Here is an 86,457-nt window from a genome sequence, read left to right on the forward strand (position 1 = left end):
GCCGGCCGCAGGGTCCGCCAAGCCCGGGCCGTTCGAGAAACTTTTCGATATTTGACGCCGTACTTGAGCCACAATCCCGCGGCGTTCTGATAAGAGACAAGCTTGAATCGCGGGTGATGCCAGTGGGGGCTGCCGGCGACTTTGATGGGGTCAGAGGAAGGCGATCTTGCAGATGACGCGGCCTTCTTCCGACATTCGAGAGACATCGAGAGACCTTTTTCCGTTTAGCTGTTCGTAATTCCGGCCGGCCCTTCGTTGGGGCCTTCTGACCGCGAGCGCCTATGCGGCGTGCCGTTTTCCTGCGATACGCCTCGAAGAGGGCGACCGGGGAAGCGGCTCGAAACCGGGCTTTTGGGTCGTTGAATCGGGGGACTTGGGTTGAACCAGAGGACGTCACGCGGCGCTTACGGGCGTGAGACCGGGATCATCGATCTCGGCCACGAGCCGCCGCTGTCCGTCGATGGTTCTGAGGCCGCCGTCATCGATCGGCGCCGCGTCTCGGTGCAATGGTTCAGCGGGACGATTCTGACCGGACTCTGCGGCGCGGCCCTGATCGGCGGCGCCGTTTTCGCGTCGCTCGACGGCGAGATGACCTTCGCCAGAGTGCCGGAGCGGGTCGAAGGCGCGTTACGCGGTGCCTTCGGCGCTGGCGATCGCGCCGCCACGCTGCACAAGAGCGACCGCCTGCCGCCGCCCAGCGAATCCACGGCTTCGCGCAACATCATGCGCGTCTCCACGGTCGCCCGCGTCGGCAACCGCGACGTGATGCGGGTGCGCCCCTTCGTCCGCATCGCCGGCAATCTGTCGATGACGACGAGCGATCTGTCGGCGAAGATCCCGCCGTTCAACGCGCAGCGCCTGCTCACCGACGTCGGCTCCGATCCAAAGACCGCCTCCGACGATCCCAACAATCCCGAGGCCGTCGAGCCCGACGCCGAAGTCTCCTTCGTCACCAAGGACCTGTCGCCGGTGCTGCCGAAGGCGAAGATTTCCGCCGTGGTGGCGCTCGACGACATCCTGATGCGGGTGCGCGATGCCGCCAATTGGCGCGGCAATGGCGGGGTGCGCTACGCCTCGCTCTCCAATGCCACCGCCGATGTGTCCGGCGCGACCGGCCCCTCCGACATCCGAAGCGCCTACGCTCCCGAATCCTCGTCGTCCGATCCCTATGCCGGCTTCGAGACGCGCGTGGTGCCCGAAAACGTCACGCTGCTGCCCAAGACCAAGGAGCAGATCACCGGCGGTAATCCCAACGGCGAACGCGTCCACATGGTCAAGAAAGGCGACAGCGTCGCCGGCGTGCTGCGCGATCTCGGCGCCACCGCCGAGGAGATCAAGGCGATCACCGTAACGCTCGGCCCCCGCGGCCGCGACGGCGGCCTGAAGGAAGGCGAGAAGCTCCGCATCCTGATGGCGCCTGCGAGCCCCGGCGCGCGCCTGCAGCCCTACCGCGTCGTCGTCGCCAACGACACCATGGTCGAGGCGATCGCGGCGCTGTCCGATCTCGGCAAATACGTCGCGGTCGATGTCTCCAGCATGAACACCGTCGCCGACGCGGCAGCCAACGCCAGCAGCGACGACGATGACGATGATGACGGCTCCGGCGTCCGGCTCTACCAGAGCATCTACGAGACCGCGATGCGCAACAAGGTGCCGATGCCGGTCATCGAGGATATGATCAAGATCTATTCCTACGACGTCGATTTCCAGCGCAAGGTGCAGCCGGGCGACTCGTTCGACGTGTTCTATGCCGGCGAAGACGAAGGCGTGACCGCGACCGAGAAGAACGAGGTGCTGTTCGCCTCGCTCACCGTCGGCGGCGAGACCAAGAAATACTACCGCTACCAGAGCCCCGACGACGGCGTCGTCGACTATTACGACGAGACCGGCAAGAGCGCGAAGAAGTTCCTGGTCAGGAAGCCCGTCAACAACGCCATCATGCGCTCCGGCTTCGGCGGCCGCCGCCACCCGATCCTCGGCTACGTGAAGATGCATACCGGCGTCGACTGGGCCACCTCCTACGGCACGCCGATCTTCGCCTCCGGCAACGGCATGATCGAGAAGGCCGGCCCCGAGGGCGGCTACGGCAAGTACATCCGCATCAAGCATTCCAACGGCTACGAGACCGCCTACGGCCATATGTCGGCCTTCGCCAAGGGCATGGAAGTCGGCAAGAAGGTGCGGCAGGGCCAGGTGATCGGCTTCGTCGGCTCATCGGGCCTGTCGACCGGCCCGCACGTCCACTACGAGATCCTGGTCAACGGCCGCTTCGTCGACCCGATGCGCGTGAAGCTGCCGCGCGGGCGCTCGCTGGAAGGTCCGATGCTGGCAAGCTTCGAGAAGGAGCGCGACCGGCTCGACGGCATGATGAGCGGCCGCGGCGGTGCCATCGCCCGCATGTCGGATGCAACCGGCGGACCGTTGCAGGTCAGCAACCGCTGATAGCGGCCGGCCTGTAGCGGCCGGGCATTTTCAAACAGGATTTCAAACGGGAGACGCTGCGGAGCGCAGGCCGCTTTGCGGCGTCACAACGTCAAGTTTCGTTTGCCAAAGCGGATTGACGGGCGAATACTTTCCAAAAAAAGGAGGTCTCGCCATGAAGAACAGGCTCGCCTGCGCAGCAGTCGTCGCTGCGCTTTTCTCCACCACGAGCGTCTCGGCCGAAACCTGGGAGGTCACCAAGCTGGTCCCGGGCTCGGCATTCCATGGCGTGCACGGGCTCGGCATCGACAAGGCCGGCCGTCTCTTTGCCGGCAGCGTCGCGGGCGCGGCGCTCTACGAAGTCGACATCGCGGGTGGTACCGCCAAGGTTGCAGTCCCCGCCCCGGTCGGAATGGCCGACGACATCGCGTTCGCGCCTGATGGCACCATGGCCTGGACCGGCTTCCTCGCCGGCGATCTCTATGTGCGCAAGGGCGATGGCCCGATCAAGAAGCTCGCCTCCGGGCTTCCCGGCATCAACTCGCTCGCCTTCCGCAAGGACGGCAGGCTCTACGCCACCACCGTCTTCCTCGGCGATGCGCTCTATGAAATCGACATCGAGGGCGTCAAGCCGCCGCGCCAGATCATGGAGAAGATGGGCGGCCTCAACGGCTTCGAATTCGGCCCCGACGACAAGCTCTACGGTCCGCTCTGGTTCAAGGGACAGGTCGCAAAGGTCGACGTCGACAAGGCCGAGCTCACCGTCGTCGCCGACGGCTTCAAGGTGCCGGCCGCGGTGAATTTCGACTCCAAGGGCAACCTCTTCGTGGTCGACACCGCGCTCGGCCAGCTCGTCAGGGTCGATCCCAAATCGGGCACCAAAACCATGATCGCACAATTGAAGCCGTCGCTGGACAATCTCGCGATCGATGGCCAGGACCGCATCTACGTCTCCAACATGGCCGACAACGGCATCCAGGAGATTGATCCCGCGACCGGGCAGGCCAAGCAGATCATCATCGGCAAGCTCGCTCTGCCCGGCGGCATCGGCGTCACCTCGGAGAACGGCAAGGATACGATCCACGTCGCCGACGTCTTCGCCTATCGCACCGTGGACGGGGCGACCGGCGATGTCACCGAGAAGGCGCGCATGCATGCCGCAGGCGTCACTCTCGAATATCCGATGAGTGCGACGGCGCGGGGCAACGACGTGATCCTGTCGAGCTGGTTCACCGGCACCGTGCAGGTGATCGACGGCAAGACCGGCGCAACGCGCGACATGCTGCACGGCTTCAAGGCGCCGCATGACGCGATCATGCTCGCCGACGGCAACATCCTGGTGGCCGAGCTCGGCACCAAGTCCCTGGTCAAGGTCGGCGGTGAGCACGGCAAGGATCGCACCACGCTGATCGGCGGCCTCGAGGGACCTGTGGGTCTCGTTCGCGGCAAGGCTGACGAGGTCTACGTCACCGAGGCTTTTGCAGGCACCGTGTCCCGGATCGATGCCAACGGCGAAAAGACCGTGGTCGCCAAGGAGCTGAAGCTGCCCGAAGGCATCGCGCGCACGGGCGACGGCAAGCTGGTCGTGGCGGAAGTCGGCACCAAGCGGCTGATCGAGATCGCGCCGGACACCGGCAAGATCACCGAGATCGTGGCTAATCTTCCGATCGGCCTCGTGGGCGCACCGGGCGGCCTGCCGACGCATGTTCCGACTGGAGTGGCGGTCGGCGCAAGCGGCGTGATCTACTTCTCGTCGGACGTGGAGAACGCGATCTACAAGGCAGTGAAGAAGTAGCATGCGCCGGAAGGCCGGGGCAGCGGAACCCGCACGCGGACCTGCCGGTTAGAGGTTGACGGAAGCCGACCAGCAGGAGGATCGCTCATGACGCGCCTCTCACGTGACGATGTCGTCAAGTCCGTGGACCGGGCCGACGACGTCACCATTGCCCAGATCATCGGAACCGGCGCGACCGTCGAGGAGCTTGCCGAAGCCCAGGCCTGGCTCGCCAATGACGAGCCGTTGATCAACGATCTCCGGCCGCTGGCGCAGGGACGTGTGCGCGAGCTGGTGGATATCTTGTCGGAGCTCGAAGGGGACGACGAGGAGGAAGGCCCGGCCGATCCGGGCTCCGCGTCTGCTGTCGGTTGACGAACCTACCGGCACGACAAAAACGCCCCGGAGAGATGCGCTCCCCGGGGCGGTTTATCGTCTCAGCGTCAAACGCCCACGCTCAATTCAGCTTCCGCTTCGCCACAGGCGCCTCGAACTGGGCGATCTCCGCGGTTTGCGGTGCCTTGCCGTTGAAGGTCAGCACGTTGCCTTCGGACGAGATCGCGACATTGTCGCCGTCCCTGACGTCGCCGCCGAGGATCATCTCGGCGAGAGGGTCCTGGAGATAGCGCTGGATCACGCGCTTCAGCGGCCTTGCGCCATAGGCAGGGTCCCAGCCCTTGGCGGCGAGCCAGTCGCGTCCGGCGGCATCGAGCGTCAGCACGATCTTGCGATCAGTGAGCAGCTTCTGCAGCCGCGCGAACTGGATCTCGACGATCCGGCCCATCTCACTCCGCTGCAGGCGGTGGAACAGGATGATCTCGTCGACGCGGTTGAGGAATTCGGGGCGGAAGTGCGCCCGCACCATGCCCATCACCTGCTCGCGCACGGCCGAGGTGTCCTCGCCCTCCGGCTGATTCACCAGATACTCCGAACCAAGGTTCGAGGTCATGATGATCAGCGTGTTGCGAAAATCGACGGTGCGGCCCTGGCCATCGGTGAGGCGGCCGTCGTCGAGCACCTGCAACAGGACGTTGAAAACGTCGGGATGCGCCTTCTCGATCTCGTCGAACAGCACCACCTGGTAAGGCCGGCGCCGCACCGCTTCGGTCAGCGCACCGCCCTCGTCATAGCCGACATAGCCGGGAGGCGCGCCGATCAGCCGCGAGACCGAGTGCTTCTCCATGTATTCGGACATGTCGAGGCGGACCATCGCGGTCTCGTCGTTGAACAGGTACTCCGCCAGGGCTTTCGTCAGCTCGGTCTTGCCGACGCCGGTGGGGCCTAAGAACATGAACGAGCCGGTCGGCCGGTTCGGGTCCTGCAAGCCCGCGCGCGAGCGGCGCACGGCGGTCGCGACCGCACGCACGGCCTCGGCCTGGCCGACGACACGCTTGCCGAGCTGCTCCTCCATCTTCAGGAGCTTCTCCTTCTCGCCTTCCAGCATCTTGTCGACGGGCACGCCGGTCCAGCGCGAGACCACCTGCGCGATGTGGTTGGCGGTCACCGCCTCCTCCATCATCTCGCCGGAGTTCTCTTTGGCTTCGATATCCGCGATCTTCTTCTCGAGCTCCGGGATCCGGCCATAGGCGAGCTCGCCGGCCTTTTGGAATTCGCCGCGCCGCTGCGCGTTGGCGAGCTCCACACGAAGACCGTCGAGTTCCGCCTTCAGCTTCTGGGCGTCGGAGAGCTTGTTCTTCTCCGCGCTCCAGCGCGCCGTCAGGGCAGCAGACTTCTCCTCGAGATCGGCAAGGTCCTTCTCCAGGGTCTGGAGCCGGGACTTGGAGCCGACATCGCTTTCCTTCTTGAGCGCCTCCTGCTCGATCTTGAGCCGGATGATCTCGCGATCGAGCGAGTCCAGCTCCTCCGGCTTGGAATCGACCTGCATCTTCAGCCGCGCCGCGGCCTCATCCATGAGGTCGATCGCCTTGTCCGGCAGGAAGCGGTCGGTGATGTAGCGGTTGGACAGGGTCGTCGCCGCCACCAGCGCGGAATCGGTGATCCGCACGCCATGGTGCTGCTCATACTTGTCCTTCAGCCCGCGCAGGATCGAGATGGTGTCCTCGACCGAGGGCTCGCTGACGAAGATCGGCTGGAAGCGCCGCGCCAGCGCGGCGTCCTTCTCGACGTGCTTTTGATACTCGTCGAGCGTGGTCGCGCCGATGCAGTGCAGCTCGCCGCGGGCAAGCGCCGGCTTGAGCAGGTTGGAGGCGTCCATCGCGCCGTCGCCCTTGCCGGCCCCGATCAGCGTGTGCATCTCGTCGATGAACAGGATGAAGGTGCCCTCGCTCCCGGTCACTTCCTGGAGCACGGCCTTCAGCCGCTCCTCGAACTCGCCGCGATATTTCGCGCCGGCGATCAGCGCGCCCAGGTCGAGCGACAGCAGCTTCTTGTCCTTCAGACTCTCGGGCACGTCGCCGTTGACGATGCGCAGCGCGAGGCCTTCCGCGATCGCGGTCTTGCCGACGCCGGGCTCGCCGATCAGCACGGGATTGTTCTTGGTCCGTCGCGAGAGCACTTGAATCGTGCGGCGGATCTCCTCGTCGCGGCCAATGACCGGATCGAGCTTGCCGTCACGCGCCGCCTGGGTCAGGTCGCGGGCATATTTCTTCAGCGCGTCGTAGGCGTTCTCGGCGGTGGCGGAGTCCGCAGTGCGGCCCTTGCGCAGGGCCTCGATCGCCGCGTTGAGGTTTTGCGGAGTGACACCGCCCTTGTTGAGGATGGTGCCAGCCTCGCTGGTCTTCTCCAGCGTCAGGCCGAGCAGCAGCCGCTCGACGGTGACGAAACTGTCGCCGGCCTTCTCGCCGGCCTTTTCGGCCGCGTCGAAAGTGCGGGCGAGCTCGGGCGCCAGATAGATCTGACCGGCGCCGCCGCCCGAGACCTTCGGCACCTTGCCGAGGGCGTCCTCGGTCGCCTTGAGAATTGCACGGGAGTTGCCGCCCGCACGGTCGATCAGACCGGCAGCGAGCCCTTCATTGTCGTCCAGCAGCACTTTCAGGACGTGCAGGGTGGAGAATTGCTGGTGCCCCTCGCGCATCGCAAGCGACTGCGCGGACTGGATGAAGCCCCTGGAGCGTTCGGTGTATTTGTCGATATTCATCTTTTCTGTCCCTCGGCCTGCCCTCAGGGCCCTCTAAGGCACCCCGAACGGCATCTTCATTGGGTTTCCGCCTGACGCGTTGACGTTCCTCAACACAGCAAGCGGTCGTTTATCAGCCGGCGCTGGCGCCGGACTGACCCAGATGTGGGAAGCGTGCCCTCGGATCGGTAGAGGCGAGTTCACAATTTCGTGCGCTGATCCGCCCGCTTGGCGCCGGCCGGTCGAATCCCCTAAGTAGCGGCATGACAGCCAGCCATACCGCCGAGATCACCGGCCTCTACCGCTACCCGATCAAGGGCCTGACGCCCGAGGCGCTGCCTCACGTGACCTTGCGGCGGGGAGAGACCCTGCCCGCCGACCGCCGCTACGCCATCGAGAACGGGCCGAGCGGCTTCGATCCCGAAGCGCCTAGCTGGAAGCCGAAGATCCAGTTTCTGATGCTGGCGCGCAATGAGCGGCTGGCGTCCCTCGACAGCCGGTTCGACGATGCGACGAGCCGCCTGACCATCCGCAAGGACGGCCAGATCGTCGCCACCGGCGATCTCGAGACCGCGGAGGGGCGCGCCGCCATCGAGCGCTATTTCAGCGAGAACTTTCAGCCGGAGCTGAAGGGCCCGCCAAAGGTGCTGTCCGGCCGCAACCACAGCTTCTCCGACGTCGCCCGCAAGGTCGTGTCCATCATCAATCTCGATAGCGTCCGCGCCATCGAGGCCATGCTGGGCGGCGCCGCGGTGCATCCCCTGCGCTTCCGGGCCAATCTCTACGTCAAGGGCTGGCCGGCCTGGTCGGAGCTCGACCTCGTCGACCAGACGCTCGCGATTGGTGAGGTCCGCCTGAAAGTGGTCAAGCGCATCGTCCGCTGCCCGGCCACCAATGTGGACCCTGTCACCGCCAAGCGCGATCTCGAGATACCGCCGACGCTCTCGCGTCATCTCGGCCACATGGATTGCGGTATCTATGCCGAGGTGATCGAAGGTGGCGAGATCGGCGTTGGAGACGCGGTGGCGGTGGAGCAGCCGAAACTGGTGTGAGCTAGCACCGCTGCCGTAGGGTGGGCAAAGCGAAGCGTGCCCACCAATTCGGTTCGCGAACGTTGACGCACCGCCGGTGGGCACGGCGCTTGCGCGCCTTTGCCCACCCTACGGCACCATCCCTTCCTCAATTCGGCATCACATACGCATAGATCCGGCCGCGCGAGACAGGGGCTTCGCGGACGCGATTGCCGCTGTTGCCGGAGATCATGATCGGATTCCCCTTGGCATCGATGCCGGTGATGATGCCGACATGGCCGCCTCGGCCGCCGCGCGACATCACCGCAATGGCGCCGACCTGCGGACCGGAGACACGGGTGCCGTACCGCGCGAAAGAACTCGCCATGTCGGAGCCTGTGCCCTGATGGCCGGTGTGCTGCAGCACCATGTTCATGAAGCGCGCGCACCACAGGCGGCCGCGCCCGGTCGGATTGCCGCCGAGATAGCGCCGCGCCTCGGACACGAGGCCCGATCCACCACCGAAGCTGCCGCTGCTTGCGGCGCTGTTGACCATTCCGTTGTTGGCCATGCCGCCATTTGCGTTCGGATCATAGCTCGCGAAGGTGTTACCGAATCCGTTCGCCTGCAATTGCGCCACGCTCCGCTCGAAGCGCGAGCTGCGGGCATGGTGGCGGTAGTGACGGCTGTGATGATGTCTGGCGTGATGCACGTAACCGTGCCGCTCTGCGCTATGACGATGATGCGGCCGCGCTGAGGCCGGAGAAACGAATACGGCGACCGCCGCGAAGAAGATCGCCAGCGCGATAAAACAACGCGACAGGCGAGACGCAAACAACTCCAACATTCTTCATCCTTCGTTGACACCCCCAATTTCCAGCCACTCGTGCGGTGGCCGACCTCCGTCTGGCCGTTAAGCCGCCCGATGTGGCGAGAAAAAGACGCCACGCGTCGGCGAATGGCTGCGATGATTTTGCGCCGGTGCTGATTTGATGCTGCCGCATTGCGGACAACAGCGTTAACTGCAATCCTCGAAAGGCGGCTTGAAGAGAGGGAAACAGTTAATGCCCCACGCCACGACCAGGGACGACGTCCGCATCTATTTCGAGGAGGCGGGCCAGGGATCGCCGATCATTTTTCTGCACGAGTTCGCGGCCGACTACACCAATTGGGAGCCGCAGATGCGCTACTTCTCGCGCGGCCACCGCTGCATCACTTATTCCGCGCGCGGCTACACGCCATCGGACGTGCCCGACGGCGAGGTCTACACCTACGAACACTTCTATACCGATGCGCTTGCGGTGCTCGATCATCTCAAGATCGAGCGCGCGCATCTCGTCGGACTGTCGATGGGCGCCTACTCATCGCTCCAGATCGGGCTCAACGCGCCGCAGCGCGCGCTGTCGATGACGCTGGCGGGCGTCGGCTCGGGCTCGGAGCTCGAGAATCTCGATGCCTGGCGCCAGCAGTGCCGCGCTAATGCCGAGCAGTTCGAGACGCTGGGCTCCGCCGAGGTTGCCAAGGTCACGCGCGAGGCGCCGAGCCGGATTCCCTTCCTGGTGAAGGACCCGCGCGGCCACGCCGACTTCTACGCCGCCCTTGCGCGTCATGACGCCAACGGTTCGGCGCGCACGATGCGCGGCTTCCAGGGCGGCCGTCCTTCGATCTACACGATGACGGATGCGATCAAGGGCGCTGCGACGCCGGCCCTGATCATCTGCGGCGACGAGGACGATCCGTGCGTCGGACCGAGCCTGTTCCTGAAGAAGCATCTGCCGGCGGCCGGACTCGCGATGTTTCCGAAATCGGGCCACGTGCTCAATCTCGAAGAGCCCGCGCTGTTCAACGCGAGCGTGGAGCGGTTCGTCACGCTGGTCGAGGCCGGACGATGGCCGGCGCGCGATCCGCGGTCGCTGGCGGCGCACTAGAACGAGCGCATTCCGGCACGCGCCGAAGGCGCAGGCCCGGTATCCATACTCACGATCGTGCTTATGGATGCCGGGCTCGATGCTTCGCATCACCCCGGAATGACGGAGAGACTATTTCCCTCCACCCCGGCTCAGCAGAAACACGCCCTGCTCGCCGAACATGTTCCACACCCACCACGGCAGGTTCAGCGGCACCGGACGGCCGTAGAGATCGAGCGCCACCGCGCGCTCCATCTTGACGTTGATCTCGTCGCAGAGCTCGACGAAATCCTTGATGGTGCAGAAATGGATGTTGGCGGTGTCGTACCAGGTCGCCGGCAAATTCTCCGTGCGCGGCATGTGGCCGCCGATCAGGAGCTGGAGCCGCATCTTCCAGAAGCCGAAATTCGGGAACGACACGATGGCGCGGCGGCCGATGCGCAGGAGGTTCTCCAGCACCACACGCGGCTGCCGCGTCGCCTGCAGCGTCTGCGACAGGATCACATAGTCGAACGTATCGTCGGGATAATTGACGAGGTCGGTGTCCGCATCGCCCTGCACCACGGCGAGCCCCTTGGCGACGCAGCGGTTGACGCCCTCGCGCGACAGCTCGATGCCACGGCCGTCGATGCCACGCATCTCCAGCAGCTGGAGCAGATCGCCCTCGCCGCAGCCGACGTCGAGCACTTTCGAGCCCGGCTTGACCATGTCGGCCACCAGACGATGATCGGCGCGATAATCACCGGACTGCCTGGTCGCAACGCCGTCCAGCGGCAACACTTCCTGCACGGACATCTTAGCTACCCTTCAGTCCGCGGGCCTTGCCTGCCGATTGCAGGAAGGCGCGGGAGATGTCGAAGAATTCGGGCACGTCGAGCAGGAAGGCGTCATGGCCGCGATCGGTCTCGATCTCGGCGAACGACACCCGCGCGCTCGACGCGTTCAACGCGTGCACCAGCGCGCGGGATTCCGAGGTCGGAAACAGCCAGTCGCTGGTGAAGGAGACCACGCAGAAGCGCGTCTTGATGCCGGCGAACGCCTTGGCGAGCACCCCGCCATGGTCGGCGGCGATGTCGAAATAGTCCATCGCGCGCGTTAGATAGAGATAGGAGTTGGCATCAAAACGCTCGACGAAGGACGAGCCTTGGTAGCGCAGATAGGACTCGACCTGGAAGTCGGCATCGAAGGAGAAGGTCGGCAGCTCGCGGTCCTGCATACGGCGGCCGAACTTGCGGTGCAGCGCGGCGTCGGAGAGATAGGTGATGTGCGCGGCCATGCGCGCCACCGCGAGGCCGCGATGCGGATGGATGCCGCGGTCGGCATAGCCGCCATTGTGCCAGTCGGGGTCGGCCATCACGGCCTGGCGGCCGAGTTCGTGGAAGGCGATGTTCTGCGCCGAATGCCGCGTGGAGCAGGCAATCGCCAACGCGGAGTAGACGCGGGCAGGATAGGCCGCGGTCCATTGCAGCACCTGCATGCCGCCCATCGAGCCGCCGACGACGGCAAACAGCGTATCGATGCCAAGCCGGTCGATCAGCATCGCCTGCGCGCGTACCATGTCGGGAATGGTGATGACGGGGAAGTCCAGACCCCACACCTTGCCCGTGGCTGGGTTGATCGAGGCCGGCCCGGTCGAACCCATGCAGCCGCCGATCACGTTGGAGCAGATGATGAAGTAGTGCTTGGGATCGATGGGTCGGCCGGGTCCGACCAGTGTCTCCCACCAGCCCGGCTTGCCGGTGACGGGATGGACATTGGCGACATGCTGATCACCGGTCAGCGCATGGCAGATCAGAATGGCATTGGAGCGGTCGGCGTTCAGCTCGCCATAGGTCTGATAGGCGATCTGGAACGGCGAGAGATCGACGCCGCAATCGAGCCGCAACGGCTGATCGGCGCCGAAATGCGCGACCTCCGAGCTCGGATGATCCACTTCATGCGACCGATCATCGGTGCTGATCGCGGGACTCGGAATCGACTTGACGCTGCCCATCTGACCATCGACCTCATGTGCGATCGGACTTCAGACCGCAGTGACATCAGGCCATGAAAAACCCGGCCTGAACGATAGGTTCGGCCGGGATCGAAAGCGTCCCCGGCCTGTTTAGCGAGTTTTTTAACGTGGCTGCAAGCCGGCCGGCTCAAATGACCACGGAACAGGCAAAAATCTACTGGCTTAGGCGGTTTTCGTCAAGTCGCGACCGGGATCGGCCAGATTTGCCTCCAGCCTGCGGGCCGAAAGGGCCTAATTTCCCTTTGCATTTCTCTTTGCTTTCGCCGCGCTGACTGCCTAATCAGGACATCGACCGCGGCGGTGACGGCACTGGCCGATCCGCATTGGAACGCCTTTCAACAACGCTCGTCAGACATGTCCCAACGTCCGCCCGCGCCACCATCGCTTCAGGAATTGCGCAAGGAGATCGATGCGATCGACGAGGGCATGCATCGCCTGCTGATGCAGCGCGGCGACATCATCGACCGCCTGATCCAGGTGAAGCAGACCCAGGAGGTCGGCTCGGCGTTCCGCCCCGCGCGCGAGGCTTCGATGATGCGCGAGATCGTGCAGCGCCATCGCGGCATCCTGCCGCTCGACACGGTCGAGAGCATCTGGCGCGTCATCATCTCGACCTTCACCTATGTCCAGGCGCCGTTCTCCGTGCATGCCGACATCTCGGTGAGCGAGCCGGCGATGCGCGACTCCGCGCGCTTCCATTTCGGCTTCACGGTGCCTTACGTCGCACATTTCAGCGCGCAGGCTGCGGTCGAAGCGGTGGCGAAATCCAAGGGCGATCTGGCGCTGGTCTCGGCGACGTCGAGCCGCACGCCGTGGTGGCTGGAGCTGGAAGCGGACGGCGCGCCGAAAATCATCGCGCGGATGCCTTTCGTCGAGCGCGCCGACCATCCGGCCGCGCTGCCGGTGTTCGCGATCTCGCGCGTCGCCGACAGCGCCCTGGTGACCGAGGTCGAGACCTTCAGCGTGCGCGTGTCGGGCTGGAACGCCGAGGTCGCGCGCGCCCTGTCGCCGCTGGCCGAGATCGTGGCGGTGCCCGACACCGCCTTCGACGGCGCGGCCCTGCTGGTCTCGGTCACGCATGCGACCAGCATCGACAAAATCAGGGCTGCCCTGATCGAGGCGGGGGCCTCGGTGCGCTCCACGGCCCTCGTCGGCAGCCACGCAACGCGCTATACGGTGCCCCCGACCGGGGCGAAATCGTAAGTCGCGAGCCGCCCAGCCTACCCGGAGTTGAAGATGTCCCGCCCCGTGCCGAATCCCGGCATTCTCGATATTGCGCCCTACACGCCCGGCAAGAGCCCGGTCGCCGAGCCGGGCCGCAAGGTGTTCAAGCTCTCGGCCAACGAGACGCCGTTCGGCCCCTCGCCGAAAGCGATCGAGGCGTTCAAGCGCGTCGCCGATCACCTGGAGGACTATCCGGAAGGCACCTCGCGGGTGCTGCGCGAGGCGATCGGCCGCTCCTTCGGGCTCGATCCCAACCGCATCATCTGCGGCGCCGGCTCCGACGAGATACTTAATCTGCTCGCGCACACCTATCTCGGTCAGGGCGACGAGGCGATCTCCACCACCCACGGCTTCCTGGTCTACCCGATTGCGACCATGGCCGTGGGCGCCAAGAACGTCATCGCGCAGGAGAAAAACCTCACCTGCGACGTCGACGCTATCCTTAACGCCGTGACGCCGAAGACAAAGCTGGTCTGGCTCGCCAACCCCAACAATCCGACCGGCACCTATGTGCCGTTCGACGAGGTCAAGCGGCTGCGCGCCGGGCTGCCGTCGCACGTGCTGCTGGTGCTGGACGCCGCCTATTGCGACTATGTCTCGCGCAACGACTACGAAATGGGGATCGAGCTCGTTGCCACCACCGAGAACACCGTGGTGACGCACACCTTCTCCAAGATCCACGGACTTGCCGCACTGCGCATCGGCTGGATGTTCGGGCCCGAGCACATCATCGACGCGGTCAACCGCATCCGCGGCCCCTTCAACGTGTCGACGCCGGCGATGTACGCCGCGGTCGCCGCGATCGAGGACACCGCGCACCAGGCGATGTCGAAGCAGTTCACCGAAACCTGGCGCAACTGGCTGACCGAGGAGATCGGCAAGCTCGACCTGAAGGTGACCCCGAGCGTCGCCAATTTCGTGCTGATCCACTTCCCGACCGAGGGCAAGACCGCGGATGCGGCCGACGCCTACCTGACTAGGCGGGGCTTGGTGCTGCGCGCGCTGAAGAATTACGGCCTGCCGCATGCGCTGCGCATGACCATCGGCACCGAGGAGGCGAACCGCCTCGTTGTCGAGGGCTTGCGCGACTTCATGGCCGGCAAATGAGCACGCAGGCGCATTTCCTGCGCGTGGCGCTGATCGGCTTCGGCCTGATCGGCGGCTCGATCGCGCGCGCCGCGAAGCTCCAGGGCCTGGCGGGCACGATCGTCACCACCGCGCGCTCGGAGAAGACACGCGCGCGCGTCGCCGAGCTCGGCATCGTCGACGAGGTGGTGGCGACCAACGCGGAGGCCGTGAAGGACGCCGATCTCGTCATCCTCTGCATTCCCGTCGGCGCCTGCGGGCCCGTGGCACAGGAGATCGCTGCTCATATCAAGCCGGGGGCGATTGTCTCCGACGTCGGCTCGGTCAAGGGTGCGGTGGTCCGGGACATGGCCCCGCATCTGCCGCAAGGCGTTCATTTCGTGCCGGCGCATCCCGTCGCGGGCACCGAGCATTCGGGGCCGGACTCAGGCTTCGCCGAGCTGTTCATCAACCGATGGTGCATCCTCACCCCGCCTGACGGCACTGACGCAGCGGCGACTGAGCACCTGCGTGCCTTCTGGGCAGCGATGGGCGCCAAGGTCGAGGTGATGACGCCGGATCATCATGATCTCGTGCTCGCCATCACCAGCCATCTGCCGCATCTGATCGCCTACACCATCGTCGGCACCGCCGACGAGCTGGCGCAGGTGACGGAATCCGAGGTGATCAAATTCTCCGCCGGCGGCTTTCGCGACTTCACCCGCATCGCGGCCTCCGATCCGACGATGTGGCGGGACGTCTTCCTCGCCAACAAGGAAGCGGTGCTGGAGATGCTCGGGACCTTCACCGAGGATCTCGCGAAGCTCACGCGTGCGATCCGCCGCGGCGACGGCGAGGCGCTGTTCGACCACTTCACCCGCACCCGCGCCATTCGCCGCGGCATCGTCGAGATCGGCCAGGATTCGGCCGCGCCCGATTTCGGCCGACCGCATGCGGCGCTGAAGAAGCCTTAGACCACGCGTCTCTCCTCGGTCATTGCGAGGAGCGAAGCGACGAAGCAATCCAGCCGTTTCCGTCGGAGAAAGTCTGGATTGCTTCGCTTCGCTCGCAATGACGGCGGATCAATACAGCGGCGGGATCTGCCCGACCTTGACCGGGCCGAGCAGCACGGCACCGTCGACGAATTTCAGCGGGAAGCTCCGCGCCTTCTTGCCTTCCAGCATGCTCTCGGTGCCGATCGAATTGATGCCGGCGGCAACGCCGGCATTGGCATTCTGCTTGATGACCTTGCCGAGGCCGGGAACGGCGCGGTCGAGCGCGCCGAACAGATTGTTGAGGTCCTGCGACTTCACCCCGGGCGCGAGGCGATCGAGCGTGGCTTGCGGCACGCCCTCCTCCAGCATCTTCTCGATGCCGAGTGCCGGGATCACGCGCTCGAGGCCGGTGACCGTCATCTGCAATTCGCCGTCGAGCCGGCCGTTGGGCGAAAGGCCGAGCGTGCCGGCCGCAACCGCGATCATCTCGCCCTGCTGGATGCGTGACTGCACGATCTCGATTTGGCCGCCGGCGGCCTGGATCTCGCGGAAGCGCTGCGGCCAGGGTTTTGGCGTGAGGTCTTTGAGGCCCGTGATCTTCGCGCGCGTGTCCGCCTCGAACGGCTCGGCGAGCAGCGGATGCACACCCTGGATGCTGCCCTGCGCGACGTGGAGCACGGTCTCGATCACCGGGCGATCGGACTTCGATCCGTCCGCGAGGCGGCCGTGCAGCTCGACCTGCTTGGCGCGCGCGAGCGGCACCTGCACGCTGCCGTCGAGACGGTTGAGGCTGGGATCGTCGAACACGAGCGAGGCACGGTCCGGCACCGCCGGCAGGCCGACCACGCTGCTGCGGCCCTTGCTCCAATTCACCACGAAGGTGTTTTGCGTGACGCCGTCGGTCAATGTCGCCGGCGCAGAGAACTCGGCGATGACGAGCTTGGGGTCATAGACCTGGGCGACGACCAGGATGTTGTCGAGCTTCGCCGTGAACGGCGTCTTGCTCGCGTTTTGCGAGACCAGGGCGACGCTGGCGCCCGAGCACTGCACCTCGAAGCGGAACGGGAAGCCCGCGATCGAGCGCTTGGCGCAGTCATAGATGCGGCCTGCCTTGGCCTCCTGCGCCCGCCAGGCGTCTGCGGCGATTTCGGCCTGCGAGGCGGCATAGAACCAGAAGCAGGTCCAGGCCACCGCGAGGACAAGGACGAAAATCGGAGCAATGAATAGGCCCCAACGGGAGCGGCGGCGGCCTGTGGCAACGGTCATATTGGACATGCGGCGACCCTTTGACCCCAGATTCAGGCAAATGTAAGCGAGGCCGGCCTGCGACGAAAGGCGCAGAAAGCGCTTCGCTTGGGGGCCTCATTCTGGTAGCCGTGCCCGAAATGTCGGAAATCACCCTCCCCTCCGTCACCACAGCCAAGGGCGACCTCTGGGTGTTCGGCTACGGCTCGCTGATGTGGCGGCCGGGTTTCGAATTCGAAGAACGTGTCCCGGCGCGGCTGGTCGGCGAGCACCGCGCGCTCTGCGTCTATTCCTTCGTGCACCGCGGCACGCCGGAGAAGCCGGGCCTGGTGCTCGGGCTCGACCGCGGCGGCGCCTGCCGCGGCATCGCCTTTCGCGTCGCCGAGAAGGATCGTGCCGATGTCGTCGCTTATCTGCGGGCGCGCGAGCAGGTCACCTCGGTCTATCGCGAGGTGATGCGCTCGGTGTGGCTGGAGAACGATGCGCGGCAGCGCGTCGCCGCGCTCGCCTATGTCGTCGACCGCGGCCATGTGCAATATGCCGGCCGGCTGTCGCTCGCCGAACAGCACCGCCATGTCCTCCAGGGACATGGCCAGTCCGGCGCCAATCGCGATTACGTGACAGCGACGGTGAAGGCGATCGAGGCCGAAGGCTTTCGCGACACGCAGCTGCACCAGCTCGCAGCGATGTTGCATGGTGATGCGCATTCCCTGCACACACCGGCCTCGACCGACGATCGCGAAAGCCGCTAACCGTCCGCCGGCGCATAGCTCGGCGCCGATCCGATCAGCTGCTCTTGCTCTTTCCGGCCCGCTTCGACGAGACGAGCGGTCGTGTCCTCGATTGCTGTCTGCACGCGCGCGAGGAACTCGTCCTTCGGCAGACCGGCCGGAAGCGGATCGAGGAATTCCACCACCAGGGTACCGGGATAGCGCATGAAGGTGCGGCGCGGCCAGAACAGGCCGGAGTTGAGCGCGACCGGAAGGCATTGCACGCCGCAGGACGAATAGATTTGGGCAAAGCCGGTCTTGTAATCGGGCGGCGCGCCCGGCGCGCGGCGCGTGCCTTCCGGAAAGATCACGAGCTGCTTCCCGCTGCGCACCGCCTCGCGCGCCCGTCGTGTCATGTCGAGCAGCGCCTTCACGCCGGCATTGCGGTCGATCGCGATCATCCCGGTCTTGCCCAGGAATTGACCGAACACCGGAATCTGCATCAGCTGACGCTTGAGGATGAAGATCGGACGATCGAAGAAGCCCGGCAGCACGAACGTCTCCCAGAACGACTGGTGCTTGGCCACGATCAACAAGGGTCCTTGCGGGATCTTCTCGACACCGCGAAACTCCACCTTGATGTTGCAGACGAGGCGCATCAGGACCAGCGTCGCCTTCGCCCACCATTGCGCGACCGTCAGCATCGCGCGCGGCGGCAATGCGAAAGTCGGCAGCGCCACGATCGCGAGGCACACCAGCACGGCGTAGAACAGCACGTTGAACACGAGCGAGCGCAGGAAAATCAGGAACATCGACGATCCGATTGATTTGCCGATTAATTTGCCGACCAGGTTGCCGATCAATTAGCCTGTGCAGTGTTGGGGCGCTTCGGCTGCACGCCTGCAGGCTGCTCCAATATCTCGGGCGAAAGGTCAATCCCGAAATTCTCCAGCCGGACCCTGAGCTCAGCTGCGACGTACTTGACATATTCCGACAACAGCAGCCGCAACGTCGACGGCGAAGTCCACCACGGCTCCTCACGCCATTTCTCGCCGACCACCGCGAACGGGATCAGCGTCGCCTGCGGCATCGCATGGGAGAATTCCACCAGCGCGCGCGGCATGTGATAGTTCGATGTGACCACGATCAGGGATTTGAACCGCCGCCCGTCGGCCCAGCGCCGCGCCTCCGCGGCATTGCCGCGGGTCGAGAGCGCGGTGCGGTCGAGGTCGACGCAACAAGTCATGAAGGACTGGTTCTCCGGCAGGGTCCGGGAGATGTCGCTCGCGGTCGAGGTCGGATGCACCCCCGAGATCAGAAGCCTGCGACCGTAACCGGCAGCGAGCAGCTCCATTGCGTCAGAAACCCGCGAGGAACCGCCGGTGAGCACCACGATGCCGTCCGCCCTGCGGTCCGGCACCAACTCCGCGCCGCGCAATTGCGACAGGAACGCGATGAAGCCCGCCGCCGCGCCGACGAAGGCAAGCGCGATCGTCGACACGATTGTCGCACGCAGCCAGCCGCGCGGCAGTTTCGGTGATCGATCGTCGGTCGGCGAGGTCATGCGATGTCGGTGATCCCTTCCCTGCGGTGATTTTAAGAGGTTTTGAGGCGAAGTGGAGTCTGGTTTAACGGAGTTAATCGACGTCATTCAACGTCGCGAACAGCGTCTGGCGGGAGGCCACCGCGGTGATGGCGCCGATCAGCACCGCCTGCGCGGCGAGCACGATGTAGCCGGATGGCCGGAGCGAGAAGGTGCCGAGCAGCGCTGCGAACTGGTCGCCCACGGGGGTGCCGGAAAACCAGCCTGCGATCGACTCCGAGAAGCCGAACAGCAGCATGGCCGCGCCGCCGCCGATCACGCCGCCCTCGAGGCCCAGGCGAAGGAAGTGGCGCAGGAAATGGTTGGCGATGTAACGGTCACCGGCGCCGACGAAATGCAGGACCTCGACGATCGGGCGGTTCGCCGCCATGGCGCCACGGGTCGCAAACGAGACCGAGATGATGGTGGCGATGATGACCAGCGCGAGAATGCCGAGCCCGGCGAGGACGGTGGCGTTGGTCATTGAGCGCATGCGCTCGATCCAGGCACGATGATCGTCGACGCTCGCGCTCGGCGCCACCTGGGTGACGCGCGCGCGCAGGACGCCGAGATCGAGCAGCGTGCCCGGCTGCACGCGGGCGATGATCATGCGCGGCACCGGCAGATCGTCCATCGACAGTCCGGTGCCGAGCCAGGGCTCGAGCAGCTTGCCGCTCTCGTCCTTGGTGAACGGCTTGACCTCGACGATGCCGGCTTGCGTGCGCATGGCTTCCGTCACCGCTGCGGTGTCGCGCTCGAGATCGCGCCCCGCCTGCGGACGGATCTGGATGGTGATCTCGCTCGCGACGTCCGACTGCCATTCCGCGGCGGAGGCGCTGACCAACAGCACCGTGCCTGTGGTCATCGACGCCAGGAAGGTCATGATGGCGACGACGGCGACCAGCGCGCGGCCGTGAATCGAGGCGCGCGGCACGATCGGCGACATGTTGCGGGCCTTGGCCGGAAGCTGCGGACGCTCCTGCCCGAGATCAACCAGCACGCCGCGCTCGTCGGTCCTACTCATAGACGTGCAGCCGTCCCTGATGCAGTACGAGGCGCAGCGCTTCGTACTGGTCCATCAGCCCGATGTCGTGGGTTGCGATGATGACGGCCGTGCCCGATTTGTTGAGCTCGATGAAGAGCCGCAGCAGGCGGCGGCCGAGCGTCGGATCGACGCTGCCGGTCGGCTCGTCCGCGAGCAGCAGCTGCGGGCGCGAGATCACGGCGCGCGCGATCGCCGCGCGCTGCTTCTCGCCGCCGGACAGGATCGGCGGCAACGCGTCCATGCGGTCGCCGAGGCCGACCCAGCGCAAGAGATCGATGACCTCCTTGCGATAGCTCGACTCGCTGCGGCCCATGACGCGGAACGGCAGCGCGACGTTCTCATAGGTCGTCATGTGGTCGAGCAGCCGGAAATCCTGGAGCACGATGCCGATGCGCTTGCGCAGATCGGCGATCTCGTCCTTGCCGAGTCGTGAGATGTCGTGTCCGAACAGGTTGACGAGGCCCCGCGTCGGCCGATGCGACAAGAACAACAGGCGCAGCAGCGACGTCTTGCCGGCGCCGGAGGGGCCGGTCAAAAACTGAAAGGAATGCGCCGGAATCTGAAAACTGAGGTCGCGCAGAATCTCCGGCCCCAGACCGTAACGCAATCCGACATTTTCGAACCGAACCAAGCTCAGCTCCGTTCGAGAGGGGGCGCGGGCTGCACAGCTGTGCCCCGCCGTAGACGATTGACGTTTTTTGCGACCGTTATGGTTTCCGGTTCGTTAACGCTCGCCCGGTACCATAAGGGCCGCCCGGTCCTCCGCGACCGCGGCATCGTCAAGTCCGGTCCAAGTTCCCGTCCAAGTCCTCGCTCATGCATCAAGGCTCGTCCATGCATATCGTCTGCCCCCATTGTACGACATCCTACGCGATCAAGCTTGCGAGCCTGGGGGCGAACGGCCGGACGGTACGCTGCTCCCGTTGCAAGGAGACCTGGGTCGCCCATGCCGAGGACGCGATCGAGGAGGCCTCGATCCCGGCCATGGCCGCAGCCAGCCAGGCCGAGGAGGACCAGTCCGACCTCGCCGAGCAGTGGAACTCCTATGCCAAGGACGACGGCACCGCCGACACCCCGGTCGTCGACAGCCCCTCGATCGCCAGCGACTGGCCAGCCGAGGAGACCAAGGATATCGAGGACGAGTGGTCCGCGGCGGCCCGGGCCGCCGAGGAGGAGATCGCCGGCGCGCAGCACCAGTCCTGGTTTAGCAGCCTGTTCCGCCGCCGCGGCGCGCGGGTCAGCCGGCCGGTCGCCCCCGCCCCGCAGCGAAAATCCCATTTCGGCCTCCCGACCGCCTGCGCTGCCATGGGCGCGCTGGTCCTCGCGCTCGTGATCTGGCGCGGCGACATGGTGCGGTTGCTGCCGCAGACGGCGGCGTTCTACAAGATGGTCGGGCTGGAGGTGAATCTGAGAGGGCTGGCCTTCAAGGACGTCAAGCTGTCCAGCGAGACCGTAGACGGTAAGCAGGTGCTGGTGATCGAGGGCGTGATCGTCGGCGAAGGCAAGAAAGCGCTCGACATCCCCCGCCTGCGCTTCGCCGTGCGCGACGCCCAGGGCGCCGAGATCTACGCCTGGAACACGGTGCTGGAGCAGACCGTGCTACGACCCGGCGAGCGCGCCTTCTTCCGCTCGCGCCTGGCCTCACCACCCCCGGAGGGCCGCAACATCGACGTTCGCTTCTTCAACCGGCGCGACATCGCCGGCGGCAGCGTATAATCAGCCTCGAAAGGTCCGCGCGGGAGCCGGTCGCAAGGTTCGTCTCATGCCGAAGATCCTGATTGCCGATGACGAGGATTCGATGCGCACGCTGGTGGCGCGCGCGATCGCCATGGACGGCCACGAGACCGTCACCGCGCAGGACGGCGCCGAGGCACTCGAGATCCTGACCCGCGAGGACGGCGCATTCGATCTCCTGCTCACCGACATCCAGATGCCCGTGATGGACGGCATCGCGCTGGCCCTCTCCGCCGCGCGCGACTTCCCCGACTTGACCATCCTGCTGATGACCGGCTTTGCCGATCAGCGCGAGCGCGCCTCCAACCTCAACGCACTGGTGCATGACGTCGTGACCAAGCCTTTCTCGGTCGCCGACATCCGCACTGCCGTTGCGGATGCTCTGGCGGCGAAGAAGGGGTGACACGAAGCTGCCGCCCGACACTTTGCTGTCATGCCCCGGCTTGACCGGGGCATCCAGTACGCCGTGACGGATGCGGTGAGAGCGAGCTCTTCAATGCAGGCCTCTGGGATACTGGATCGCCCGGCCAAGCCGGACGATGACAATGAGCCAAAGGTGAGTCCGTCTCAAAAATCCTTCAGCAGCCGCTCGATATAGTCGAGCTCGAGCTGCGGACGCGAGGGATCGCCGAGACGGCGGCGGAGCTCTTCGAGGATGCGGCGGACGCGCTGGGCGTCGATCTCGCCGGGGATCTTGACGGTGTAGTCGTCGCTGAGATCGCGGCCGTGAAGCGGGCGGCCGAGCGGATCGGTCTGATTGCCGCCGCTCTGCTGACGGCCGGCGCGATTGCCGGGACCATCTCCCTGCCCCTCGCCATCGCCCTGCTGCATCGCCTCGGCCATCTTCTGCGCGCCCTTGCGCAAGGCATCGAGCGCCTTGCCTTGCGCATCCGTCGCGCCGTCGGCATTGCCCTCGCCGAGCTTCGAGCCGGCATCGCCCATGGCACCGTCGGCGTCATCGAGACTGCCGTCGTCGTCGCCCTGGTCGCCGTCCTGATCGCCGGACTGACCTTGCTCGCCCTGCTGGCCCTTCTGCCCTTGCTGCCCTTGCTGCTTCTGACCCTTTTGTCCCTTCTGCGCGAGGCCGCGCTTGGCGAGCTGGTCCTGCAGCTTCTTCAGGCGCTCGCGCAGCGCCTCCTGATCTTGCTGCAGGTCCGACATCGACTGGTCGCCCTGCTGCTTGCCGCGCGAACGGTCGCGCCGGGAGTCCTGGCCCTGCTTGAACGTCTTGTCGCGCAATTGCTGCTGCTTGCGGATCATGTCGCTCAGCTCGTTGAGCGCCTGCTCCATCTCGCTTTCGCCGGATTGCCCGCGCTGCGCCATTTGGAGGTTTTCCATGATCTGCGCCAGCTGCTCGAGCATGCGCTGCGCCGCTTCGCGATTGCCTTCGCGCGCCGCTTTCTCGATCTGCCGGAGCAGGTCGTCCAGATCACGTTGCGTGATGACGGACCGATCGCGATTGGACGATTGGCTTCGCTCGGTCGCGCGCTTGTATTCTTCGAGCTTCTGGATGGCGTCGGATTGGTTGTTCAGGCTCTTGCCGGACTCCTTCTGCCGGAGGCTGTCGCCGGAGTCCTGCATCGCCTTTTCCGCGCTGTCGAGCAACGCGTCGGGATCCTGGTCCTGCTGGGCGACCGCAGGCGACAAGCCTCCGAGCAGGAAGGCGAGGCAGGCGATTGAGATCGCCCTCAAGACTGGTAGGCGCGCTAGTTTCCGCATTTCCGGTCCCGCGTAAACTGATTGGCCCCCTCGTTGCCCGCCTTGGCGCGGCTGTTCGCCGACTGCCGATAGGCTTGAAGCTGTTGACGCAACGCATCCTGCTGCTGCGCCAGCTCCGCAAGCTGCTCAGGCGTCGCATGCTGGGTCTTCTGTCGCAGCTCGACGGCCTTGTCGAGGATGAGCTGGACCTCCGCCGGGAACGGCTGCCGGGGTCCGAGCGGATTTTGCTCGGCGCGCCGGGCGAGGTCGCGCACCTTGCCGGCCATGGCCTCGCGGAGCTTTTGCGTCAGCACCCTGATCTCGTCCTCGCTGGCGCCGCGGTCGAGCGCCGCCTTGAGCGCGTCCTGCGCCGCGCGCAGCGCTGCGTTGACGCTGCCGGCGACGCCGTCGTCCTCGATGGTGACCGCGAAGGCCCACATGCTCGCTACCACCTCGCGCAATGCGTCGTCGGTACGGGCCGCCTCGAGCTGGGATGCGAGGCTGCGGAGGCCGAGATAGCAGCCCGCATCCGGCGTGAACAATTCGGGCGCGATCATCAGAGCGTCGAGCGCGGTGTAGACCTCGGAATTCCTGTTGGCATCGAGCGCAAGGATGCGGCGCTGCTCGATCAGCGCCCGTGCGAGCGAGTTCGTGAAGAGGCGCTCGGGCAGCCGCATGCTGAAGGGCTCGCTTTTCGCCTCATTGCCGGCCTCGTCCTTGGCGGTCAGCGTCAGCGTGACGTCGGCGCCGGCATAGGGATCCTCGCTGAGGTCCTTCACCGTCTGGCCGACACCGTTACGGGTGCGCGCGTTTGGCAGAACGAGTGGGAATTTCGGTGGCTGGAATAGCGGCCGCGCCGGGCCCTTGGCCTCGGCATCGCTGCCCTTCATGTTATCCTTGGGATTGTCCTTGGCGTCGACGGGACGCAGCGCAATCTGCGCCTCCGCGCCGGTGACGCCGTAATCGTCCTCGATCTTGTAGGAGAGCTGGAGCGCACCGCGCGCCTGGCGCTCGGGATCCTTGGCGAGCGCGATCGTCGGCGTACGGTCTGGCGTTGCCGCGAACGCCCATTGCGGCTGGCCGGAGGGCGCTCGGACTTGCGCCGTGCCGTCGGCTGTGATGGTGAAATGCTTCTCGTTGGTGCCCTTGGGTGCGGCTTCCGTGGGCGCGACCTCCTTGAGGCCGCCGGAAACCGCGACGTCGAGATTGCCGCCGGAGGAGCGCACGATCAGGATCGAGCCGGCGGGAACGGCGAGCGGGCCGCTGGCGGGCAGCGCCGCCGCCTCCTTGTTGGCGGCCGACAGGATGATCGGCGGCTTGCCGGTGTAGAGCGGCGGCGTCACCCAGGCGTCGACGCGGATATTGGCCGGGGCCAGCACGCCGTTCCAGTTGAAGGCGGCCCCGAGCCGCAGCGCGCGTTCGTCGCCGGCGGCAAAGAAGGTCGCAACCAACATCACCATGACGAGGGCGCGCAACGCCCAGGGGTCGTGCAGCGCCAGCCGCGGATGCGGCAGGCCGGCGCGGATGCGCTTGAGCGAGGCCAGCGTTCGCTCGCGCTGCGCCTGCCACAGCGCCCGGGCAACCGGGTCCTGCGAGGTCAGCGTGTCGGTGAGCGTGGTCGCCGGACGGTGGCGGATGCCGGAGCCGCGATCGAGCCGGCTCAGAGCTTCCTCGCGGCTGGGCCAGCGAAAGCGAATCAGAGGGAACAAGGCGGCAAGCGCAACGCCGGCGAAAATGACGAGACCGAGGGCGCGCGCGACGAAGGGCAAGGCAAGCCACAGGCCCGCCCAGGACACCACCAGGAACAGGCCGACGACGGTCAGAAGCCGCGCCAGGTTTGGCCAGGCACGCTCCCACGCGATGGCATAAACGGCCCGGTCGAGGGCCTGCGCCAGCTTCAGCCGCGACAGAGCGTCGCCATCGCGGTTCGGGTCTGACGGGTCGGGGATGACGCCGTTCAATCAGCTCTCCAGGTTGCCCGGTAGAGTGAAGCCTATCACAACGGCAGCACTGAGGCATCCGTTCCTGCACGGGAGAGGGCCCTTTTCCCGCATAACACGAGGACGTGACTGGCCCGGCCCGACCCCTTAATTTCCGCGGCGCCATTCCCGAGGAGAACGAAGGAAACGCCATGGACAAGAAGATGCACGACAAGGGCCTGGAAGTCCGCAAAGCGGTGCTGGGCGAGGCCTATGTCAACAACGCCCTGAAGAACGTCGACGACTTCAACCGCCCGTTCCAGGAGATGCTCAACGAATATTGCTGGGGCACGGTCTGGGGCCGCGAGGAGCTGCCGCGCAAGACCCGCAGCATGCTCAACATCGCGATGATCGCGATCCTCAACCGCCAGCACGAGTTTCGCGCGCATCTCAAGGGCGCACTGACCAATGGCGTGACCCGCGAGGAGATCCGCGAGATCCTGATGCAGGTCGCGATCTACGGCGGCATGCCCGCCGCCGTCGACAGTTTTCGCATCGCGCGCGAGGTATTCGCGGAGATCGATGGGAAGGCGTGAGGGCTGCAATCTCCGCTGTCGCCCCGGGCGCGCGGAGCGCGAGCCCGGGACCCATAACCACAGGAAGACGTGGTTTACGGGAACTCGGAGTGACCGCTTTCGCACGACGATTCCTCCCTGGGGGTATGGGTCCCGGGCTCATCGCTTCGCGATGCCCCGGGACGACGAGCAGAGAGTGATCGCCGCTTTCACATCCAACAGCAACGAAACCCAAACAAGGAAACACCATGGACATCGGATTCATCGGGCTCGGAAACATGGGCTTCCCGATGGCGCGGCGGCTGATCGAGGCGGGACACAGGCTCGTCGTGTTCGACACACGCAAGGACGTGGTCGAGAAGCTGGTGGCGCGCGGCGCCCTGGCTGCGACATCGCCGAAGGATGTCGCCGACCAGGTCGAGACGGTGATGGCGAGCCTGCCTTCGCTGCAGGCCTCGCTCGACGTCGCCACCGGCGCCAATGGCGTGGTCGAAGGGAGCCGCGCGAAGCGCTTCGTCGATCTCTCCACCGTCGGCTCGGCGATGGCGGCTAGGATTCACGGCCTGCTCGCCAAGCGCAACATCGTGCAGATCGACTGTCCCGTGTCGGGCGGGGTCGGCGGCGCCGAGAAAGGCACGCTGGCCGTGATGGTGTCGGGGCCGAAGGCGGAGTTCGAGCTGCTGAAGCCTGCGCTCGACGTGATCGGAAAGGTGTTCTTCATCGGCGAGAAGCCGGGCGCAGCGCAGACCATGAAGCTCGCCAACAATTTCCTGTCGGCGACCGCGATCGTGGCGACGTCGGAAGCGGTGGTGATGGGCGTCAAGGCCGGGCTCGATCCCGCCGTGATGATCGACGTCATCAATGCCGGCTCCGGCATGAACACCGCGAGCCGCGACAAGTTTCCGCGCGCGGTGCTGCCGCGCACCTTCGACTTCGGCTTTGCCACGGGATTGATGGTGAAGGACGTGCGGCTGGCGCTGGAGGAGATGAAGCAGCTCGGCCTGTCGATGGAGGTCGCTGACGCCGTGGGACGTTTGTGGGAGACCGTGATCAGCGCGGAGGGTGCCGAGTCCGATTTCACCGCGGCGATCAAGCCGATCGAGAAGAAGGCGGGGGTGGTAGTTGGCGGCAAGGGCGGATTGGCGGGGAAGTAGCGCCAGCAACCGCTGTCGTCCCCGGGGCGCGCGGAGCGCGAGCCCCGGGACCCATAACCACAGGCGGATGTGATTACGAGGACTCGGAGTTAGAGCTTCGTCAGGCAACTACGCCCTGTGGTTATGGATCCCCGCCTTCGCGGGGATGACACCGCGGCCGTTGAGCCGGCGTTGCCAACTCACAACCACGGCGCCGGCGTGTCCATCGCGATCAGTTGCTCGACCTCGATGCGCGGGCGCACGACGGCGTATTGATCGCCTTTCACCAGCACTTCGGGCACCAGCGGCCGCGTGTTGTAGGTGCCGGCCTGCACCGCGCCATAGGCGCCTGCGGTCATGATGGCGAGCAGATCGCCCGGCTTCGGCGTCGGCAGGGTGCGGTCGAGCGCGAGGTAGTCGCCGGTCTCGCAGACCGGGCCGACGACGTCGGCCGTGATGATGGCCGCGCCCTTCGCAGCCTGCGTCACCGGCAGGATGTCGTGATGCGCCTCGTACAGGGTCGGGCGGATCAGATCGTTCATGGCGGCGTCGATGATGACGAAATTCTTGCCGTCGCCGTGCTTCACGTAGATGACCTTCGCGACCAGGATGCCGGCATTGCCGACGATCATGCGGCCCGGCTCGAACATCAGCGTGCAGCCGAGATTGTGGCTGACGCGCTTGACCATGGCGGCATAGGCGTCGGGCGCCGGCGGCGCCTCGCGGTCCATGTAATAGGGAATGCCGAGACCGCCGCCGAAATCGACGTGACTGATGTTGTGACCGTCAGCGCGCAGCGTCTGCACGAATTCTGAGAGGATGCGGAACGCGGTCTCCATCTTGGAGAGGTCGGTGATCTGGCTGCCGATATGCACGTCGGTGCCGGTCACCTCGATGCCCGGCAGTCTCGCCGCGCGGGCGTAGACCTCGCGCGCATGGGCGATCGGGATGCCGAACTTGTTCTCGGATTTGCCGGTGGAGATCTTGGCATGCGTGCCGGCATCGACGTCGGGGTTGACGCGCACGGAGATGCGCGCGGTCTTGCCCGTCTCGGTCGCAAGCCGCGACAACAGCTCGAGCTCGGGCTCGGATTCGACGTTGAGGCAGAGGATGTCGGCGGCAAGCGCGGCGCGCAGCTCGGCCTCGGTCTTGCCGACGCCGGAGAACAGGATCTTGCTGGCGGGAATGCCGGCGGCCAGTGCCCGCTTCAGCTCACCGCCCGAGACGACGTCGGCACCGGCGCCGAGCTTGGCCAGCGTGCGCAGCACCGACTGGTTGGAGTTCGCCTTCATGGCGTAGCAGACCAGCACCTTCTCGCCGGCGAAGGCATCTGCGAAGACGCGGTAGTGCCGCTCCAGCGTCGCGGTCGAATAGCAATAGAACGGCGTGCCGACGGTCGCAGCCAGCTCGGACAGGTTCACCGCCTCGGCGTGCAGCACGCCGTTGCGATAGTCGAAATGGTTCATGGCGCAGGCTCGGTTGTCCCGGCTTATTTCCGGGCGGGAGGTTCGTCCAGGAGCGGATCGAGAATAAACGGCTTCTTGCGGCCCTTCGCCGCCGCAGGCGCAGGATCCGCACTATAGGTGGGGCTGAGCGTGCCCGGCGCCCTCGGGGCTTCGGTCTCGGCGTCGGCCGGCGCGGCGCCCGTGGTCGCGGACGCGGTCGGCGGCAGATCCAGCGGGCCTTTGCGGCCGCAGCCGGCGAGCGCCAGCGCCGTCACGCTAAGGACAATGATGGCCCACCCCGAGCCGGCCGGGCGAAACTTTGACGTCACGACGAAATCCCCACTACGCGGCGCGCACCATACAGAGATTGGCGCGCTGTGGCGAGAGCCGGATGACCATGAAAGATAAGCGAAATTTTTGCCCTCAGCCCGATTTTCGCTCTTTTTCCAGCCGCTTCGCCCAGCTCTTCGCCTGCGACGCCACGTTCTTCGGCGCGGTGCCGCCGAAGCTGGTCCGGCTCTTCACCGACGATTCGACCGAGAGCACGCCGAGCACGTCCTTGGTGATCTTCGGCTCGATCGCCTGCATCTCCGTCAGCGGCAGCTCGTGCAGCGCCACGTCGCCCTCGGCGGCCTTGGCGACGATGCGACCGGTGACGTGGTGGGCCTCGCGGAACGGCATCTTCAGCGTCCGCACCAACCAGTCGGCAAGATCGGTCGCCGTGGCATAGCCCTCGCCGGCTGCCGCCTTCATCCTGGCCTCATCGGGCACGAGGTCGCGGACCATGCCGGTCATGGCGCGGATCGCCAGCGACAGCGCGGCAAAGCCCTCCATGGCGCCCTGCTTGTCCTCCTGCATGTCCTTTTGATAGGCGAGCGGCAGGCCCTTCATGACGATCAGAAGCCCGTTGAGCGCGCCGATGACGCGGCCGGTCTTGGCACGCACCAGCTCGGCGGCATCCGGATTGCGCTTCTGCGGCATGATCGAGGAGCCCGTGGTGAACTTGTCGCTGAGCCTGACAAGGCCAACCAGCGGCGAGGTCCAGATCACGATCTCCTCGGCAAAGCGCGACATGTGCACGGCGCAGATTGCAGCCGCCGACAGCGTCTCCAGCACGAAGTCGCGGTCGGACACCGCATCGAGCGAGTTCGCCATCGGGCGGTCGAACAGCAGCGCCTTCGCGGTGGCATGGCGGTCGATCGGGAACGAGGTGCCGGCGAGCGCGGCCGCGCCCAGCGGGGATTCGTTCAGCCGCTTGCGCGCGTCCTGGAAGCGGCCGCGGTCGCGCGCCGCCATCTCGACATAGGCCAGCAAGTGGTGACCGAAGGTGACGGGCTGCGCGGTCTGCAGATGCGTGAAGCCGGGCATCACGGTTGCGGCGTGTTCCAGCGCGCGCTCTACCAGCGCCTGCTGGAACGCGGCGAGCGCAGCATCGGTCTCGTCGATGACGTCGCGGACGAACAGGCGGAAATCGGTCGCGACCTGGTCGTTGCGCGAACGCGCCGTGTGCAGGCGGCCGGCGGCGGGCCCGATCAGCTCGGACAGGCGGCTCTCGACGTTCATATGGATGTCTTCGAGCGCGCGCTTAAACGTGAAGCCGCCCTTGCCGATCTCTGACAAGATCGTGTCTAGACCCTTGCCGATATTTTTCGCATCAGAGGCCGTGATGATGCCCTGGCTGGCCAGCATCGCGGCGTGGGCCTTGGACGCGGCAATGTCCTGCGCGAAGAGGTGACGATCGACGTCGATGGAGACGTTGATCTCTTCCATGATCTCATCGGGACGTTCCGAGAACCGGCCGCCCCACATCTTGTTGCTCATGATCTCCTGCTCACGCCTTGCTGTCGCCGCACGTTTGCCGACTGCTGCCAGCCGTATTAAGAGGCCCCTGATAGCCATATCTGCGACCGGATGACAAACGATATGCTCGACAAGACGCCCTCCGCAAAGCGCCGGATCCCCCTCGTCATCGCCGCCGTGGCGGTCGTGGGCCTGGCCGGCTTCGCCGCGCTGTACGGGCTGGGCCTGAGTCGCGCGCCCTCAGGCGATCCGACCTGCAAGCCGGCGGTCGCGACGGCGCAGAAAATCGCCCCGCTTGCCCACGGCGAGGTCGCGGCGCTGACCATGGCCAGCGCCCCGCTGAAGCTGCCCGACCTCACCTTCGAGGATGCCGACGGCAAGCCGAAGAAGCTGTCCGATTTCCGCGGCAAGACGCTGCTGGTGAACCTCTGGGCCACCTGGTGCGTGCCCTGCCGCAAGGAGATGCCGGCGCTGGACGAGCTCCAGGGCAAGCTGTCCGGCCCGAATTTCGAGGTGGTGGCGATCAATATCGACACCCGCGATCCCGAGAAGCCCAAGACCTTCCTGAAAGAGGCCAATCTTGTCAGGCTCAGCTATTTCAGCGACCAGAAAGCCAAGGTTTTCCAGGATCTTAAGGCGATAGGCCGGGCGCTGGGGATGCCGACTTCGGTGCTGGTCGACCCGCAAGGGTGCGAGATCGCGACGATTGCGGGCCCCGCGGAATGGGCCAGCGAGGACGCGCTCAAGCTGATCCGGGCCGCGACCGGCAAGGCCGCCGCGTCGCTTTAGGTATCTTCAGGCGGTGACGTTGAGATTGCCGCCGACGCCGGGGCCGACATTGGCAAGCGAGGGCTGGCCGGCGCCGAGCAGCGTCAGGACGGTGGATTTCTCCATATCCGCGTTCTGCTTGGTCAGCGTCGCCGCAATATTCGACTGCAGCGCGCCTTGCTGAGCGGCCAGCATGGTGCTGACCATCGCCATCATGTCCATTACGCGAACCCTCGTACTGGACGTAACCTAGGCGCGAGAGGTTAACGGGAGGTGAGCGGAAGCGGGTCTCGTGTCCCGGACAAGGTGCGGCACGAAGTGACGCGACGCAGAGCCGGGACCCATGCTTCAGCGTGCACGCGGCTTCTGAGCCCCGGCTCGACAGCGCTCCGCGCTGCGTCCGGGGACGGCTCCCTTACCGCGTCGGAACCGGCTTGGCGCCGCGGTAGTCGTAGAAGCCGCGCTGCGTCTTGCGGCCGAGCCAGCCGGCCTCGACGTATTTCACCAGCAGCGGGCACGGACGGTACTTGGAGTCGGCCAGCCCCTCATGCAGCACCTGCATGATGGAGAGACAGGTGTCTAGGCCGATGAAATCGGCGAGCTCCAGCGGGCCCATCGGATGGTGCGCGCCGAGCTTCATCGCGGCGTCGATCGCCTCAACATTGCCGACGCCTTCGTACAGCGTGTAGATCGCCTCATTGATCATCGGCAGCAGGATGCGGTTGACGATGAAGGCCGGGAAATCCTCGGAGACCGCGACCTGCTTGCCGAGCTTGCCTACGAATTCCTTGGCTGTCTCGAAGGTGGTATCGTCGGTGGCGATGCCGCGGATCAGTTCGACCAGCTCCATCAGCGGCACCGGATTCATGAAGTGAATGCCGATGAAGCGTTCCGGCCGGTCCGTGGCGGCGGCGAGCCGCGTGATCGAGATCGAGGACGTATCGGAGGCGACGATCGCCTCCGGCTTCAACACGGCGCAGAGCTCGTGGAAAATCCTGCGCTTGACCTCTTCCTTCTCGACCGCGGTCTCGATCACGAGATCGCAGTCGGCGAGGTCGTCCAGCTTCTCGGCCAGCGAGATGCGCGCCATCGCCTTGGCCTTGTCGTCCTCGGAGACGGCCTTCTTGGAGACTTGCCGCGCCAGATTGCCGTTGATGGTGGCCATGCCCGACTTGAGGCGGTCGGCCGAAACGTCGTTGAGCACCACGTCGAAGCCGGCCAGCGCCGCAACATGCGCGATGCCATTGCCCATCTGACCCGCGCCGATCACGCCGACCTTCTTGATCACTGCCGCCATCTTGTCATCCACCGGAACGGCGCGCATGTCGCGCCTGCCTATCCCCCGAGCCGGGAGGTCCGATTTAATCAGAACCTTGGCTCGAAACCTAGATTGGATCGCTTCGAAGGCGTGCCCCACGCCAAAGAAAACGCCTCAAAAAGCAACACCGGCCGGAGTTTTTAGCTCCGGCCGGTGTTTTTGGCTCGTTTTACTTGCCGAGCTTGCCGAGTTCGGCCGTGAGCTCCGGAACCGCCTGGTAGAGGTCGGCGACCAGGCCGTAATCGGCGACCTGGAAGATCGGCGCGTCCTCGTCCTTGTTGATCGCGACGATCACCTTGGAGTCCTTCATGCCGGCCAGATGCTGGATCGCGCCGGAAATGCCGACGGCGACGTAAAGCTCGGGGGCCACGACCTTGCCGGTCTGGCCGACCTGCCAGTCGTTCGGCGCATAGCCGGCGTCCACCGCGGCGCGCGAGGCACCGACGCCGGCGCCGAGCTTGTCCGCAAGCGGCTCGATGTACTTGGCGAAGTTCTCGCGGCTCTGCATGGCGCGGCCACCGGAGACGATGATCTTCGCCGAAGTCAGCTCGGGACGGTCGCTCTTGGCGACTTCCTCACCAACGAACGACGACAGGCCGGGATCGGCCGCCGCCGCGACGTTCTCGACCGCCGCGCTGCCACCTTCGCCAGCTGCGGCGAAGGTCGAGGTCCGCACCGTGATGACCTTCTTGGCGTCCTTGGACTTTACTGTCTGGATGGCGTTGCCGGCATAGATCGGACGCTCGAAGGTATCGGGGGCGACCACCTTGATGATCTCCGAGACCTGCATGACATCGAGCAGGGCGGCGATGCGCGGCATCACGTTCTTGAAGCGCGAGGTCGCGGGCGCGACGATCGCGTCATAGCCGGAGGCCAGCGACACCACCAGCGCGGCCAGCGGCTCGGCGAGATCGTGCGCATAGAGGTCGCCGTCGGCGAGCAGCACCTTCTTCACGCCGGCAAGCTTGGCTGCGGCATCCGCCGCGGCCTTGGCGTTCTGGCCGGCCACCAGCACCTCGACGTCGGCGCCGAGCGCGGCAGCCGCGGTGAGAGCCTTGTTGGTCGCATCCTTCAACAACGCGTTGTCGTGTTCGGCAATCAGCAGCGTCGTCATCAGAGCACTCCGGCTTCGTTCTTGAGTTTGGACACCAGCTCGGCGACGTCCTTGACCTTGACGCCCGCCTTGCGGCCCGCTGGCTCCGTCGTCTTGAGAACCTCGAGGCGCGCGGTGACGTCGACGCCGTAATCGGCGACGGTCTTCTCCGCGATCGGCTTCTTCTTGGCCTTCATGATGTTGGGCAGCGAAGCATAGCGCGGCTCGTTGAGACGCAGGTCGGTGGTGACGATCGCCGGTCCCTTCAGCTTCACGGTCTGCAGACCGCCGTCGACTTCGCGGGTGACCTTGAAGTCGGATCCTTCGACCTCGAGCTTGGAGGCGAAGGTCGCCTGCGACCAGCCGAGCAGCGCGGCCAGCATCTGGCCGGTCTGGTTGCTGTCATCATCGATCGCCTGCTTGCCGAGGATGATCAGGCCCGGCTGCTCTTCTTCGGCGACCTTCTTCAGGATCTTGGCAACCGCGAGCGGTTCGACATTGCCCTCGGCCTTCACTAGGATGCCGCGGTCGGCGCCCATGGCTAGGCCGGTGCGGATCGTCTCCGAGGCCTGCGCGGGTCCGATCGAGACCACCACGACCTCGGACGCCTTGCCGCCTTCCTTCAGGCGCAACGCTTCCTCGACCGCGATCTCGTCGAACGGATTCATGGACATTTTGACGTTGGCGAGTTCAACGCCCGATCCATCGCCCTTGACGCGGACCTTGACGTTGTAATCGACCACCCGCTTTACCGGCACCAAGACCTTCATCGATCCTCTTTCACAATTTGGGAGGGGGGTTATCAACTGGCGCGGAACCTAAAGGCCTGATCAGGCCCGGTCAACGCGCCAAGGGGCCAAATTTTAGACCTTAGAAATACAGCGCCCAGATGGGTCAGCGGTTCTGGCCCGGAACCCAGAGTACGTCGCCGGCACCATTGCCGTTGGCGGCGCGGCTGGCCACGAACAGGAAGTCCGACAAGCGGTTCATATATTGGATGCCAGCCGCGCCCACCTGCTCGTTGGGCTTGGCCGCCAGTTCCACGATCACGCGTTCCGCACGGCGGCATATTGTACGCGCGACGTGGAGATGAGCTGCGGCCGGCGTTCCGCCGGGCAGCACGAAGGAGGTCAGCGGCGCAAGCTTGTCGTTGAGCGCGTCGATGTCGCGCTCCAGCCGCTCGACCTGGCTCGCCACCACCCGCAGCCGCTCCGCTTTGCCTTCGCGCTCGGGCACTGCGAGGTCGGCACCGAGATCGAACAGATCATTCTGGATGCGGCCGAGCATCGCGTCGAACTCGGGAAGATCATGCGTGTAGATCCGCACCACGCCGATCGCGGCATTGGTCTCGTCTACGGTGCCATAGGCCTCGATGCGCAGATCGTATTTCGGACGCCGCTCGCCCGAGCCGAGCGCCGTCGTGCCGTCGTCACCAGTCTTCGTGTATATGCGGTTCAATACGACCATGTCAGCGTCCCATCGCCCAGACCGCGGCCATCGCGATGATGATCGCCAGGAACTGCAGCGCCACGCGCCAGCGCATCAGCTTCTGCGAGGTGTTGGGCGAGCCGCCGCGCATCATGTTGACGAGGCCGAGCAGCAGCACCAACGCCACGGCGCCGACCGCGATCGGCAGGATGAAAGTACTCAGGATAGATGCCATTGAGGGGTGATAACACCGTGCGCGCCGGTCCGCCATGGTGCTGCGACAGCCTCTGGCGTCATCCCGGGGCGATGCGCGGCGCGCGTCCCGGAATGACGGCGGCGCTTCGCAAACTGGCTTTTGGGCCAGGAATATCAGATGGTAGCGCGATGATTTTCGGTTTGCGCCCATTGCTTGTGCTCCTGACCTCTCCCTACGTGCAGGGGGAGAGAGCAGCAGTGTAGGTGCCACGTGAAAGCCATCCGCTACATTTACTGCGTCCTGGAGGATGCCTTCTACACATTCCTGGCCGATGACGGCTGGGCGATCGCCAGCCACATCGCGCTGTCGACGCTGATGGCGCTGTTCCCGTTCCTGATTGTGCTGACCTCGCTCGCCGGGTTCTTCGGCTCCAAGGAACTCGCGGACCAGGCCGCCAGCCTGATGCTGCAGGTCTGGCCCAAGCAGGTCGCCGACTCCATCTCGGGCGAGGTTCACGACGTGCTGACCACGACGCGCACTGGCCTTCTGACCATCGGCGCAGCGCTGTCGGTCTATTTCGCCTCCAACGGCGTCGAGGCGCTCCGCGTCGCGCTCAACCGCGCCTATGCGGTGGTGGAGATGCGGCGCTGGTACTGGCTGCGGCTGGAATCGATCCTTTACACGCTGATTGCTGCTTTCACCGCGCTCGCCATGGCGTTCCTGATCGTGCTCGGCCCGCTCCTGATCGAAGCGGCGCGACGCCATATCCCGCTGTTCGTCGAGTCGAACGAAAGTATCCTCACCTGGCTGCGCTACGGCATCACCATCAGCGCGCTGGTGGTGGCGCTGATCATCCTGCACGTCTGGCTGCCGGCGGGACGGCGCGGCTTCCTCCAGATCCTGCCCGGCATCGTCTTCACCATCGTGGCGTCGCTGATATCAGGCATCGTGTTCGGACAATATCTGGCGCGGTTCGCCAACAATTACGTGACGATGTATGCGGGGCTCGCCTCGGTGATCATCGCACTGGTGTTCCTGTATTTCATCGCCGCGATCTTCGTTTACGGCGGCGAGCTCAACGCCGCGATCATCAAGTCGCGGCTTCCTCGCGGCGTGTCGCTTCAAGCAGCGCAGTCGCTAGCGCCCGCGGAGACACAGGCTTGACCAGGAAGGCGTCGGCACCGGCCTCGCGCGCGGCCGCCTCGTCTTCGCCGCGGCCGGAGACGCCAATGATGGGGATCCGGGCCAGCGGCGTCGGCATCGTGCGAATCCGCCTGATGGCTTCGACCCCGTCGATGCCCGGCAGCACCATGTCCATCAGCACCGCGTCGAACGCGCCCTGGGCGAGACGGTCAATGGCGTCCTCGCCGCGCCCGATGAACTCGGCAAAATGGCCGAGTTCGGTCAAGATGGTGTTGAGCACCACGCGGCCGAACGGATTGTCCTCGACGCTGAGCACGCGGAGAGTGGCCACCGTCTCGGGCTCGCTCCCCTCCTTCGTCTTGCGCGATTGGCCCGATCCCGACACATCCAGCGACACCGTCAGGGTGAACGTCGCGCCGCCGCCACGGCGCGGCGCAACGGTGATGTCACCGCCCATGGCGCGCGCCAACTGCTTCACCGAGGATAAGCCCAGACCGGCGCCCCCGAAACGCGAGGCGATGGTGACATTGGCTTGGGTGAACGGACGGAACAGCCGCTTGATCTCGGCCATGGTGAGGCCAATGCCGCTGTCGGACACCGCGAAGGCGATGCCGACCTTGCCTTTGCCCCTTGCCTTGCCTTTGCGCTCGCCCTTGGCGGCACGCCAGGGCTCGACCGCAAGCGCCACGCCGCCCTGATCGGTGAATTTCACGGCATTGTCGATCAGGTTCTCGAGCGCGGCGCGCAGACGGACGGAATCGCCGACCACCAATCCCGGCAGCTTCTCTGAGATATCGACCTCGGCCTGAAGACCCTTGGCGGCGGCACGGCCGGCCAGCGAATCGCCGGCGCTGCGGGCGAGCGCCCGCAGGTCGAACAGATCCTGCCGGAGCGTGCTTCCCCCTTTCCCCGCCCCCTTCCCCGTCCTGGCAGCGTCCACGAACAGCGTGGCAAGGCTCGCCAGGTGTTCGGCGCCAGCCTTGATGGTATCGGCCCAGCGGCGCTCCCGCTCGCCGAGATCGGAGGTCGCGAGCAGGTCGCTGATCGCCAGAATCCCGGTCAGGGGGGTGCGGACCTCGTGGGCAAAGGCGGCGAGTGCGGCCTGGACCACGTCAGGCGTGACCGCCTTGCTGCTGCGCCCGCGCACCCGGCCGGCCGCCCCGGACCGCTTCCGAGGCGGTCGCCTGGACGTCCGCGTGGTGCGCGCTGGGCGCTTTTTCGCCGCCATAGATCCCCTTCGAACCCGGGCTATCGCGCAAGCATGGCACGGCGAAACACCCGGAGTCACGGCGGCGTTGAGCTAACCCCCAGAGAAACTTAACCTAATCCCACCAGCTGGCGGATCCCGGCCGGCGTGACGCCGGCCGCGCGCAATTCGCGCAGTCCGGTCGACCGGCTCGATTTCGACAGCTTCCGCCCGTCCCCGTCGCGCATCAGGCGGTGGTGGCGGTAGGCGGGTTCCGGCAGGCCGAGCAGGGTTTGGAGCAAGCGGTGGACCGCGGTGGCGTGAAACAGGTCCTGCCCCCGCACGATCTCGCCGACGCCCTGGAGCGCGTCGTCGAGGACCACGGACAAATGGTAGCTGGTCGGCGTCTCCTTCCGGGCCAGGATGACGTCGCCCCAGGCCTCCGGCCGCGCGGGGACGGCGCCGTGCTCGCCATCGGGCCCCTCGCCCAGCTCGTTCCAGGTCAGCCCGGCGGCGCGGCGGCAGGCGGCGGCGATGTCGAGCCGCAGCGCGTAAGGCGCGCCGGATGCGATCAACCGCGACCGCTCGTCGGCCGACAGTGACTTGGCGGCACCGGGATAGTTCGGTGCTCCGTCGGGATCGCGCGGCCACGGCCCATCGGCCTCACGCGCGGCCACCAGCTTGGCGATCTCGGCGCGGCTTTCGAAGGCGGGATAGACGAGGCCGAGCGCTGAAAGCTCATCCAGCGCGGCGCGATAGTCGGCCAGATGCTCCGACTGCCGCCGCACCGGCGTCTCCCAGGCGATGCCGAGCCAGGCGAGATCCTCATAGATCGCCCCCTCGTATTCCGGCCGGCAGCGCGTCACGTCGATATCCTCGATCCGCAGCAACAGCCGCCCGCCGCTCTCACGCGCACGCTCGAAGTTGAGCAGCGCGGAATAAGCGTGACCGAGATGCAGGAAGCCGTTCGGGCTCGGGGCGAATCGGAAAACGGGTGGCATCGGCTCTCGCAAGACTTGTCATTGCCGGGCTTGACCCGGCAATCCCTCTTCCAGGAGTCTGTTACGATAGGAGATGGATGCGCGGGTCAAGCCCGCGCATGACACCGGAGAGACTTGTCGATCACCATGACCATCCACCTCGAAACCCAGTCCGATCTCGAAGAAGCCGTCCACGCGCTGATCAAGCGCGATCCGCGCCTCAAGCCGGTGCTGGAGATCGCCGGCATGCCGGCCTTGCGGCGGCGCGAGCCGGGGTTTACGGGGCTTGCACACATCGTCTGCGGCCAACAGCTCTCGACGGCAAGCGCGGCGGCGATTTGGGGACGGCTGTCGGCTGCGTTCGATCCGTTCGACCATGACGCCGTGCGCCGCGCGCGCACCGATCGGCTGGGGCGGCTCGGCCTGTCCGCCGCCAAGATCAAGACACTGAAACATCTGGCGCGTGAGATCACTGCGCAGCGGCTGAACCTCGACGTGCTCGCGGAGGAGGACGCCGACGCCGCGCATCACACGTTGATCTCGCTGCCCGGCATCGGCCCCTGGACCGCCGACGTGTACTTGCTGTTCTGCCTCGGCCATGGCGATGCCTGGCCGGCCGGCGACCTCGCCGTGCAGGAGGGCATCCGCATCGGGCTCGGCCTGAAGGCGCGGCCGACGGAGAAGCAGATGACGCCGCTCGCCGAACCCTGGCGTCCACTGCGCGGCGCGGCAGCACATCTGTGGTGGAGCTATTATCGCGCGGTGAAGAAACGCGAGGGCGTGCTCGCGGCGTCAAGCTAACCCCGCAGCCGCTCGCGATCGACGCGCGCGCATTGCGCCACGAAGTCGATCACGGCCCGCACCGCGGGCAGTTCGACCAGGTCGGGATGGGCGAGCAGCCAGAGATCGGCGATGCTGACGAGCTTCTGCGGCGCGACGCGCACGAGATCCGGATAGCTCTCCGCGACGAAGCAGGACAGCGCGGAGATTCCGATCCCGGCGCGCACCGCCGCCAGCATGTCGCCCTGCGAGGAGCAGCGCATCACGACGGTGCCCTGGCGCGTGATCGTATCGCTCCAGCGGGCCAGCTGTGCATTGGAATCCTGATCGGCAAAGCCGATCACGCTGTGCCCCTTCCACTCGGCGCTGCGCTCCGGCAACGACCTGCCCGCGGCATAGTCGCGCGACGCATAGAAACCGGTGCCGAGACGGCCGATCTTGCGGCCGACCAGGTTTTCCTCGCCGCTGTCGACCGGGCGCAGCACCACGTCGGCCTCCCTGCGCCGCACGCTGGCCGGAAACGGATGAGTGATGATCTCGAGCCGGATGTGATCATGCGCGCCGAGGAAGGATCGCAGCCGCGGCATCAGCCAGTGCGACGCCAGCGTCGCTCCGATCGACAGCTTGACCGTGCCGCGCGCCTTGCGCCCGCCGGCGCCGACCGCTGCTTCGGCTCGGAGCGCAGCGGCGGCCATCGCCTCCGCGTGCTCGCGCAGGGCGCGCCCATCAACCGTGAGCACGAAACCATCGGCCGAGCGCGCCAGCAGCTTGGTGCCGAGTTGCGCCTCCAGCGCCGCGATCTTGCGGCTGACCGTTGGATGACTGGCATGCAGCCGGCGCGCCGCGGCGGTGAAGCTGCCGGTGTCGGCGACCGCGACGAAGGTCTTGCAGAGATCCCAATCCATCGCCGCTCCCGTTCAAATCCGTATATGCATATGTTCAATATTGAACGATCCTCCGCCCGCGGTCCAACCCTATACTGGGCTCAAACCGCCAGGCGCCACGCCGCCGGCGCGACAATCGATATGGAAGCGCTCATCCATCGGCCGAAGAGGCCGGCCATGCGCGCTCGGGAGGATCCGATGGCACTGCCTGCTCTGCTCAAGAACAATCTGGAACTGCCCGTCGTCGGCTCGCCGCTGTTCATCGTGTCCGGACCGGAGCTGGTGATCGCCCAGTGCAAGGCGGGCGTCGTCGGATCGTTTCCCGCGCTCAACGCCCGCCCCGTCGAGAAGCTCGACGAATGGCTGAGCCGGATCGAGCATGAGCTCGGCGAGTACAAATCGCGCAATCCCGGCAAGAAGGTCGCGCCCTATGCCGTCAACCAGATCTGCCATGCCTCCAACGACCGGCTGATGAAGGACATGGAGACCTGCGTGAAGCACAAGGCGCCCATCATCATCACCTCGCTGCGGCCGCCGGCCGAGATCGTCGAGGCCGCGCATTCCTATGGCGGGCTGGTGTTCCACGACGTCATCAACGTCAAGCACGCCCGCAAGGCCGCCGAGCAGGGCGTCGACGGCCTGATCCTGGTCTGCGCCGGCGCAGGCGGGCATGCCGGCACGCTGTCGCCCTTCGCGCTGGTCCGCGAGGTCAAGCAATGGTTCGGCGGCGCGATCCTGCTGTCAGGTGCGATCAGCGACGGCTTCGGCATCGCCTCCGCGCTGACGCTGGGCGCCGACCTCGCCTATATGGGCACGCGCTTCATCGCGACACGGGAAGCCAATGCCGACGAAGCCTACAAGTCAGCGCTGACGCAGCATGCCGCGCACGACATCGTCTACACCAACCTGTTCACCGGCGTGCACGGCAATTATCTCGGTCCCTCCATCGCCGCCGCAGGATTGGACCCGGACAATCTCCCGATCGCCGACAAATCGAAGATGAATTTCGGCTCCGGCGGCAACATGAAATCGAAAGCGTGGCGCGACATCTGGGGTTCAGGCCAGGGCATCGGCCAGATCGTGGATGCTCCGCCGGTCGCCGAGCTCGTGGACCGGATGAAGGGCGAATTCGACCAGGCCCGGCAGGATTTCCTGATGCGCGCCAGCGCCTGATCTGAACAAAAGAAGTATCAAGGGAGGACATCATGAAGCTCGCAGCCGCAATGATCGGCATGTCCCTGCTGGCGCTTGCTAGCGGCAGCGCTCACGCCGAAGGCAACGGTGAGATCCGCATCGGTCAGACCCTGCCGTATAGCGGCCCGGCCTCCGGCTTCGGCGCGATCGGACGGACGCAGGAGGCCTTCTTCGAGAAGATCAACGCCGAAGGCGGCATCAATGGCCGCAAGGTCAAGTTCATCACGCTGGACGATGCCTATTCGCCGCCGAAGACGGTGGAGCAGACCCGCAAGCTGGTGGAGCAGGACGAGGTGCTGATGATGTTCGGCTCGCTCGGCACCGCCACCAACAGCGCCGTGCAGCGCTACCTCAACGGCAAGAAGGTGCCGCAGCTGTTCGTGCTCTCGGGCGCAACGAAATGGGCCGATCCGCAGAAATACTCCTGGACCATGCCCGGCATGGCTGCCTACGAATCCGAGGGCGTGGTCTATGCCAAGCACGTGCTGCGCACCAAGCCCGGCGCCAAGATTGCCATCCTGTCCCAGAACGACGATTTCGGCCGCGACTATGTCGCCGGTTTCAAGCGCGCGCTCGGCGACAAGGCCGCCAGCATGATCATCGCCGAGCAGACCTACGAGACCAGCGCGCCGACGATCAGCTCGCAGCTCTCGACCCTGAAGGCATCGGGCGCCGACGTACTGTTCGGCGTCGTGCTCGGCAAGTTCACCTCGCAGATGATCAAGGGCGTGGCCGAGATCGGCTGGAAGCCCGAGCTGTTCTTCGTGCCGACCTCGGCCTCCTCGATCTCGTTCCTGGAGCCTGCGGGACTGGACAACGCGGTCGGCCTGATCTCGTCGAGCAACCAGAAGGACACGATGGACCCGCAATGGGCCGACGATCCCGGCGTGAAGGAGTATTTCGCCTTCATGAAGCAGTACATGCCGAATGCGGACCTCTCCAATTCCAACTACGCGGCCGGCTATCACTACGCGACGCTGCTGATGACCGTGCTGAAGGCATGCAAGGATGATGTCAGCCGTGACAACATCATGCGCCAGTCGGCCTCGCTGAAGGAGGTGAAGCTGCCGCTGCTGTTGCCAGGCATAAGTGTGAGCACCGGCCCCGACGATTATCTGCCGTTCCAGCAGCTTCAGCTCCGGCGCTTCAACGGCAAGAGCTGGGTGGGATTCGGCGACGTGCTGGACGACCGCTAAGCTCGCACAGGTTAGGAACACGCCATGATCATCAGCGGCGAACGCCGGATCGGCTATGACGAGATCCAGGCCCGCATCAGGCGGGCGGCGGGCGGGCTGCGCGCCCTAGGGCTCGCCGAGGGCGCTCCGGTCGCCATGATGCTGCGCAACGACTTTGCGCTGTTCGAGGTGGTTGCGGCGTCCGCTGCACTTGGCAGCCCGGTCGTGCCGATCAACTGGCATCTCAAGGCCGAGGAGGTCCGCTACATCCTGACCGACAGCGGCGCGAAGATCCTGGTCTGCCACGCCGACCTGCTGCCGCAGATTCAGGGCGGCGTGCCGGCGGATGTCCGGCTCCTCGTCGTCGCGACGCCGCCCGAGCTCGCGGCGACGTTCGCCATTCCCCAGGAGCTGACGGCGGTCCCGTCCGGACAGACCGATTGGGACCACTGGCGCGACGAGCATCCGGAAACCCGGGAGCCGCCGCGCCGCGCCGCGGCGATGATCTACACCTCGGGGACCACGGGCATGCCGAAGGGCGTGCGCCGCATGCCGATGCAGCCCGAACAGGCCGCGGCCTCCGAACGCGTCGGGGCGATCGCCTATGGCATCAAGCCGCGCGACAACCAGGTCGTGCTGATCAACGGACCGATGTATCACTCGGCGCCGCATTCCTACGGCATGATGGCGTTCCGCCACGGCTGCACCATCGTCCTCCAGGCGCGCTTCGACGCCGAGGAGCTGCTGGCGCTGATCGAACGCCATCGCGTCACGCACATTCACATGGTGCCGACCATGTTCGTCCGGCTGCTGCGCCTGCCAGAGGCTGCGAGACAACGTTACGACCTCTCATCGCTGCGTTTCGTCGTGCACGGGGCCGCGCCCTGCCCGCCCGAGGTCAAGCGGGCGATGATCGATTGGTGGGGACCAGTCATCAACGAATATTTCGGCTCGACCGAGACCGGCATCCCGGTCTGGCATTCGGCCGAGGAGGCGCTGAGAAAGCCGGGCACGGTCGGCCGCGCCATCGAAGGCGGCATCGTCAAGATCTTCCGCGACGACGGCAATCTCTGCGGCTCCAACGAGGTCGGCGAGATCTACATGCGCCAGACGGCGGTGCCCGATTTTGACTATCACGGCAAGGCCCAGGCGCGGGCCGAGGCGGGGCGCGACGGTCTCGTCAGCGTCGGCGACGTCGGCTATCTCGACGAGGACGGTTATCTCTTCCTCTGCGACCGCAAGCGCGACATGGTGATCTCCGGCGGCGTCAACATCTATCCGGCCGAGATCGAGGGCGTGCTGATCGCCATGCCAGGGGTGCGCGATTGCGCCGTGTTCGGCATTCCCGACGCGGAATATGGCGAACGGCTGTGCGCCTGCATCGAGCCGGAAGGGGACGCGCAGCTCTCCGCCGCCGCAGTGCAGGCTTTCCTGCGCGAGCGGCTGGCCAATTTCAAGGTGCCGAAGGAGGTTCAATTCCAGGACGCGCTGCCCCGCGAGGCGACCGGAAAGATCTTCAAGCGCAAGCTGCGCGACCCCTATTGGGCAGACCGGAGGCCGGGCGGCCCTTAATCGCCCGCCGCCGAGCCGGGCCAAGCATCGCCGGCATATTCCGTCCGAGCAGGGCCATATGCCGGTATTGCTCGGGTCATCGGCTTTTGGCCGCCCGCGAAACTGTGTAGCCTCGACCAGAGGAAACGCCGCGAAGACGGCCACGAGGTCGCATGCTGGACAGGACGAAAGATATTTCCGTCGCCGCGCAAGTCTGGCTCGATGCGTTCGAGCGCAGGCTGGACCAGCCCGATCCAGCCTCGCTGGACGACCTCTTCCTCGCCGATAGTTTTTGGCGCGATGTGCTGGCGCTGAACTGGAACCTGCAGACGGTCGCCGGCCGCGATACGATCGCGCGGGGGCTGACCACGCTCGGGCCCAAGGCGAGGCCGACTGGTTTCAGGGTCGCCCCCAACCGCGCCCCGCCGCGCTGGGTGACGCGCGCCGGCACCAATACTATCGAAGCGATCTTCAATTTCGAGACTGCGATCGGCCGCGGCAGCGGCATTGTCCGGCTCATTCCCGATGGCCCCGACGACCGCCTGAAAGCGTGGACATTGCTGACCGCCCTCGACGAGCTCAAGGGATTCGAGGAACAGCTCGGCACGTCGCGGCCGCGCGGCCAGGCCTATTCGCGCGATTTCCGCGGGCCGAACTGGCTCGATTTGCGCAACGTCTCACGCGACTACGGTGATCGCGACCCGACCGTGCTGGTGGTCGGCGGCGGCCAGGCCGGTCTTGCGATCGCGGCGCGACTGAAGCAGCTGCAAATCGACACCCTGATCGTCGACCGCGAGGCACGCATCGGCGACAATTGGCGCAAGCGCTACCATGCGCTGACGCTGCACAATCAGGTTCAGGTCAATCACCTGCCCTACATGCCGTTTCCGCCGAACTGGCCGACCTATATCCCCAAGGACAAGCTCGCCAACTGGTTCGAAGCCTATGTCGAGGCGATGGAGCTGAATTTCTGGACGGGCACCGAGTTCGAAGGCGGCGCTTATGACGAGGCCAACGGCCACTGGACGGTCACGCTGCGGCGCGCCGACGGCAGCACGCGTGCCATGCATCCGCGCCATGTGGTGATGGCAACCGGCGTCAGCGGCATCCCGAACATCCCGGACATTCCGACGCTCGGCAATTTCAAGGGCACGCTGGTGCATTCCAGCCGCTACGAGGACGGCGAGAACTGGACCGGCAAGTGCGCCATCGTGATCGGCACCGGCAACAGCGGTCATGACATCGCGCAGGACCTGCATTCCAGCGGCGCCGAGGTGACGCTGGTGCAGCGCTCGCCGACACTGGTCACCAACATCGAGCCATCGGCCCAGCTTGCCTATGCGACCTACAATGAGGGCACGCTCGAGGACAACGATCTGATCGCTGCCTCGATGCCGACCCCGCTGGCGAAGAAGACGCATGTGATGCTGACCGAGCAGTCCAAGGCGCTCGACAGGGAGCTGCTCGACGGCCTCTCCCGCGTCGGCTTCAAGCTCGATTTCGGCGAGGCCGGCACCGGCTGGCAATTCAAATATCTCACCCGTGGCGGCGGCTATTATTTCAACGTCGGCTGCTCCAATCTCATCGTCGAAGGCGCGATCAAGCTGAAGCAATTCTCCGAGATCGAGAGCTTCACCGCGAACGGCGCGCAGATGAGGGACGGCACGACCATTGCGGCCGACCTGATCGTGCTCTCCACCGGCTACAAGCCGCAAGAATATCTCGTGCGAAAACTGTTTGGCGACGCCGTCGCCGACCGCGTCGGACCGATCTGGGGCTTTGGCGACGGTTTCGAGCTGCGCAACATGTATGCACGCACGGAGCAGCCCGGCCTGTGGTTCATCGCCGGCAGCCTCGCGCAGTGTCGCATCAACTCGAAATATCTCGCGCTGCAGATCAAGGCGATCGAGGAAGGGATTTTGGAGCGAGAGGTAGACACACCTTAGTCCACGTCATTGCGAGCGCAGCGAAGCAATCCAGGCTGCCTCCACGGAAAGGTTCTGGATTGCTTCGCTGCGCTCGCAATGACGATGCGGATGCAAGTCGAGCACGACAGAGACAGCGAGAGGAAGGACCACCCATGCCAGCCATTCTCGGCACCGGCGAGCACCGCTACCGCGTCGTCGAAAACTTCGCCAAGCTGCCGGACGGCTGGCAGCTCACCGACGTCGCCTCGGTTGCGGTCGACAGCAAGGACCGGATCTACGTCTTCAACCGCGGCGTCCATCCGATGGTGGTGCTCGACCGCGACGGCAATTTCCTGCGCAGCTGGGGCGAAGGCCTGTTCTCGCGTGCGCATGGTCTGCATATCGACGCGGACGACAATCTCTATTGCACCGATGACGGCGACCACACCGTGCGCAAATGCACCGCCGACGGCAAGGTGCTGCTGACCATCGGCATCCCCGAGAAGCCGGCGCCGTTCATGAGCGGCGATCCCTTCCACCGCTGCACCCACACCGCGCTCTCGCCGAAGGGTGAGATCTACGTCTCCGACGGCTATGGCAATGCGCGCGTGCACAAGTTCACGCCCGACGGCAAGCTGTTAAAGAGCTGGGGCGAGCCCGGCACCGATCCCGGCCAGTTCAACATCGTGCACAATATTGCCGCCGATGCCGACGGCTGGGTCTATGTCGCCGATCGCGAGAACCACCGCGTGCAGGTGTTCAATGGCGAGGGCAGATACGAGACGCAGTGGAACAACCTTCATCGCCCCTGCGCGCTGTGCTGCTGCGGTGGGGCCAAGAGCCCGACCTTCGTGATCGGCGAGCTCGGGCCCGGCTTGGCCGTTAACCGCAAGGTGCCCAATCTCGGGCCGCGGCTGTCCATCGTGGACGCGCAAGGCAAGCGCATCGCGCGGCTCGGCGGCGAGGACGGGCCCGGCATTGCCAGCGGAAAGTTCCTGGCGCCGCACGGCATCGCCCTGGATTCGAAGGGCGACATCTATGTCGGCGAGGTCGGCGTCACCGACTGGAAGACGAGCTTTCCGGACGAGGAAATGCCGGCCGCGGTGCGCGCGACGCGATGCTTGCAGAAGCTGGAGCGGGTGCGGGAGTAGGTCGCGGCACGTCCTGGGATTCTCCCCCACGACAGCGGAGGAACCCTCCCGGGATCGCGGCTTTTTGAGCGTTTTGCCACCCCGCCGCCGCATTGCGCGAGCCTGAATAAGTCGCTCAACGGGCTTCACAATCCCGTCACGCTGCATGTAGTATGTCAGTACATGCTGCTTCGCAGCGTATATTGGAGGCCGGGAGCGTTACTTGAACGCACATGTCTCGCAAGGCAGTTGGCCGGTGTTGGTGCTGAATGCGGACTTCCGGCCGCTGAGTTACTACCCACTGTCGTTGTGGTCGTGGCAAGACGCGATCAAGGCGGTGTTCCTCGACCGCGTCAATATCGTCGCGCATTACGACCAGGCGGTTCGAAGTCCGACCTTGGAGATGCAGTTACCGAGCGTCGTGTCGCTCAAATCCTTCGTCAAGCCCACCACCCATCCCGCCTTCACTCGTTTCAACGTCTTCCTGCGCGATCGTTTCGCCTGCCAATATTGCGGCTCGCCTGAAGACCTCACTTTCGATCACATCATCCCGCGCAGCAAAGGCGGCCAGACCACTTGGGAGAACGTGGTCGCGGCGTGCTCGCCCTGTAACTTGCGCAAGGGGAATCTCACGCCGGCGCAAGCAAAGATGTTTCCGCGCCAGAGCGCCTTCGCGCCGACCGTGCACCAGCTCCATCGCAACGGCCGCCTGTTTCCGCCGAACTATCTGCACGACAGCTGGCTGGACTATCTGTACTGGGATACAGAGCTGGATCCGTAAGCTTCGGCATGCCGACAAGCGTCGGGCTTCTCCGCGACGTTCGCCAACTACCGTTCGCGCAGCGAGACACAGCGATCGCTATCTCTGCGCCTGCGCCATATCGATCTGATAGACGGAAATCCGGTCGATCTCGAATGCGATGCTCGAGGGCGTTTCCGCATCGACCTGACTGACGCCGGGAAAGAATTTCGATCCGATCGCGAGGTTGACGATCATGTACATGGGATCATCGAAGCCGATCGGCACCTTGATGTCGGAGACCGGCCTGCGATCGATGAAATAGACCAGGCGATCCTCATCCCACAACACACCGTAATTGTGGAATGCATGCGAGGCGTCACCGACGGTGAAATCGAAGCCGCAGGACTGGATCTTCTGGGTTGAGGGAATCCGCCAATGCGTCGTCATCACGACATCGCCGGGCCGCTCGCCGCGGCCTTCCAGCACGTCGACCTCCGGCGGCCAGCCCCCGTCATCCGCGAGCATCCAGAATGCCGGCCACACCGCATGGCCGACTGGGACCTTGGCGCGGATCTCGAAATAGCCGTGCTTCTGCGCGAACGTGCCCTGCGTCGTCAGAATTCCGGAGATGTACTCATTGTTGAACAGCACCGGCTTCAATTCCAGCGGCGTGCGGCTGGCGACGATCGAGAGCACGCCATCCCTGATCTTGAATGGGTCAAGGCCGAGCGGCGTTGCGGCGCGGCCCGCGTAGCGCGGATCGACATAGATCTGCTGCTCGCCATTGGCGCTGGTCTTGCGCCTTGAGTCGGAGCCATCGCCGCCCCAATAGCGCGCTTCGGGCCACGCTGCGCCACCGGCATAGTGCGGCACCCAGCGTCCGGTCGCGAGCGGATGCTCGTCGAAGTTGTCGTTGAAGGTCAGGCGCAAAGACCGGAACGAGAGCGAGGTCGGGCCGACCGTCTCCAGCCTGCGGCAGGCGATCGAGGCAGGATCGGTCGTCACCTGAAGCGACATCGTGCCGGGCGCAGCATCGAGATCGTCCTGGGCTATAGCCGGAGCTCGCCCGGCGCAGAGACCAATCGCAATCAGAGCGCCCTTCGTCCAACGGCCGACCATCACCGCACATCGAAGATTCCAGGAATGCGCCGAGGTTAACGTCCCCGCACGCTGGCGGGCAAGCCGAGTTGCTTGACGCGGCCGGGCGATTTTGAAAGCGCCTGCGGGGCGCGTGCCGGAACCGTCCAAGATCGGGGTCATCAAGACCGCCGGCATGGGCTTTGGCCCGCCTTCTGCGGCCTCTTGGCCTGAATCCTGCGGCAGTCGTTACCGTCCCTTAAACCTCTGGTGGCAGTTTGGCCGGGATCGGCGGAACCGCGTGCCAAGCCGCGATCTTTCAGGGTTCGAGGTCGTCGCCGATGTTTGCCGAGACGCTAGAAGCGGTTCAATCCTCACCGTCGAAGCGGACGATCTATGTCCGCTTCGTGCTCGCGACGCTCGCGGTGATGGTGCTGTTCAAGACTTACAGGTTCGGCCGCTGGAGCGCCTGGCAAGTTCGCGAGCTCTCGGATTTCGATGCCTTCTACATCGTCGCGCAGCAGATCTGGCGCGGTCAGCTCGATCTCGTCTACCGGTTCGAGACGCTGGCCAAGCTTCAGCAGGCATTCACCGGTTCAATGAGCTTCATGCCTTGGACCTATCCTCCCCAATTCGACCTGCTGGTGGCCCCCTTCGCGCTGCTGCCGGCCGGCATCGCTTATCTGCTGTTCATCACCGCGACGCTCACTGCCTACCTCCTGACGCTTCGAGCGATTGCCGGCAACAATTTCGCACTCGTCCTCGTCGTGCTGTTTCCTACGCTGGCGATCACGGTCGGCTGTGGGCAGAATGGCTTTCTCACCGGCGTGCTGATCGGCATCATTTGCCTCAACGTAGAGCGGCGCCAGATCGTCGCCGGTCTTGCGCTGGGTGCAATGGTGATCAAGCCGCATCTGGCCATCGCCGCCGGCGTCTACATGCTTGCGACCCGCCGCTGGGCGGCACTCGCGACCGCCGGGGCCGTCGTGCTCGCGAGTTCGTTCCTCTGTACGCTGGTGTTCGGATGGCAGATTTGGGCCGCGTGGCTTGGTGCCATCAGGGAATCGGCGATCTTCCTGGAGCGCGGCTTCTATCCATTGTTCCGCATGATCTCGACCTATGCCGCGCTCGGTCGAGCCGGCGTGCCGCCGAGCATCGCTTTCTGGGCGCAGGCGGCTGCGGCGTGCCTCGCTTTGTCCGCGATCGGGCTTGCCCTTCGGCTTGGAGCGGCGCGCAAGACCTCGCCCGCCTTCGCGCTCGGCGTCGTCGCCATGGTCTCGGTGATGATCAGCCCGTACGCTTATGATTATGACCTCCCGATCGTCGGGATCGGCCTGGCGTTGATGCTCCCCGGCCTCGCACAAGTGGCGAATGCGCGCGAACGCAGTGCCATCTACGGACTGATCTTGCTTGCCGGAGCCTACGGCATGCTGCAATCGGCGCGGCTCGCGGCGCAGTTCGGTAATGAAGTCGACCTTACAGGAATGGACGACAAGTTCGCGCCTTCGATCGGTGGCTTCGCCATGATGGCGATGCTGGCCTTGCTCCTGAAGCTGCTGTGGCGCGCAACCAGGCCTGCGCCGGCCCTGGCGCAGGCCGCGGAATAACCAGCTGTATGCTCTAGGCCCGTTGCAATGCCAGCGTGACGCCGCCGAGCGTGAGCGCCATCGCCGCCCATTCGCGATAGCCCAGCGGCTCCCCCAGAATGATCGCGGCGGAGACCACGCCGATCACGGGAACGATCAACATGCCGGTCGAAGCCGAGGTCGGCGGCAGGCGGCGCAGCGTCTCGAACCAGGTGACGTAGCAAAGGCCCATCGGCACCAGCGTCATGTAGACGAAGCAGCCGAACCCCAGCGGCGTGATCGCGGTGTAGTTCGGCTGCTCGAACAGCACGCCCAGGATCAGCATCGTGGCGCAGCCGAGCCCGACCTGCCAGGCCACGACGACCAGGGGCGGCATCGGCAGCGGCTTGCGGTTGAGCACGTTGCCCAGCGCGAACAGGATCGCACAGAGCAGCGCCAGCGCAATGCCGAGAAGCTTGTCAGCGCCGAACGCGAAGCCGTTTCCGCTCAAAAGCAGCGCGACGCCGGCAATGCCGAGAACGAGCCCGAGGACATCCCGCAGGGTCGGCCGGGTGTTCAGAACAGGCCAGGCAAACAACATGGCCCAGATTGGCATGGTGTAAGCAAGCAGGGCTCCTTCGCTCACGGTCACGTATTTCATCGCGACCGTGCCGAGGCCCATCCAGGCCAAGACGTTGGTGAGTGTCGCAAACAGCAGCCGCGGAATCGCCTCGCGCGGAACGGCGAACGATTCTCTCCGGCTGAGCACCAGCGTGCCGAGAATGAGCGAGGCGCAGACGCCGGCAAGTCCACGCGCGAACAGAGGCGGCCATTGCTGCAGCAAAAGCTTCATCAGCGGCCAGTTCAACGCCCAGCCGAACGCCGTCACGCAGAGGCAGAGGGAGCCGATCGTCCTGTCGCGCTGCGCCAAATCCATGAGTTGCGCTTAGCAGGCGGACGCTGTCCGCTCCACCTCTCCTGGCGCATGCGCCCCATCGCCCAGAACGGAACCTGAGCGCCTGGCGCTCGTTCAGTTGGGACCGCAATGGCGACGCGTACCGCGGCGCAACGAGGGAGGCCCACCATGCCCACAGCCGAACACGATCACGTCTACAAGATCCTGGACCTGGTCGGATCGTCCGAGACGTCGATCGAGGATGCGATCAAGAACGCGATCGACCGCGCCGCCAAGACCATTCGCGAGATGAAGTGGTTCGAGGTGGTTCAGACGCGCGGCCACATCGAGAACGGCGCGGTTCGCCACTATCAGGTGACGTTGCGCGTCGGCTTCACTTTGGAAGAATGAGGCTGCGCCGTGGAACCGCCCTTCTCGAGGGGAACACGACGGGTGTCGGTCAAGATATCCACACTTCTCTCCGGTCGAGTACGGGCCCGCGCAATCATCACAAATATTGCAACAGGCCGTTAAGGCCAAAATGAGAGGTTTGCTCCAATTTGGAGCAAGCCTGATGGTGACGAGCCGCGAACTTGGCAAGACGCGCCTTCCGCTCTGGGCGGCGGGCTTCGTTGCGCTCATTTGCGTTACAATCCTCGGCTTGAGCGCCTGGCGCGAATGGGAAGCGCGCAAGGCCGACCTCCGGAACGCCGAGATCGATGTCGCCAATCTCGCGCATTCCCTGATCCAACACGCCGACGACACGTTCGAGATCGCCGATACGATTCTGATCGGGCTTGTGCATCGGCTCGAGATCGACGGAACTGAGCCGGCCACGATCGCGAGGCTCCAGGCCTATCTGCCGACGCGGAAGTCATCGGAGCGCATCCGCGGCATTTTCATCTATGACGCGACCGGCCGGTGGCTTGCGACGACCGAGCGCATCGACTTCTCCAAGCTCAACAACAGCGACCGCGACTATTTCCGGCGCCACCGCGACTCGGCGGAGTCAGGCACGCTGATCGGACCGCCGGTCAAGAGCCGCTCCGGCGGCCAATGGATCATCACCGCATCGCGCCGGATCAACGATATCGACGGCGGCTTCGCCGGCGTTGCCCTGCTCACGATCGACGTCAGCTATTTCGTCAAGTTCTACGAGCGGTTCGACATCGGGGCGAACGGCTCGACATCGCTGCTCAACACTAACGGCATCATGCTGGCGCGCAGCCGCGACGAGAGCGGCGCCTTCGTCGGACGCGACCTGTCCAACGCGCCCCTGTTCAAGGGCTGGGATAGCCGCCCGGCCGCGGCGGTCTACTATTTCAAGTCGCCGCTCGATGGCGTGCAGCGGCTGAGCTACTACCAGCGCAGCAGCCGCTATCCCCTGATGGTGCTGGCGAGCAAGTCGCAGGACGACGTGCTGGCCCCCTGGTGGCGCGCGGCAACCACGCGCATGATTTTCGTCGTCGGGCTCGTCCTGCTGATCGCAATGATCGGCTCCTATCTCGTCCGGCAGCTCGTGCAGCGGCAGCGCACGGCGCAGGCTCTCGTCACCACGGAGGCCAATTTCCGCCTGCTCGCCGAGCAATCCAGCGACATGGTGACCCGCATCAGTCTTGATAACCGGCTGCTCTACGTTTCGCCCTCCTGCGCACGCATCACCGGCTGGTCGGCCGAGGAACTGCTGGGCACCTCGGCGCTGGCCGGCATTCATGCCGATGACATGGAACGCGTCGAGCAAGCCATCGCCGCCCTGAAGAACGGCGAGGCCGAGGAGGCGCGGTTCATCTATCGTCAGCGCCATCGAGACAAAGGTGAGATCTGGGCCGAGGCTGCGCTGCACGTGACCCTGGCATCGGACAGCGGCACGATCGACGGCGTGGTCGCGGTCGTGCGCGACATGACCGAGCAGAAAGATCTCCAGGACAGGCTTGCCTCGCTGGCAACGACCGACGGCCTCACGGGTCTTGCCAACCGCCGCGCCTTCGACGAGCGCCTCGCCGACGAATGGGCGCGTGCCCGGCGCGACGGCACGCAGCTCTCGCTGCTGCTGATCGACGTCGATCATTTCAAGAAGTTCAACGACCAATACGGACATCTGGCAGGCGATGCCTGCCTGCGCGCGCTCGGCCGGATCCTGTCCGCCCAGGCCAGGCGCCCGGCCGATCTTGCCGCGCGCTATGGCGGCGAGGAATTCGCCGTCTTGCTGCCGAACACCGGCCCGGATGGCTGCGCCGAGGTCGGCGAGGGTATTCGCCAGGCGCTGCAAGACCTTGCCATGCTACACGCGCAAAATCCGCCCACCCGGCTGGTCACCGCGAGCCTCGGCGGCGCGGCGGCTCTTCCGTCCCAAGCCATGGCGGACTGCAGCACGCTGGTCGCCACCGCCGACCGCGCCCTCTATGCCGCCAAGGACGCCGGGCGAGACCAGCTGGTGATGTCGGGCCAAGTCATACCGTGGCCCGCAAAGAGCGCGTGACGGAATCGGTCCTGTTGCTCAGGGCGCAGCTCCAGAGGCCCGACGCGCTTCGCGTCAGGCGAGATGGCACGCCACGAAATGCCCGCCTGCTCCTTCCCTGAGCACAGGCGCGCTCTCCGCGCAGCGCGGCTGGGCGATCGGGCAGCGGGTGTGGAAGTGGCAGCCCGACGGCGGCTTCATCGGGCTTGGCACGTCGCCCTTGAGGCGAATGCGTTCGCGCTTGAGCTTGGGATCGGGCACCGGCACCGCCGAGAGCAGCGCCCTGGTGTAGGGATGCTGCGGGTTGCGGTAGAGATCGCTGGCCTTGGCGAGCTCGACGATGCGGCCGAGATACATCACCGCGACACGGTCGGAGATGTGCTCGACCACCGAGAGATCGTGGGCGACGAAGAGATAAGTGAGGTTCAGCTCGGCCTGGAGATCTTCCAGCAGGTTGATCACCTGCGCCTGGATCGACACGTCGAGCGCGGAGACCGGCTCGTCGCAGACGATCAGCTTCGGTTCGACCGCGAGCGCGCGCGCGATCACGATGCGCTGGCGCTGGCCGCCGGAAAATTCGTGCGGATAGCGCCGCATGTGCTCGGCCTTGAGCCCGACCTTGACCAGAAGGCCGGCGACGCGCTCCTCGCGCTCCTTCGGGGAGGAGGCGAGATTGTGGATGGTGAAGGCCTCGCCGAGGATCGCACCGACCGTCATGCGCGGATTGAGCGAGGCGAACGGATCCTGGAACACCAGCTGCATGTTCCGCCGCATCGCCCGCAGATCGTTGCCGCCGAGCTTGCGCACGTCCTGGCCGTCGAAGGTGACCTCGCCGTCGGTCGGCTCGATCAGGCGCAGCACGCAGCGACCGGTCGTCGACTTGCCGCAGCCGGACTCACCGACGAGCCCCAGCGTCTCGCCGCGGTTGACCGAGAACGACACGCCGTCGACCGCGTAGACGGTGCCGACCTGGCGCGACAGCAGGCCGCCTAGCACGGGAAAATGTTTCTTCAGGCCGCTGACGCGCAGCAACGGTTCGCTCATGCCGCGCCTCCGAGGCTAGTATCTCCCAAGTGACAGGCCATGCGATGGCCGGGCGCGATCTCCCGCAGCAGCGGCTCCTTCTCGGCGCAGACGTTCATGGCGAACTTGCAGCGCGGAGCGAAGCGGCAGCCGACCGGTGGGTTGATCAGGATCGGCACCGAGCCGCCGATCGCCTCCAGCCGCGTCTTGTGCTCGCTGTCGAGATCGATGCGCGGGATGGAGCGGATCAGGCCTTGCGTATAGGGATGGCGAGGATTGCCGAACAGCTCGTCGACGGGCGCTTCCTCGACCACCTTGCCGGCATACATCACGACGACGCGCTGCGCGGTCTCGGCGACGACACCCATGGCATGGGTGATCAGCATCACCGCCATGCCGAAACGGTCCTTCATGTCCTGCAAGAGGTCGAGGATCTGCGCCTGGATGGTGACGTCGAGCGCGGTGGTCGGCTCGTCGGCGATGATCAGCTTCGGCTTGCAGGCGAGCGCCATTGCGATCATGACGCGCTGGCGCATGCCGCCGGAGAACTGGTGCGGATAATTGTGCACGCGGCCTTCGGCGTTCGGGATCTGCACCAGCTTCAGCATCTCGATGGTGCGATCGAGCGCCTGCTTCTTGGTCAGCCCTTCGTGCCGACGCAGGCTCTCGGCGATCTGCTCGCCGATGGTGAGCACCGGATTGAGCGAGGTCATCGGCTCCTGGAAGATGAAGCCGATCTCCTTGGCGCGGATCTCGTCGAGCTGATTGCTCGTCAGCGGCACGAGATCGCGTCCCTCGAAGATGATCTGGCCCGCCGCGATCCGGCCCGGCGGCATCGCGATCAGCTTCAGGATCGACATCGCGGTGACGGTCTTGCCGCAGCCGGACTCGCCGACGACGCAGAGCGTCTCGCCCTTGTTGATGGAGATGTCCACGCCGTCGACGGCCTGGAGGATGCCGTCGTCGGTGGAGAAGTGGGTTTTCAGGCCCTTGATCTCGAGCAGCGGCGCCATCAGATCACCCGTCGCGCATCGAGCGCGTCGCGCAGGCCGTCGCCGATGAAGTTGATGGCGACCACCGCGATGAAGATCGCGCCCCCCCGGAAACAGCGCCCAGTGCGGCCCGATGTCGAGAAAATCCTTGGCATCATAAAGCAGCCGGCCCCAGGTCGGGGTATCTGGCGGGAAGCCGAGGCCGAGGAAGGACAGCGTCGATTCCGCGATGATCGCGGCGGCGACGTCGATGGTGCCGGCGATGATCACCGGACCGACCGCATTGGGCAGGATGTGCCGCACCACCTGCCGCACCGGACTGGCGCCGAGCGCACGCGCCGCTTCGACGAACTCCTTTTCGCGGATCGATAGGAACTGGGCGCGCACCAGGCGCGCCACCGGCATCCAGCGCAGGCCCCCGATCACCAGCACGATCAGGATGAAGATGCCGCCCTCGGGCCCGAACATCTGCTTCAGCCCGTCGCGGAACAGATAGATGAGCAGCAGGAGCAGCGGCAGCTGCGGCAGTGACAGGAACAAATCGGTGAGCCACATCAGGGCGTGTCCGAGCGCACCGCGCGACATGCCGGCAAGCGCGCCGATCAGCACGCCGATGAAGACCGAAACCAGCATCGCGGCAAGGCCGACGGCAAGCGAGATGCGCCCGCCATAAATCATGCGAGCGAGGATATCCTGCCCGAGATCGTCGGTGCCGAAGGGATGCGCCAGCGACGGACCCTGCATGCCGGCGACGATATCGATCTCGTCGATCTTGACCCGCCAGACGAAGGGTCCGAGCACCACCGCCAAGACCAGAATGAGAAGGAGGAACGCGCTGACCACAGCAAGCTTGTGGCGGCTATAGCGCCGCCACGTCTCGCGCCAGGGCGAGTAGACCCGCCGCTCAGCGGAGGGAGATGCGAGGGTCAAGCCAGCCATAAAGCACGTCCGCGATGAGATTGAACAGCACAACGAGGCACGCGAAGACGAAGGTGACGGCCATCACCACCGGCGTGTCGTTGGAGAGAATGGAGGAGATCAACAGCGAGCCGATGCCGGGGATGCGGAAGATCTGCTCGGTGACGATGGCGCCGCCGAACACCGCGGGCATCTGCAACGCGATCAGCGTCACGACCGGGATCATGGCGTTGCGCATGACATGCTTGACGATGACCTTGGCTTGGCCGAGGCCCTTGGCCCGCGCCGTCGTGACGTAGTCGAGCCGGATGACGTCGAGCATTGCCGAGCGTACGAAGCGAGTCATCGACGCCGCCTGGAACAGGCCGAGCACCGCCACCGGCATGATCGCCTGCCTGATCATCTCCAGAACCCAGCGGATGCCAGTTGCCTTGATTTCGGTGGTATAGACGAAAGGCAGCCAGTCCAGCGTGACCGAGAAGATCAGGATGAACAGGATGCCGGTGAAGAAGGTCGGCAGCGAGAATCCGACGAAGGCGAGCGTATTCGCAATCTGGTCGAACAACGAATAAGGCCGGGTCGCGGCGTAGACGCCGACGGGGATCGCGATCATGAGCGCCAGGAGCTGCGCCGATCCGATCACGTAGAGCGTCGCCGGCAGGCGCTGGAGGATCAGCGTGTCGACGTCCATCCGGCTGACGAAGGAGAAGCCCCAGTCGCCATGCAGCATGGCGTTGAGCCAGTGCAAATAGCGAAGATAGATCGGATCGTCGAGGCCGAACTTGGCCCGAAGTGCGGCCTGCACTTCGGGTGGCACGTTCGGATTGGTCGCCAGCTCGGAGAATGGATCGCCGGGCGCAAGCGCGAGCACGACGAACAGCACGACCGAGATTCCGAGCAGGCTCGGAATCGCGATCATCAGGCGACGCAGGACGTATTGGCTCATGAGGGAAGGGCCCCGTCTAGTTTTGGGGGATCATTCCTCGCGGTACCAGTCGAACAGATTGTCGGTTTCGTTGGCCCAACCTGAAATCACCGGACGCAAATTGTTCGCGGCCGCCTCGACCTTGAGACGATGCATCACGGGGATGAACACGGTGTCCTGCCACATCAGGTCGTTGGCCTTGATGTAGTGCGCGGCGCGCTTGACCGGGTCCATCTCCATGTCGGCCGCGTTGATTGCGTCGTCATAGTCCTTGTTGACCCAGCGCGGGAAGTTGGTGCCCTGCCACTTGTTCTCCTTGGTGGCGACGCTGGTGGACAGGTAGCGGCGCATGTGCTGCGACGGATCCGGCTGGCTGAGCGGGATCTGGAACATCTCGATGTCGGCGTAGAACTTCGGATAGGTGTCCGGATTGGCGACGTCGGAGGAGAAAAACACCGAGGCGACGACCGACTTCAACTCGACCTCAATGCCGGCCTTCTGACAGGCCTGCTTGACGATGGCCTGGGTCTTCTGGCGCGGACCGTTGATCGAGGTCTGGTACAGGATCTTCAGCTTCTTGCCGTCCTTCTCGCGGATGCCGTCGGCGCCGGGCTTCCAGCCGGCGTCGTCCAGCATCTTGGCAGCCTTCTCGATGTTGAATTCCCAGTTCGTGTTCTTGGATACGAACTTTTCGGGGCCGTTGAGGAAGTTCGCGGTGGTGCGGCCGGCACGGCCGTAGATCGCCTTCTTGACGGATTCTCGGTCGACCAGCAGGGACAGCGCCTTGCGCACGACGGGATCCGAGAACAGCGGATGCTTGGTCTTCATCGACGAACGTTCGCCGTCGACCTCGACGTTCGGATCGGTGAAATTGAGCGCGATAAACTCGGTGTCGCCGCCAACGGCATAAACCGTCTTGCCTTTGCCGCCCTTCTCCAGGCGCAGCAGCACGTCGTCCTCGACCTGGATGTTCCAGCCGAAATCATATTCGCCGGTCTGAATCACGGCACGCGCGGCCGAGACCGCGTCACCGCCGCCCTTCATCTCGATCGTATCGAAGTAGGGCCGGTTGACCATATGATAGTCGGGATTGATCACGCCGCGGATGAGATCGCCCGGCTTGAACTCGACGAATTTGTAGGGACCGGTCCCGACCGGAGAAAGGTTGGTCGGCGCTTCCCGTGACTTGCTGCCCGTATAGTCGGCAAACAGGTGCTTGGGGAGAATGGTGTTCGGGGCTCCAACGAAGGCGTCCGCCCAGAACGGTGTCGGCTTCGGGAAAGTGATCTTGACCGTGAGATCGTCGATTTTCTCGACATTAAGGTCGCGGTAGCTTGCGATGGTCACGGCCGCAGTGGCCGGATCCTTGATGTACTGCCACGTGAATACGACATCGTCGGCCGTGAACGGCTTGCCGTCGTGCCATTTCACGCCGGGCTTCAGCTTCCACGTCACCGACTTGCCGTCGACGGCCAGCAGGCCATTCTGGGTCGAGGGAATCTCGGACGCCAGAACCAGCTTCATGTTGCCGTCCGGGTCCCAGCAGGCGAGCGGCTCGTAGAACAGGCGCGAGCCGTCCTGGTCCTTGGTGCCGGTGGCGAAATGCGGATTGAGCAGGGTCGGACCCTGCCACCACAACAGCTTCAATGCACCGCCACCGCCGCGCTTGGTCGGCTTATAGGTGGACGTGCCCTGGGCCATGGCAACACCGCCGAGCGCGAGGACCTGGTTGGCCAAGGGTGCGGTGAGACCGACGGCAGCCATGTGCTTGATGAAGGCACGGCGATCCATACGCCCGTCCTTCACCTGACCGATCATCGAACGCAGTTCTTTATCCAGCATGGTTGTCCCCCGTCTGGTTCCCATATGATGAAGGCGGCCGTGACGCGCGGCTGCCCATTTGGCTGGCAGTAGATGGCACACTGAATGGGGTGCACGTCAACTGGGACCGTGTGTGTGCAAACGGTCTTGTGGCTGTCTGTTGGGCAAAACGGCGTTCCGGCAGCCCATCCGTTCGGCAATCCAGCATCAAAACATGCTGGATTGCGCGCTGCACTGCGGAAAATTTGTTCGCCGGATCAGACGAAGTATCGAGGCGAATTCTACGCCACGGACATGTCGAGCGGCGGCACGACGTGATCCGGCAACGGACAGACGTAAGGCGTCTTCGCCGTCCGCTTTTGAAGATCCGCCTTGGCGGCCCTGATCAGCTCCGAATCCGTCAGCGCCTTGATGCCGAGACCGGCCATCGCCTTGGCCGCCTGCACCATCGCCTTGTGCGCATGGGCACTCTTGCCCTGGGCCACCACCTGCCAGGTGTGGAACGGCGTGCCGATCGCAACCGTCGGTGCGTGAACCTGCACGGTCGGCACCACCCAGCTGACGTCGCCGACATCGGTGGACCCCACCAGCGGGTTGCGCTTGGCATCCAGCGGCACCAGGAAGTCGGCCAGCGGCCGATCGGTCGGCTCCATCCCGATCGCGTAATTGACCGAGGAGATGTCCTTGTCGCTCAGCGTCGCACGGATCTGGCTGGCAAAGCCCTTGTCCGCTTCGTCGAAATGCGGTGGCCCGAGCTCTTCCATCACCCGGTGCAGCGCCTGTTCCAGCGGTCCGTTCGGCAAGATGTTGGAGACCGCGGAGATGATCTTCATCTCCATCTTGGTCTCGGTCATCAGAGCTGCGCCCTGCGCGATCTTGGACACGCGCTCGACCAGCTCGTTCATGCCGGGAAGATCGCGGGCGCGGATCGAATAGCGCACGCGCGCATGGGCCTGCACGACGTTGGGCGCGATGCCGCCGGTGTCGAGCAGCGCATAATGCACGCGCGCGTCGCTCGGCATGTGCTCGCGCATGTAGTTCACGCCGACATTCATCAGCTCGACGGCATCGAGCGCGGAGCGCCCCAGATGCGGCGAGGCGGCCGCATGCGAGGTGCGGCCGGTGAAGATGAAGTCCGCCCGCGTGTTGGCGAGCGAGGGCGTCACCGCGACTTCCCAGAAGCTGTGCGGATGCCAGGTGATGGCGATGTCGGCATCTTCGAACGCGCCGGAGCGCACCATGAAAGCCTTGGCCGCGCCACCCTCTTCTGCAGGGCAGCCGTAATAGCGCACGCGTCCCGGCACTTTGTTCTCGGCCAGCCAGTCCTTCACCGCGGTCGCGGCGAGCAACGCCGCGGAACCGAGCAGATTATGTCCGCAGCCATGACCATGGCCACCAGCCTCGATCGGACGATGCTCGGCGACACCCGCCTCCTGGCTCAATCCCGGCAGCGCGTCATATTCACCCATGAAGGCAATGACAGGACCGCCCTCGCCCCATTCGCCCATCACCGCCGTCGGAATGCCGGCAACATTCTCGGTGATGCGGAAACCCTGATGACGCAGTTCGGCGAGATGCTCGGCGGCGGACCGCGCCTCGGTGTAGCACACTTCGGGCATGCCCCAGACCCTGTCGCTGAGGTCGATGAAACGTGCCTTGATCGTGTCGACGCCACGCCAGATGTCGCTGCGGTTATCCATGCTTCGGTCCGTGATCCCAAGTTCAACGAAGCGGCAATGGTTAGCAGCTTCGTTGCACGGCGCCTAGCACCTCGCCGGACAGCAGCCATGCGGCGGCGGCCGAATCGTATGACGTCCCCTGTGCCCGAGGTGTTTTCGTGCCTTTCGAAGATTTCACACGGCGATCTCTCGAATAGTTGCTGACCGAGGCTTTCAAGACGGCCTGCTCCGGCCTAAATTATGCGTGCTTCGCGCTTCGTTCCGCGGATTACGGCGGAGCGATGCTCTCAGCCAGGAGAACTCCATGCCCGCACTGACTGAATGGAGAGTGCCGCCGGCGAACCAGCCGCGTGCGAGCGACTATGGTTTCGATCTCGACAGCGCGCTCGGCTCCGTCGTCGGCCTGCACGCCATCATCCCGCCGGACGCTTTTAGCGCCGAGACGCTGGGCACCGAACGCGCCGGCAACGGCGTTGTGATCGACGACGGTCTGGTGCTCACCATCGGCTACCTCATCACCGAGGCAGAATCCGTCTGGCTGCATCTCGGCGACGGGCGCGTGGTCGAAGGGCATGCGCTCGGCTTCGATTCCGTCACCGGCTTCGGCCTCGTGCAGGCGCTCGGCCACCTCGACATCGAGCCCTTGCGGCTCGGCAATTCGGCGGAAACCCGGATCGGCGACCGCGTCGTGGTCGGCGGCGCCGGCGGCCGCACGCGTTCGGTCGCGAGCCAGATCGTGGCCAAGCAGGAATTCGCCGGCTACTGGGAGTATCTGCTGGATGAGGCCGTCTTCACCTATCCCGCACATCCGAACTGGGGCGGGACGGCGCTGCTCAATGAACGTGGCGAGTTGATCGGGATCGGCTCGCTTCAGCTCGAACGCGAACGCGACGGCAAGGCCGAGCACGTCAACATGATCGTGCCGATCGACCTCCTGAAGCCGATCCTCGACGACCTGCGCAAATTCGGCCGCGTCAACAAGCCGGCACGGCCCTGGCTCGGTCTCTACTCGACCGAGATCGACAACCGCGTGGTGGTGATCGGGATCTCCGCCAATGGTCCGGCCGCCCGTGCCGAGCTCAAGACCGGCGACGTCATCCTAGCCGTGAACGGCGACAAGATCACGAGCCAGACCGCGTTCTACAAGAAGATGTGGGCACTCGGCGCCGCCGGTGTCGACGTGCCGCTCACCGTGCATCACGAAGGCGTCACCTTCGACGTCACGGTGACGTCGACCGACCGCTTCAAATTGTTGAAGGCGCCGAAGCTGCATTGAACCCAACCGAGGAAGCCGCGATGACAGAGGCCGTGGTGGACGACATCGTGGCCGTGCTGCCGCCGCTGCTCAATGCGCTGGAAGCGTTGGGCTTCTTCCAGCGGCACCTGCATCCGCCCGCCTTTGCTTCTGTGATGAACGCGATCGGTGCGCCGGACGAGGTGCTGCAAACGGCGCGCGCGGAGATCGGCGCGTGGCCGGAGCAGTTCGCCGGACTGCGCGGCCAGCTCGATCGTGCCTGCGACGAGACGCTCGCCGCTTTTGCCGGTATTCGCGACGTCGAGCGCGGCAATGGGGATCTGGTCGCGGTGTTCCGCGCGCTACGCCATGTGCCGCGCGCACAGGAGGCGCTTTATCCGCTGGCGGCGCAGTTTCCTCCCGTGAGCAGCTTCTTCCTCAACGCCGCCAATCGCGAGAATGCCGATTTGCTGGCTCGGCTGGAGACCAGTGCGAGCGAGCACACCGGCATCTTTCACGACCACAACGAGCCCGGCAGCCGCGGCGGCTTCTCGGTCTATGTGCCCGAATATTACAGGTCCGACCGGTCGATGCCGCTGGTGATGGCGCTGCATGGTGGCAGCGGCAACGGTCGCGGCTTCCTGTGGAGCTGGCTGCGCGACGCGCGCAGTCTCGGTGCAATCCTGGTAACCCCGACTGCGACCGGTCCGACCTGGGCGCTTATGGGCGAAGACGCCGACACGCCCAACCTCATGCGCATCCTCGAGATCGTGCGCAGCCGCTGGGCTATCGATACCTCACGCATGCTGCTGACCGGCATGAGTGATGGCGGCACGTTTTGCTACGTTACCGGTCTCGAAGGCGCTTCGCCTTTCACCCATCTCGCGCCGGTGTCGGCGACCTTCCATCCGCTGATGGCAGAGATGGCGGACGCCGGGCGCCTGCAGGGCCTGCCCGTCTTCATCACGCACGGCAAGCTCGACTGGATGTTTCCGGTGCAGACCGCGCGCCAGACGCAGTCGGCGCTCTCGGCCGCCGGCGCCGATGTGACCTATCGCGAGATCGACGACCTCAGCCACACCTATCCGCGCGAGATCAACGCGGAGCTGCTGGAATGGCTGAATGGGACGTGAACGACTCGTCCTTACCCGCGCCGTACTGTCGCGGAACCATCACTCCGGGCCGACGTTATCGCCGGTCACCGGAGGGTTCACCATGCAGACTTTTTTTGGAATGATCCTGGGCGCGCTGCTGCTTGCGGGCGGCGTCTACGTCTATGATTCCATGCAGACATCATCGGTCGCCAGGGGCGAGGTAGCTTCCACCAACCGCACCATCGTGAACTGGGACGTCGCCAAGGCTGACTTCGACGCGCTGCGCGACCGCGCGCACAAGGACTGGGTCCGGATCTCGTCGAAGTAACGACGCTTCACCATGAAACAAGGCGCCGTCGCGAACTCCGCGGCGGCGCCTTTGTGTTGCGCGATGGACCGCGCGGCTCAGTTCATCTTGGCCTTGCGTGCGTCGGCAATGACCTGCTCGAACTCGTTCATGCTGAGCACACCCGGGACGCGGTACTTGCCGACGATGAAGGACGGCGTGCCGCGGAAGCCGAAGGCTTCGGCTTGATCGTTGTTGCGCTTGAGCAGCGCGTCGATGTCGCTGCCCCGGTCGGTGAGATCGCGTTTCAGGCGGTCCATGTCGACGCCGGCACCGGCAAGGAGCTCGTTGATGCGCGGCTCGGTCAGGCGCGAGCTGACGCCGATCAGGGCGTCGTGGGCCGGATGATACTTGTCCTGGAATTTGGCGGCGAGCGCACTCCGCGCCGCCGTGACCGAGACCGGCCCGAGGATCGGCCAGTCCTTCATCACCAGCCTCACCTTGCCGTCGTCCTGGACCACCTGGCGCAGCTCGGGCTCGAGCTTGCGGCAATAGGGACAATTGTAATCGGACCATTCGACGATGGTGATATTGCCCTCGGGATTGCCGGCAACCGGCGTGTCGGGATCGCGCAGCACCTTGGCTTCGGTCAGCACCTCGTCGTCATCGCCGGCGGCCCAAGCCGAGGTGATGCCGCCCGCCGCCAAAGCACCCGCGCCGATCAGCGTCAGCGCCGCGCGCCGCGTCATGAGACGGCCCTTGTTCCCAAATCCAGCCATATCTCGTCCCGTTTCGGGCCCATCGCCGCAGATACGGTTCGGGACCAGGAATTGTTACGGCCGGTATAGAGCCTTGCAGGCACAATGTCATCGCCAGGCTACGCGCGGTTCGCGGCCGGCGCTTGCGAAGCCTCAGGCGCGCGGCAGCATCGCCATCAACGTCCCCGTCATGGTCGCGATCAGCGTCGTCTTGCCCTCGTGCTCGGCAAAGGCCCTGGCTTCGCAGAAGGTCAGCGTGCGGCCGGGCTTGACGACCTCGGCCTTGAAGACGAAACGCGTGCCGCGCGCAGGCGCAAGCAACGTCGTCTTGAATTCGACCGTGAGGATGTCCGCGTCGCGCGGCATCAGCGTGAAGGCGGCGACGCCGCAGGCGTTGTCGAGGCCTGCGGTAATGATACCGGCATGGACAAAACCATTCTGTTGCGTGAAGGCGGCCGAATACGGCATCGCCAGCTCCACTTCGCCCGGCGCAAGGCGTACGATCACGATGCCGAGCGTCTGCATCGCAGGCTGGCCATTGAACATGGCGATGGGGCCGCCCGATAGCCCGGGTCCTTTGGTTCGAACGCGGCCATGGCTTACACCTCGACCGGCTCGGCGAGATGACGCGACGCAGTTTCGCGGATGACATCGGCGAACGGCGTGGACTTGCGCTGGCTGCGATCCATGTGCACGCCCGTGATCTCGCACGTCGCGGCGATCTCGCCGGTCTCGGCGTTTCTCATCTCGTGCCGAAAGCGGATCGACTTGTCTTTGAGCTCGAGCAGGTGGCTACGGATCTCGACGATGTCGCCGGCGAGCAGCTCGCGCTTGTAGGTGATGCTCTGCTGTACCGCGGCCATGCCGCGGCCGGAGTTGCGCAAGTAACTCGGCGTCAGGCCGAGCCGGGCGAACAGATTCCAGTTGGCCTCGTCGAATTTGCCGACATACCACATGATGTTCATGTGGCCGACGTGATCGCATTGCCACGGATAGACCGTGCCGCGATAGGTCGCCTCCTGCTCCATCGCCATTGCTCCCTGTTCATCCTTTATCGTTGATACGGTAGCGTATCAGAGCTCTGCCGCGCTAGCAATACGGCACCGTATCGAGAATCGGCGAGGCTTCCTTATGAGCGACGGCAAGGGCGATGTCTGGGTCGAGGCAGGTTTTGCCGAGCTCGCCCGCTCCGGGGTCGAGGGCGTGCGGGTCGAGGTGCTCGCCAAGAATCTCGGCGTCACCAAGGGCGGCTTCTATCGCCGCTTTGCCGACCGGGCCGCCCTGCTCGAAACCATGCTGGAGCGCTGGCGCGAGGGGCGCACGGCGGCGATCGCGCAGCAGACGAGTCTCGACGGACAAGAGCCACGCGAGCGCTTGAAGGCGGTGATCCAGCTCTATTCCGAGCGGCTGAACCCGGCAGCCATGGCGATCGAGCTCGCGATCCGGCAATGGGCCCGTTCCGACGAGGGCGCGGCGGCGGCGGCGGCGAGCGTGGACGCAGCGCGGCTCGCGCATGTCACCGAGCTTTATCGCGCAACCGGGCTCGAGGCCGAAGAGGCCGAGGCACAGGCCTTCCTGTTCTACTGCTTCATCTTCGGCCAGAGTCTCTTGTTCGTCGAGCGCGGCCCACGCAAGCGCTCGCAGCTGGTGGCGAAATCGGCCGAGAAGCTGTTGGATTAAAGAGCAATGGCCGGAGCTCGGCTCCGGCCATCGCAATGTCGCGTCGTCTCGAAGCTCAGGCGGCGCCCTTCAGCTTCTTGGTGCATTCGCTGTAATAGCCGCCGCCCTTCTGGATCCATTTCAAGCCGCCATTGCCGTTGGTCGTCTTGTTGGCATTGTACTGGTCGACGCAGGTGTGCAGGCGTGCCTTGCCGGGAGTCTCCTTGGCATATTTTGGATCGACCGCGTTCGGATAGATCGCAGGTCCTGCCGGCAGCGCCGGTGCGGCGGCGGGTGTGGCCTCCTTCTTCGCCTGCTTCGGCTCGGCGGGAGCTGCGGGGGCGGCCGGCGCCGCCGCGGTCGGCGCAGCGGCAGGCGTTGCGTCGGCACCGCACTGGGCCTTGCGGAAGTCATTCCACTTCATGGTGCCGAGCGAGCCGTCCTTCTTGGCCGCCTGATATTTCGCGCTGCATTCCTGCGAGGTCAGCGCCTGCGCCGGCGCGCTCGCCACCAATGCCGCGACACCCGACGCTGCAATCACGCACAACAATTTCGTTTGAATGGTCATCCCTTGGGTCTCCTCCTTGGTCTTCCTCGACGGAAGTGAAACGAACATTGCTATCCTAGCGTGCCGGCCGCTTGCGACAAGGATGCGATGAGTTGCGCCGGCAAAATATAGTGATCCCGTCGGCACTCATCATTCATGTCGCGTTCAGCAACGCAGGCCGACGGTCCCGTTCCTTCGCAATTCTCGCAAGAAGAGTGCACCACATGACCGTCACGTCCCGCCTCGCCGCCATCGCCCTCGCCTCCCTGCTCGTCGCCGGCACCGCCTTCGCGCAAACCGCCGCGCCGGCGGCCAAGACCGACGCTGCCGCCGTCACCGCCGACAAGAAGGCGACGAAGGAGCGGTCAGCGGAATCGCTGGAATGCTCCAGGCAGGCGGACGCCAAGGGATTGAAGGGCAAGGAGCGCAAGAAATTCCGCCGCGAGTGCAAGAAGGAAGCGAGGGCCGGCGCTACAACCCCCGCAGCGCCCGCCGCACCCGCAGCCGACAAAAAGTAAGTCCGTCGCGATTCCCTGCGAGCATCAGCGAGAGGTGCGCGCATTGCGGCATGACGAGCCTGCAATTGTGCGCCTCGCGCTGATTTGCGATAAGGCGGCGTGAAACAGATCGTCGCCTCCCTGCCGTCCGAATGGCCGACACGTGCCAGTATCATGAGCACGGTGGAAACGCTCGTCATCGGCACCGCGGGTGGGCTCGTATTCCTGTTCGCCGGCCTTCCCGGCGGGCTGATCTCGGGCTCGATGATCGCGGTCGCGATCGCCGCGATCGCCGGCCGTCAGTTGACGCTGCCGCTGATCCTGACCCAGACCGTGCTGGTGCTGCTCGGCATCTCGCTGGGCTCGGTCGTCTCGCGCCATCTGCTCCAGCAGGTCAGCGCCTATCCCGTCACCATCGGCCTGCTCGCGCTCGCGACCTTCTGCTCGACCTTCGGCTCGAGCTATTACCTCCAGCGCATCCATGGCTGGGACCGCACCTCGGCCTTCCTCGCCGGCAGCCCGGGCGCGCTGTCACAGATCACGATTTTGGCGGTCGAGCGCGGGGCCAACCTGCCGGGCATCGCGGTGGTGCAGACCCTGCGTGTCATCATCCTCACCGCGGCGCTGCCGATGGTGCTGGCGATTGCAGGGGTCGCGCCATCTGTCGCGCCGTCGCTGACGACGACGATCGCCTCGCCGCTCGACCTGGTGGAGCTGGCCGTAGCCTCGCTGGCCGTGGCGCTGGTCCTGCGGCTGATCAGATTTCCGGCGAGCTGGATGTTCGGCGCGATGATCGCCTCCAGCGCGCTGCATGGCGCAGGCTGGGTCGAGGGCGGCCTGCCGGACTGGATGCGCGGCATGGCGCTGGTCGGCATCGGCGCCCTGATCGGCAGCCGCTTTGCGCGGATGCGGATCAAGACCCTCGCAGGCCATATCAATGCAGCGCTGGGCTCGTTTACGGTAGCCATCGCCGTCTCCGCCATCTTCGTCGGCATCGTCGCGCTAACGACGCAGGTGAAATTCTCCGACGTCGTTGTCGCCTTCGCGCCGGGCGCGATGGACGCCATGCTGGCGCTGGCCCTGACGCTGCACATCGACCCGATCTTCGTCGGCGCCCACCATTTGTCGCGCTTCGTCTTCGTGACGATCGCAACGCCCGGCATCGTGCACCTGTTCGGGCGCACGCAGGACGACGTGGATGATTGAGCGTTAGCGCTGCGCCGTCCGCACGAATCCCCAGGCCGCGATCGCGGCCATCAGCAGCGAGATCAGCACGTTGTAGCCGGCGAGCGACAGGCCGAGGAAACGCCACTGCACCTCGTCGCAGCGGACCACCTTCACGGTGTCGAGCCGCGAGAACAGATCGCCGGCATTGCCGAGATTGACGACGGGACCGGAGCAATCGGTCGGCCCCTTCCAAAATCCCCATTCGACGCCGGAGTGATAGGCGCCGAGACCGGCATTGGCGAGCGTCGCCAACGCGAGGATCGCCAGCCCAGCCAGCAGCAACGGTCGCGGCGCGCCGGCTCTTGCCGCGAGGCCGGTCAAGAGGCCGAGCGGGATCGCGAGATAATAGGCGTAACGCTGCTCCAGGCAGAGCGGACAGGGCAAGATCTCCAGCACGAGCTGGAAGAACCAGGCGCCCGCGATCGTGGCCGCGGCAATCAAGGTGACGAGCAGCGAGGCGGTCAGCGCCGGACCGGGGCCGGCCGGCTTGAATGCTGGTATCGCGGCACTCTGGATCGTCACGGCAGCCTCTCTCCGATCAGTAGCACCTCTTAGCTAACTCCGCCCCATGCGGCTGTCGAGAACGGCCGGCATCACTTTGGCGCGGGTTGACCCCGTCCTGTCCATGGCTATAGTCCGCCGGCTTCGCGACGCCCTCCTCCGAGCGGCCGACCGAGGGCCCCTGTGGCGGAACTGGTAGACGCGCTCGACTCAAAATCGAGTTCCGCAAGGAGTGCTGGTTCGATTCCGGCCAGGGGCACCAGCTCTCTTTTCATCGCTTGATCTCTTTGCCTTTTTTGGTCGTTTTGTCCCGCTGGGACTCAACTGTCCCGGACAACGGGACAATTCCGTTCATCTTTAGTGCTGCCGCGATGCGACTTCCGGCTTCGTGAGCCAGCTTCTTTTGGTTGGCACCGCGCGTGTATGTCGATACCTGCCGCCGGCTGCGCCATCCAAACAGCGCCATCAACTGTTCGTCGCTTGCGCCTAGATCGGCTGCGATTGTCGCGCCGGCCTTGCGCAGGCCATGCGCACTGCAATGAGGGAGACCGGCTTCGTCGCAGCGATCGCGAAACCAATTGCCGATGCCGGCGTCGCTGAAGGGCTTCCCAAACGCGGTGACCAGATAAGTAAGATGGCCGATCTCGCTCGCATCGATCACCGCTTGGAGCGGCGGCAGAACGGGAATGGATCCACTCTCGCCATTCTTCCCGCGCCGCAAGCGCATCGATCCATCCTTCACATGCTGCGGTCCCATCTTGATCACGTCGCCGCGCCGCTGCCCGGTGAACAGTAGCAACGCCAACGCCAGGACGGCTTTCGATCCCAAGCCGTGATGCTCTACAAAGCGCGCGACTTCATCAATGGTCCAGATATGGAAGCCATCCGTTTTGATCGCGTTGTACTTCACAAGCTTAGCGGGGTTCGCCTCGAGCTCGTCGACGCTGACTAGGTAGTCGAGCACGGCACGCATGCTCTTGAGAAACTCGTTTGCCGCAGCTGGAGTTTTCGCCCGGCGATCCATTCCCTTCTGAATGGTGCCTTTTGTAATGTCCCTGACAAGTTCTTGCCCGGCAGTTTCGGCGATCTTGTTCAGGATCAGGCGGCGTGACCTCTTACGGCTTTCGCCCAAAGCTTCGTACTTGGAGCAGGTGTAGTAACCGAGAATGGCGCGGCCGAGAGAATGAGGAGCAAAGTTTGTTGGCACGGGCCTGCTAACCACTGCCTTGTCGCCCCCTATCGCGCGGCGATAGGCTTCCATGAACTCTTCTGAGCCGGGCTCCCCGTAGATGCGCACTTTCGGCTGACCAGGCAAACGCACGTAGTAGCGTGTGATGTTCTCGCTCGTATCTACCGTCAACCTGCGCAGCTTAATCTGCGTCACAGAACGATTTCCTTATCCGTGTTCGGGCTTTCGTCATCAGAAGCTTCCTTCGCGATCGGCTCGAAGGAAGTGGAGCCGTCAGGCAAAATTCTGGTGCGGACTTTGATGCCTTCATTGCGGTATGCGCGGAGGACCCGTGCGATGTCCGCTTGACTGATGATTGCTGCGCGGCGAGACATCAGAACACGCCCTCCCGAGCCCAAACAGGCAGTCCCAAAGCGACCCGCACCCTCATATCAATCCGATTTATGTTCACAACGATGTTGCTGCTGGCCGAAGGGGCCATCGAAAGCGTCGGCAGCAGCCTCCAGCTTGTCTCCGCAGTGGCATTAACCAGGCTGCACAAGTGAGAGCCGGCAACTATTAGAACGGTGTAATTTTTCTCGAATAGTTCACCGGCACGCCGCGTCTGCATATCGTTCTCTTGGTCCGTAAACTCAGCTGCCATCCATGCTGCGTCGCTTGGCCCGATCCCGAAATTGTTCAACTCAGCCACGATTGCGAGCTGCATCACGCGTCGCAGGGTAAAACGGAATGAAGTTCGCTCCCCAATCTGAACACGCTCATTCGGCGCGATGAAAACGGCCGGCTCTTTCCGGCTGATCCAGTTCTTGAGGGTTGCGGCATCAATGCCCGCGGCCTCGCACGCAAGATCGGAAGGAAACTGAGGGAAGTTAACGTCGTCTGAGTATGCCATGGGCAATGGTGTCGCATAACACCAGATTGGTATCAAGTCACACCGAGGCTTTTTTTGGGGATACCCGCCGGCCGGTGATAAGCCGGCGGGCTTGTGCGTCAGTGAGCCCGGCGCCGGGCCTCCCGCCTAACCGCCGCTACTAATTCGGCAGGCGCGGTCCGCATTGGCCAGCGGATGCCGTCGCCGTCAACCGTCTCGACATCCAGCAACTCGCCCTCGATGTAGACCCAGCGGAAGCGCCGGCCGTCGCGGGAGAGCGTTTCGCCGGCCCACATGTCCCGTTCAGAGCTGAGAACCATCGAAGTCGTGATCATCAGGGTCATGCTGTCACGCCTTCGTCGTGACATTCGAGGTCGCGGTGCCCGCCCCAAACACCGTCGATAGTCCAGCCTAATCTAATGACCATTCATCGTCCTGGTCTTCCTCGAGCTCGTCCCAGTCGCAGGGCTGGTCGTCGACCTGCTCTTCCAGCTCAGTGGCGACGTAGGCGTCGGAGGCGTCCAAAAACGCAATCAGCCTGTCGATCTCGGCGGAGGCCTCCTCCCTGAGCTGGGAGAGCGTCTTGAGGGCTTTTCGGCGCCTCCGCTGCTGCCGAGCCAGGCCGGTGGGGAAGGACGCACCAGCGGGCCGCGCTGACGCAACTGTGCTACTCTCAGAATCAACCTGAGCCATGAATTACCTCATAGTTTGGGCCAGGCCTGTCGCAGGTGTTACAGCACTCGCGGCGGGCCGCTTGTTTTTCAAGCCAAATTAGCGTAGTACAAGTATTATGGCGCAGTCAACGAAAAACGTAGTACGTAAACGTCCCGGTCGTCCTGCCACCGGCCAAGACCCTGTGACTGCTATCCGGCTACCGCCCCAGTTGCGTGAGAGCGTTGACGCTTGGGCGGCAAGACAACCTGACGCGCCCCGCCGCTCGGAAGCCATCCGCCGCCTTGTGGAGCTAGGGCTGAAGGCAAAGGCAAAGTAATGGAGACCGAGGCGGAGCGAATTGCGCGACAGAATGCAGAGCGTGAGGACGAGCTCAGGCGCGTTCCCCTGCAGACAATCGACAAAAGCCGATGGCCTAAGGAGGTTAGACCAATCGCTTGGAAGGAAACTGACGGGCTCGGCATCGATAATGACGGCCGTCTCTACTGGAATGGGAAACCCGTCGAAATCATCGGTCGACGGCTTGACCTAACTTGGGGGCAATTCTGGATTGCGCTGGTAGTCGCAATCTTCACTGTTATAGGCGGGGTTGGGGCCGCAGCTCAGGGGTGGGCGGCCTACCACGACTGGGCTTGCCGAAACAAGCAAGCCGCGCTGATGGCATGCCCCACGCCTGAGAAGTCATCCCCCGGCTTGTAGAGCTTGGGCTGAAGGCGGAACGCCAAATGAGCCAAGAGGGTTGAGTAAAACGCCTCGATGGCACTTTCGCTGGCCCACAAGCCACGGTAGGTTTGCTCAGATATCCACCACCTGGGAGGGGCAGATGGCGGTTGAAGATCTCGTCGACGACTTTTGGCGCGATGCCTTGCGCTCCAAGGTCGGCGGCCCTGAAGGCCAGGCGAAGTGGAATGCGTTCATTAACGGGCTCAAAGACCGCGTAGCCAATTTCCCCCAAGAAGCTCAAGACGAGGTGTTCATGCGAGCGGCCAAGCACAACGCCGCCCGTATTGCGCTCGCCCGAAAGAGCCTCGATGCACTGAGGGTAGAGCTTGGTCTCCCAGCCGAGAACATTCCGCTGGTGGAGGCTGCTGCAGACACCCTGGTCCGGGCGACCGTTTGGCATGGGGTAGGCGCGCTTTTTCGATGGATCCGGTGAGTTGGATACGCTTTACGAGATAGCTAAGGCGATCGGCGCAATATCTGGCTTGCTGGCCATCACCATTTTGCTTTGGGACCGTTACGTTAAACATTTCCCCGTGGCTGTGATCGTAGCTCGGCCGCTCATGCCGGGCAGCCGCCAGATAGTCCCGTTCCTACTCGTTAAGAACTCTAGTGATCGACCCATTCTGGTCTCATGGAAAGATGGTGATCGCAGCAAGATGCGCGTTGCCAAGGGGCAGTCCGTGGAGGGTGTACTGCAAACGATGTTTGATGGTGAAACCACCATTTCGTTGGGCGCAAGTGGAGAGGCCGTACTGCCAGTCTTCAGGCCCGGCAACTACGATTGCATAGATCCTGAAAACCAAATGGAGCTTCGTCTCCATTGGAAATTCGCGCAACCTCGCATATGGAAAACCGACCGTTCGATCGTGGTGTCGATCAAAAAACGCGACCTCGATCGACTTCTCGGGGGCTACCTGGAGCAGGGAGATGAATGATAGCGCGCCCCCCGCGTGGCAGATCGCTCTGATTGACCGCGCCACTTATTGCCGCGGCCGGATTATCACAAGCTTCGCACAGTGCGAGTTTCTGCTGGCTGACCTTGCCGAAAAGGTTGATGGCCGTTTTATCTACCTTCTCAGGGACCGAGTTAAGGCCGCGAAAGCGCTGACTGAAAAATCCGGGCCGTTCAACCAATACGCTGCCGATCTCGTGCCCATGGCCGAGAAGCTGCTTGAATGGGATGATGTCAGAAATTTTTTGGTCCACGGCTTTGTGATGCTCACGACGGACAAGGCCATGAACCACATGTTCGAGTACCGCCGCTATAACCGAGTTTCGAAAGAAGAGTATGAGCTGCGGCAGTGGTTCGTAAGCATCGAGGACCTTGAACGCGCAAAAGACCACATTAACGCGCTCGCGATCGTCATGGTGGACACCATGAAACGCATTTACGTAGATCAGAACTTGGAGAAGGAAGTCCAGGAACTTTTCTAGTTACCAACCCGAAAACATTGTAGCGATCTGAATGCCCGTCCCCTCAATCTTTAACCGGCAAGAAAGGAGCTTCGAATGAAGTTGGAAATTCCAGGGGTCGCAATGGCTTTCGACGAAGTGGCGGTCGGAGGATTTTTCAGGTTCGATCGCAAGAAGCCAGAGTTTGGTATCTGCGTGACAGACGGCACCAAGCGAGCCGCCATCATCCTGTCGACACCGGAGAGGCCAAACGGCCACATGCCATGGCTTGCAATCGGTGGGCTGCCTAACGATGCAGTTGTGTCATTCCCCAACGCAATTCTAAGAGCGAACCACGCTGATATCAGCGACGACACGGCCACATATGGTCATCTCCTAAGTGCAGCCGGTAGCATTTACATGCGGGTGCGAGACTCGATGGGCGGATACCGCACGTTTAATCTCGCGACCGGCCAATTGGAGCAACTACCAACAGCGCAGATGATGATGGCTTACTCAAAATGGACTGCGGGAATTATTGTCGACGAACGGTTCGAACCTCTTTTTTCGTTTCCAGCCGCAGAACACGCATGATGTCCTTGCCGTCAGATTTGACACCACTCTTGCACGACGACGCTACCAGGGACAGGGAGGCGGTTGTCCCCACCACCCGGTGCGAACCGCGCGCATTTCCACAATACAAGTCTCGAGCTGCCCAGACCGGCTGAAATTGTACAGCAGCCCATAGCTTTCACCCGTGACCGAAACATAGCGATCTTGTGGATTAAGTTTCAGTCTGTCCGGTCGCACGGTGAAGCCGCTGTGCGCCAACATCTGAACAAGCTCTGCTACTGAAACATCGGTTTCCTTGAGAACCGGATACGTACCTTTCTGGCTGCGATAATCCTCCAGAACGCCCATCAACGCTAGCTCACGCACTGGCGTCGCGAAGGCGTTCGGCTTGAACCACCAAACGTAAGCGAACCAGCCGGCGAGGATTGCGACGCCTACAGCCATTATTTTCAGAAGCTCTCGCATCGCCTACTCTATCATTGACCACGGCAGCAATTCTAGGGCTCCGAGCTACGGCACTTCGTAGGTCAGCGTTCCGACCACAGTATAACCACTGGCCCAGAACGTCGTCGCATCAGCCTGGAGCAATCTGGCGCGATCGACGGCGGAACTGATCATCACCATGCTTCCTGATCTGCCTGTCACCGCTTGCTCATAAGCCGTGCCGACATAGGTCGAAGCCCTGCCGTTGATCGGTAGGGTTGCTGTGATGGACCCTGTCGCCGTGCCCTTGTCTGTAATCACGATCGTGACTTCCACGATCACAGTTTTGCCGATCCTCTTCCACCGGCCGCTCGCTGACACAGTCGTCGGAGTGCCGCCTTGGGAAGTAATTGTCGGTGTGTACGTCGCCCAAGCGGTTGCGATGTCGATGCTGTCCACCTGCACGGAGTTTCCGTTGGCGGTGTTAATGGTCTTATTGCGCAGTGAGACCGCAGAATTGTCAAAGGCGCCCGTGATCCCTGTATCGCTAGGGTTGATGACGGAAGTACCAATTCCGCTATCGACGAAGGCGGTAAGTAGTTGGCAGTTCTCGAAACGAGTGCCATTGGCTGTCGCGACGACCGTTGTGGTCTGAAGCATACAGTTAGTGAAGACATTTCGATTCCCGGCGATGTATTGACCGCCGGGGGTCTGAGCGCCCGCGCAACTGATAAATCGATTGTCGTCACCCAGAATGCTAAAATCGGCCGCGCCGACGGTGATCAAACCGTTCGCCTCGTTGTGAAGGTTGATGAACGTGTTGCGGTTGCAGCCCGGACCGATGTAGAGACCTGTCGACAGGTTGGATTCGAATGTGCCTCCAAGGATCAAGTTACCGTTTGAGTTTGTGAACTGAACGGCTGGCTGAGCATTCGACCCGCACTGCTCGACTGTTGGCCGAATGAACGTGGACGCATAGCACATATCCATCCGGATCCCGATGTCCGGCTTAACTGCGAAGACGACACCATCATTGCCTTGGCGAATATCAATGTCGAAAAGCGATTCGACGCATGCACCCTGGCCAGCTCCTGAGTTCGCGCCATAAACGATATACTGCGCATCACGGCCCGAGATCTTCATCTCGGACCAATGCCAGTTATTGACGTAAACCAACCCTGTCGTTCCGCCGGCCGGGTTGCCGTGCAGGCGGATCCGGTTCGGACCGCCGAACACATTTGCAAAGACGCCCTCGGTTAGCGATCCCGTTGCCAGCCCATTGAAGGAATGTGCAACCCCCGTCCCGGTATGCTTGAAAATCACATTCGCGCCGGTTGCGATCACCCGAAATCGCGGATACGCCCACTGGATGGTCGAGGCGTGGCAATAGGTGCCGTCACTGATCGCAAGTGTCAGATCGTTGGCGACGCAATAGTCGATCGCGGCGACGATCGCCGCATAGTCGTTTGTGACGCCGTCGCCGGCCGCTCCAAATGACCGGAGATCGCGGACTTGGGGATCAATCCCGAGTTCGACCGTCCTAAAGAGATCTCGAATATCAGCCTTATCAGGACGGTGCGTGCCCGAGGAAGGAACGCCATCTATCGCCCATTCGCGGAAAACCTGCGCTGCAATCGCCGTGATAGCACCCATCTTTTGAAACCTTTCATCAGTGAATTTTTCGGACCATCCGGGCCTCGTGGGCTGCGGTTAGGTCACAGATCGCGCCATAATCAGTCTTCGGCAGCGCGGCCGCCCAGGCCTTTTCTCCCGCGCGACGTTCATCAGCAGCGGCCTGGTACTTCTCACGCCTTTCTGCCCGCTTCCGGGGGCTCCGTCGGCCATGCTTCAGGGCGTTGAAGTTCCCGGGTTGACCGCCTCGCTTCCTTTTCTCTTGAAGCATTCGTTTGTACCCCACCCTCAAAACTTGCAGCATTGCGCGTGAGACTTGGGCGCCGGTCGCCGCCTGGAATCCGCTGAACTTTCAACGGCCCCCAGGGGGCCTTTAGGCGGCCAAAGCGGTGTCAAAATCCCCGTAGACCAGAGCGTTGGGGTTCTTGACACCAAATGCCAAACGCTCTTCCGCGAGGACAGTGACGAGGTTTTTGATGAAGTCGTCTTCATTCTCAGTCGCGATTTCGACGCGCGCTTCCCACCGATCGTAGATGGTGGCTGCGACCCGGAACTGCGAAACCAAGAACTTCCGCGCAGTCATTGCCGGCGTGGCAACTAGCGGAAGGCCGAAGATGACCGGCGTAACGTCGACGTTCGGCGGTCCGAAGATGTAGTCACCTTGGGAATTCTTCATCAGGCGCATTGACCACCAATCAGATGGATTGACGATCGCGGCATCCGGTTCAAAGAACGCATTCGACACCTGGAGCGCAGCTAAGCCGATCACGTCCGCCATGTTCAGGTCCCCGATGGTGACAGGGGCGGCATATGCTGTCGCCTGCGGAATCATCCCGTAGAGGTTCTGGCCAGTGCCGTCGCCCGTCAGCAACTGCTGCTCTTCCTTCAAGCCGAGGCCGTCCAAGAGCTCGGTGTTGATCAGCCCTTGCAGTTGCGGTGCATCCGAGAGGATCTGGCGCGACGCTTTCATCCAGTGCGCAATGACCCGGGGCGTTGCGGTCTTCATTTCGAGCTGCATATCGGAGGCCGGCTTGGCCGCGCCTTCCGCAACCATGGCCGCGCCTTCCGTTCGGCCCTTCATGCTGGGCCACTCGACAAGGCCGGTGGTGATATTCACTTTGGGCAAGAGACTGCGAACGCGTAGGCGGCGCCGCGGCGTGATCACAGGGGCATCGCGATATGCTTGCCCACCGGCCGCGCCAACGGATCCCGCGGCATCAGCAGTGGAGCTGGTAAGCGTCGCCTTGATCTTGAGGTCAACGCGGCCGTGACGGGGCGCATCGGCAAGCCAAGCTTTGACTTTTTGGTCACTGACGAACATTTCCCCCGGCGTCTTCTCCGCTGCGGGGCCATCTCCACCATTCGTCCTGCCCTCGAGGACACGCTGTTCCACGCTGGCGAGCCGTTCAGAAATAGCCGAGATGGACTTGCCGGCCGCTTCCATAGCCTCGATGGTGGTGTTGTGCTGCTTGCCGAGCATTTCGGCGAGCTCTTCCGACGTGATCTGCTTGGTCATTTGAAAAGCTCCTTCAGCTTCTTCATCTCGACCGTGGATTGCTTCACCAGGTCGGCGAGGGGTTGATAGTCAGGCTCGGTAGTCTCGGTTTGGGTGATCGCCGGCCACGCTTTGCGGGCCACGAACTCGGCCTCGCGGCGGGATACCCCGACGCTCTGCAGGAAGTCGGCGAACTTGCCGAGGTCGGCAAAATCTTTGAGGACGATCCGCGCGCTTTCGTTCGCCGGGACGGCGACGACACTGACCTCGAGCAGCTTGATTTCGGTGAGATAGGTGGTTTTGCCCACCCGCGTGGCGCCGCCTTCAGGCACCAGATAGCCGATTGAAAGTCCGCTCAGATCACCCTTGCGCACCAGCGCGAGCGCCTCGCGCCCCTTCTCCACGTCGGTATTGATCGCACCGCGGACATACAGCCCGATGCTGTCTTCGCGCAGTTCGGACCAGCTGCCGATAACCTCGTCCTGGTTGTGCGCCCACAGCATGGGAAGCGGCCGCCCCGCCGTCTTGAGCGCGTCCAGCGACTTGCGGTAGGCTCCTGCCGCGACGACGTCGTCAACAAGATCGCGCTCCCCGAAAACGCTGGCGTAGCCTTCAATTTCCGAGCCATTGCCCGCAAACTTGAAGCTCGCTGCCGGAAGATATCTGGATTTCATCGTCATCGATCACCGCGCGCAATTGCGAGTCCCCGCAGGGACGTTTCAGCTTCGCATTGAGCCGCATTCGCGGTGTCGGTGGCCACATTCGTGGATGACGACGAATCCCGAATATGCCTGGTTGCCGAATCCGTCAATGGCGCACGCCAGAACGCTGTGCGTTCTCCCCGGTAACCTGTGCAAAAGCTCCCGCGCCGATCTTCTCCGCGATCATGTGCAAGTTGCGCGCAGTGATCTCGGAGCCGTCGACAGCAACCATCTGCGCCACGCCGTAGGTCACCAGGCGGTCGACGATCATGCCGAGCGGCGCGCCGGCCGCTTCCATGCCCTCGGCCGCAACCTCGACCATCTTGTCGCAAAAGCTTTTCATCTCGGTATCGCTCATTGTCCTGTTTCCCTTTGAAAAAAGTGCCTGTGGCACAGCGCTAACTTGAAAAACTGCGATGCCCCCCTCTTGGTTTTTGATTTCGTTGCGTATGGAGGTTGAGCGCCGGTCGCTGGAGCGAGGCCGCTGAACATCTCGCATGCCCCCCGCAGGGGTTTCACGTGAAAGAGCCGCACTCATGCTGCCGCACCCGCAAGCTGAGCGGTCACGAAACGAACGGCCTTGATGCTGGGCACCAGCGCTGAGCAGCAAGCCAGAGCGTCGAGCTCGAAATCCTGCCGAACGCGATCTGTGATGAACTTGGTCGGCAGCTCAATTGTCAGCGTTTCACCGACAACGTCGACGACGCTGGCCCTGCCGAACCAGCTGCGCGCCACATCAGGGCCTAGCCTGCGCTCCAGCGACGCGCCGAGCGAGCCGAGCGCTTCAGCGATCGCCGCCTCGCGCACGCGCGTAGGGATTAAACAAGGGATTAAACAAGGGATATTGTGCGAATGGCGGTTCGCCTTTTCGGTTCTAGCCGTTCGCCTTTTGAGTGCTGGCCGTTCGCCTTTTCCGCGCGCAAAAGGCGAAGCTACGTTCGCCCTTTCATTATCTAAAGGCGCACCTGAGTTCGCCTTTTCTTCTTCAAAAGGCGAAGCCACGTTCGCCTTTTCAAGTAGCAGACGGTGGGCGTTGACGTGCCCTTTGCCAGGCGTGAACTCGATCTCGATATGGCCCAGGGACCGGAGGCGATCGGCAGCAAGTTGGATTGCGCGCCGGGTTACTCCCAATGCCTCGGCCGCGGTGGCCTGCTTAAAGATTGCCTTCCCGGTCGCTCTGTCGGTGGTGCTGGCGATGTAATAGGCGAGCCTGAAATCGAGATGCGTCGCGCGCTTGTCTCGCATGATCTGGTCAAGGCACCAGAGCTTTCGAGCGGTGTGCTGATCCTTCACGGCCGCACCTCTACGCCGAGGAAGGCCGCCAGGACCGCAGCAGCAGCCTCCGCATGCGCCCGATCCGTGAAGCGCTGAGGTGAAAGCCAGCGCACCCCAGCGCCGCCCGCAGCGTTGTAGGACGGGCTGTAGGACTCACTCCCGTCCGCCGGGTCTCGGCAAACAACAACGGAAACTTTCCCGCCGGCTGCCTTCGCTGCGATCTGATGAGCCAGGAGGGTCATCGCGTCGCTCTCGAATGGACGACCTCAACGTTTTCCAAGGACCGCAAGGCTACGTTGGCAGGCGGGACAGGCGCTGAAAAATCCCTTTTCCGTTCAATAGAGCATCGGCGGGACAATCTCAGGAATAAGCCGTTGAATTTTCCGAATTGATCGAGCCCGGCCAGGGGCACCAGCCTTCGCTGCTTCGCAGCTACGGCTTGGCAAGCCAAGCGCCACTCCATCTGGGCGAAGCGGCGAAGGCTGTCGCGCCGGAGCCTTGGCGAAGGCGGACTGGTTCAACAACACCCGCTCCCCCTCCCCTAGCCATCCCCACATCCCCGCTGTATGAACCGGTAGCTTCTTCCATCATCCGAAGGAGCTCACATGAACGACCTGCACCATTGGCTTTCGCAGCAGCATCACGGCCTGCGGACCTTCCGGACATTCCAGCAAAAGCTCGAGACGCTCGGCCGGGACGATCCCGCCCAGCGCGGTCTGTGCTGCCTGCTCAGCGGTCTCGTCGGCGATTATGTCGAGGCGTTCGACGAGGCGCCGCTGCCGGTCGAGATCGCCGACGGCGCCCATCGGCGCCTGCTGGCGCTGGTTGGCAGCCTCGATCTCTATGGCGACGCCGCAAGGCGGCTCGCCGACATCAATCGCGTCGCGAGTTGCAGGTTGTGGCGCTGATCGGCGGGACGCGCGCGCTGAAAGCAGACGTTGTCCGCTGTGTTCAAGCTGCCGCCGATCCGAGCGCTGCCGCGAGCACATCGGCCAGGCCGCGCCCGGCGCTGCCGTCTTCATCCAGGCGCGGATTGTAGATGGTGATCTCGAGGCCGACGGCCTTGCCACTCGCCAGGGCAGCCCAAAGCGCGGTCGACAACTCGTCCCACGACAATCCGCCGGGCACGCGAAAGTCGACGGCCGGCATGATGGCGTCGTCGAGACAGTCGGCATCGACATGGATGAAGAAGCCGTCCAGTTCGGCGCGCGTCAGGTGATCGACCGCTTCGCGTGCAGCGGCCTCGATGCCCATCGCGCGCACAGCGGGGAGGTCAAGCGCCTTGAGTTCGTCGGGAATCGGCTGGCTTCCGTACTCCTCCTGATCCCCGTGATCGCGATAGGCGAACGCGACAACGTCTTCAGGGCGGACCAGGGGGCCGCAGCCTTCGATGTCGGTCAGGAGCGGCGGACCAAAGCCGGAGACGAAGGCAAGGTCCATCGAAGCACCCTCACCATTGGGCTCCGCCTCGGGCTGGAAGAAATCGGCGTTGCCATCGATGAAGAACAGGCCGTAGCGGCCGCGCCGCCGAAACGCGAGCATCGAACCCAGCAGGATCGTGCAATCGCCGCCCAGCACCACCGGAAACTCGCCCGCGTCGAGCACGGCTTCCACTGCGTCGGCGAGCTTGGGCGACCAGGCCGCAATGGCCCTGGCATTCAACGTGCCGGTCTCGGGATCGGGCGTCGGATCCTTCGGGGGCGCCAGCAGCCGCCCGGCACGGCGCGCACCGATGCGCTCCGCAAGACCAAGGTTCAGGAGTTGCTCGGGCAAGCGCTCCACGCCGTCGGTCGCAAGACCCAGCGTGGAAGGCGCTTCGATGATTGCATAGGGAATGGTCGGCATGGCCGCCTCCCGTTCGCGGCTATTTGGCCGAGTAGGTCACCGCCTCGATCTTGTGACCGTCGGGATCGCGGACGAACGCCCCGTAGTAATTGGGGTCGTAATTCGGCCGCAGCCCTGGCGCGCCGTCATCGCTGCCACCATGCTCTAATGCTGCTGCGTGAAAACGATCGACCATCGAACGGTTCTCGACGGCAAAGGCGATATGGCTGCCATTGCCCACGGTCGCGGGTTGTCCATCAATGGGAACCTGAATGCTGAAGTGAAACGTGCCGCTTCCGTAGCCCAGTCCGCCCTCGTCCTCGGCCATCGGCAGAATACCGACGATGGGCAAGACGGCATCGTAGAAGCGCTTCGCGCGTTGAACATCATTCGTCCCGACCGAGACGTGGTGGATCACGACGACCTCCCGTTCCGATGTTGTTTCGTAACGGGCGCTCGCGGTCGTTGTTCCCTCGGATCCGGCCGCCGCCCAGCCACCGCGGAGATGCAGATGCCGGGAACGCCACGCCAAAGTGGCGCTTTACCTACAAAGGAGCCGAGGCATGGACACACGCGTCAGACATCGCAGGGTTCAGGTCGGACCGGTGGACACGTTCTACCGGGAAGCAGGACCAGAAGACGCACCCGTCGTTCTCCTGCCGCACGGCTACCCCTGTTCATCCTACGAATTCCGCAATCTGATGCCGAGACTGGCCGACAAATGGCGGCTGATTGCGCCTGACTATCCCGCCTTCGGCTATAGCGGGACGCCTGATGACTTCGAATATAGCTTCGACGGCTATGCCGAGTGGCTCGACCAGTTCGTGACGCAGCTGAAGATCGAGCGCTTCGTGATCTATCTTCATGATTTCGGCTCACCGATCGGAGCAAGGCTCGCGATCATGCGTCCCGAGCGGGTGGTGGCCCAGATCATTCAGAACGGCGACATACCTTACGAAGATGCGCTTGGCCCGAAATACGCCGACATCGAGAAGACCTGGTCGCTGCCCGACCGACAGATGCGTGCTGCGATGAGGGACGCTGTCACCGAAGACAATTTCCGCGACGAGTTCCTGAACGACGTGCGTGCGGATTTGGCTGGCCTCATCGCGCCGGACCTTTGGCAATTGCACTGGTCGCTGATGACCGAGCGGCGGAAGGATGCCATCGCCGACGTTCTGTTCGACCTCAAGGCTAACCGCCAATGGTTTCCCGAGCACCGCCGCTATCTCCGACAGCACAAGCCGCCGACATTGATCGTGTGGGGACCGCAAGATCACTACATGCCCGAAGCGTCGGCGCGCGCCTATCTCCGCGACCTGCCGGATGCCGAACTGCATCTCCTGGATGGCGGACATTGGCTGCTTGAAACCAACCTCGATGAGGTGGTTTCGCTGATGCGATCGTTTCTCGAACGGATCGAAGCCTGACGGACAACGACAGCCACGCCACTCGTCGCCGCACTCGCGGAAGCTTCCTTAGCCCCGCGGGGCGTTCGACTTCGCCCGGATATTCCCTATATCGTGCGGCAATGATTGTTGACGCAGCGGGACAGCTTCGATGGCCAGGAGACGCACGACGGATACGAATGCCGACGACCTGCCGCGTTATTTCGTCTGGGTCCGCGGCCTCGAAGGGCCCGAGCCGCAGAAATGGATGACGATGGATTTCGGCGTCGGCGACTGGAAGCGGCCGCTGGTGCTAGCCTATCTGGAGCTGCCGGTGGACGAACGACATTTGCCTCTATCGGCGCTGGCACGGCGCTATCCGCCGCCGCGGGCTGATCTTTCGTAGACGGCGCGCGTCGCCGCCCCCATGATTATGGGTGTCACGGCATCCGCGCTCCAGCTAGACTTGCCTCGCGCCGCGGGGGACACGCGGGTCGCGGGACGATGATCATGAGCGAACAGGGCGAGACGGGTGAGGCCATTACCATCCTCCTCGTCGAGGACGACGCGCCGACCTGCTGGCGGCTCCAGGATGCGCTGGTCAAGGCCGGCTACGAGGTGCGCAGCGCCGGCACGCTCGCGGAAGCCCGCGCCGCGCTCGGCGAGCGGGCGCCGCGCGTGCTGCTGACCGATCTCAGGCTTCCCGACGGCCACGGCGTCGAACTGATCCGCGAAACCCGCCAGCGCTTTCCCGAGACCGAGATCATGGTGATCTCCGCGCTCGGCGACGAGGAAAGCGTGATCTCGGCGATCACCGTCGGCGCCACCGGCTATCTGCTCAAGGACGCCTTCCCGACCGACATCGCCACCACGGTGCGCGACCTGGTTGCGGGCCATTCGCCGATCTCGGCCTCGATCGCCCGTTTCATCGTGCGCAGAACACAAGGTGCCGCGCAGAATTCGGCGGAGCCGGCGCCGGGCCCCGTGCTCAACACGGCCAGACTGACCCCGCGGGAGATCGACATTCTCTGGGGCATCGCAAAGGGCTTCAGCTATGCCGAGATCGCGAGCCATCTCGGCCTGTCCAGGCAGACCGTGCCCGGCCACATCAAGAACATCTATCGCAAGCTCGAGGTGCACACCCGCAGCGAGGCGGTGTTCGAAGCCGTGCAGCAGGGCTTGATCAAGCTGTGAGCGAGATCGCGGTGAAGGCACCGAGGCGCACAAGGCGCCGGCTGATCGTGTCGCGCCTCGTGCCCTATCTGCTGCTCCAGGCCCTGATCGTGATCTGCACCATCCTCGGGCTCAGGCTGCTCCAGCCCAGCGACCCCGAAGACTTCGCCGTGAATGTGTTTTCGGCGCGCGAGGCCGGCGCGACGCGCGCAGTGACGCTGCCGCATTTCACCGCATCGCGCTATTCGCTGGCCGATCCGCCGCTCTACACCGGCACTTTCGCGTTCCGCGGCGAAGATGCGGGATCGGGATGGTCGGTGTACCTGCCGCGGTTCAGCAACGCCGTGGAGGTCGCCGTCAATGGCGTCGTGGTGCTGGATTCCCGGCGCGATGCCAACGCCAATCGGCCGGACCGCAACACGCCGCAGATCGCGGCGATTCCGTCCTCGCTGCTGCGCGACGGCAGCAACGAGATCACGGTGCGGCTGTTCGTATGGGGGCCGCTCAAGGGCTTTCTCGACACCGTCTATGTCGGCCCCGACAAGAGCCTGCGGCCGGCCTATGAGACGCGCACGCTACTGTTCGTCACGCTGCAGGTGGTGTTCTCTGCCTGGCAGGCGATCCTCGCCGTCATCCTCGCGATCATGTGGCTGATGCGGCGGCACGAGCCGGTTTACGGCGTGCTGGCGGTGGCCATGGTGCTCGGCGTCATCCAGGCATTCCTGCCGCCGCCGGTGCCGCCGGCAATGACGTCGCGGATCGCCGCCGTGCTGCTCGCCTCCGCGCCGATCGAGAGCGCACTGATCGTCGTTTTCGGCGTGCTGTTCTTCGGCTGGCGCTGGCCGCGCTATGCCACACTGGTGTTCGCGCCGGGGCTGATCATCTTCGGCGTGGGACTGATCGCAGGTCCGCCGATGCCGCGCATCCTGTTTCTGGTGCTCGGCATCCCGACCGTCGGTCTCTGCCTATTCCTGATGGCCTGCGTCACCGCGACGGCGGTGATCCGGCGGCAGGACGCGGCGAGCTTCACGATCGGCTGCGCGGTGACCATCGTTCTGACCTGCTGGGTCCACGACATGCTGTCGGTGTTCGACATCATGCCCAACGAGCGCATCTTCGTCTCACGCCTGTCCTATTCGGCCATGCTGGTGGCGATCGGCGCCGGGCTGACCTGGCGCTTTGCGCGCGCGCTGAACCAGGTCGACAGCTTTGCCGGCCAGCTCGTCGCACGCGTGCGCGAGGCCGAGGAGCGGCTGAAGGCGAGTTTTGTCCGCGAGGAGGAACGCGCCCGCGCCGCAGTGCTCGCCAACGAGCGCACGCGCCTAATGCGGGACCTGCATGACGGTCTCGGCGGCCAGCTCGTCAGCATCGTCGCGCTGTCCGAGCGCGGCCATGAGGGGGCGACCATCACGGACGCCGCCCGTGCCGCACTGAAGGACCTGCGGCTCGTCATCGACTCCATGGACGACATCGGCGGCGACCTCATGCTCGCGCTGGGCTCATGGCGCGAGCGCGCGACGGCGCAATTGCGGCCGCACGACATCGCGCTCGACTGGCGCGTGGCAACGCCGCAGGGCCTGCCGCTGCATCCCGAGCTGCGGCCCTGGCACGTCATCCAGATCGTGCGCATTCTCGACGAAGCCGTGACCAACGCGGTGAAGCACGCCGAGGCGCGTCACATCGCGGTCTGCATCGAGACACTCGACGATGGTCAGGGTCCCTGTGGCGTGATGAGCGTGACGGACGACGGCAAGGGGTTTGCGCTCGCCGGCAATGGCGCTACCGCCGGCCAGAGGGGCCTGCGCAACATGAGGAGCCGCGCCACACGTTGCGGGGCGGTGCTCGATCTCAGCTCGGATGGCTCGGGCACGCGCGTGCGGCTGCAATTGCCGCGGCGTTTCCCCGACAGCGATGCAGCTGCGGGCTAAAAACCCTCTCCCCGGACGTGTGGGGCGCACGGAGAGAGGGACGGGCCGGCGATTTGCCCTGCGGAGGACGGGGGTGTTCGTCCGCAGGTTGGCCCGAAGCAATGCAATCAAATCAACCGAACGATATCAGCGCACGCCGACGCGATTGACCGGGCCGCCACGATTCATTGGCGTACCGGCGCGCACGCCGACGCC

Annotated in this window: 87 protein-coding genes, 1 tRNA gene, 2 pseudogenes and 1 riboswitch; of the genes and pseudogenes, 41 read left to right on the forward strand and 49 right to left on the reverse strand. The window is 64.4% G+C overall.

Features of this window, described 5'->3' with window-relative positions:
- Positions 1 to 378 precede the first annotated feature (378 nt).
- The 3 genes from SE91_RS27065 (at position 379) to SE91_RS27075 (ending at position 4,570) form a co-directional block, all read left to right on the forward strand.
- Positions 379 to 2,442, forward strand: a complete 2,064-nt coding sequence (locus SE91_RS27065) for a M23 family metallopeptidase (protein WP_061849810.1) — start codon at positions 379 to 381, stop codon at positions 2,440 to 2,442.
- Between the two features lie 154 nt (positions 2,443 to 2,596).
- Positions 2,597 to 4,216 carry an NHL repeat-containing protein gene (locus SE91_RS27070; RefSeq protein ID WP_061849811.1) on the forward strand — a complete coding sequence of 540 codons (1,620 nt, stop codon included), beginning with the start codon at positions 2,597 to 2,599 and terminating at the stop codon, positions 4,214 to 4,216.
- 87 nt (positions 4,217 to 4,303) lie between these two features.
- Positions 4,304 to 4,570, forward strand: coding sequence for a hypothetical protein (locus SE91_RS27075; protein ID WP_061849812.1), 267 nt, complete (start codon positions 4,304 to 4,306; stop codon positions 4,568 to 4,570).
- 82 nt (positions 4,571 to 4,652) lie between these two features.
- Here SE91_RS27075 and clpB read toward each other — a convergent pair whose 3' ends face one another.
- Positions 4,653 to 7,292: an ATP-dependent chaperone ClpB gene (gene clpB, locus SE91_RS27080; protein ID WP_061849813.1), complete on the reverse strand. Its 2,640-nt coding sequence runs from the start codon at positions 7,290 to 7,292 to the stop codon at positions 4,653 to 4,655.
- Positions 7,293 to 7,534: 242 nt separating this feature from the next.
- Between clpB and SE91_RS27085 the strand changes: the two genes are divergently transcribed.
- Entirely contained in the window at positions 7,535 to 8,323 is a 789-nt protein-coding gene (locus tag SE91_RS27085; protein ID WP_061849814.1) for an MOSC domain-containing protein, read from the forward strand.
- 127 nt (positions 8,324 to 8,450) lie between these two features.
- Here SE91_RS27085 and SE91_RS27090 read toward each other — a convergent pair whose 3' ends face one another.
- A complete protein-coding gene (locus SE91_RS27090; RefSeq protein WP_061849815.1) occupies positions 8,451 to 9,128 on the reverse strand; it encodes a TIGR02594 family protein in 678 nt (225 codons plus the stop codon).
- 217 nt (positions 9,129 to 9,345) lie between these two features.
- Here SE91_RS27090 and SE91_RS27095 point away from each other — a divergent pair, with 217 nt between their 5' ends.
- Positions 9,346 to 10,209 (forward strand): alpha/beta fold hydrolase, encoded by an 864-nt coding sequence (locus tag SE91_RS27095; protein ID WP_060734757.1) that lies wholly within the window; start codon positions 9,346 to 9,348, stop codon positions 10,207 to 10,209.
- A gap of 111 nt (positions 10,210 to 10,320) precedes the next feature.
- Here SE91_RS27095 and metW read toward each other — a convergent pair whose 3' ends face one another.
- Together metW and metX are read right to left on the reverse strand one after the other, a co-directional pair.
- A complete protein-coding gene (gene metW / locus SE91_RS27100; protein ID WP_061849816.1) occupies positions 10,321 to 10,983 on the reverse strand; it encodes a methionine biosynthesis protein MetW in 663 nt (220 codons plus the stop codon).
- Position 10,984: 1 nt separating this feature from the next.
- Positions 10,985 to 12,181, reverse strand: a complete 1,197-nt coding sequence (gene metX, locus SE91_RS27105; RefSeq protein WP_061849817.1) for a homoserine O-acetyltransferase MetX — start codon at positions 12,179 to 12,181, stop codon at positions 10,985 to 10,987.
- 90 nt (positions 12,182 to 12,271) lie between these two features.
- Positions 12,272 to 12,351: riboswitch (SAM riboswitch) on the reverse strand.
- Positions 12,352 to 12,556: 205 nt separating this feature from the next.
- Here metX and SE91_RS27110 point away from each other — a divergent pair.
- Genes SE91_RS27110 through SE91_RS27120 form a run of 3 tightly spaced genes read left to right on the forward strand, consistent with a single transcriptional unit; the run spans position 12,557 to position 15,465 of the window.
- On the forward strand, positions 12,557 to 13,405 hold the full coding sequence (locus tag SE91_RS27110) for a chorismate mutase (RefSeq protein WP_060734755.1): 849 nt from the start codon (positions 12,557 to 12,559) through the stop codon (positions 13,403 to 13,405).
- A 33-nt stretch (positions 13,406 to 13,438) separates the two neighbouring features.
- Positions 13,439 to 14,533 (forward strand): histidinol-phosphate transaminase, encoded by a 1,095-nt coding sequence (hisC, locus tag SE91_RS27115; protein WP_061851350.1) that lies wholly within the window; start codon positions 13,439 to 13,441, stop codon positions 14,531 to 14,533.
- Positions 14,530 to 15,465, forward strand: a complete 936-nt coding sequence (locus tag SE91_RS27120; protein WP_061849818.1) for a prephenate/arogenate dehydrogenase family protein — start codon at positions 14,530 to 14,532, stop codon at positions 15,463 to 15,465. Before hisC ends, SE91_RS27120 begins: the two co-directional genes overlap by 4 nt.
- Before the next feature lie 108 nt (positions 15,466 to 15,573).
- On the opposite strand, the gene SE91_RS27125 is transcribed toward SE91_RS27120, so the two are convergent.
- Positions 15,574 to 16,761, reverse strand: coding sequence for a DUF2125 domain-containing protein (locus SE91_RS27125; protein ID WP_061849819.1), 1,188 nt, complete (start codon positions 16,759 to 16,761; stop codon positions 15,574 to 15,576).
- Between the two features lie 110 nt (positions 16,762 to 16,871).
- On the opposite strand from SE91_RS27125, the gene SE91_RS27130 reads away from it, so the two are divergent.
- Complete coding sequence (locus SE91_RS27130) at positions 16,872 to 17,483, forward strand: gamma-glutamylcyclotransferase (protein ID WP_061849820.1); 612 nt, start codon at positions 16,872 to 16,874, stop codon at positions 17,481 to 17,483.
- Here the strand turns inward: SE91_RS27130 and SE91_RS27135 are convergent.
- The 4 genes from SE91_RS27135 to ftsE form a co-directional block, all read right to left on the reverse strand.
- Complete coding sequence (locus SE91_RS27135; RefSeq protein WP_061851351.1) at positions 17,480 to 18,253, reverse strand: lysophospholipid acyltransferase family protein; 774 nt, start codon at positions 18,251 to 18,253, stop codon at positions 17,480 to 17,482. The genes SE91_RS27130 and SE91_RS27135 overlap by 4 nt on opposite strands.
- 47 nt (positions 18,254 to 18,300) lie before the next feature.
- Positions 18,301 to 19,005, reverse strand: coding sequence for a YdcF family protein (locus tag SE91_RS27140; protein WP_008543387.1), 705 nt, complete (start codon positions 19,003 to 19,005; stop codon positions 18,301 to 18,303).
- Positions 19,006 to 19,078: 73 nt separating this feature from the next.
- Positions 19,079 to 20,047: a cell division protein FtsX gene (locus tag SE91_RS27145; RefSeq protein WP_060734752.1), complete on the reverse strand. Its 969-nt coding sequence runs from the start codon at positions 20,045 to 20,047 to the stop codon at positions 19,079 to 19,081.
- Positions 20,040 to 20,699: a cell division ATP-binding protein FtsE gene (gene ftsE / locus SE91_RS27150; RefSeq protein ID WP_061849821.1), complete on the reverse strand. Its 660-nt coding sequence runs from the start codon at positions 20,697 to 20,699 to the stop codon at positions 20,040 to 20,042. Before ftsE ends, SE91_RS27145 begins: the two co-directional genes overlap by 8 nt.
- 203 nt (positions 20,700 to 20,902) lie before the next feature.
- On the opposite strand from ftsE, the gene SE91_RS27155 reads away from it, so the two are divergent.
- Together SE91_RS27155 and SE91_RS27160 are read left to right on the forward strand one after the other, a co-directional pair.
- Entirely contained in the window at positions 20,903 to 21,784 is an 882-nt protein-coding gene (locus SE91_RS27155; protein ID WP_061851352.1) for an MJ0042-type zinc finger domain-containing protein, read from the forward strand.
- 46 nt (positions 21,785 to 21,830) lie between these two features.
- The gene (locus SE91_RS27160; protein WP_025033579.1) at positions 21,831 to 22,205 is read left to right on the forward strand and encodes a response regulator; all 375 of its coding nucleotides are present in this window, start codon (positions 21,831 to 21,833) and stop codon (positions 22,203 to 22,205) included.
- A 164-nt stretch (positions 22,206 to 22,369) separates the two neighbouring features.
- Here SE91_RS27160 and SE91_RS27165 read toward each other — a convergent pair whose 3' ends face one another.
- Positions 22,370 to 23,521, reverse strand: coding sequence for a DUF4175 family protein (locus SE91_RS27165; protein WP_061849822.1), 1,152 nt, complete (start codon positions 23,519 to 23,521; stop codon positions 22,370 to 22,372).
- Positions 23,509 to 25,461, reverse strand: a complete 1,953-nt coding sequence (locus SE91_RS27170) for a TIGR02302 family protein (protein ID WP_061849823.1) — start codon at positions 25,459 to 25,461, stop codon at positions 23,509 to 23,511. The genes SE91_RS27165 and SE91_RS27170 overlap by 13 nt, the downstream gene beginning before the upstream one ends.
- Positions 25,462 to 25,631: 170 nt before the next feature.
- Here SE91_RS27170 and SE91_RS27175 point away from each other — a divergent pair, with 170 nt between their 5' ends.
- Entirely contained in the window at positions 25,632 to 26,015 is a 384-nt protein-coding gene (locus SE91_RS27175; protein ID WP_028134137.1) for a carboxymuconolactone decarboxylase family protein, read from the forward strand.
- Between the two features lie 227 nt (positions 26,016 to 26,242).
- The gene (locus tag SE91_RS27180; RefSeq protein ID WP_061849824.1) at positions 26,243 to 27,148 is read left to right on the forward strand and encodes an NAD(P)-dependent oxidoreductase; all 906 of its coding nucleotides are present in this window, start codon (positions 26,243 to 26,245) and stop codon (positions 27,146 to 27,148) included.
- Between the two features lie 179 nt (positions 27,149 to 27,327).
- Here SE91_RS27180 and lysA read toward each other — a convergent pair whose 3' ends face one another.
- The 3 genes from lysA to argH all read right to left on the reverse strand — a co-directional run bounded on the left by lysA (position 27,328) and on the right by argH (position 30,393).
- A complete protein-coding gene (gene lysA, locus SE91_RS27185) occupies positions 27,328 to 28,593 on the reverse strand; it encodes a diaminopimelate decarboxylase (RefSeq protein ID WP_061849825.1) in 1,266 nt (421 codons plus the stop codon).
- Positions 28,594 to 28,616: 23 nt separating this feature from the next.
- The gene (lptM, locus tag SE91_RS27190; protein WP_061849826.1) at positions 28,617 to 28,901 is read right to left on the reverse strand and encodes an LPS translocon maturation chaperone LptM; all 285 of its coding nucleotides are present in this window, start codon (positions 28,899 to 28,901) and stop codon (positions 28,617 to 28,619) included.
- Positions 28,902 to 28,995: 94 nt separating this feature from the next.
- Positions 28,996 to 30,393 (reverse strand): argininosuccinate lyase, encoded by a 1,398-nt coding sequence (argH, locus tag SE91_RS27195; protein ID WP_061849827.1) that lies wholly within the window; start codon positions 30,391 to 30,393, stop codon positions 28,996 to 28,998.
- 102 nt (positions 30,394 to 30,495) lie between these two features.
- Between argH and tlpA the strand changes: the two genes are divergently transcribed.
- The gene (gene tlpA, locus SE91_RS27200; RefSeq protein WP_082813935.1) at positions 30,496 to 31,161 is read left to right on the forward strand and encodes a thiol:disulfide interchange protein TlpA; all 666 of its coding nucleotides are present in this window, start codon (positions 30,496 to 30,498) and stop codon (positions 31,159 to 31,161) included.
- 6 nt (positions 31,162 to 31,167) lie between these two features.
- On the opposite strand, the gene SE91_RS27205 is transcribed toward tlpA, so the two are convergent.
- The 6 genes from SE91_RS27205 to SE91_RS27230 all read right to left on the reverse strand — a co-directional run bounded on the left by SE91_RS27205 (position 31,168) and on the right by SE91_RS27230 (position 35,214).
- Positions 31,168 to 31,362 (reverse strand): hypothetical protein, encoded by a 195-nt coding sequence (locus tag SE91_RS27205; protein WP_008543352.1) that lies wholly within the window; start codon positions 31,360 to 31,362, stop codon positions 31,168 to 31,170.
- A gap of 193 nt (positions 31,363 to 31,555) precedes the next feature.
- Entirely contained in the window at positions 31,556 to 32,437 is an 882-nt protein-coding gene (locus tag SE91_RS27210; RefSeq protein WP_061851353.1) for a 3-hydroxybutyryl-CoA dehydrogenase, read from the reverse strand.
- Between the two features lie 190 nt (positions 32,438 to 32,627).
- The gene (locus SE91_RS27215) at positions 32,628 to 33,572 is read right to left on the reverse strand and encodes an electron transfer flavoprotein subunit alpha/FixB family protein (RefSeq protein WP_061849829.1); all 945 of its coding nucleotides are present in this window, start codon (positions 33,570 to 33,572) and stop codon (positions 32,628 to 32,630) included.
- Positions 33,572 to 34,321 carry an electron transfer flavoprotein subunit beta/FixA family protein gene (locus SE91_RS27220; RefSeq protein ID WP_061849830.1) on the reverse strand — a complete coding sequence of 250 codons (750 nt, stop codon included), beginning with the start codon at positions 34,319 to 34,321 and terminating at the stop codon, positions 33,572 to 33,574. Before SE91_RS27220 ends, SE91_RS27215 begins: the two co-directional genes overlap by 1 nt.
- A gap of 124 nt (positions 34,322 to 34,445) precedes the next feature.
- Entirely contained in the window at positions 34,446 to 35,018 is a 573-nt protein-coding gene (locus SE91_RS27225; protein ID WP_061849831.1) for a cob(I)yrinic acid a,c-diamide adenosyltransferase, read from the reverse strand.
- A gap of 1 nt (position 35,019) precedes the next feature.
- Entirely contained in the window at positions 35,020 to 35,214 is a 195-nt protein-coding gene (locus tag SE91_RS27230) for a twin transmembrane helix small protein (RefSeq protein WP_061849832.1), read from the reverse strand.
- A 231-nt stretch (positions 35,215 to 35,445) separates the two neighbouring features.
- On the opposite strand from SE91_RS27230, the gene SE91_RS27235 reads away from it, so the two are divergent.
- Entirely contained in the window at positions 35,446 to 36,339 is an 894-nt protein-coding gene (locus tag SE91_RS27235) for a YihY/virulence factor BrkB family protein (protein ID WP_060734746.1), read from the forward strand.
- Here SE91_RS27235 and SE91_RS27240 read toward each other — a convergent pair.
- The gene (locus tag SE91_RS27240) at positions 36,266 to 37,546 is read right to left on the reverse strand and encodes an ATP-binding protein (protein WP_061849833.1); all 1,281 of its coding nucleotides are present in this window, start codon (positions 37,544 to 37,546) and stop codon (positions 36,266 to 36,268) included. The genes SE91_RS27235 and SE91_RS27240 overlap by 74 nt on opposite strands.
- Before the next feature lie 89 nt (positions 37,547 to 37,635).
- A complete protein-coding gene (gene gluQRS / locus SE91_RS27245) occupies positions 37,636 to 38,505 on the reverse strand; it encodes a tRNA glutamyl-Q(34) synthetase GluQRS (protein WP_061849834.1) in 870 nt (289 codons plus the stop codon).
- A gap of 126 nt (positions 38,506 to 38,631) precedes the next feature.
- Between gluQRS and SE91_RS27250 the strand changes: the two genes are divergently transcribed.
- Positions 38,632 to 39,285, forward strand: a complete 654-nt coding sequence (locus SE91_RS27250) for a DNA-3-methyladenine glycosylase family protein (protein WP_061851354.1) — start codon at positions 38,632 to 38,634, stop codon at positions 39,283 to 39,285.
- Here the strand turns inward: SE91_RS27250 and SE91_RS27255 are convergent.
- Positions 39,282 to 40,169 carry a LysR family transcriptional regulator gene (locus SE91_RS27255; RefSeq protein ID WP_061849835.1) on the reverse strand — a complete coding sequence of 296 codons (888 nt, stop codon included), beginning with the start codon at positions 40,167 to 40,169 and terminating at the stop codon, positions 39,282 to 39,284. The genes SE91_RS27250 and SE91_RS27255 overlap by 4 nt on opposite strands.
- A 177-nt stretch (positions 40,170 to 40,346) precedes the next feature.
- On the opposite strand from SE91_RS27255, the gene SE91_RS27260 reads away from it, so the two are divergent.
- The 6 genes from SE91_RS27260 to SE91_RS27285 all read left to right on the forward strand — a co-directional run bounded on the left by SE91_RS27260 (position 40,347) and on the right by SE91_RS27285 (position 47,886).
- Positions 40,347 to 41,321 (forward strand): NAD(P)H-dependent flavin oxidoreductase, encoded by a 975-nt coding sequence (locus SE91_RS27260; protein ID WP_061851355.1) that lies wholly within the window; start codon positions 40,347 to 40,349, stop codon positions 41,319 to 41,321.
- 32 nt (positions 41,322 to 41,353) lie between these two features.
- Entirely contained in the window at positions 41,354 to 42,538 is a 1,185-nt protein-coding gene (locus SE91_RS27265; protein ID WP_061849836.1) for an ABC transporter substrate-binding protein, read from the forward strand.
- A gap of 24 nt (positions 42,539 to 42,562) precedes the next feature.
- Positions 42,563 to 44,089 (forward strand): acyl-CoA synthetase, encoded by a 1,527-nt coding sequence (locus SE91_RS27270; protein WP_061849837.1) that lies wholly within the window; start codon positions 42,563 to 42,565, stop codon positions 44,087 to 44,089.
- Positions 44,090 to 44,241: 152 nt separating this feature from the next.
- On the forward strand, positions 44,242 to 46,014 hold the full coding sequence (locus SE91_RS27275; RefSeq protein ID WP_061849838.1) for a flavin-containing monooxygenase: 1,773 nt from the start codon (positions 44,242 to 44,244) through the stop codon (positions 46,012 to 46,014).
- A 134-nt stretch (positions 46,015 to 46,148) separates the two neighbouring features.
- Positions 46,149 to 47,126, forward strand: coding sequence for a peptidyl-alpha-hydroxyglycine alpha-amidating lyase family protein (locus SE91_RS27280; RefSeq protein WP_061849839.1), 978 nt, complete (start codon positions 46,149 to 46,151; stop codon positions 47,124 to 47,126).
- A 202-nt stretch (positions 47,127 to 47,328) separates the two neighbouring features.
- Entirely contained in the window at positions 47,329 to 47,886 is a 558-nt protein-coding gene (locus SE91_RS27285; RefSeq protein ID WP_008543309.1) for an HNH endonuclease, read from the forward strand.
- A gap of 78 nt (positions 47,887 to 47,964) precedes the next feature.
- Here the strand turns inward: SE91_RS27285 and SE91_RS27290 are convergent, their stop codons facing one another.
- Complete coding sequence (locus SE91_RS27290) at positions 47,965 to 48,966, reverse strand: glycoside hydrolase family 16 protein (RefSeq protein WP_061849840.1); 1,002 nt, start codon at positions 48,964 to 48,966, stop codon at positions 47,965 to 47,967.
- Between the two features lie 299 nt (positions 48,967 to 49,265).
- Between SE91_RS27290 and SE91_RS27295 the strand changes: the two genes are divergently transcribed.
- Positions 49,266 to 50,531, forward strand: a complete 1,266-nt coding sequence (locus SE91_RS27295; RefSeq protein WP_061849841.1) for a glycosyltransferase family 87 protein — start codon at positions 49,266 to 49,268, stop codon at positions 50,529 to 50,531.
- A gap of 13 nt (positions 50,532 to 50,544) precedes the next feature.
- Here SE91_RS27295 and SE91_RS27300 read toward each other — a convergent pair whose 3' ends face one another.
- Positions 50,545 to 51,426, reverse strand: a complete 882-nt coding sequence (locus SE91_RS27300) for a DMT family transporter (protein WP_061849842.1) — start codon at positions 51,424 to 51,426, stop codon at positions 50,545 to 50,547.
- Positions 51,427 to 51,573: 147 nt separating this feature from the next.
- Between SE91_RS27300 and SE91_RS27305 the strand changes: the two genes are divergently transcribed.
- Positions 51,574 to 51,795: a dodecin gene (locus SE91_RS27305; protein WP_008543298.1), complete on the forward strand. Its 222-nt coding sequence runs from the start codon at positions 51,574 to 51,576 to the stop codon at positions 51,793 to 51,795.
- 163 nt (positions 51,796 to 51,958) lie between these two features.
- Complete coding sequence (locus SE91_RS27310; protein WP_061849843.1) at positions 51,959 to 53,863, forward strand: sensor domain-containing diguanylate cyclase; 1,905 nt, start codon at positions 51,959 to 51,961, stop codon at positions 53,861 to 53,863.
- A 54-nt stretch (positions 53,864 to 53,917) separates the two neighbouring features.
- Here SE91_RS27310 and SE91_RS27315 read toward each other — a convergent pair whose 3' ends face one another.
- The 6 genes and pseudogenes from SE91_RS27315 to SE91_RS27340 form a co-directional block, all read right to left on the reverse strand.
- On the reverse strand, positions 53,918 to 54,886 hold the full coding sequence (locus SE91_RS27315; RefSeq protein ID WP_061849844.1) for an ABC transporter ATP-binding protein: 969 nt from the start codon (positions 54,884 to 54,886) through the stop codon (positions 53,918 to 53,920).
- Positions 54,883 to 55,878, reverse strand: a complete 996-nt coding sequence (locus SE91_RS27320) for an ABC transporter ATP-binding protein (RefSeq protein ID WP_060734738.1) — start codon at positions 55,876 to 55,878, stop codon at positions 54,883 to 54,885. The genes SE91_RS27315 and SE91_RS27320 overlap by 4 nt, the downstream gene beginning before the upstream one ends.
- Positions 55,878 to 56,796: pseudogene (locus SE91_RS27325) on the reverse strand (ABC transporter permease). Before SE91_RS27325 ends, SE91_RS27320 begins: the two are co-directional and overlap by 1 nt.
- Positions 56,762 to 57,721: an ABC transporter permease gene (locus SE91_RS27330; RefSeq protein ID WP_008543273.1), complete on the reverse strand. Its 960-nt coding sequence runs from the start codon at positions 57,719 to 57,721 to the stop codon at positions 56,762 to 56,764. Before SE91_RS27330 ends, SE91_RS27325 begins: the two are co-directional and overlap by 35 nt.
- A gap of 30 nt (positions 57,722 to 57,751) precedes the next feature.
- On the reverse strand, positions 57,752 to 59,542 hold the full coding sequence (locus SE91_RS27335; protein ID WP_061849845.1) for a peptide ABC transporter substrate-binding protein: 1,791 nt from the start codon (positions 59,540 to 59,542) through the stop codon (positions 57,752 to 57,754).
- Positions 59,543 to 59,802: 260 nt separating this feature from the next.
- Complete coding sequence (locus SE91_RS27340; protein ID WP_061849846.1) at positions 59,803 to 61,221, reverse strand: M20 family metallopeptidase; 1,419 nt, start codon at positions 61,219 to 61,221, stop codon at positions 59,803 to 59,805.
- Between the two features lie 283 nt (positions 61,222 to 61,504).
- Here SE91_RS27340 and SE91_RS27345 point away from each other — a divergent pair, with 283 nt between their 5' ends.
- The 3 genes from SE91_RS27345 to SE91_RS27355 all read left to right on the forward strand — a co-directional run bounded on the left by SE91_RS27345 (position 61,505) and on the right by SE91_RS27355 (position 63,856).
- On the forward strand, positions 61,505 to 62,476 hold the full coding sequence (locus tag SE91_RS27345; RefSeq protein ID WP_061849847.1) for a S1C family serine protease: 972 nt from the start codon (positions 61,505 to 61,507) through the stop codon (positions 62,474 to 62,476).
- 20 nt (positions 62,477 to 62,496) lie between these two features.
- Complete coding sequence (locus tag SE91_RS27350) at positions 62,497 to 63,567, forward strand: carboxylesterase family protein (RefSeq protein ID WP_061849848.1); 1,071 nt, start codon at positions 62,497 to 62,499, stop codon at positions 63,565 to 63,567.
- A gap of 82 nt (positions 63,568 to 63,649) precedes the next feature.
- A complete protein-coding gene (locus SE91_RS27355) occupies positions 63,650 to 63,856 on the forward strand; it encodes a hypothetical protein (protein ID WP_008543249.1) in 207 nt (68 codons plus the stop codon).
- 77 nt (positions 63,857 to 63,933) lie between these two features.
- Here SE91_RS27355 and SE91_RS27360 read toward each other — a convergent pair whose 3' ends face one another.
- The 3 genes and pseudogenes from SE91_RS27360 to SE91_RS27370 form a co-directional block, all read right to left on the reverse strand.
- Complete coding sequence (locus SE91_RS27360; protein WP_061849849.1) at positions 63,934 to 64,593, reverse strand: DsbA family protein; 660 nt, start codon at positions 64,591 to 64,593, stop codon at positions 63,934 to 63,936.
- Positions 64,594 to 64,691: 98 nt separating this feature from the next.
- Positions 64,692 to 65,168: pseudogene (locus SE91_RS27365) on the reverse strand (PaaI family thioesterase).
- Positions 65,169 to 65,171: 3 nt separating this feature from the next.
- Positions 65,172 to 65,600 (reverse strand): acyl-CoA thioesterase, encoded by a 429-nt coding sequence (locus SE91_RS27370; protein ID WP_061849850.1) that lies wholly within the window; start codon positions 65,598 to 65,600, stop codon positions 65,172 to 65,174.
- A gap of 103 nt (positions 65,601 to 65,703) precedes the next feature.
- Here SE91_RS27370 and SE91_RS27375 point away from each other — a divergent pair, with 103 nt between their 5' ends.
- Complete coding sequence (locus SE91_RS27375; protein WP_061849851.1) at positions 65,704 to 66,252, forward strand: TetR/AcrR family transcriptional regulator; 549 nt, start codon at positions 65,704 to 65,706, stop codon at positions 66,250 to 66,252.
- Positions 66,253 to 66,307: 55 nt separating this feature from the next.
- Here the strand turns inward: SE91_RS27375 and SE91_RS27380 are convergent, their stop codons facing one another.
- On the reverse strand, positions 66,308 to 66,799 hold the full coding sequence (locus tag SE91_RS27380; protein WP_060737489.1) for a hypothetical protein: 492 nt from the start codon (positions 66,797 to 66,799) through the stop codon (positions 66,308 to 66,310).
- A 203-nt stretch (positions 66,800 to 67,002) separates the two neighbouring features.
- On the opposite strand from SE91_RS27380, the gene SE91_RS27385 reads away from it, so the two are divergent.
- The gene (locus SE91_RS27385; protein WP_061849852.1) at positions 67,003 to 67,296 is read left to right on the forward strand and encodes a PsiF family protein; all 294 of its coding nucleotides are present in this window, start codon (positions 67,003 to 67,005) and stop codon (positions 67,294 to 67,296) included.
- A gap of 99 nt (positions 67,297 to 67,395) precedes the next feature.
- The gene (locus SE91_RS27390; protein ID WP_061849853.1) at positions 67,396 to 68,481 is read left to right on the forward strand and encodes an AbrB family transcriptional regulator; all 1,086 of its coding nucleotides are present in this window, start codon (positions 67,396 to 67,398) and stop codon (positions 68,479 to 68,481) included.
- Positions 68,482 to 68,484: 3 nt separating this feature from the next.
- On the opposite strand, the gene SE91_RS27395 is transcribed toward SE91_RS27390, so the two are convergent.
- Positions 68,485 to 69,024, reverse strand: a complete 540-nt coding sequence (locus SE91_RS27395) for a disulfide bond formation protein B (protein ID WP_061849854.1) — start codon at positions 69,022 to 69,024, stop codon at positions 68,485 to 68,487.
- 156 nt (positions 69,025 to 69,180) lie between these two features.
- Between SE91_RS27395 and SE91_RS27400 the strand changes: the two genes are divergently transcribed.
- Positions 69,181 to 69,265, forward strand: a tRNA-Leu gene (locus tag SE91_RS27400).
- A 9-nt stretch (positions 69,266 to 69,274) separates the two neighbouring features.
- Here SE91_RS27400 and SE91_RS27405 read toward each other — a convergent pair.
- The 5 genes from SE91_RS27405 to SE91_RS27425 all read right to left on the reverse strand — a co-directional run bounded on the left by SE91_RS27405 (position 69,275) and on the right by SE91_RS27425 (position 71,756).
- Positions 69,275 to 70,387: a tyrosine-type recombinase/integrase gene (locus SE91_RS27405; protein WP_061849855.1), complete on the reverse strand. Its 1,113-nt coding sequence runs from the start codon at positions 70,385 to 70,387 to the stop codon at positions 69,275 to 69,277.
- Positions 70,384 to 70,566 carry a hypothetical protein gene (locus SE91_RS27410; protein ID WP_061849856.1) on the reverse strand — a complete coding sequence of 61 codons (183 nt, stop codon included), beginning with the start codon at positions 70,564 to 70,566 and terminating at the stop codon, positions 70,384 to 70,386. The genes SE91_RS27405 and SE91_RS27410 overlap by 4 nt, the downstream gene beginning before the upstream one ends.
- Complete coding sequence (locus SE91_RS27415) at positions 70,566 to 71,084, reverse strand: hypothetical protein (protein ID WP_061849857.1); 519 nt, start codon at positions 71,082 to 71,084, stop codon at positions 70,566 to 70,568. The genes SE91_RS27410 and SE91_RS27415 overlap by 1 nt, the downstream gene beginning before the upstream one ends.
- A gap of 98 nt (positions 71,085 to 71,182) precedes the next feature.
- Positions 71,183 to 71,407 (reverse strand): hypothetical protein, encoded by a 225-nt coding sequence (locus tag SE91_RS27420; protein ID WP_061849858.1) that lies wholly within the window; start codon positions 71,405 to 71,407, stop codon positions 71,183 to 71,185.
- A 67-nt stretch (positions 71,408 to 71,474) separates the two neighbouring features.
- Entirely contained in the window at positions 71,475 to 71,756 is a 282-nt protein-coding gene (locus SE91_RS27425; RefSeq protein ID WP_061849859.1) for a hypothetical protein, read from the reverse strand.
- Between the two features lie 802 nt (positions 71,757 to 72,558).
- On the opposite strand from SE91_RS27425, the gene SE91_RS27435 reads away from it, so the two are divergent.
- From SE91_RS27435 to SE91_RS27450, 4 genes are all read left to right on the forward strand, one after another.
- Positions 72,559 to 72,891, forward strand: a complete 333-nt coding sequence (locus SE91_RS27435; protein WP_061849861.1) for a hypothetical protein — start codon at positions 72,559 to 72,561, stop codon at positions 72,889 to 72,891.
- A 1-nt stretch (position 72,892) separates the two neighbouring features.
- Positions 72,893 to 73,393 (forward strand): hypothetical protein, encoded by a 501-nt coding sequence (locus SE91_RS27440; RefSeq protein WP_061849862.1) that lies wholly within the window; start codon positions 72,893 to 72,895, stop codon positions 73,391 to 73,393.
- Positions 73,386 to 73,892: a hypothetical protein gene (locus tag SE91_RS27445; RefSeq protein ID WP_061849863.1), complete on the forward strand. Its 507-nt coding sequence runs from the start codon at positions 73,386 to 73,388 to the stop codon at positions 73,890 to 73,892. The genes SE91_RS27440 and SE91_RS27445 overlap by 8 nt, the downstream gene beginning before the upstream one ends.
- Positions 73,893 to 73,967: 75 nt before the next feature.
- Positions 73,968 to 74,444 (forward strand): hypothetical protein, encoded by a 477-nt coding sequence (locus SE91_RS27450; RefSeq protein ID WP_061849864.1) that lies wholly within the window; start codon positions 73,968 to 73,970, stop codon positions 74,442 to 74,444.
- 42 nt (positions 74,445 to 74,486) lie between these two features.
- On the opposite strand, the gene SE91_RS27455 is transcribed toward SE91_RS27450, so the two are convergent.
- The 6 genes from SE91_RS27455 to SE91_RS27485 all read right to left on the reverse strand — a co-directional run bounded on the left by SE91_RS27455 (position 74,487) and on the right by SE91_RS27485 (position 79,967).
- Positions 74,487 to 74,888 carry a hypothetical protein gene (locus SE91_RS27455; RefSeq protein ID WP_061849865.1) on the reverse strand — a complete coding sequence of 134 codons (402 nt, stop codon included), beginning with the start codon at positions 74,886 to 74,888 and terminating at the stop codon, positions 74,487 to 74,489.
- Between the two features lie 45 nt (positions 74,889 to 74,933).
- A complete protein-coding gene (locus SE91_RS27460; protein ID WP_061849866.1) occupies positions 74,934 to 76,499 on the reverse strand; it encodes a hypothetical protein in 1,566 nt (521 codons plus the stop codon).
- Between the two features lie 352 nt (positions 76,500 to 76,851).
- The gene (locus tag SE91_RS27470; protein ID WP_061849868.1) at positions 76,852 to 77,994 is read right to left on the reverse strand and encodes a phage major capsid protein; all 1,143 of its coding nucleotides are present in this window, start codon (positions 77,992 to 77,994) and stop codon (positions 76,852 to 76,854) included.
- The gene (locus SE91_RS27475; RefSeq protein WP_061849869.1) at positions 77,991 to 78,653 is read right to left on the reverse strand and encodes an HK97 family phage prohead protease; all 663 of its coding nucleotides are present in this window, start codon (positions 78,651 to 78,653) and stop codon (positions 77,991 to 77,993) included. Before SE91_RS27475 ends, SE91_RS27470 begins: the two co-directional genes overlap by 4 nt.
- A 127-nt stretch (positions 78,654 to 78,780) precedes the next feature.
- Complete coding sequence (locus tag SE91_RS27480; protein ID WP_061849870.1) at positions 78,781 to 79,032, reverse strand: hypothetical protein; 252 nt, start codon at positions 79,030 to 79,032, stop codon at positions 78,781 to 78,783.
- Between the two features lie 176 nt (positions 79,033 to 79,208).
- Positions 79,209 to 79,967, reverse strand: coding sequence for a DnaA N-terminal domain-containing protein (locus SE91_RS27485; RefSeq protein WP_061849871.1), 759 nt, complete (start codon positions 79,965 to 79,967; stop codon positions 79,209 to 79,211).
- 587 nt (positions 79,968 to 80,554) lie between these two features.
- On the opposite strand from SE91_RS27485, the gene SE91_RS27495 reads away from it, so the two are divergent.
- The gene (locus SE91_RS27495; RefSeq protein ID WP_061849873.1) at positions 80,555 to 80,857 is read left to right on the forward strand and encodes a hypothetical protein; all 303 of its coding nucleotides are present in this window, start codon (positions 80,555 to 80,557) and stop codon (positions 80,855 to 80,857) included.
- Positions 80,858 to 80,900: 43 nt separating this feature from the next.
- Here SE91_RS27495 and SE91_RS27500 read toward each other — a convergent pair whose 3' ends face one another.
- Both SE91_RS27500 and SE91_RS27505 read right to left on the reverse strand, forming a co-directional pair.
- Entirely contained in the window at positions 80,901 to 81,794 is an 894-nt protein-coding gene (locus tag SE91_RS27500; RefSeq protein WP_061849874.1) for an arginase family protein, read from the reverse strand.
- A 19-nt stretch (positions 81,795 to 81,813) separates the two neighbouring features.
- Positions 81,814 to 82,191, reverse strand: a complete 378-nt coding sequence (locus SE91_RS27505) for a VOC family protein (RefSeq protein ID WP_061849875.1) — start codon at positions 82,189 to 82,191, stop codon at positions 81,814 to 81,816.
- A gap of 145 nt (positions 82,192 to 82,336) precedes the next feature.
- On the opposite strand from SE91_RS27505, the gene SE91_RS27510 reads away from it, so the two are divergent.
- The 4 genes from SE91_RS27510 (at position 82,337) to SE91_RS27525 (ending at position 86,262) form a co-directional block, all read left to right on the forward strand.
- Entirely contained in the window at positions 82,337 to 83,203 is an 867-nt protein-coding gene (locus SE91_RS27510) for an alpha/beta fold hydrolase (protein WP_061849876.1), read from the forward strand.
- A 130-nt stretch (positions 83,204 to 83,333) separates the two neighbouring features.
- The gene (locus tag SE91_RS27515; protein WP_061849877.1) at positions 83,334 to 83,567 is read left to right on the forward strand and encodes a hypothetical protein; all 234 of its coding nucleotides are present in this window, start codon (positions 83,334 to 83,336) and stop codon (positions 83,565 to 83,567) included.
- 104 nt (positions 83,568 to 83,671) lie between these two features.
- Positions 83,672 to 84,355 carry a response regulator transcription factor gene (locus tag SE91_RS27520; RefSeq protein ID WP_060734729.1) on the forward strand — a complete coding sequence of 228 codons (684 nt, stop codon included), beginning with the start codon at positions 83,672 to 83,674 and terminating at the stop codon, positions 84,353 to 84,355.
- Positions 84,352 to 86,262 (forward strand): sensor histidine kinase, encoded by a 1,911-nt coding sequence (locus SE91_RS27525; RefSeq protein ID WP_061849878.1) that lies wholly within the window; start codon positions 84,352 to 84,354, stop codon positions 86,260 to 86,262. Before SE91_RS27520 ends, SE91_RS27525 begins: the two co-directional genes overlap by 4 nt.
- The last annotated feature ends 195 nt before the right edge of the window (positions 86,263 to 86,457 follow it).

The sequence above is a fragment of the Bradyrhizobium sp. DOA1 genome (assembly GCF_001593325.1).
Classification (GTDB): Bacteria; Pseudomonadota; Alphaproteobacteria; order Rhizobiales; family Xanthobacteraceae; genus Bradyrhizobium.

Coding starts and splice junctions, on each gene's coding strand:
- SE91_RS27410 (WP_061849856.1), bottom strand. CDS start 70,566: ATGTCTCGCCGCGCAGCAATCATCAGTCAAGCGGACATCGCACGGGTC.
- SE91_RS27205 (WP_008543352.1), bottom strand. CDS start 31,362: ATGGACATGATGGCGATGGTCAGCACCATGCTGGCCGCTCAGCAAGGC.
- SE91_RS27495 (WP_061849873.1), top strand. CDS start 80,555: ATGAACGACCTGCACCATTGGCTTTCGCAGCAGCATCACGGCCTGCGG.
- SE91_RS27210 (WP_061851353.1), bottom strand. CDS start 32,437: ATGGCGGCAGTGATCAAGAAGGTCGGCGTGATCGGCGCGGGTCAGATG.
- SE91_RS27280 (WP_061849839.1), top strand. CDS start 46,149: ATGCCAGCCATTCTCGGCACCGGCGAGCACCGCTACCGCGTCGTCGAA.
- SE91_RS27165 (WP_061849822.1), bottom strand. CDS start 23,521: ATGCGGAAACTAGCGCGCCTACCAGTCTTGAGGGCGATCTCAATCGCC.
- SE91_RS27275 (WP_061849838.1), top strand. CDS start 44,242: ATGCTGGACAGGACGAAAGATATTTCCGTCGCCGCGCAAGTCTGGCTC.
- SE91_RS27455 (WP_061849865.1), bottom strand. CDS start 74,888: ATGCGAGAGCTTCTGAAAATAATGGCTGTAGGCGTCGCAATCCTCGCC.
- SE91_RS27300 (WP_061849842.1), bottom strand. CDS start 51,426: ATGGATTTGGCGCAGCGCGACAGGACGATCGGCTCCCTCTGCCTCTGC.
- SE91_RS27075 (WP_061849812.1), top strand. CDS start 4,304: ATGACGCGCCTCTCACGTGACGATGTCGTCAAGTCCGTGGACCGGGCC.
- SE91_RS27360 (WP_061849849.1), bottom strand. CDS start 64,593: ATGGCTGGATTTGGGAACAAGGGCCGTCTCATGACGCGGCGCGCGGCG.
- SE91_RS27355 (WP_008543249.1), top strand. CDS start 63,650: ATGCAGACTTTTTTTGGAATGATCCTGGGCGCGCTGCTGCTTGCGGGC.
- SE91_RS27135 (WP_061851351.1), bottom strand. CDS start 18,253: ATGTTCCTGATTTTCCTGCGCTCGCTCGTGTTCAACGTGCTGTTCTAC.
- SE91_RS27470 (WP_061849868.1), bottom strand. CDS start 77,994: ATGACCAAGCAGATCACGTCGGAAGAGCTCGCCGAAATGCTCGGCAAG.
- SE91_RS27445 (WP_061849863.1), top strand. CDS start 73,386: ATGAATGATAGCGCGCCCCCCGCGTGGCAGATCGCTCTGATTGACCGC.
- hisC (WP_061851350.1), top strand. CDS start 13,439: ATGTCCCGCCCCGTGCCGAATCCCGGCATTCTCGATATTGCGCCCTAC.
- SE91_RS27155 (WP_061851352.1), top strand. CDS start 20,903: ATGCATATCGTCTGCCCCCATTGTACGACATCCTACGCGATCAAGCTT.
- SE91_RS27070 (WP_061849811.1), top strand. CDS start 2,597: ATGAAGAACAGGCTCGCCTGCGCAGCAGTCGTCGCTGCGCTTTTCTCC.
- SE91_RS27095 (WP_060734757.1), top strand. CDS start 9,346: ATGCCCCACGCCACGACCAGGGACGACGTCCGCATCTATTTCGAGGAG.
- SE91_RS27500 (WP_061849874.1), bottom strand. CDS start 81,794: ATGCCGACCATTCCCTATGCAATCATCGAAGCGCCTTCCACGCTGGGT.
- gluQRS (WP_061849834.1), bottom strand. CDS start 38,505: ATGCCACCCGTTTTCCGATTCGCCCCGAGCCCGAACGGCTTCCTGCAT.
- clpB (WP_061849813.1), bottom strand. CDS start 7,292: ATGAATATCGACAAATACACCGAACGCTCCAGGGGCTTCATCCAGTCC.
- tlpA (WP_082813935.1), top strand. CDS start 30,496: ATGCTCGACAAGACGCCCTCCGCAAAGCGCCGGATCCCCCTCGTCATC.
- SE91_RS27120 (WP_061849818.1), top strand. CDS start 14,530: ATGAGCACGCAGGCGCATTTCCTGCGCGTGGCGCTGATCGGCTTCGGC.
- SE91_RS27425 (WP_061849859.1), bottom strand. CDS start 71,756: ATGGCTCAGGTTGATTCTGAGAGTAGCACAGTTGCGTCAGCGCGGCCC.
- SE91_RS27215 (WP_061849829.1), bottom strand. CDS start 33,572: ATGACGACGCTGCTGATTGCCGAACACGACAACGCGTTGTTGAAGGAT.
- argH (WP_061849827.1), bottom strand. CDS start 30,393: ATGAGCAACAAGATGTGGGGCGGCCGGTTCTCGGAACGTCCCGATGAG.
- SE91_RS27335 (WP_061849845.1), bottom strand. CDS start 59,542: ATGCTGGATAAAGAACTGCGTTCGATGATCGGTCAGGTGAAGGACGGG.
- SE91_RS27220 (WP_061849830.1), bottom strand. CDS start 34,321: ATGAAGGTCTTGGTGCCGGTAAAGCGGGTGGTCGATTACAACGTCAAG.
- SE91_RS27175 (WP_028134137.1), top strand. CDS start 25,632: ATGGACAAGAAGATGCACGACAAGGGCCTGGAAGTCCGCAAAGCGGTG.
- SE91_RS27420 (WP_061849858.1), bottom strand. CDS start 71,407: ATGACCCTGATGATCACGACTTCGATGGTTCTCAGCTCTGAACGGGAC.
- SE91_RS27260 (WP_061851355.1), top strand. CDS start 40,347: ATGGCACTGCCTGCTCTGCTCAAGAACAATCTGGAACTGCCCGTCGTC.
- SE91_RS27310 (WP_061849843.1), top strand. CDS start 51,959: ATGGTGACGAGCCGCGAACTTGGCAAGACGCGCCTTCCGCTCTGGGCG.
- SE91_RS27085 (WP_061849814.1), top strand. CDS start 7,535: ATGACAGCCAGCCATACCGCCGAGATCACCGGCCTCTACCGCTACCCG.
- SE91_RS27460 (WP_061849866.1), bottom strand. CDS start 76,499: ATGGGTGCTATCACGGCGATTGCAGCGCAGGTTTTCCGCGAATGGGCG.
- SE91_RS27225 (WP_061849831.1), bottom strand. CDS start 35,018: ATGGTCGTATTGAACCGCATATACACGAAGACTGGTGACGACGGCACG.
- SE91_RS27375 (WP_061849851.1), top strand. CDS start 65,704: ATGAGCGACGGCAAGGGCGATGTCTGGGTCGAGGCAGGTTTTGCCGAG.
- SE91_RS27110 (WP_060734755.1), top strand. CDS start 12,557: ATGTCCCAACGTCCGCCCGCGCCACCATCGCTTCAGGAATTGCGCAAG.
- SE91_RS27330 (WP_008543273.1), bottom strand. CDS start 57,721: ATGAGCCAATACGTCCTGCGTCGCCTGATGATCGCGATTCCGAGCCTG.
- SE91_RS27270 (WP_061849837.1), top strand. CDS start 42,563: ATGATCATCAGCGGCGAACGCCGGATCGGCTATGACGAGATCCAGGCC.
- SE91_RS27125 (WP_061849819.1), bottom strand. CDS start 16,761: ATGTCCAATATGACCGTTGCCACAGGCCGCCGCCGCTCCCGTTGGGGC.
- SE91_RS27295 (WP_061849841.1), top strand. CDS start 49,266: ATGTTTGCCGAGACGCTAGAAGCGGTTCAATCCTCACCGTCGAAGCGG.
- SE91_RS27340 (WP_061849846.1), bottom strand. CDS start 61,221: ATGGATAACCGCAGCGACATCTGGCGTGGCGTCGACACGATCAAGGCA.
- SE91_RS27160 (WP_025033579.1), top strand. CDS start 21,831: ATGCCGAAGATCCTGATTGCCGATGACGAGGATTCGATGCGCACGCTG.
- SE91_RS27240 (WP_061849833.1), bottom strand. CDS start 37,546: ATGGCGGCGAAAAAGCGCCCAGCGCGCACCACGCGGACGTCCAGGCGA.
- SE91_RS27145 (WP_060734752.1), bottom strand. CDS start 20,047: ATGAGTAGGACCGACGAGCGCGGCGTGCTGGTTGATCTCGGGCAGGAG.
- SE91_RS27090 (WP_061849815.1), bottom strand. CDS start 9,128: ATGTTGGAGTTGTTTGCGTCTCGCCTGTCGCGTTGTTTTATCGCGCTG.
- SE91_RS27345 (WP_061849847.1), top strand. CDS start 61,505: ATGCCCGCACTGACTGAATGGAGAGTGCCGCCGGCGAACCAGCCGCGT.
- SE91_RS27450 (WP_061849864.1), top strand. CDS start 73,968: ATGAAGTTGGAAATTCCAGGGGTCGCAATGGCTTTCGACGAAGTGGCG.
- SE91_RS27385 (WP_061849852.1), top strand. CDS start 67,003: ATGACCGTCACGTCCCGCCTCGCCGCCATCGCCCTCGCCTCCCTGCTC.
- SE91_RS27320 (WP_060734738.1), bottom strand. CDS start 55,878: ATGGCGCCGCTGCTCGAGATCAAGGGCCTGAAAACCCACTTCTCCACC.
- SE91_RS27515 (WP_061849877.1), top strand. CDS start 83,334: ATGGCCAGGAGACGCACGACGGATACGAATGCCGACGACCTGCCGCGT.
- SE91_RS27475 (WP_061849869.1), bottom strand. CDS start 78,653: ATGACGATGAAATCCAGATATCTTCCGGCAGCGAGCTTCAAGTTTGCG.
- SE91_RS27350 (WP_061849848.1), top strand. CDS start 62,497: ATGACAGAGGCCGTGGTGGACGACATCGTGGCCGTGCTGCCGCCGCTG.
- lysA (WP_061849825.1), bottom strand. CDS start 28,593: ATGAACCATTTCGACTATCGCAACGGCGTGCTGCACGCCGAGGCGGTG.
- SE91_RS27290 (WP_061849840.1), bottom strand. CDS start 48,966: ATGGTCGGCCGTTGGACGAAGGGCGCTCTGATTGCGATTGGTCTCTGC.
- metX (WP_061849817.1), bottom strand. CDS start 12,181: ATGGGCAGCGTCAAGTCGATTCCGAGTCCCGCGATCAGCACCGATGAT.
- SE91_RS27315 (WP_061849844.1), bottom strand. CDS start 54,886: ATGAGCGAACCGTTGCTGCGCGTCAGCGGCCTGAAGAAACATTTTCCC.
- SE91_RS27180 (WP_061849824.1), top strand. CDS start 26,243: ATGGACATCGGATTCATCGGGCTCGGAAACATGGGCTTCCCGATGGCG.
- SE91_RS27380 (WP_060737489.1), bottom strand. CDS start 66,799: ATGACCATTCAAACGAAATTGTTGTGCGTGATTGCAGCGTCGGGTGTC.
- SE91_RS27230 (WP_061849832.1), bottom strand. CDS start 35,214: ATGGCATCTATCCTGAGTACTTTCATCCTGCCGATCGCGGTCGGCGCC.
- SE91_RS27130 (WP_061849820.1), top strand. CDS start 16,872: ATGTCGGAAATCACCCTCCCCTCCGTCACCACAGCCAAGGGCGACCTC.
- SE91_RS27250 (WP_061851354.1), top strand. CDS start 38,632: ATGACCATCCACCTCGAAACCCAGTCCGATCTCGAAGAAGCCGTCCAC.
- SE91_RS27510 (WP_061849876.1), top strand. CDS start 82,337: ATGGACACACGCGTCAGACATCGCAGGGTTCAGGTCGGACCGGTGGAC.
- SE91_RS27265 (WP_061849836.1), top strand. CDS start 41,354: ATGAAGCTCGCAGCCGCAATGATCGGCATGTCCCTGCTGGCGCTTGCT.
- SE91_RS27305 (WP_008543298.1), top strand. CDS start 51,574: ATGCCCACAGCCGAACACGATCACGTCTACAAGATCCTGGACCTGGTC.
- SE91_RS27140 (WP_008543387.1), bottom strand. CDS start 19,005: ATGACCTCGCCGACCGACGATCGATCACCGAAACTGCCGCGCGGCTGG.
- SE91_RS27480 (WP_061849870.1), bottom strand. CDS start 79,032: ATGAGCGATACCGAGATGAAAAGCTTTTGCGACAAGATGGTCGAGGTT.
- metW (WP_061849816.1), bottom strand. CDS start 10,983: ATGTCCGTGCAGGAAGTGTTGCCGCTGGACGGCGTTGCGACCAGGCAG.
- SE91_RS27370 (WP_061849850.1), bottom strand. CDS start 65,600: ATGGAGCAGGAGGCGACCTATCGCGGCACGGTCTATCCGTGGCAATGC.
- SE91_RS27435 (WP_061849861.1), top strand. CDS start 72,559: ATGGCGGTTGAAGATCTCGTCGACGACTTTTGGCGCGATGCCTTGCGC.
- SE91_RS27520 (WP_060734729.1), top strand. CDS start 83,672: ATGAGCGAACAGGGCGAGACGGGTGAGGCCATTACCATCCTCCTCGTC.
- SE91_RS27255 (WP_061849835.1), bottom strand. CDS start 40,169: ATGGATTGGGATCTCTGCAAGACCTTCGTCGCGGTCGCCGACACCGGC.
- SE91_RS27415 (WP_061849857.1), bottom strand. CDS start 71,084: ATGGCATACTCAGACGACGTTAACTTCCCTCAGTTTCCTTCCGATCTT.